Consider the following 115,343-nt stretch of genomic DNA (forward strand, 5'->3'; position numbering starts at 1 on the left):
GATGTCACCGCGGCATAGAAGCGGGCGTTGTTGCCTGGGTCGGCCGCCAGGTCCGAGATTGCCCCGGCGGGCAGGCCCGTGGTCGGGCCGCCCGAGATCAGGGTGAAGCCAACGCCGCTGTCCGTCGACCGGTAGATCCCCAGGTCCGTGGCCGCGAGCAGCGTGGTGCCACGACCGGCGACGCCGACGACCGAGCGCCCGGTCAGGACCCCGCCGCTCAGGACTGCCCAACTGGATCCGCCGTTGGTGGTGCGCAGCATGCCGATCCGCTCGCCACCGATGCCGCCATTGCTCGACGTGCGTGCTACCCCAGCAACCAGCGTTTGTCGGCTGGCGTCGGTCGGGTCGAACTCAAGCGCGCCGATCGACAGCGAACGCAGATCATCGGTCAGGCGCGTCCAGGTCGGCGCCGCAGCGGTGGCATTGGCGGTGCGCCAGATGCCGCCATTCACCGCACCCACATAGAGGATGTTGGCGTCGCTCGGATGGACCGCGATGGCATTCACCGCGCCGGTGACCTCACGGTTGGTTATGCCCTCCACCTGGCCGCCGTGAGAGGGTGCTGGCCCCACCTGTTGCCATGCGCCGCCCACCTGGGCCTGGAGCGGGGCGCCGACGACGACGGCAAGGATCCATGGAGTCAGCGCAAACCGGTCTCTGGCGTGCACGCCGCGAATCCTGTGCGAAGGCGACACACAATCCTAACTCCGGGGAGGCAAGAACGTGTGATGACAGCGCTGCGCCCGCGAAAACCCACCTTGTGCTCGCCGATTGCCCGTTCCTGCCTGCCGGCGGGTGGACTTGGCCGCCAGCATCTGCAGGCCAATCCTGAAGGCGCCCGACATGCGCAGAAAATCCCCTTGGCGCTGGCTGTGGATCTTTCCCGCAGCGTTGGCGCTGGTCTACCTGGCGCAATTGCCGCTGCGCCGCGCTGCGCCGACAACTGCCTTCGAGCTGATCGCGCACCGTGGCGTGCACCAGACCTTCCATTCCGAGGGTCTGACCAACGAGACCTGCACCGCCGAGCGCATCGATCCGCCGCGGCATGCCTTCCTGGAGAACACCCTGCCGTCGATGCACGCGGCCTTCGCCGCGGGAGCGGACATGATCGAGGTCGATGTGCACCGCACCGTTGATGGCGAGGTGGCGGTGTTCCACGACTGGCGTGTCGAATGCCGCACCGAGGGCGCGGGCGAGACGCGCACGCACACGCTGGCCGAGCTCAAGGCGCTCGACATCGGCCATGGCTACACCGCCGACGGCGGCCGGACCTTTCCCTTCCGCGGGCAGGGCGTCGGACTGCTGCCCAGCCTGCGCGAGGTGCTGCGCGCCTTCCCGCAGCAGCGCTTCATGCTCGACCAGAAAGACCGCTCGCAAGCCACAACCGACACATTGATCGCGGTGCTGCGGGAGGAGGGTGCGCTTGGGCGCACCTGCCTGTCCGGCACCATCGATCAGAACGCGGCCTATCGAGAGGCAGTCGGCGCGCAGGCGTGCACCATACCCGGCCGCGACGGGATCAAGCGCTGCTTGTTCGATTACCTAAAGACCGGCTGGACCGGAACGCTGCCCGGAAGTTGCGCCGGCCAGCGACTGACGCTGCCGGATTGGACCTCGATGCACCTGTTGTGGGGCTGGCCCGGCACTTTCATCGAACGCGTGCGCGCCAGCGGCGGCAGCGTGCACATCTATACGAACGATCCCGCGCGCCTGCCGGCGCTGCGCGCGCTGGGCGTTGATGGCATCCTGACGGACCGGATCGAGTTGATGCGTCCTTGAGTTGCTATGAGGGCATGAGGATGCGAGGGCACGAGGGCACGAGGGCACGAGGGCACGCAAGAGCCGATTCGAGGCTGGCCCTGACTGACGCGCGCTCTGGTGCCTACTTTCTAGCGCTTCTCCGTCGCTTCAAGACGGCAAGTGAAGGCTGATCCGGAGCGCGCCTTGGCTCTTTCGTTCCCTCGTGCCCTCATGCCCTCGTGCCCTCGTTTTCGACCGCTTTTCCTCCGCCTGCTGCGCCTCACCGCCCTCGCCGGCGGTGCGCTGCTGCTCGCATTGGCGTTGGTGCGCCTGCTGTCGCACCCGGCGCTGTCCAGCCACGCGCCGCAGTCGGTGGCGGTGCAGGACCGCCACGGGAAGCTGCTGCGGCTGACCCTGGCCAGCGACGATCGCTACCGCCTGTGGCTGCCGCTCGGCGAGATCTCGCCGCGGCTGGTCGAGGCCGTGTTGCTGCACGAGGACGCCTGGTTCCGCTGGCATCCGGGGGTGAATCCGCTGAGCCTGGTGCGCGGCGCGTGGAGCACCTATGTGTCGGGGGAGGCGCGCATCGGCGGCTCCACCCTGACGATGCAGCTGGCGCGGTTGCTGGGCCGGCTGGACACGCGTTCGCCCGCCGGCAAGCTGCGCCAGATCGGGCACGCGCTGTGGCTGGAGGCGCGCTATTCCAAGGACGAGATCCTCGAGGCCTATCTCAACCTCGCGCCCTACGGCGGCAACATCGAGGGCGTGGGTGCGGCCAGCCTGATCTACTTCGACAAGCCGGCCGGCGAGCTGACGCTGCCCGAGGCACTGACCCTGGCGGTGCTGCCGCAGGCGCCGGCGCGCCGCGGCCGGCCGGCCGCGGACGGGGCAGGGCAGGTGATCGGCCCTTCGCTGGCGGCGGCGCGTGACCGCCTGTACCAGCGCTTCCGCGAGCGCGGCGCGGCGGATGCGGCGGACGATGCGCTGATGGCGCTGCCCTTGCGGCTGCGCCCGGCGAGTGCCTTGCCCTTTGCCGCGCCGCATTATGTCGAGCGCGTGCTTGCCGAGCGCTGGCGGCGATCGCTGCCCGGGCCGCGGCTGGTCACCACGCTGGACCTGTCGCTGCAGCGGTTGGTCGAACAGCGCGTCGCCAGCCACCTCGCACGCTGGCGTAGCAAGGGCCTCGACAATGCGGTCGCGATGCTGGTCGACACCCGGGACATGGGGGTGCGCGCGCTGGTCGGGTCGGCCGACTACTTCGACCCGAAGATCGGCGGACAGGTGAACGGCGCGGCCGGCAAGCGCTCGCCCGGGTCGACCCTGAAACCCTTCATCTACGGTCTGGCGCTGGATCAGGGTGTGCTGCACCCGGCGACCGTGCTGCGCGATGTGCCAAGCGCCTTCGGCCCGTTCACGCCGGAGAACTTCGACGGGCGCTTCCTCGGGCCGGTGACCGCGACCGAGGCGCTGGTGCGCTCGCGCAATATCCCGGCCGTGCTGGTCGCGGCCCAGCTCAAGCGCCCCAGCCTGTACGACTTCCTGCGCCAGGCGGGCATCGCGCGGATGGCCAGCGCCGAGCACTACGGGCTGGCGCTGGTGCTGGGCGGCGGCGAGGTGACCATGGAGGAGCTGATCCAGCTGTATGCGCTGCTCGGCAACGATGGCCAGTGGAAGCCGCTGGCCTGGATCGATGGCACGGCGCCGCCTGAGGGCAAGCCGCTGCTCAGCGCCGAGGCCGCGTTCATCGTGCGCGACATGCTCGCGCAGAACCCGCGCCCGGACTTCGGCACCCTGGCGCAGACCGATGCGCTGCGCGTGCCGTGGAAGACCGGCACCAGCTGGGGATTCCGCGATGCCTGGAGTGCCGGGCTGGTCGGGCCCTACGTGCTGGTCGTGTGGATGGGCCATTTCGATGGCCGCGGCAACCCGGCGCTGATCGGCGTGGACGCCGCCGCACCGCTGTTCTTCAGCATCGTCGATGCGCTCGCCGCGGCGCATGAGGACCTGTCCGATCCGCCGCGGCGCTGGCCGTTGAACCTGCGGCGGGTCGAGATCTGCCGCGCGTCCGGCGATCTGCCGAACGCCTGGTGCCCCAAGCGCGGCGACACCTGGTTCATCCCGGGCGTCTCGCCGATCCGCCAGAGCCGCATCCACCGCGCGATCCAGGTCGACCGCGCGACCGGCCAGCCGGTCTGCGGCCGGCGCGACCCCGCCAGCGTGCGCACCGAGGTCTACGAGTTCTGGCCGAGCGACCTGGCCGAGGTCTACGCCCAGGCCGGCATCCCGCGGCGCAAGCCGCCCAAGGGCGCCGACTGCGCAGGCGCGGAGCACTGGCTGGGCAGCGCGCCGACCATCTCGTCGCCGCTGCGCGCCACCGCCTACGCATTGCGCCTGAGCCGCCCGGACCAGAACCAGATCGAGCTGCAGGCCAGCGCTGATGCCGACGCGGACAAGCTGTACTGGTTCGCCGGGTCAAGCTTCATCGGCGAGGCCGCACCCGGCCAGTCGCTGCCCTGGACCCCGCCGCGCCCCGGCCGCCACACCCTGCGCGTGGTCGACGATCATGGCCGCGTCGCCGAGCGCGAGGTGGAAGTGGTGGTGGAGCGCTGAGGTCCAGCGTGGTTGGCGGCCGCTTCAGGTCACGGCAGGTCGCGGCCGGATGTCGGTTGTTGGCAAAGGCTGGTGTGTCGGTAGCCCGTGGGAGCGGCTTCAGCCGCGATCTGCGCTGGCGGCTGCTGGAAAGATCGCCGACAGAGTCGGCGCTCGGCGAACACGTCGCAAGGCATTGATTGTGCAGTGTCAATTCGGAGGGCACGAGGGCAAGAGGGCAAGAGGGCACGCAAAGGCGCTCCTTCGCACAGAACCGGCTCTTGCGTGCCCTCGTGCCCTCGTGCCCTCCTGTTCGATGCGCGAACACGCGCACCGGCAGGGGCGACCGGAACTCTCACAGGTGCATCAGCGTGCAAGCTTCGCTGCCAACAACCAACAACCAACAACCAACCGACAACCGCTAACCGCCCTCAACCCACAACCCGATCTTCACACCGCCGCCGTGACCACAATCTCCACCCGCCACTCGGGTTTGGCCAGCGGTGCCTGGACGGTGGCGCGTGGTGGGCAGTGACCCTGAGCGACCCAGGCGTCCCATACGGCGTTCATCGCCGGGAAGTCGCGGATGTCCGAGAGGTAGATCTGTGCCATCAGGATCTTGGTCTTGTCGCTGCCTGCGCGCGCCAGCAGCGCATCGATGGAGGCAAGTACCTGACGCGTCTGGCCGGACACGTCGGCGCTGGCATCCTCGGCCACCTGTCCAGCCAGATGCGCGATGCCGTCGTAGACGCTCATCTCCGACATGCGCGCGCCGACATCGAAGCGCTGGATGATCTTGCTGCCCATGGAGTCTCCTGGATCGCGTGGTGGGTGCGAGCTTCGTGCGGACCAGCGCACGACTGCCGGCTCGAAGCGGTTAGGATGCATCTTCGCATTCGAGTACGGACGCAAACGATGTCAACCGTCAAGCAAACGCGAACGATCGCGCGCGAACTGCCGACGGGCGGCGCCGCACCGCCGAGGTTCACGCCGAACCACAAGCTGATACTGGCGCAGGTGGTTGCTGCGCTGATCGAGGATGGGCTGCTCGGCACCGCAGATGGAGACCGCATCCTGCTGGACGCGCGATCGGGTCAGGGGCGGCTGGATCTGCATCCACTGGTGGTGATTGCCAACCTCAAGCCGAAGGATGGGCGTGACGCGAGCAAGACGCTGACCTTGGAATCGCTGACCGAATGGCTGGCGGAACAGGCGGGCCTGCCCTACTTCAAGATCGACCCGATGAAGATCAAGATGGCCGAGGTCACCGAGGTGATCGGCCAGGCGTATGCGCAGCGTTACCGCATCCTGCCAGTGGCGGTGACGGCCGAGCAGGTGGTGTTCGCCACCAGCGAGCCGATGATCACCGGCTGGCGTCCGGACCTGACGCACATCCTGCGCAAGGACGTGCAATGCGTGGTGGCAAATCCGCTGGACGTCTCGCGCTACCTGATGGAGTTCTATGGCGTCACGCGCAGCGTGCGCAAGGCCAAGGACCAGAAGGACGGCGCGCGCGAGCTTGGCAGCAAGATCATCAACTTCGAACAACTGCTGGAACTCGGCAAGAGCGCGACACTGGGTGCCGACGACCAGCACATCGTGCAGATCGTCGACTGGCTGCTGCAGTACGCCTTCGAACAACGCGCCAGCGACATCCACCTCGAACCGCGCCGCGAGATCTCCAACGTGCGCTTCCGCATCGACGGCGTGATGCACAAGACCTTCGAACTGCCGACGCCGGTGATGGTCGGTGTGACCGCGCGCATCAAGGTGCTCGGGCGCATGGACCTGGCGGAGAAACGACGGCCACAGGATGGTCGCCTGAAGGCGCGCAGTCCTTCGGGGCGGGAAGTCGAGATGCGCCTGTCGACCATGCCCACTGCCTTCGGCGAGAAGGTCGTGATGCGCATCTTCGACCCCGACATCGTGGTCAAGGAATTCAAGCAGCTGGGCTTCTCCGAGCGCGAGGGCAAGCTGTGGGACGACATGATTTCGGCGCCGAACGGGATCGTGCTGGTCACCGGCCCGACGGGCTCGGGCAAGACCACCACGCTGTACTCGACCCTGAAGCGGCTGGCGACGCCGGAAATCAATGTCTGCACCGTCGAGGACCCGATCGAGATGATCGCGCCCGAGTTCAACCAGATGCAGGTGCAGCACAACATCGACCTGGGCTTTGCCGAAGGCGTGCGCACCTTGCTGCGCCAGGATCCGGACATCATCATGGTCGGCGAGATTCGCGACCTGGAAACCGCGCAGATGGCCATCCAGGCCGCGCTGACCGGGCATCTGGTGCTCTCCACGCTGCACACCAACGACGCGCCGAGTGCGGTCCAGCGCCTGATGGACCTGGGCGCGCCCTACTACCTGCTGCAGGGCACCATCGTCGGCATCATGGCGCAGCGTCTGGTGCGGACCCTGTGTCCGCATTGCAAGCGCATCGATGCCCAGGTGGATGAAATCAAGTGGCAGGCGCTGTGCCATCCCTGGCGCGCCGAGGTGCCCAGCCGCATCGGCGCGCCGGTGGGTTGCCTGGAGTGCCGCAAGACCGGATACCTGGGGCGCACCGGCATCTACGAGATGTTTCGCATCTCGCCGACACTGCGCAGCATGATCCACCCGAGCGTGGAACTCTCGAAGTTCGCCGAGGCCGCACGCAAGGAGGGCATGCGCCCCTTGCGCCTGTCGGCGGCGATGCATGTGGCGCGCGGCATCACGACGATCGAGGAAGTCCTCGGCGTGTTGCCTCCGATCGAGTAGCGGCGGGGATGCGGATACAGTGCACCCGCAATCTCGGACCGGCGTGGGTCAGGGTAGTGCGCAGCGCTTGACCGGCGAGGCCCCGCCCAGCCTTGCGGCAAGCACCCGCTGAGCCGCTGCGCGGCACAGCGGGCTACTGAACGCCGGGGAAGCTCTCGACGTACTTGATGGTGAAGTCGGGAAAACTGTCGACGAACTGGATCTTGAAGTCCGGGAAGCTCTCGACCATCTGCCACTTGCCGGGCTTGTCCGGGAACGACTCGACCACCTCCACATGCAGGTCGGCGAAGGAGCTGACCACCTTGACCTTGTAGTCTGGAAAGGACTCGACCACCTTGATCTTGCCGTAGATGCGCGAAAGATCGGGCTTTTCCGCGCGCGCAGCGGCAGGCATCAGGCTTGCCAGCAGTGCCAGTCCGGCGTGTTCCAGCCATTCGCGTCGATTGCTCATCGCGGCGCTCCGTGCGGGTGGACTGCGTGAAGCATGCGCGCGCCATGCCCGCACTGCGACACCTGCGGCGTGCTACTTTCTGCGCGCATTCAGGCAGACGGAATCCATCCATGTCCTTGCCCCTGGGCCTTGCGCTGCTGGCGATGGCGATGCCGCCGACCGCCCCGGCATTGCAGCCGGTGGCGGTGAGTTTCGACGCCGACAACGGGTCGGTGCCACCGCCGTATCGGCGCTCGACGTCGATCGAGATCGCAGCCGATGGGTCGGGTCGCCTGGTGCGGCTGCTCGGCTATGACCTGCAGGATCCAGCGCAGCGCTTCGAATACGCGTTCATCCTGACTGGCGATCAGCAGCAGGCCCTTGCGCGGCGACTGGAGGAGCTCGGCCTGTGGACCACACGCTGGCGCGAACGTCAGCGGGTTCCGGTAGGTGGTCCTCATGTGCGTCTGCGTTTCAGCCGTGGCGACCAGAAGATCGTGTTGCCCGCCTATCCGGTGGCGCATCAAGAAGCGGCGGTGGAAGCCCTGCGCAGCGAAGTGCGCGCACTCGTGCCGGAGGCGGCCAACGCTGCGCGACAGGCCTGGGAGCAGGACCGGGGTGATCTCGAGTGATTAGCGCAATCTGAAGCACGCCGTGCAGGGCGTGCGATTGCAGCCATTCGATTCAGCAAGACTGCCGAAGACTGCACCCGCTGCGTCCGAACAGGGCGGCCGCAGTGTCCGAAATCCCTGGCAAGGCGACGACGATGCGTATTGGGGCCTGGGTGTGCACCTCCTTGATGGTGGGAATGCTGGGATTGGGCGTAGCGGGCGAGAGCCGGGCCTACGATCACGACTACGATGAGGTCTTCACCTGCGAATCGCATGACCGCAGGCAGGAGTACTGCGATGTGGACGCGCATGGCGGCGTGGTGCTTGTGAACCAGCTCAGCCGGACCTCCTGTGTCGAGGGTCGCACCTGGGGCTGGGACGGTCGCGGGGTCTGGGTCAGTGGTGGTTGCCGCGCCGAGTTTGCGCTGGTCCGCGGCCGCGGGCGCGGGCGAGGACGTGGTTATGACCGGGGCTACGAGCGCGAGTACGACCGCGGCCTGCCCGACAGCTATCCGACCAGCGCTGGCTACGTGATCCGCTGCGAATCCCGTGACCACGGCTACAACCACTGTGCCGCGCGCGTGCGCGGCGGCGTCGAACTCCAGCGACAGCTCAGTGATTCCTATTGCGAAGAAGGCGAAACCTGGGGCTACGACCGTCGCGGCATCTGGGTGAACGGCGGGTGCCGCGCAGAGTTCGTGATCTACGAATGAAGCGGTGTTGGTTGCTGGTGTTGGTGTTGGAAGAAGCCGGCGGCGCGGGGTGCAGCGCGTGGCCAACATGCAAACTCCCATCAACGAGGTGATGGACGTGAAGCGGTGTTGGTTGTTGGTATTGGTGCTGGACGAAGCAGGTGGCGCGAGGGTGCGGCACATGACCAACACCAAAAACCCATACCAACACCGCTCCTAGCGCTTGCCGCGCACCATCACGTCGTCCGCCGACATCTTCATGTGGTACTGGAAGCGGTCAGGGCGGTAGCAGCTGATCAGGTAATCGATCGGGCGGCCGCGCTGGTCGCTGGCGATGCGGATCACCTGCAGCAAAGGATCGCCGACGCGCACTACCAGACGCTGCGCCAGGGTGGTGTCGGCCGCGACCGCGGTGATCACCTGGTCGATTTCCTTCAGGTGGATCCCGAGGCGTCGGAACAGGTCCAGGCGGCTGGCGGTCTTGAGGCCTTCAGGATCCAGTCCGGGGCCGATCGGTAGCGTCCAGCTGAGGTAATGCGCGAATGGCACGCCTTCGCGGAGGCGCAACCGGGTTGCCCGCTCGACCAGGGTGTCGGGAGAGCTGCGCAGCGCTTCGGCGACTTGTGGTGGCGGCGTGACGCGGCTGAATTCGATCAGCCTGACCTGGGTCTCGCGGCCCATCACCGCGAGGCTTTCGAGGAGGTTGTTCAGCGGCGCGCGCAGAACCTTGGGTTCGTACTTGTAGGTGACGTGGGTGCCGCGCCCGCGGTGGCGCGAGACATAGCCTTCGGCCTCCAGGTCATCCAGCGCACGCTTGACCGTGATCCGCGAAATGTTGAAGAAGAGAGCGATCTCCTTCTCCGCGGGCAGCAGCGTTCCCTGGCGCAGGTGGCCGCCTTCGATCTTGCGCTTCACCACCAGGTACAACTGGTGGTAAAGCGGCGCCGGTTGATCCGGGCGCAGGTTGGCGCGATCCTCGGCGTTGAACAGGCGCATGCGGGTTCGCTCGCAAGCCGGGAGTGGCTTTGATCGTAGCTGATTTTCGGTGGCGATCCTGACCGCGGACGGCATTGTGCTGTCCGCCTTCGTAAATTCCCCTGGTCAGTGCCTCGTACGCGGCCCCCGCCGCGCGGCGCGGAGACTGCCACCAATCGAGTGAAAAAATCCATGACTTCCGAACTGCTGGCTCCCTTCGACCGCGTGCGGGCGCTGCGCTTCGATGCGGACGGTTTCTACCTGCTCGACCAGCGGGCGCTGCCGCAGCGCAGCGACTGGCTGCCGATGGCGGACGCTGCTGCGGTCGCGGAATCGATCCGCGCGCTGATCGTGCGCGGTGCGCCGGCGATCGGCATCGCCGCCGGTTATGGCCTGGTGCTCGCCGCGCGCGCACTCGCGTCAGGGCCGCTGTCCGAGCGGGTCGCGGGATTCGCCGCGGCGGCGGGGATGCTCCGTGCGGCGCGCCCGACCGCGGTGAACCTGATGTGGGCGGTGGACCGTATGCTGGCGGCCTGCGGCGCCGATCCGCAGCCGGACGCGGTGCTCGGGCAGGCGCGCGCGATCGAGGCCGAAGACCTTGCGGCGAACTACCGCATGGCCATGACCGGCGCTGGCTACATCCAGCCGGGCAGCGGGGTGCTGACCCACTGCAACACGGGCTCGCTGGCCACTGCGGGCCTCGGTACGGCGCTTGGCGTGATCCGCGCCGCTTTTGCACAGGGCAAGCTGGCGCAGGTGCATGCGGGCGAGACCCGCCCCTGGCTGCAGGGCGCCCGGCTGACCGTGTACGAGCTGCAGCAGGATGGCATCCCCGCGAAGCTGATCGCCGACGGCGCCGGCGCCTGGCTGTTGGCGCAGGGGCACACCCACTGGGTGATCGTCGGCGCGGACCGCATCTGCGCCAACGGCGACACCGCGAACAAGATCGGCACGCTGTCGCTGGCGATCGCCGCGAAGCACTTCGGGGCGAAAGTGATGGTGGTGGCACCGACCTCCACGGTCGATTTCGCCACGCCCAGCGGCGATCGCATCCACATCGAGGAACGCGATCCGCGCGAGCTGACCGAGTACGCGGGCATCCGCGTGGCGGCGCCCGGGATCGATGCCTGGAATCCGGTCTTCGACGTGACGCCGGCGGCGCTGGTCGATGTGATCGTCACCGAGAAGGGGGCGATGGAGCGACCGGATGTGGAGCGGATGCGGGCGTTGGCCTGAGCAGGGCGCATTCGCGCCACGAACTGTTGCGTACCCTTGCCTGATTCTTGTCCGCAAAGGACGCAAAGAAGGAAAAGGACGCAAAGGACGCAAAGGACGCAAAGGACGCAAAGAGAGTAAGAGCGTCTCGGGTTGCGCAGCATTCCCATCTCCGCGCAGATCCGGCAATGGAATTGGCTCTACTTTGCGTCCTTTGCGTCTTTTGCGGACAAATGTCTTTTGCTTCATAGACATCGAACAATGTTCGGCCGCGCGCTCGCCGCCGCTACAACTCGCCGACGTCCTGCAGCGAGCGGATGCGCCGCTGCTCGGCTTCGTTGAAGTTGCGCGCGAGGTATTCGTCGAGTGCGGCCTGGCGTCGGGCGGCATCCAGCGAGGACAGGCGGGCGCGCTCGGCCTGGTAGGCGGCGATGCGCGCATCCCAGGCGGCGCGTTCGCGGTCGAGCAGCTCCATCCGTGCGGCGGCCTCCTCGCCGTAGCGCTGCACGCGCAAGCGGTGGCGCTCGTCGGCGTCGCTGGCGAGGGTCTCGATGGCCTGCGCGTCGGCCAGGTCGGACTCCACGCGCTGTTGCTCCAGCAGCGGCTGGCGCACGGCTTCCGGCAGCGCGGAGGTCAGCTCGCGCTGGCGCGCGGCGCGCTCGTCGGCGCTCAAGGTGGTGTCGTCCGCCAGATCGCGCGTGTCCAGGGTGTATTGCTGGTAGGCCTCCTCGTCGCCGAAGAAGGCGCCCGCCATCTCGCTGCCGAGATGTTGCCGGCGCAGGTCGCGCAGCATCGCCAGGCGCTCGCGCAGGGGCAGCTGTTCCAGGCGCGCGGCCGAGCCGTCGACGGCCTCGAGGTAACGCAGGTAGCGCTCGAAGACCTCCTGGGCCTGGCGCTTGCCTTCGGGCGTCGTGATCTGATCGAGGCGTGCTGCGAGCAAGGCGCGGATCTGGTCGATGGAGCGCTCGCCGATGCTGCTGAGGAAGTGGTCGAACAGCCGCCGCAGCGCAAGATCCGGCACCAGGCGGCCGCTGGCGTCCAGGGTCACCCCGCCATCGCTCTCGGTGCCTTGCAGGGAGTTCGGCAGGTCCGGAACGTCCGCCGGAAGCGCCGCCGGCGGGTCGCGGCCGGCGGTCGCCGCGGGCTCGGGTGGCGAGGGCGGTGCAGTGCCTGGGGCTGCGCCCGGCGTGGGCTGGGCCTCGCCGACCCGCGCGCCTGCATCGACGGCCGCCGGATCCCGGTCGGGAGAACGCAGGGCCAGCAGCGTGGCCAGGGCGATCGCCGCAAGCATCGTCAGGCCGAGGCGCGCATTCCTGCTCATCGTCGCGGATTCCCGGGGCGGATGCGAAAAGCCCGGCATTCGCCGGGCTCTTCGAGGACGGTTACAGTCCGGCGTTCTTCAGCCGGTTGGCCTGGGCGCGGTAGACCGAGGCCGGGCTGGAAGCGAACAGCCCACGCAGGCCGAGGATCTGGTTGACCTCGTCGAGATGGTTCCAGCCGTAGTCGTCGCGCAGGACCACGCCCCAGTGGCTGGAGCACTTGCCGACCAGGCCATCGTTCTGCTCGAAGCCGAAGAACAGGGCGCCGGCACCGAGCATCGCATCGGAGGCATCGAACACATTGGTCAGCACGCTGGTGCCGCCCATCGAGTAATAGCGCACGTTGTTGACCACGCTCGCGCCCTGGCCGCAGCTGGTCGTCGGCTTGCCCTGCGGATGGTGGCTGTTGAAAGTCGCGGCACCGGCGGAATTCAGCGATGCGAGCGCGCCGAGGGCGTTCTGCGGATCGTCATCGCCGGACAGGAACTCGATGAACATGCTGAGCGCGTTGACGAAGCCGGCCAGGATGGTCTCGAGGGCCGAGCCGGGCGCGGCGGCGGTGCGCAGGCCGTCGGCCACCTTGCTGCCGGTGTGCGGGCTGCCGACGCTGGTCATCGATGCCACCAGGTCCGGGCGCACCGAGGCGACATAGCGAGCGGTCGGGCCGCCGTGGCTGTGGCCGATCAGGTTGACCTTGGCGTGGCCGTAGGTGGCGCGCAGGTGGTCGAGGTAGCGGATCAGCTGCTCGCCGCGCACCTCGCTGTAGTTGCTCGACGAGACGTTCGCGATGTAGACCTTGGCGCCGCCGGAACGCAGTTCGGACGGCAGGCCGTAGAAGTAGTCGTAAATGCCGAACAGGCTGTCGAAGCCGAGCAACCCGTGCACCAGCACGATCGGATGGCGCGTCTTGGTGTAAGTCGATTGCGCATGGCTGGGCGCAGCCAAGGCGAGCGCCAGCAGCAGCAAGGTAGCGCGGACAAACGAACGGACCATGTTGAACCCCTCCCCCGAAAAACTGTGGATGCGCCGCCGGCGCGCCTGCTCCCCAGCAGGCAGGTGAAGACTATACGGTAGCGTATGGAGTAAGCAATGGGTCAGCTTTGATTCATCTTTGTCAGTTTGTGACGCGATGGACCCATGCGCGGCGACGCACGACTGTCACCTGACCTGGAAAAAGCGCAGCCCGGCCTCCGCCGAGTGCAGCCAGCCGAGCGGCAGGCAGGTGATCGCCAGCAGGCCGAGGACGTAGTGCGAGGCCAGGATCGGCAGCCAGCTGCGGTGGCGGTGGTAACTGGCGATCCAGCGCCCGCCGATCAGCCAGGTCAGGCACATCAGGGTGAAGTTCGGCGCGTGTGCGAGCGCGAACAGGGCGGTCGCCAGGGTGGCGCCGTGCGCGCCGGCCAGCCGCCGCGACTGCGGAAGCAGGAAACCGAGCAAGAGCGCCTGCTGCAGCAGCACGAAGGGGATGTACAGGGTGACCCGCTCCAGGCCGGGTGCTTGCCAGTGTCCCAGCCCTCCTGCGATCAGCAGCAAGGCGAGCGCAGCGGGCAGCGAGTATCCCGCGACCGCGCGCCAAGCGGCCGCCGTGCCGGCCCACTGAGAACCTCCGACGCGCAGCCCGGACAGCTGGAAGGCGAGAGCAACGCTGAGCCAGGTCAGCGCGGTGGGCGAGGGCTGCTCAGCCAGACCCAGGCCCAAGGTCAGCGCCAGCAGCGGCGCGTGTCCAAGCAGCAGTTCGATGGCAGCGTCGCCGCGACGATGCGTGCGACGGCGCAGGCGCCAGGCCAGCGCCAGCCCCGCGTAAACCGCCACACTGATCCAACCGGGCGACCAGCCGTCGGGCACCTGTGCCGACGCGGTCGACCCGGCATCCGGCACGCCGCGCCACGCCGGCCAGAACAGCACTTCGGCGTCCAGCGCGCGCAAGCGCTCGCGCAGTTCGAGGCTGCGTTCTGGTGTGGCACTGCCGACATCGAGCAGCACGCCGAGGCGGGCTGGCCGGTCGATGCCACCGCCGTCGAGCATCTGCTGGGCGGTCCCGGTGTCGACCCACTCGATCGCTGCCGTGGGCCTGCCCGATGGGGCTTCGAGGAAGCGCAGATGGTCCAGGGCGACCTCGAGACCCGGTGCGCCGGACAAGTACAAGCGGAACTCGCCGACGCGGCCGCTGGTGCCGCCCCAGTGCCCCCGTTGGCCACCGGAATGGGCTACCCAGTCCAGATCCGACAGTTGTGCATGCAACACGTTCCACCCTGGCGCCAGCTCGAGCCGCTGGGTCCATTGCCGTAACTGGCCAGGCTCATCGAAGATCAGCGACAGCGTGGCTCGGGCGCTGACTTCTAGGCGCAGGTGCAGTGCCCGGAAGCGCCGTGCATCCAGCGCGAGGCCGCGCAGATTCAGGCGCACATTGCCGCGTCCGTCGGGCAGCCGCGCGCGCACCACGCCGGGTTCCTCGGGCAGCATCGAGGCGTTGTCGATGGCGCCGCCGATCAGGTCGCGGGCGCGGTCGAATTCGAAGCCCAGTCGGCTTTCACCGCGCGCTGCGCGCGCAATTTCGGCGCTGCCTTGCGCCATCAGGAAGTGATCCAGCGCGCATTGGGCGATCAGCCAGGCGGCCGCCGCAAACAGCAGCGCGCCGAGCAGGTGCCGCATCAGCGCGCGGCCTGGGCAGCGTGCAGGCGGTCGGCCTTTGCGGCGCAGATAAAGTCGTTCAGCGACAACCCGCCGACGTCGTGGGTGTTGAAATGCACCACGCAGCGGCCATAACCCACCTCCAGGTCGGGATGGTGGTCCTCGGCCTCGGCGATGTCGGCAAGTGCGTTGACGAAGGCGACCGCGGCAAGAAAATCGGCGAACTTGTAGTGCCGCGAGATCGAATTGCCGTCGCTGCGCAGGGTCCAATGAGGCAGTTCGGAGAGCAAGCGCTGCACCTCCGGATGCGGCAGGCGGTGCGCCTCTCCGCGACGTGGTACGCAATGCTGGTCGGACAAAGGCGTCATCGGCACACTCCGGAGTGGGTTCATTCCCTCGCTGGCATGATACAGAGCAGGCAACCAGAGACCTTCGCCCCCATGATCGAACTCGGTGACAGCGCACGCGAATACTTCAGCAAGCTGATCGCGCAGCAGGGTGTGCCTGACCTCGGCATCCGCCTGCTGGCGATCAAGCCCGGAACCCCGGCGGGCGACTGCCGGCTGGAATTCTGCGAGGCGGCGATGCGCGCGATGACGACTACGTGATCGACTGCGCCGATTTCTCGATCTACGTCGACGCCGCCAGCGCGCCATGGCTGGACAACGTCAGCATCAGCTACGAGCAGCAGCGCGGCGGCGGCCAGTTGACCATCCGCGCGCCCAAGCTGAAAGGCCAGTTGCCCGGCGCCGAGGCCAGCCTGGTCGAGCGCGTGCGTTATGTGCTCGACACCGAGATCAACCCCGGCGTCGCTGGCCACGGCGGGCGCGTGAGCCTGGTCGAGGTCACCGCCGACGGCGAAGTGGTGCTGCAATTCGGCGGTGGCTGCCACGGCTGCGGCCAGGTCAGCGCCACCCTGCAGCACGGCGTGCTCAAGACCCTGCGCGAACGCATCCCCGAGGTCACCGCCGTGCGCGACGTCACCGACCACGCCAGCGGCAAGAATCCGTATTTCCGCAAGGGGTGACGGGCGGGTGTGGGTTGTTGGTGGGTTGGTGGCCGGTTGTGGTGGTGGTTGCGGGCAGCGGGGGAGGGCTTCAGCCGCGATCATTTGCTGGCGGCCGATGGGAAAGATGGCCGACAGAGTCGGCTCCCAAAGGCGTCGCGGATTGCGAGTTTCGCTGCCCACAACCCACAACCCACAACCCACAACCCACAACCCACAACCCACAACCCACAACCAGCCCACAACCTACCGCTGCCGCCTGGGTCCCGGATACACGATCACCGGCCCCGGCAGCCACGGCCAGATGCCGAGGAACGGATCCTGGTGGATGCGGATGTCCTCGATGGCAGGACGTTCGGGCCACAGGAACAGGGTGTCGACGCGCAGCTGCGGCATGTCGTAGCTGTACTCGCCGATCTGCCGCTGTGCACGTGCTTCGACCCGTCCGGTCACGGTGACCTCGCGCCCCGGGACAAACACGGCCGGATCGAGGAAACCGGACTTGCACGCACGGAAGCGGCCGATGTCGGCGTCGAGGTCGCGCGGGCGGGCGCGGGCGTCGAGGGGCATGCCGAGTACCTCCAGACAAGTTTCGTTGGCTGCGGGCAGCACATCGATCACGCGGCCGCCCCAGCGCAGATTGCCCGCAGGCTGGTCGGCGGCTTCCGGGGCGATCTCGGCGAATTCGCCGCGCAGCGGTTGCGGTGCGGTGGCGCAGCCGGCGAGCAGGGTCAGGCCGAGCGCGGAGGCGAGAGTCTTGCGATTCATGGCGGTTGCCGTCGGGATCCCGTACTTGCTCAATCCTAGCGCGGCTGGCTGCGCGATGCCGTGCGGAAAGCCTGAACCGCTTGGCGAAGCTGTGGCAAAGACTGGTCACCGGCGACGCCATAGCGCGAGGCTTCGTAGGCGGCGACCACTCGGGCGATCTGATTCGCCAGAGCCGGCAGCGCCCGTGACGCGCGCCGCCCCAGGTCGCCCGCGCCTTCGGCATGCCCCGCGCTGATGCCGTGACGGTTCAACTCGCGAACGAAGCGGCGGTAAAGGCCCAGCGCCGGATCGCCGGGCTGGCGCCGACGCTGCAGCCAGAAAATGCCTGCGGTCAGTGCACCGAACAGAGCCAGGCCGCCGCCGATCCAGGCGGCCATGTGGCGCCAGTCGGAAGGATCGAAGCCCAGTGCGGCGAACAGGCTCTGCTGGCGCAGGCTGTCGAAACGCACCATGTTGCGGTTCCACCAGGCCTGTACGGCATCCGCCCGGTCGCGCAGCGCGCGCAGCCACTCGGAGGTCACCGAAGGTATCCACCATCGATGCCGTTCCGGACCGATTGACGCGGTCCGGTGCGATGGCGCTGGTCGGGTCGATCCGGACCCAGGCATTGCCGCCGATCAGGATCTCGGCCCAGGCATGCGCATCGGAATTGCGGACCACCCAGTAATTGCCGATCAGGTTGTAAGGCCCCGCCAGGTAGCCGGTGACCACCCGCGCGGGGACGCCCGCGCTGCGCATCAGCACCACGAATGCCGCTGCGTAATGCTCGCAAAAGCCTTCGCGGGTCTCGAACAGGAATTCGTCCATGCGATGCGCGCCCACCAGTGGCGGCGGGCTCAGGGTGTAGGCGAAACCTTCGCTGCGGATGTGTGCGAGCGCGCGGTTGGCCAGTGCCGTCGGATTGTCGCCAAGCTCGCTGCGCCATCCTGCGCCGAGTTCGCGCGTGCGCGGATTCAGCCGGTCCGGCAACTGCAGGCCGAGCTGGCGCTGCAGCGAGGGGAAGGCGTCGAGCGGCACCGGCTGGTCCAGGCGCGACGCAGCGTCAAACACGTAGAGCGTACTCACCCGCTGGCTGCGGGTCTGACGGTGCCCTCCAGCGAACGGCTGGCATCGGCGGGAAAACCGGTCGCGAAGTCGAGGGTATGCAGCCAGCGGCGGTCGGTCGGTTCGAGCATGACCTGATAACGCACATCGCCGGGCGCGCCCGGCTGTGGCCCGATCTCGCGGCCGGTGGGGTCGTTGGGATTGGCCAGGCGCGGCTCGATTCGCCAGGTCTGGCCATCGAAGCTCCACAGCACCGGGCCGCGCCAGTACATCGAGCGCTTCGCCGGCGAGCCGTCGGGAAAGCTGACACGGAACACCGGGGTGTCGTCGGCGATCAGTTCGCTGATGCTGCCTGGACTCATGGTGTCCGACAGGCCGGTGCGCGACTCCCACTGGTTCTCGCGGGTGCCCCAAAGCGGCTCCGACAGGCGCGGCACCGAGAGGAACAGGAACAAGGTCAAGGGCAGCACCACCGCCAGCAACAGCAGGAACTCGCGGCCGAGCGAGCCCAACTGCTGCGCCAGCCCGCCCCGGGTGCCCGGGGGCGCGGCAATCTCGTTCAGCGCCAGGAACACCAGCAGGGTCGGCAGCACCATGTACAGCGTGACGCCGATTCCCTCGTTGAACAGGAACTGCACGCTGACCAGGAACAACGAGACAGTCATGATCAACAGGCCGTCGCGGCGACGCTCGGATTCGATGAGCTTGAGGGCACTCAGGCCGACGAGTGCCGCGGTTCCTGCCTGTCGTGCAAACGGATTGCCGAACTCGACCACCACCAGGCCGAGCACCATCATCAGCAGCGGCAGCTTGATCCACGCCGGCCAGGCGCGCGCATAGGCGCGCCGCTGCAGCCAGCGCGCCAGCACGATGGCGACCAGCGTTGCCGAGTACCAGCCAGGCAGCCACAACAGGTGTGCCGCCAGCGTCGCAGCGAAGGCCGCCAGCATCCAGTCGAACTGGCGCGGTTCAAGGACCGGGGAGCGCATGCAGGGCAAGTGCCTTGAGTGCGCGCAGTCGGTGCGCGGGTCCGAGGTCCGGGCCCAGCGCAAGACCAGGCAGCATCAACCGATAGCGGATGCCGGCGCGTTCGGCTTCGAGCACCCAGCGGGTCAGGCGCGACAGCCGCTCCTCGAGTCCCAGGCCCTGGATCCGGGTCAGGTCGAATATGGTTTCGCGCGCCTGCGGCGCCTCCAGTTGCCGCACCAGCAGCTCACCGGTGCGCGCGCTGGCCTTCCATGCCACCATCCGCAGCGGATCGCCCGGCTGGTACTCGCGCAGCGAGCGCAAGTCCTCATCGCCAGGATCGGCGCCGCCGACGCGGCCGTGATCCGGGGTTTTCGGCAGCGGCGCAGGCGGATTCTCGGCGCGCGGATACACCAGCACGCGCAGGTCCGAATGCAGCCAGCTCCAGGCGTAGAAGAGGCCGAATGGCCAGGTGGTCGAAATGCGCACCGGCTCCGGCGCATACCAGCCGCGGATGGCGGTGGGCAACGCGAACTCGACCTGGGTGGTGCTGCCGGGCGCGATCTCCACGTGGCGCTGCTCGCCGTCGAGCGACAGGTCACGGCGAAGCGCGTGCGCGCGTCCTCGGCGCGCAGATGGAAACTGAGGTGCAGCGGATCGCCGGCGTGCACCGGATCGGCGCTGATCTGGACCAGGCTCAGGCGGTCCAGGTTGCGGAAGGTCTGCAGCATCGAGATTGCGCCCAGGCTGACCGCCAGCAGCCCGAACAGCAGCGCGCCATTGTTGTTGTAGTTCAGCGCGCCGGCGAGGATCGCCAGCATCATTGCCGCAAAGAACAGTCCGAAGCCGCTCGGCACGATGTAAACCCGGCGCTGGTTCAGCGTGATCGGCAGGCGCTCGTTGCGATGCCGCCGGGTCAGGTTGGGCAGGCGCCGGTCGAGCTCGCGCCAGGCCCGCTCGCGCCAGCCAGGGCGGGGCGCGCTGCTGCTTGCGAAGCGGCCCGGCGCAGCCATCGGTGCGCTCAGGGGATCGCCACCTGGGCGAGCACATCGCGCGCCACCGAGGTGCCGTCGCCGCTGGCGTCGGCGTTCAGCAGCAAGCGGTGGCGCGCCACGGCGACGAACACCGCCTGCAGGTCCTCGGGCAGCACATGGGTGCGACCGGCGAGCAGCGCGTGCGCGCGCGCCGCGCGCAGGAGTGCGATGCCGGCGCGCGGCGAGAGCCCGATGCGCACGCGGCGGTCGCTGCGGGTGGCGGCGATCAGCGCGTAGGCATAGTCGATCGCGGCCGGGCTTGCGTGCAGCGCGAGTGCCGCGTCGCGCAGTTGCGCCAGGCGCTCGCCGCTGAGCAAGGGCTTCAGGTCGCCGATCAGCGCGCGGCGCTCGCGCGCGCCGAGTAGCGCCTTTTCCGCCCGCTCGTCCGGATAGCCCAGGTTGAGCGAGAACATGAAGCGGTCGAGTTGCGACTCGGGCAGCGGGAAGGTGCCGCTCTGCTCCAGCGGGTTCTGCGTGGCGATCACCACGAAGGGCTCCGGCAGCCGGTGGCTGACGCCGTCCACCGTCACCTGCTGCTCGGCCATCGCTTCCAGCAGGGCGCTCTGCAACTTGGGCGTGGCGCGGTTGATCTCGTCCGCCAGCAGCATCTGCGCAAAGATCGGCCCGGGGTGGAAGTCGAAACGGCGCCGCTCGGGATCGAACACCGACACGCCGATCAGGTCGGCCGGCAGCAGGTCGGAGGTGAACTGGACGCGGCCGAACTTCAAGTCGAAGGCGGCTGCCAGCGCCTGCGCCAGGGTGGTCTTGCCCACGCCCGGCAGATCTTCCAGCAGCAAGTGACCGCCGGCCAGCAGGCACACCAGCGCCAGCCGGACCTCGTGCGCCTTGCCCAGCACCACCGCGTTGACCTGGGTCTCGGCGGCGTGCAGCGGGGCGATCAGGTCCTTGGCTTGCGCGGCGGCGTCGGCGGGCATCGGTGGCTCCAGCAGGTTCAGGGTAGGACGATGCCGGCCGCGTCGAGCATCCGACACAACGCGATCAGCGGCAAGCCGATCAGGGCGCTCGGATCCTCGCTGCGGATCGCTTCGAACAAGGCGATTCCGCGGCCCTCGACCTTGAAGCCACCAGCGCAGTCGAAGGCCGGTTCCGCGGCCACGTAGCGCGCAATCGCCCCGGCGGACAGCACGCGCATCGTGCACACGGTCAGGTCGAGGTGCACGCCGGCATTCCCGGTCACGGCATCGAGTATTGCGAGCGCAGTGTGAAAGCGAAGTTCCCGGCCGCTGCAGGACATCAGCTGCGCCTGCTGCGCATCGGCACTGCCGGGCTTGCCGAGCGCGCGGCCGGCGCATTCGGCGACCTGGTCGCTGCCGATCACCAGTGCGTCGGGATAATGCGGCGCGACCGCGCGGGCCTTGGCCAGCGCCAGGCGGGTGGCGGTGTCGCGCGGCAGTTCGCCTGCCAGCGGCGGACTCGTCGATCTCCGGCGTGCGGCACTCCACCGCCAGGCCCAGCCGCACGAGCTGTTCGCGGCGGTAGCGCGATCCGGACGCCAGGACCACCCGGCGCGGCGGCATCAGTGCAGCGTCGGCGGCTTGGGCTCGCTGCCGCCGATGCCGTAGGCGCTCGCGATCAGCGCCGACACCGGATGCGACTCCGACGAGGCCGCCGCGAGTTCCTCGCCGGCCGCCTCCAGCTTGTCCATGTTTTCCGCCAGGGTGCGGCGCGAGCGTTCCATGTCTTCGCGCGTGCGCTTGAGCTGCGACAAGGGTGCGGTGTCGCCGTGGTCGCGCAGCCACAGGCGCTGCTGCAGCAGATCGCGCAGGGCCTTCTGTACCAGGGGGTCGAGGTTCAGCGAGGCGAGCGCCTGGCTGGTGATGGTGCTGGGCAGGGTGGACACCCAGCGGTGCATCGTCTGCATGCGCTCGCGGCAGGCGTGCAACTCGCGTTCGAGCGCGTCGGCGCTGTCCATGATGCGGTGCAGATGGTCCTGGCGCCGGCGCAGTTGCAGCAATCGCCACAGCAGCCAGACGACCACCAGCGTGGCCAAGGTCAGCGCGACGATCAGGCTCTTCAACAACATGCGGGGCTTCCGTCGATCGACTGGCCGATTATGCAGCCTGCCTCGGACGACGTTGAGGAATCGTCGAGGCGGTCGCAATCCGGAAACCTGGCGAGCTCTGAACGAAAACCGGCCAGCAGATTGACACTGGCGGCGGACCCGCCTACGATTCCGCGGCTATGCATGCGCCATTGCCCGAGCGGATAGATGTCGAACGCGCGGTGGCGACCGGGCGTGTGTATGCCGGCAGCGTTCCGCTGTCGGCGATGCCGCGCCTGACCAGCCTGCTGGCGGACGATCGCGGCGAGGTGAGGTACCAGTTGCAGTTCGGTCGCAACGCGATCCACCAGAAGATGGTGGAGATGCACGCGGATACCGCCCTGCCGCTGATCTGCCAGGCCTCGCTCGAGCGCTTCGAGCTGCCGGTGCAGGTGCAGGCGCGGCTCGGTTTCGTCCGCGACGAGGCCGACGAGGCGGGACTGCCGGAAGGGTATGAGGCGGCGCTGACGGATGAGGGATTCGTCGACCCGCTGGCGCTGATCGAGGACGAGTTGATTTTGGCGGTGCCGGTGATTCCACGGAATCCCGATGTCGCAACGATGGAACCGGCGCCCGCGCCGGAGCTTGAGGCAGACGCAGAGCGGCCGAATCCATTCGCGGCGCTGGCGGGTCTGAAGCGCAAGTAGTACCCAGGGACGAATTTCAGGTTTACAGGAGTCAGACATGGCCGTTCAAAAGAGTCGCAAGACGCCCTCCACCCGCGGCATGCGCCGTTCGCACGATGCGCTGACGGCGCCGACGGTGTCCGTCGACCAGACCAGCGGCGAGAGCCACCTGCGCCATCACGTCACCAAGGACGGCTACTATCGTGGCCGCAAGGTGATCGACAGCAAGGTCGCCGAAGTCGAGACCAGCGAGGGCTGATCGCCCGCGTCGGAGCCTTCGCGGCTCCGCCCCAACACGAGCGCCACTGATGCCCACAGTCTCTGCCCGGATCATCGGGACTGGCAGCCATCTGCCGGAAACCATCCTCACCAACGCCGAGTTGGAGAAGCGGGTAGAGACCAGCGACGAGTGGATACGCGAGCGTACGGGGATCGAGCAGCGGCATATCGCCGCTGACGGCGAGTGCACCAGTGACCTGGCCGTGGCCGCCGCCGAGAAGGCGCTCGCGGCCGCGGGCGTTTCCGCGTCCGAACTGGACCTGATCATTGTCGGCACCACCACGCCGGACGTGATCTTCCCGAGCACCGCCTGCCTGGTGCAGCACCGCCTCGGCGCCAAGGACTGTCCGGCATTCGACGTCAACGCGGCCTGTACCGGTTTCCTCTACGCACTGTCCATCGCCGACAAGTTCATCCGCACGGGCGCCGCGCGCACCGCGCTCGTGATCGGTGCCGAGACCCTGTCGCGTATGCTCGACTGGAACGACCGCGGCACCTGCGTGCTGTTCGGCGACGGCGCCGGCGCAGTGGTTCTGCGCGCCGATTCCACGCCCGGCATCATCTCCACGCACATCCACGCCGACGGCCAGTACAAGGATTTGCTGCACAACCCGGTCGGGGTGTCGCGCGGGTTCAAGGACGAGCCGAACCACGGCGTGCGCGTGATGATGAGCGGCAACGAGGTGTTCCGCGTGGCCGTGCGCACCCTGTCGCGGATCGTCGACGAGACCCTGAAAGCGAACGATTTGCAGAAGGATGCGATCGACTGGCTGGTGCCGCACCAGGCCAATCTGCGCATCATCACCGCCACCGCCAAACACCTCGACATGCCGATGGAGCGGGTGATCGTCACCGTCAACAAGCACGGCAACACCTCTTCCGGCTCGGTGCCGCTGGCGCTGGACCACGGCGTGCGCAACGGCATGATCAAGCCCGGCCAGTTGCTGCTGCTGGAGGCTTTCGGCGGCGGGTTCACCTGGGGCTCGGCGCTGTTGCGCCTGTAATCCCGCGGCGGGCGGGTCCCCCCCGGTGGTTGGGGGGGGGGGGTTTGGGGGAGGGGGGGGGGGGGGGGGGGGGGGGCCCCCCCCGGGGGGGGGCCGCCGCCCCCCCCCCCCCCCCCCCCCCCCCCCCCCCCCCCCCCCCCCCCCCCCCCCCCGGGGGGGGTTCCCCGCGGCCCCCCCCCCACGAGCGGCTCAAGATACCGACACTCTCATGCGCAACGATCTCGCATTCCTGTTTCCTGGCCAGGGCTCGCAGGCGCTCGGCATGCTCTCGGCCCTGGCCGACACGCACGCCGTGGTGCGCGCGACCTTCGCCGAAGCCTCCGACGCCATCGGCATGGACCTGTGGGCGCTGGCCCAGCAAGGCCCCGAGGCCGAGCTCAACCGCACCATCAACACCCAGCCGGCGTTGCTCGCGGCGGGGGTGGCGGCGTGGCGCGCCTGGCGCGCGGCCGGCGGCACCGAACCGGCGCAGTTGGCAGGACATAGCCTGGGCGAATACACCGCGCTGGTGTGCGCCGATGCGCTGTCGCTGGCGGACGCCACGCGGCTGGTGCGCGAGCGCGGTCGGCTGATGCAGGAGGCAGTGCCCGAGGGCGCCGGGGCGATGGCCGCCGTGCTGAATGCGGATCTTTCGGTGCTCTCCGAAGTCTGCGCCGCAGTGTCCACCGACGCCGAACCCGTGGTGCCCGCAAACCTCAACGCCCCCGGCCAGATCGTGCTGTCGGGCGCCGCCGCCGCGATGGACCGCGCGCTCGCGGAACTCGCCACGCGCGGGGTCAAGCGCTCGATCCGCCTGCCGGTCAGCGTGCCCTCGCATTCGCCGCTGATGCGCCCGGCCGCGGAAAAGCTGGCCGCGTTCATGGCCGATGTCGCGATCGCAGCACCGCGCATTCCGGTGATCCACAACGCCGATGTGGCAGCGCACGCAGATCCGGCCGCGATCCGCGCGGCGTTGGCACTGCAGTTGCACGCCCCGGTGCGCTGGATCGAGACCATCGAGAAGCTCGCCGCCGGCGGCACCGCGCGGGTGCTCGAATGCGGCCCCGGCAAGGTGCTGTGCGGTACGGTCAAGCGCATCGCGCCGGCGGTGGAATCCGCCGCCATCGGCGAGCCCGCCGGATTCGACGCCGCCCTGGAAGGACTGCGCGCATGAGCGATACCCCCATCAACCTGGCGCTGGTCACCGGCGCCAGCCGCGGCATCGGCGCGGCGATTGCCGACGAACTCGCGGCCAACGGACTCTTCGTCGTCGGCACCGCGACCGGCGAAGCGGGAGCGCAGGCCATCGGCGAGCGCCTCGGTGCGCGCGGCTGCGGCCGGGTTCTGGATGTTGCGGATGCGGCCGCCATCGACGCGCTCGTCGAGTCGGTGGAAAAGGAATTCGGCGCGGTGCGCGTGCTGGTGAACAACGCCGGCATCACCCGCGACCAGTTGCTGCTGCGGATGAAGGACGATGACTTCGCCGCAGTGATCAACACCAACCTCGCCAGCGTGTTCCGCCTGTCCAAGGCGGTGATGAAGCGCATGCTGCGCGAACGCCAGGGCCGCATCATCAGCATCGCCTCGGTGATCGGGCTGACCGGCAACGCCGGCCAGGCCAACTACGCCGCGGCCAAGGCCGGGATCATCGGCTTCACCAAGTCGCTGGCGCGTGAGGTCGGCAGCCGCGGCATCACTGCGAATGTGGTCGCGCCGGGCTTCATCGATACCGACATGACCCGCGCGCTGCCCGAGGCTCAGCGCCAGGCCCTGCTGGCCGACGTACCCCTCGGGCGCCTCGGGTCCGTGGAGGACATCGCCAAGGCGGTGGCCTTCCTCGCATCCCCAGCGGCCGGTTACATCACCGGCGAAACGCTGCACGTCAACGGCGGCATGTACATGCCGTAGCCGGCAGCAGCACCATTCACTATCATTCCCCACCTTTTCGGCAGGAACGTACAAGCCATGAGCAGCATTGAAGACCGCGTCAAGAAGATCGTCGTCGACCGTCTGGGCGTCAAGGAAGACGAAGTCAAGCCGAACTCCTCCTTCGTCGACGATCTCGGTGCGGATTCGCTCGACACGGTGGAACTCGTGATGGCGCTCGAGGAAGAGTTCGAGTGCGAGATCCCGGACGAGGAAGCCGAGAAGATCACCTCGGTGCAGCAGGCTGTCGATTACATCAAGGCCAACGTCAAGGCCTGATGCGGCTCACCGGGCGCGACCCTCGGGTCGCGTCTGGCGAGTGGAAAAAGGGAAATGGAAAACGGAAAAGGGAAGAGCGGCCTTCGCCGCCGACTCGCCTTTCGCTCTCCCATTTTCCTTTTTCCCTTTTCCTTTTTCCCTCCCAGGAGGCTCCATGCGCAGCGCTCGTCGCGTCGTAGTGACCGGGCTCGGGATCGTGTCGCCGGTCGGCAGCGATATCCCGACCGCCTGGGACAATGTGGTCAATGGCCGTAGCGGCATCGGGCCGATCACGCATTTCGACTGCTCCGCCTTCGCCACCCGCTTTGCCGGCCAGGTGCAGGGTTTCGATGTCGCCCAGTGGGTGGCGCCGAAAGACTCGCGGCGGATGGACCCCTTCATCCATTACGGCATCGCCGCCGGCACCCAGGCGGTGCGCGACGCGGGCCTGGATCCGGTGCCGGACGCGCTGAAGACCCGTTTCGGCGTGATGATGGCGGCCGGTATTGGCGGCATCTCGACCATCGAGCAGACCACGCTGACCTGGCACACCCATGGCCCGCGCCGGATCTCGCCCTTCTTCGTGCCTGGCACGATCATCAACATGGTCGCCGGCCACCTCGGCATCAACCTCGGCCTGCGCGGCCCGAACCTGTCCATCGTCACCGCCTGCACCACTGGCACGCACAACATCGGCGTGGCGGCGCGCCTGATCGCGTATGGCGATGCCGACGTGATGCTCGCCGGTGGCGCGGAGCACGCGACCACGCCAACAGCCGTGGGCGGATTCAGTTCTTCGCGCGCGCTCAGCGAGCGCAATGACGACCCGAAGGCCGCCAGTCGTCCGTGGGATCGCGATCGCGATGGTTTCGTGCTGTCGGATGGCGCCGGCGCGCTGGTGCTGGAGGAATACGAGCACGCCAAGGCACGCGGCGCGCGGATCTATGCCGAGATCATCGGTTTCGGCATGAGCGACGACGCCTACCACATGACTGCGCCGCCAGAAGACGGCTCAGGCGCGGCCTTGTCGATGACGAATGCGCTGGCTGACGCCGGCATCGAGGCGAGCGCAGTGCAGTACGTCAATGCGCACGCCACCTCGACGCCGCTCGGCGACCGCGGCGAGATCGTCGCAGTCAGGAGCGCCTTCGGGGAAGCTGCGAAGAGCCTGATGGTGAGTTCGACCAAGTCCGTCACCGGCCACCTGCTCGGTGCCGCCGGCGCGGTCGAGGCGATCTTCTGCGTGCTCGCGCTGCGCGACCAGGTGGTGCCGGCGACGATCAACCTGCACAACCCGGATGAGGGCATCGACCTCGACCTGGTGCCGAACACCTCGCGGCAGGTCAAGCTCGACACGGTGATGAGCAACTCCTTCGGTTTCGGCGGGACCAACGGGACCTTGATCTTCCGGCGGGTGTGAGCGCGTCCGGATGCAGACCGAGCCTGCCCTGAAACCGGGGACCGCAAAGGACGCAAGTTTGCACAGGACGCAATGGAAGCGGGTTGCATCGGCTGCGCGGCGTGTCATGGCTGCGCTCCTGGCGCGTGTCTCGACTGGATTGATGGGCGGAGCTGACAGTGCCGGTGCCGACGCCCGACATCGACCTGCCCTGCAGTGCGCCGGAGGCTCGGGACCAGCCGCGCCCGCGCTGCTGCTCAGCGCCGCGGCCGGGCCGCAGGGCTACGCGATCTGCTGCCCTTGGTCGACGCGCCGCCGCTGGTGGTGCCTTATCCCGGGGGGGCGCGGCACGCGCAGCAGCTGGCTGCGCTGGTCGAGCGCCTGCGTGCCCTGCCAGCGGGCGGCGATGCGGACGGCGAGGCCATGGCCGGCGGCTGGCTGCTGTACCTGGCCTACGATTTCGCCAGCGTCTTCGAGCCCAATGTACCCTGGCGCCGGCCGGAGCTCGACGAGCCGCTGGCGCTGCTGTGGCGGGTGTCGGCGACGCTCGTGCGCAATCGCGATTCGGGCATCGGTACGCTCGCGGGAAGCCAGCTTCCGCAGTGGCGACAGCGGCTGCAAGCCGCCGCGGGCGTGGTGGTTGCGCCGGGTTCGGCCTACATGCCGTCGGGCGTGCGCGATAGCGGAGCAAGCCCTGCACTCCTGGAGGACGATCCGCAGCGCTTCCTCGATGGCGTTGCCCGGATCCATGAGTACCTGCGTGCGGGCGACGTGTTCCAGGTCAACCTCTCGCGCGCCTGGCGAGCGACCGCGCCCGGTCCGATCGACCTGGACGATCTGTTCGCGCGGCTGACCGCCGCCAACCCGGCGCCGTTCGCGGCGCTGCTGCAGCACGGGGACTGGGGCCTGGCTTCATCGTCGCCGGAGCGCCTGGTGAGCGTGCGCGGGATGCGTGTGGACACGCGCCCGATCGCCGGCACGCGCCGGCGCGATGCCGATCCGGCGCGCGATGCCGCACTGCTCGCCGAGCTGCGCCGCGATCCCAAGGAGCGCGCCGAGCACATCATGCTGATCGACCTCGAACGCAATGATCTCGGGCGCATCTGCGAGGCCGGCAGCGTGGTGGTCGACGAACTCGGCAGCATCGAGAGCTATGCCCATGTGCACCACCTGGTGTCGAACGTCAGCGGCCGGCTGCGCGCGGGGACCAGTGCCTGGGAACTGCTGCGCGCGCTGTTTCCGGGCGGCACCATCACCGGCTGCCCGAAGGTGCGTTGCATGCAGATCATCGGCGAGCTGGAGCAGGGCGGTCGCGGCGCCTACACCGGCGCGCTGGGCTACATCAGCGACCACGGCTCGCTCGATCTCAACATCCTGATCCGCACGATCTCCTGCCAACGCGAGCGCCTGGTCTTCCGCGCTGGCGCCGGCATCGTCGCCGACTCGATCGCCGAGCGGGAGCTGAAGGAGACCCGTGCCAAGGCGCTCGGCCTGCTGCGAGCGCTCGGCGTCGGCGCATGAACACCCTTGCCTCTGACCGCGGGCTGCACTACGGCGATGGCCTGTTCGAGACCCTGCGCGTGATCGACGGCGTGGCGCCGTTGTGGGAATGGCATCGCGAGCGCCTGCTGGCGGGTTGCGCGCGACTGCGCATGCCGGCGCCGGAGGATGCGCGCCTGCGCCGGACGCTGCGTTCTGTTTCACGCACCCATCGCGACAGCGTGGTCAAGCTCATCTGGACCGCCGGCAGCGGCCAGCGCGGGTATGCTCGGCCCCCCGAGCCGGTGCCGCGGTTGCTCGCCAGCGCGCGCCCGTGGCAGCCGCTGCCGGTTGCGGCCCTCAGGCTCCGCTGGTGTGCGACCCGCCTGGCGCTGCAGCCGGCGCTGGCCGGCATCAAGCACCTGAACCGGCTGGAACAGGTGCTGGCGCGGGCGGAATGGAACGAGGACTACGACGAGGGCCTGATGCTGGACATGCAGGGCAGGGTGATCGCGGCAACGGCGGCGAATGTGTTCGTCCGCCAGGGCGGCCAATGGCTGACGCCGCCGGTTGCCGAGTGCGGCATCGCCGGCGTCACACGGCGCTGGATGCTGCAGACCGTCGCCGCCCGCGAATGCACGCTGTCGGTCGGCGACATCGAGTCGGCCGACGCCCTGGTGCTGACCAACGCCGTGCGCGGCCCGCGCCAGGCGGGTCGACTGGGCGAGCGCCGCTGGCGCGCGGATGCCGGCGTACGCCGCCTGCGCGCTGCCTGGGACGCGCTGTTCGCGGGGTCGGCATGAAGCGCGCGGCGCCGCAATCGACGCTTGGCCGGGTGCGCTGGGTGCTGTTGCTGGGCGTTCTGGCCACGGCGCTGTCGGCGGCTGCCTGGCTCGGCTGGCGCGAGTTCCATCGCTTCGAGCAGCAGCCGCTGGCTGGCGTCGACCGGGTCGTCGAGTTTTCCCGCGGCATGCGCCTGAAGGATTTGGTGACGACGCTGCAGCGCGAGGACATCAGCCCGGCGCATTACTGGCAGTGGCGCCTGCTGGCCGAACGCACCGGCCTGGCGCAGAAGCTGCAGGCGGGCGAGTACCGCATCGATGCCGGGATGAGCCCGCGAGCATTGCTCCAGGCGATCGCCGATGGGCGCGTGGTGCAGTACCGGCTGACCATCCTGGAAGGCTCGCGCTTCCGCGATCTGCGGGTCGCGCTGGCCGCGGTGCCGCAGCTGGCGCAGACCATCGGCGGGCTCGGGGATGCGGAAGTGCTGGCCTTGATCGGCGCTGCCGAGACTCACCCCGAGGGATTGTTCCTGCCGGATACCTATTTCTTCCCGCGCGGTTTCAGCGATGTCGACTTGCTCAAGCGTGCCTACTGGGCGCAGAAGAAGCTGCTGGAACAGGTCTGGCAGAAACGCGCGCAGGACCTGCCGCTGTCCGATCCCTACCAGGCGCTGATCCTGGCCTCGGTGATCGAGAAGGAGACCGGCCGCGCCGGCGAGCGCCCCGAGATCGCCGGCGTGTTCGTCAACCGCCTGCGCCAGGGCTGGCGCCTGCAGACCGATCCCACCGTCATCTACGGCCTCGGCGATGCCTTCGACGGCAACCTGAGGCGGGTAGACCTGCAGACCGACACGCCGTACAACACCTACACCCGCTTCGGCCTGCCGCCGACGCCCATCGCATTGCCCGGCCGCGCGGCCATCGAGGCCGCGGTACAACCGGCGCAGACCGATTCGATGTATTTCGTCGCCCGCGGCGACGGCAGCCACGTATTCAGCCGCACCCTGGATGAGCACAATGCGGCAGTGCGGAGGTTCCAGCTGGGCGGCGGGTGAGGGGTGCGAAGCGGGTTGTGGGTTCTGGGTTGTGGGTTGTGGGCAGCGGGGCTCGCTCGAAGTATTCATGTCGGGGCCCTCGCTTTGCGGCCCACAACCCACAACCCACAACTCACAACCTGCAACTCACAACCTGCAACCCATGTCCAAATCAGCGTTAACAGATCGAACATGACCCAGACCTCCCCCCAGGCCCTCCCCTGGCACACCGCCGCCTGGCAGCGCCTCGCCCAGGGGCATGCGCGTGGGCAGATCGCGCATGCGCTGCTGATCCATGGCGAGGGCGGGCTGCACAAGTTGCAGCTCGGACGCCAGATTGCGCAGGGGCTGCTGTGCGAGCGCCCGGTGGAGGCGCGTGGGTGCGGGCAGTGCCGCAGTTGCGAGCTTTTCCTCGCGGGCAACCATCCGGACTGGGTCGAGGTGCATCCGGTCGAATCGGCGCAGATCAAGATCGACCAGATCCGCGAGCTGTCGGCCCGCCTGGCGATGCGGCCGCAGATCGCGCGCTGCCAGGTGGCGCTGTTGTGGCCGGCCGAGGCGATGAACGTGGCTTCCGCAAACGCCCTGCTGAAGACCCTGGAGGAACCGGCCGGGGATACGCATCTGTTGTTGCTGGCCGAGCGCATCGGGCGCCTGCCGGCGACCATCCGCAGCCGCTGCCAGCGGCTGCCGCTGGTGGCGCACATGGATGAGGCATCGGTCGCCACGGTAGCGCGGATGGGCGACGCCGACAGCGCACGCGCGCTCGCGGCCCTGCGCTTCGCCGGCGGCGATCCGGAATCGGCGCTGCAAGCGCTGCAGCCTGAGCAGTGGAATGCCATCGCCAGCCTGGTGCAGCGACTGACGGAACTCGCGCGCGGACGCGGCGACGCGAGCAGCTTCGTGGCGGCATATCGCAACGAAGGTGCCACGCTGCTGCAGCGCTGGTCGCGCCTGATTGCGCTGGCGGTGCAGGGCGAAGCCGTCGCTGCGGAGCCCTTCGATGCCTACATCGCCTTGACTTCAAGGATGGAAATGTCGACCCTCTTGCCGCTGGCGACGCAGCTGGAGCGCGCCCGCGGCCTCGCCGGTAGCGGCGTGCGCGAGGATCTGCTGGTATACGACCTGGCTGCGCGCTGGATCGCAGCCTTCAACCCCGGGGAGCGTGGACGCCGAGCATGAGTACTGGACCTGGAATTCCGCGTCAGGGCATCTTGTCGCTGGCGATCAAGGACAAGGGCGCGCTGTACCACGCCTACATGCCTTTCCTGAAGGGCGGCGGGATCTTCGTGCCTACGCAGAAGCGCTACGGGCTCGGCGACGAGGTGTTCATCCTGCTGACGCTGATGGACGAGAAGGATCGCATGCCGGTCGCCGGCAAAGTGGTCTGGGTCACGCCAAATGGCGCGCAGGGCAATCGCACGGCGGGCATTGGCGTGCAGTTTGGCGAGACATCCGACGGTGAGGCGGTCAAGACCAAGATCGAGTCGATCCTGGCCGGCACCCTGGGCTCCGAGCGGCCGACGCACACGATGTAGCGCAAGGCATGATCGCAAGCACGCTTGCGATCCGCCCAAGGGCAACAGTTTGCGCCACAATGGACCCGTGCCCGTGGCGCCTGCGGAAGATCCATGCAGGCGGCCTATACTGCAGTTTCAATGTCGCCTGGCTGAAGGTCAAAGTGTCAGCACCCGCTACCAACGAATCCGAGCTCCTGTTGCGCACCAGCGGCGAGGAGCGCGTTCCGGAGCGGCTTTATGATCACATGCTCGAAAGTCCGGGAAATCTGGTGTTGCTGGATTCCCCGTTTCCGGACGAACTGCTTGGCCACATGCGCCTGATGTCGCAACGCCGCGGGCATTCGATCTACGCCTGGAATCAGGAAAGCGGACTTGCTTCTTTGCGCGAGCACGGCATCACGGTCGCGGGAAGCAAACGCCTGGCGGAAGCCTTGCGCTTCGTGCTCCAATCGGGGCATTTCGGCGTCTACGTGTTTCCCGCGGAGCGCGGCGAGTTCACCCCGCAGGTGCTCGCGTTGATGCGGCAGATCGCCCGCGGCAAGGAGGGTGGCGACAAGCGCGTGGTAGTGCTCGGTACCGCGATCAAGATTCCGACGCTGGCTTCACTGGCGCGCACGATCGTGCATCGCCACGGGCCGTCGGATCGACTGCGCCTGCGCGACGGCCGCTGGGTGCGCGGATGAGCGAGCAACCGGGCAATGCCGGCGTCCTGATCGTAGCCAGCAATCGCGACGATCGCCGCGTGCTGTTCGATTCCTTCGACGGCGCGGACTCCGAGGCGATCTACACCGCGCGCGATGTCAGCCAGGCGCATGCGCTGCTGGCCCAGGATCCGGAACTCGCGCTGATCTTTGTCGAGTTCACCGACCCGTACGCCGAGGCGGAAGGCTTGTGCCGCTTGCTCGCCGGGCATCCGCGCTGGCGGCTGGTGCCGCGCATCGGGGTTCTGCCCGCGAGCGGACTGCCTCCGGGAGCGCCCGGCGGCCCCAACGCGCCCGTGGCGCAATGGATTCGCAGTCCGGTGAGTGCCGCCGACGCCCTGCGCCATGCACGCGACCTGCTGTCGCCAGTGCGCCCCAGCAATGGTGCGAATGGCGGGGACGGCGACTGGATCGAGCACCTGGACGTGCCGGCATTGGTGGTCGATATTGCCGCCGACAGGATCCGGCACGCAAACCAGCGCGCACTCAAACTGTTGCGCTGCGACGCCCAGGCGCTGCAGACCAGTTCTGCGCTGGATCTGGTCGGCGAACTGCCGCCGGTACGCAGCGAGGGGCTGGGACTGGGCGAGGCGCGCATCGACGCCAAGGGCGACCCGCGCCTGGTTGGATTGGCAGCGCTTGGCTTCGGTGGCGACAGCGGGCGACTGGTGCTGCTGACCGCCAGTGCCCAGGCGGAATCGCCACTCGAAATGCTCGCTGGCCTCGCGCGTACAGGTCTCGATGGCCAGGGCGTGCAGCCGGTGCTCAAGCGCTTGATCGCCGACTATGCCCTGGACTTCTTCTACGTCTGCGTCGAGCGTGGTGGCACCGATGCCGAGCCGCAGGTGCTCGCGGCCTTCCCGCGCACGGCACAGGGCGCGGTGCATCCGGTGTGGCAGACTGAGCTCTATCGACGGGTTCTCGCCGGCGCCGAGTTCAGTGCGTCAGAGGAGGCTTCGACGCGCCTCAATGACCCGTTCTTCAAGCAGTTGCGCCTGCAGAGCGTGCTGGCGCTGCCGCTGTTCGGCGAGGGCCAGCGGGCAATCGGCGCGCTGGTGGCCGGCGGGCGCAAAGCGCAGCCGCGCGCGTCGGAACTGCTGTCCGTGCTGCGCATGGTGGGCTCGCACCTGGCGCTGCAGTCGTTGGTGGCGCGATATCGTTCGGACAGCCGCTTCCAGGGCCTGCATGACTCGCTGACGCGGCTGCCCAACCGCCTGCTGTTCAACGACCGTCTTTCATCGGCGATCGCCGAGGCCGGGCGCGGCAGCGAGCAATTCGCGGTACTGTTCGTCGACCTCGACCGCTTCAAGACCATCAACGACAGCCTCGGTCATGCGGTTGGCGATCAGGTACTGAGCGCGGTGGCCAAGCGCCTGCGCGCCTCGGTGCGCGCGTCGGACACCGTGTCGCGCTATGCCGGCGACGAATTCACCCTGATCCTGCGCCATATCGTGCAGCGCGACGATGTCATGCGCATCGCCGACAAAGTCGTCAAGGTGCTGGAAACCCCATTGACCCTGACTGACGGTCGCGAACTGCAGATCACCGCCAGCATCGGCATCAGTTTCTACCCGGACGATGGCAAGGACGGCGAAACTCTGCTGAAGCACGCGGACGTGGCGATGTACAGCGCCAAGGGCCTCGGCCGCAACTGTTATCAGGTTTACGTGGCCGTGCCGGAGGAATCGCATCGTCAGCGTCTGGACCTGGAAGCGAAACTGCGCGTGGCCGAGCGCAACAACGAGTTGCGCGCCTATTACCAGCCGCAGGTGGACGCGCAGAGCGAAGACATCATCGGCATGGAATCGCTGATCCGCTGGGAACACCCGGAACTCGGCCTGATCAGCCCGGGCTTCTTCATCCCGATTGCCGAGGACACCGGGCTGATCGTGCCGATCGGCGAGTGGATCTTGCGCACTGCCTGCTTCGACGCAAAGCGCTGGCTGGACAAGTTCAAGCTGCCGCTCAGGGTCAGCGTCAACCTGTCGGCGCTCCAGTTGCGCCAGCCGAATCTCGTGGAGGTGGTCGAGAACGCATTGCGTGACTCCGGGTTGCCGGGAGACAACCTCGACCTGGAAGTGACCGAGTCGATCAACATCAAGGACATCCCGAACCTGATGGATCTGCTCGGGCAATTGCGTGGGCTCGGCTGCCATATCGCCATCGACGATTTCGGCACCGGCCAGTCTTCACTCGATTACATCAAGCGCTTCCCGGCGGACCGCATCAAGATCGACCAGACCTTCGTGCGCAACATCGGCGTGGATCCCGCCGATGAGGCGATCGTGCGCGCCACCATCAACATGGCGCGCAACATGGATCGCGTGGTGGTCGCCGAGGGCGTGGAAACCGAGGATCACCTGCGCTTCCTGCGCGAGCATGGTTGCCACGAACTGCAGGGTTACCTGTTCTGCCGTCCGCTGCCCGCAGCGAGTTTCGATAACCTGATGAGCGAGCGCTCGCGGCTGTTGAACGAAATCGCGGACGAGTAGCTGGTCGCCGTTGTCCCAAGTCCGCTCAGAGCATGCGCCGGCACATGCGGAACTTTCTTCGCAGAGCCCGGTCACACGTCCTGTTGATCGGTTGCCAAGGAAGCCGGAGACATGGCGTTGAACCTGCAACAGCCCGCACCCTGGGTGCGGAGTGTGCCCGCGACGGCCCGGCCGGCGGGATCAGTCACGGGGGTGGCGGTGGAAGAGGCGGCAATCGACGCGGCCCTGGTGGAGCGCGTGCAGGCAGGCGACCGCCTTGCCTTCGACCTGTTGGTGCGCAAGTACCAGCATCGTATCGTCGCGCTGGTCCAGCGTTTCGTGCCGGACTGGCATGAGGCACAGGACGTGGCCCAGGAAGCCTTCATCAAGGCTTATCGCGCATTGCCCAATTTCCGCGGCGACAGTGCCTTCTACACCTGGTTGTACAAGATCTCGGTCAACACCGCGAAGAACTTCCTGGTGTCGCAGTCGCGCCGGCCGCCGCTCGACGACGTGCTGATGGACGACGCCGTGCACCACGAGGCGGCCGCGCGCATGCACGAGCGGGCGACGCCGGAGAACGAGTTCCTGCGCGAGGAAGTCGAACGCACCGTGATCGCGGCGGTCGAAGACCTGCCCGAGGAGATCCGCACCGCACTGACGCTGCGCGAGATCGACGGCCTGAGTTACGAGGAAATCGCGCAGATCATGAACTGCCCGATCGGAACCGTGCGTTCGCGCATTTTCCGCGGGCGCGATGCGGTGGATCGTCGGATCCGTCCGCTGGTGGAGGGCTGAGGAATGAGCGAAGACATCCGCGAACAACTGTCGGCACTGATGGACGGCGAACTCGGCCGCGACGAACGTGCCTTCCTGCTGCGCCGGCTGGAACACGATGCCGAGTTGCGCAGCCTGTGGACGCGCATGCACCTGATGCGCGACGTGATGACTCACCGGCCGGGCGGGGCACCGCTCAACCTGGCTGACCGCGTGATGGGAGCGATCGCCGCCGAGGATGCGCACCCGTCGCAGCCGGTGCAGGCGCGCACGCGTTCCTGGCGCCCCTTCGCCGGGATCGCGGTGGCGGCTTCGGTGGCGCTGGCGGCGGTCCTTGCGTTTTCGCCGCAGTCGCAGATCGAGCAGGCGCCGGCCATGGCCGAGCGCACGCCGACGCCGCGTTCGGCGCTGCCGGCAGGCGTGCCCGGGCCGATCGCGCCCAGCCTGCAGGGACTGGGTGACGGCGTGCAGCCAGTCGCCGGCGAGCGCAGCTTCGTGCTGCCGAGCATGCCGACGCCGATCAGCGCCGAGCAGATGCTGCTGATGCGCCACGGCCAACTGGTCGATGGTGCCTGGTGGGTGGGCGGTTCGCAGCCGGTGTCCGCGCGCCAGGACCAGCGCATGCTGGTGCCGGTGTCGCTCGACGTCGAGACGCGCTGAGCGTCACCAGGCGCATGCGCCACGGCCGGCTGCTACTGGCGCTGATGCTGCTCTGCCTGCTGGCGCCGGCGCTGGCAGCCCAGGCGCCCATCGACGACTGGCGCACCTGGGCGCTGCGCATGGAGAAGGCGCAGCAGTCGCTGAATTACGACGCGACCATGGTGATCGACAGCGGCAGCGGGGACTGGGACTTGGTCGAGCTGTCGCAAAGGGTGGGGCCGGCGGGTCCGGAGCAGCAGTGGCTGGGCCTGAACGGCGCCGGTCGGCGCCAGGTGCGCACCGCGCAGGGCCTGTCGGTGCTCGGGCCCGAGGGCGACCAGCGCATCGGGCAGGGTCCGCAGTTGCGGGCCGGCCCGCTGCTCGCCGACCTCGACCAGTGGTACCGGATCAGCATCGACCCTCGCGACCGGGTCGCAGGGCGGCGCGCACTGCGAATGACGCTGGATCCGATCGCCAGCGACCGCTACGGCTTGCGCCTGTGGATCGACGGCGACACCGGGCTCCCTTTGCGCAGCGAGCGCTTCGACGCCGAGCAGCGGATGCTCGAGCGACGCATGGTTACCCGCCTCAGCGTCCTGGGTTTCGCCGGCGCGCCGTCGCAGCCGCAGCCCGCGGTCGCGCACGCGAGCGACTGGAAACTGCCTGAGGGCTTTCGCCTGGTGGGTTCGGCGCTGACGGTGCCGGGCCTCGCCGGTGCGCGGCACTGGGTGATCTCCGATGGCGTGGCCTGGATCTCGGTCTACCAGTTGCGCGTGCCGCAGGGGCTGACCCTCGAGCGCAGTGGCTGGCGACACGGCGCCCTCAGCCAGCTGACCTTGCGCAACGGTGAGGAGTGGTTCTACCTGCTCGGCGATCTGCCACCGGAAACCCTGAGGCAGGTGGGCATGGCAGCGATGGCCGGCAGCCCTTGATCCCCGCGAGTCGCGGTGCACGGGCAGCTCATGCTTTAATCACGGGTTTCCCCGAGACCCGCGTGGCGGTGATTCCCCCGCTCGCCGGTCTGGCCGGTGCCGGAATCCTGGCGCGGCCGTCTGAAGGCATCTGCGATCACCCATGAAGCACATCCGAAATTTCTCGATCATCGCCCACGTCGACCACGGCAAGTCGACGCTCGCCGACCGTTTCATCCAGATCTGCGGCGGTCTCGAGGATCGCGAGATGGAAGCGCAGGTGCTCGACAGCAACCCGATCGAGCGCGAGCGCGGGATCACGATCAAGGCGCAGTCGGTCTCGCTGCCGTACACCAGCGAGGACGGCAACACCTACGAGCTGAACTTCATCGACACGCCGGGCCACGTCGACTTCTCCTACGAGGTGTCGCGTTCGCTGGCCGCGTGCGAAGGCGCGCTGCTGGTGGTCGATGCGGCGCAGGGCGTGGAGGCGCAGAGCGTCGCTAACTGCTACACCGCGGTCGAGCAAGGTCTGGAAGTGGTGCCGGTGCTGAACAAGGTCGACCTGCCGTCGGCCGAGCCGGACCGCGTGCGCCAGGAGATCGAGGACGTGATCGGCATCGATGCCACCGACGCGATCGAGATCAGCGCCAAGACCGGCCTCAACGTGCGCAAGGTGCTCGAAGCCATCATCCAGCGCATCCCGCCGCCGCCGGAGCCGCAAGACCCGACGCTCAAGGCGCTGATCATCGATTCCTGGTTCGACAACTACCTCGGCGTGATCTCGCTGGTCCGCGTGATGCAGGGCGAGATCAGCGTCGGCGACAAGATCCTGGTGATGTCGACCGGGCGCACCTGGTATGTCGAGCAGGTCGGCGTATTCACGCCCAAGCGCGTGCAGCGGCAGAAGCTCTCCTGCGGCCAGGTGGGCTTCGTCTGCGCCGCGATCAAGGAAGTGCATGGCGCACCCGTCGGCGACACGCTGACCAGCGCCGGCAAGCCGGCCGCCGAGCCGCTGCCCGGCTTCCAGAAGATCAAGCCGCGCGTGTTCGCCGGCCTGTTCCCGACGGAAGCGGACGACTACACCGCGCTGCGCGAAGCGCTGGAGAAGCTCAAGCTCAACGATTCCGCGCTGCAGTTCGAGCCCGAGTCTTCCGAGGCGATGGGATTTGGCTTCCGCTGCGGCTTCCTTGGCATGCTGCACATGGAGATCGTGCAGGAGCGCCTGGAGCGCGAGTACGACCTGGACCTGGTCACCACCGCGCCGACGGTGATCTACCAGGTGCTGAAGAAGGACGGCAAGATCGTCGAGATCGACAACCCGGCGAAGCTTCCAACGCCGAGCGAGATCGAGGAAGTCCGCGAGCCGATCATCATCGCCAACATCCTGGTCCCGCCCGATTACGTCGGGCCGGTGATCACCCTGTGCGAGGAAAAGCGCGGACGCCAGAAAGGCATCAGCTACCTCGGCACCCAGGTGCAGATCAATTACGAGATGCCGCTGGCCGAGGTGGTGCTGGACTTCTTCGACCGCCTGAAGTCGGCCAGTCGCGGCTATGCCTCCTTTGACTATCACATCGACCGGTTCGAGGCAGGTCCGTTCGTGCGCCTGGACATCCTGATCAATGGCGACCGGGTCGACGCCCTCAGCCTGATCGTGCACCGCAGTCAGGCCGACCGCCGTGGGCGCGACCTCGCCGAGCGCATGCGCGAGCTGATCCCGCGGCAGATGTTCGATGTCGCGATCCAGGCCGCCGTCTGCGCACAGATCATCGCGCGCTCGACGGTCAAGGCGCTGCGCAAGAACGTGCTGGCCAAGTGCTACGGTGGCGACGTCAGCCGCAAGCGCAAGCTGCTGGAGAAGCAAAAGGCCGGCAAGAAGCGCATGAAACAGGTTGGCCGCGTGGAAATCCCGCAGGAAGCCTTCCTCGCGGTGCTGCAGGTGGACGACAAGTAGGCCGCGCGTGGCGCGCTTGCGCGGAACCGATCGGAAACCTCTTTCGTCCGCAAAGGACGCAAAGGACGCAAAGAGGAGGGAAATAGCGAAACGGGGTGGCCTTTCTTGGCGTCCTTTGCGTCCTTTGCGGACAAAGAGTCGTTGGTCTGTGCGCGAGCTTGCCCTTACGCACGAGGGCGTCGCCGGAGCTAGGGAACAATCATGGATTTTGCGCTGATCTTGGTAGTGTTGACGGGCCTCACGGGCTTCGTCTGGCTGGTCGACAGCCTGTTCTTCCGCAAGCGTCGGCTGGCCTTGCAGGGAACCGCCTTCGGCACCGCCGCCGAACAGCAGGCAGCTGCGGCGCCAGCCTCGCGCGATCCGGTCATCGTGGAGTACAGCAAGTCCTTTTTCCCGGTGATCCTTGCGGTGCTGGTGATCCGATCCTTCCTGGTCGAGCCCTTCACCATCCCGTCCAGCTCGATGGTGCCGACCCTGCTGATCGGCGACTTCATCCTGGTCAACAAGTACAGCTACGGCGTGCGCCTGCCGGTGGTGCACACCAAGATCCTGGATGTCGGGTCGCCCAAGCGCGGCGACGTGGTGGTGTTCCGCCCGCCGAGCAAACCGGACACCAACTACGTCAAACGCCTGGTCGGCCTGCCCGGCGACAAGATCAGCTATGTCAACGACACGCTCTACGTGAACGGCGTGCCGATGCAGCAGACGCCGGTGGGGCGATACTTCGGCGAGGGCAGCAACAGTGAGTCGACCGGTGCCGACCTGCGCACCGAGACGCTGATGGAAGTCGAGCACCAGATCCTGTTGCGCGGCGGCCGCGGGTTGCTGTCGGGTGGTACCTGGGAGATTCCCGACGGCTACTACTTTATGATGGGCGACAACCGCGACAACAGCGAGGACAGTCGCGCCTGGGGCCTGGTGCCCGAGGAGAACCTCGTGGGCCGTGCATTCTTTGTCTGGATGCACTGGGACTGGAAAATTCGGGGCTTTGTGTCCTGGAACCGTATCGGCATGAAACTGGGGTGATCGTATGCGCTTGGCAGCGGGACAACGCGGTATTACCTTGATCGGATTCATGATCGTGCTGGCCATCGGCGGATTCTTCTTCTTCGTCGGTGCCAAGCTCTTCCCGCTCTACACCGAGTACTACGCCGTCAAGGGCGCGATGCGCAAGGTGCAGCAGACGCCGGGCTCAGCGCGCCTCAGTCCGGAACAGGTCTGGACCATCCTCGAAAAGACCTTCTTCACCAGCTACGTGGACAGCGTCAAACGGCAGCATGTGCAGCTGGTGCGCCAGAATGGCTATTTCCTGCGGGTTGCGTATGAAGTTCGCAAGCCGCTGGTGTACAACCTCGACATCGTTGCCAAGTTCGATCACTCGATCGAACTCGGGCGCACCGACGTGATCGAATAGTGACGCCCAATCCGCTGCTGAGGTTTGGCGTCGATTTCAGCGACCCGGCCCTGCTGGACCGGGCATTGACGCATCGCAGCGCCGGCCAGGCCAATTACGAGCGCCTGGAATTCCTCGGCGACGCGCTGATCAACGCGGTGGTCAGCATCGAGTTGTACGCGCGCTTTCCGCGCGCACCAGAAGGCGATCTGACGCGTTTGCGGGCATCGCTGATCCGCGAGTCCAGCCTTGCCGACCTGGCGCGCAGCATCGACCTGTCCGATTACCTGCGGATGGGCGGTGGCGAGCTTAAAAGCGGTGGCTACCGCCGCGATTCGATCCTCGCCGACACCCTGGAGGCGCTGGTCGCCGCGGTGTTCCTCGACAGCGGCTGGGAGCGCTGCCTGCAACTGGTGCGCAGCCTGTTCGGCGGCGCCCTGGACGCGGTCGACATCGGCGCGGCGAAGGATCCCAAGACCCGTTTGCAGGAGTGGTTGCAGGGCCGCGGCCTGGCCCTGCCGGACTATCGACTGGTCGACACCAGCGGCAAGGATCACGACAAGGTCTTCCGCGTGGCTTGCCATATCGCCGACCTCGATCTCAGCGCGGAGGCCGAAGGCCGCAGCCGCAAGGCCGCCGAGCAGGCCGCAGCAGGCGCGGTGCTGGAGCGCATCGACGCCGGTGCGCGACCGCCCGCGGGCACCACAAACTGAACTCGCGACGCACGCAAGCAGTCGAACGCAAGTTGCCGCCGGGGGCGCGAAGGACATCGCTGCATCCCTTGCCCTTGCTTGATCTAGTGTCCGCCGCGGACCACCAAGGATTCCGATGACCACAACCCTATTCCGCTCCGGCCACGCCGCCCTCGTCGGCCGCCCGAACGTCGGCAAGTCCAGCCTGCTCAATGTGTTCGTCGGCGCGCACCTCGGCGCGGTGTCGGCCAAGCCGCACACCACGCGCCAGCGCCTGCTCGGCGTGCGCACTTTCGACGACGGCCAGATCGCCTTCCTCGACACGCCCGGGATGCAGCGCCGCCGGCCGACCGCGGTGCACAAGGCGATGGATCGTGCCGTCGACCAGGCGTTTGCAGCGGTCGACGTGGTTGCGCTGGTGATCGAGGCCGGCGTGTGGAAGGCCGGCGACAGCGATGCGCTGGAGCGGGCCAAGGAAACCGGTTTGCCGGTGGCGCTGATCGTCAACAAGATCGACCTGGTCAAGGACAAGACCCAGCTGCTGCCGTTCATCGACAAGGTCAGCCGCAGGCACGACTTCGCCGCAATCTTGCTGGTCGGCGCGCGCAAGGAACTGGGCACCGAAGACGCCTGCAAACGGCTGGTCGCACTGTTGCCCGAACGCGAGGCGCTGTACGACCCCGATACCCTGACCGACCGCAGCGAACGCCATCTGGCAGGCGAACTGGTGCGCGAACAGTTGATGCGCCAGCTCGGCGAGGAAGTGCCCTATGCCTGCGCGGTGGAGGTCGAGGCCTTCACGATCGAGGGCCACATGCGCCGAATCGTCGCGACTATCTGGGTCGAGCGCGACGGCCAGAAGGCGATCGTGATCGGCGAGGGCGGCGAACGCCTCAAGCACATCGGCACCCAGGCACGGATGGAGATGGAGAAGCTGTTCGACGGCCGCGTGCACCTGGAACTGTGGGTCAAGGTGCGCCCGGACTGGAGCGACAACGAGCGCGTGCTCAAGCAACTCGGCTTCGATTGAGCCCAGCAGGGAGCCTGGATCGCTCCGGATCGGTGCGCGGGTGTTGCGGTCGCCTGGCCGGAAGACGTCTAGTCCGCAAAGGCGCAACGAGCGCCGTGAGAAGGCGCAGTCCTCCAGCTGGAGAGTAGTCCAGCGCGGCAACTATTGCTCCGGCCGGTAGCAATCGAAGCGGCGACGAACGTGATTGAGTCGCCGGAGCCTTCGGTGAAGAGGGTCGTGCAAGCGACTCGGCGAGCGAACAGGCCGCAACACGAGTGAACGCTGGGCAGGCCCCCGGAGATAGCAAAGATCGCGGGCGGAGCCCGCTCCCACGACAGCCAGGAGCAACCAACTACAGGCAACCGGACCCAACACCCTACCGCTCGTCGGCTTTCGGGGCGCATTTCGATGTGCATACGTTTGCAATTGGTCATGGGGTTCAGCCAGCAGCCGGTTTTCCCGGTGTAATTCGCAACGCGCGCCGCTGCGCCGTCCTGCCGGGGGGTTGGACGGATACCCGAGTGGTGTGCACGACATTCCTGGGGAGGATCCAATGACCAAGACCTTGCGTCTGCGCGGCGCCGTTGCCGCCTGCCTGCTGTTCCTGCTGCTCTGCGTGGGCGGTGTCGCCTCGGCGGCGATCAACACGCACAACCTCGGGGCGAAGTACGACGCCACCCAGGCCAACATCAATTTCCGCGTCTATTCCTCGCGTGCCACGCGCATCGAGGTGTGGATCTACAAGACCGCCAAGGGCGCACAGCCGGTCGTCCGCTACACCCTCACCAAGGATGCCGCCACCAGCGTGTGGTCGAAGACGGCATCGGTCGCCACCCTCAAGAACAGCTACGGCCTGACCGGCACGGTCTACTACGGCTACCGCGCCTGGGGCCCGAACTGGCCGTACAACAGCGCCTGGGTCAAGGGCAGCAGCACCGGCTTCATCAGCGACGTCGATGCGCAGGGCAACCGCTTCAACCCGAACAAGCTGCTGCTCGATCCCTATGCGGTGGAGATGAGCCACGATCCGAACAGCGCCGGCTGCACCGATGGCACCATTTACGCCAGCGGCGCCACTCATCGCACCAAGGACTCGGGCCCCTGCGCGCCCAAGGGCATCGTGCTCGCGCCGCCGACCAACTCCTTCGGCACCAAGCCGACCCGCGCGCTGAAAGACGACATCGTCTACGAAGTGCATGTCCGCGGGCTCACCAGGAACGACACCAGTGTGCCGGCGGCGCAGCGCGGCACCTACGCTGGCGCGGCGCTGAAGGCCGCGCACCTGGCGAGCCTGGGCGTCACCGCGGTCGAGTTCCTGCCGGTGCAGGAGACCCAGAACGACACCAACGACGACGTGGCCTCCACCGCCGGCGACAATTACTGGGGCTACATGACCCTGAACTACTTCGCGCCGGACCGCCGCTACAGCTACGACAAGACACCGGGCGGCCCGACCCGCGAGTTCCGTTCGATGGTCAAGGCCTTCCACGACGCCGGCATCAAGGTCTACGTCGACGTGGTCTACAACCACACCGGCGAGGGCGGCGCCTGGGGCGGCAGCGACGGCCTGACGGTCTACAACATCCAGAGCTTCCGCGGCCTCGACAACCCGACCTACTACTCGCTGACCGCGGACCTGCAGTACAGCTGGGACAACACCGGCGTCGGCGGCAACTACAACACGAAGAATCCGATCGCGCAGAACCTGATCGTCGACTCGCTGGCCTACTGGCGCGACACCCTCGGCCTCGATGGCTACCGTTTCGACCTCGCCAGCGTGCTCGGCAACACCTGCCAGCACGGCTGCTTCAACTTCGACAAGATGGACAGCGCCAACGCGCTGAACCGCATCGTCAACGAGATCACGCCGCGCCCGGATGCCGGCGGCAGTGGCGTCGACCTGATCGCCGAGCCCTGGGCGATCGGCGGCAACAGCTACCAGGTCGGCGGCTTCCCGTGGCGCTGGGCCGAGTGGAACGGCAAGTACCGCGACGCGCTGCGCAAGAAGCAGAACCAGCTGGGCGTCGAAACCGTGCTGCTCAGCGAACTGGCCAGCCGTTTTGCCGGATCGTCTGACCTTTATGGCGACGACGGCCGCAAGCCCTGGCACTCGATCAACTTCATGGCCGCGCACGACGGCTTCACCCTGCGCGACCTGTACGCCTACAACAGCAAGCAGAACAATCAGGCCTGGCCCTACGGCCCGTCCGATGGCGGCGACGACAACAACCACAGCTGGGACCAGGGCGGGATCATCCTCGACCAGCGCAAGGCCGCGCGCACCGGCATGGCCTTCATGCTGCTCTCCGCCGGCGTGCCGATGTTCAATGGCGGCGATGAGTTCCTGCGCACCCAGTTCGGCAACAACAATGCCTACAACCTGGATTCCGCGGCGAACTGGCTGGACTGGTCCTGGGACACTCACGAGACCAACTTCCGCACCTACACCCAGCGCCTGATCGCCTTCCGCAAGGCGCATCCGGCGCTGCGTCCGCAGAACTTCTACGTCGGCAACGACACCAATGGCAACGTGATGGAGCAGTTGCGCTGGTTCAAGCCCGACGGTGGCGTCGCCGACACCGCCTACTTCACCAATGCCAGCAACCATGCGATCGCCTGGCGCATCGACGGCACCGAGTTCGGCGACAGCACCAGCGCGATCTACATCGCCTACAACGGCTGGAGCGGCAACGTGAACTTCACCCTGCCGTGGCCCGGCGCCGGCAAGCAGTGGTACCGCGTGACCGACACCGCCACCTGGAACGAAGGCACCAACACCGTGGTCAACCCGGGCAGCGAGGCGCTGATCGGCGGCGAATGGACCGTCTACGGCATGCAGGGGCGCTCGCTGCTGGTGTTGATTGCGAAGTAGGGCGGAAGAGCGGGGGCAGGGGGCGAGGGGCAGGGGTGTGGACCGGTGCGCCTGCGTGCTGTGCCGCGGTTTGGGTCTGTTCCCACGTCCTCGGTGGCCGGCATTGCCCGCCAAGCCGGTCCCCTGACCCCTGACCCTTGCCCCGCTCTTGCTTCTCCCGGCCCTGTCATCATCCGCACACCGGCCGTATCGGTGTGGATGACACCCACCGCGGAGACCTCCGTTGTCGCACCAGACCGTTGCAAAAGCTGCTGAACTCGAGTCCTCCTACCTGTATTCGCTGGCGCGGGTGGCGATGGCCTCCAGCGTCGCCGGTCAGTCCTGGGACTGGCCCGTTCTGGATTTTTCCGATCCGGCCCAACGCCAGTTCGGCGATTACGAGCTGCTGGCCGAACTCGGCCGTGGCGGAATGGGCGTGGTCTACCGCGCGCGCCAGCGCAGCCTGGATCGCGAGGTCGCGCTCAAGTTCATCGCCGCCGGCATGGCCGATCCGCTGCAGGTGGCGCGTTTTCTCGGCGAGGCGCGCGCGGCGGCCAAGCTGGTGCATCCGAACATCGTGCCGGTGTTCGAAGTCGGCTCGGTCGGCGAGGTGCATTACTTCTCGATGCCGCTGATCGACGGCGAGACCCTGGATGCCCGCCTGAAGCGGCAGAAGCCGCCCCGCGCGGAGCTGCTGGCGCTGATGATCAAGGTCTGCGAGGCCCTGGACTACGCCCATCGCCTGGGCCTGCTGCACCTCGACCTCAAGCCGGCCAACATCCTGATCGACCCGCGCGGCGAGCCGCTGGTGGCGGACTTCGGCCTGGCGCGACAGATGGACGCGGACGGTGGCGTCAAGGCGCAGGAGGTGTCCGGCACGCCGGCTTACATGGCGCCCGAGCAGATCCTGATCGAGCAGTACCGGCTGACGGTCGCCACCGACATCTATGCCCTGGGTGCGCTGCTCTACCGCAGCCTGTCCGGCGTGTCGCCGCATGGCGAGGGCGCCTCCGCCGACCTGATCCGGCGCGCCCTGGCCGGGCAGATCCGCCCGCTGGAGCAGGCCGGCGTGGACCGCGACCTGGCCGCGGTCTGCGCGGTGCCTCGCGCTCGATCCGCGCGACCGCTACGCCAGCGTGCGCGAGCTGGCGGCGGACCTGCGCCGCGTGGAGGCGGGCATCGAGGTCAGCGTGCGCCGCCCGGGCTGGCTCGAGCGCACCCGCCGCTGGATCCGGCGCGAACCGAAGCTCGCGCTGGCGCAGGCGGTCGCCTTCGCCGCGATCACCCTCGGTGCCGCAAGCGGTGTCGTGCTGGGGCAGCAGTCGGAGGCCGCGCGGCAGGGCGAGGCCGAGCAGCGCGAGCGCGCCCTGCTCGCGGCCGAACTCGGCGGCCGGCTGTACGCCCATTCACTGCAAGGAGATCCGTCGCCAGTCGGCAGCGCCCAGCCAGCCAACGCCGATCCGCGCGTCGCCGCTCTGCGCCGCGAGCAGCGCGCCGCCCAGGCCGTGATCGAGTGGCTGCAGCAACGCCTGCCGGAGGATCCCGCGCGCCAGGCGGCAGTGCTCGGCGACTTCGCGCGGGCGCTGAAGGATGCACAGGCGCAGGGGCCGGTGCAGATGCTGCTGCGCAATGTGATCGAGGTGATGGGCGTGGGCTACCGCCAGCAGGTGATCGCGGCGCTGGAGGCCAAGGGCAGCGCCGATGCGCTGGCGCTGGCGGCCATCGTCGCCTGGCAGGAGGAGTCGAAGCTGGCCCAGCCGCTGCGCGTCAAGCAGTTGCTGGACCGTGCGTTGGCGATCGTTCCGGATCACCCGCTGGCGCTGCGCGTATCGGCGCTGTATTGCGCGGGTCCGATGCAGGACCAGTGCGCCCAGGCCGATGCCGCCGAGCGCCTGGTGCAGGCGGCGCCTGACGACGCCTGGGCCTGGTTGCTGCTGGCGGCCCGCCGCCAAGGGCCGGAGGCCTACGCGGCCTTGCATGAGGCCGCCCAACGCGACCAGTTCGGTCTGTGGCTGGTCGATGCGCGCTCGGCGCAATTGGATGCCATCCGCGCCTCGGGTATCGCGCCGCCGGCGCTGATGGCCGTGCCGGCCGAAATCCTGCACCCGGGTGCGCCGGTGGACCTGACCATTGCCAGCCTGTCGGCGTGGACCCAGCCCTACTTCTGGATTACGTCGGTGGTGCGGATGTGCAATCCGCAGGCCGGATTCCCGGCGATGCCGGACGACCCGCAGGTCAGTGACGACTGCATTCGCGTCGGATCGCGACTGGCGCTCGAAGCAGGCGATCCGGCAACCGCGGGTATCGCGGCAACCATCGTGGCAAAACTGGCGCCGCAGTCGCCGGAGCAGCAGCAGATCCTGGCCCAACAGTTGCGCCGCGAGTGGCTGGCGCATTCGCTGCGGGGCCTGACGCCAGCGCAGCGCGCGCAGTTCCCGGCCGAACCCTACGATGAAGTCCGGCGCGCGCAGGGCGATCTGGCAGCGATGGCGGCAATGGTGGCGGCGAGCGGGCTGCCGACCGAGCCGCCGGCTGGCTGGGAGCCGCCGGCGGGAGACCGCGCGACCGCGGCGCGCTGAGGCGCGGCCCCTGGGCGCGGTGGCTGGCGTGTATCTTGGTTCTGCTCCCGTCCGCCACCGCCACCCATGGATCCACATCGCTGGCAACGTATCCGCACACTGTTCGAAGGCGCGCTGGCTCTGGATGAAGCCGCGCGCCCGGCCTGGCTGGACGCGCAGTGCGCGGCCGATGCGGAACTGCGGCCTGAGGTGGACGCGCTGCTGCATGCGGACGCGAAGGCCGAGACTCAGGCACTGGCGATGGACGCCGTCGCGCCCGATCTGGTCCGCGACATGGCCGCCAGCGAGCGCGCAGGGCAGGGTCAGGAACTGGCAGGCAAACGCCTCGGGCCCTGGCGCCTGGTGCGCGAGATCGGCCGCGGCGGCATGGGCGCGGTCTGGCTGGCCGAACGCGACGATGGCGAGTACGCGCAGCAGGCCGCGGTCAAGCTGGTCAATCCCGGCTGGGACGCGGGTGAGTTGCTGCGACGCTTCCGCGCCGAGCGCCAGATCCTCGCCGGACTGAACCACCCGCACATCGCGCGCCTGCTCGACGGCGGCGTGTCCGCGGACGGCAAGCCCTACCTGGTGCTCGAATACGTGGACGGCGCCAGCATCGGCGACCACTGCGACCGCGCGCAGCTGTCGCTGGCGGCGCGCCTGGAGCTGTTCCTGGACGTCTGCGCCGCGGTGGCGCATGCCCACCGCAGCCTGGTGGTGCACCGCGACCTGAAGCCTTCGAACATCCTGGTCGACCGCGATGGCCGGGTGAAACTGCTCGACTTCGGCATCGCCAAGCTGATCGAACCGGGCGCCGATGCGGGCGTGTCGGTGCTGCGCGCCTTCACCCCCGAGTACGCCGCGCCCGAGCAGGTGCGCGGCGAGCCGGCCACCACCGGGGTGGACGTCTACGCCCTCGGGCTGCTGCTGTACCAGTTGCTGACCGGGCGCCGCGCGCACGCGCCGACCGCATCGACCCCTGCGGCTTACGAGCAGGCGATCCTGACCCAGGAGCCCGAGCGTCCCTCGCGCGCCGTGGCGCAGACCGATCCGGCAGCCGTCGAGCGTGCGCGGGCGCGCGACCTCGACCCGCCCCGTCTGGCGGCGCAGTTGCGCGGCGATCTCGATGCCATCGTCATGAAGGCACTGCGCAAGGATCCGGCCGAGCGGTATGCCTCAGTCGCGGCCCTGGCGGATGACATCGAGCGCTTCCTCGGAAAGCGGCCGGTCGCCGCGCGCCGCGGAAACTGGCGCTACCGTGCGCGGCGCTTCCTGCAGCGGCATGCCTTGTCGACCGGGCTGGCGGCGCTGGCGCTCGCGGGGTTGATCGGTGGCCTGGCAGTGGCGTTGTGGCAGGCCGACATCGCTCGTCGGGAGCGCGACGCCGCCGAGCGAGCGGGGCGCGAGGCGCGCGCCGTGTCCGAGTTCCTGACCAAGGTCTTCGCCGAGGCCGATCCGGGCAACACCGACGGGCGCGATCCACCGGCCAGCGAGCTCTTGCGCGCGGGCGTCGAACAGATCGCGCTGGCGACTGACCTGGCGCCTGCGACACGCTCGGCGATGTACTACGCCCTCGGCGAGGCACAGCTTGGCCGCAGCGATTACGCCCAGGGCCAGGCGCTGATGCAGCGTGCGCTGGATGAGGCTGGCGACGACCCGCACGCGCGGATGCGCGGCCTGCTGGGTGTGGGCGTGGCACTCAACCAGCAGGGGCGTTTCGATGACTCCTGGGCGCGCTATGACGAGGCGCGAGCCTGGCTGGCGCGCCACCCCGGCCTGGATCCGGCACTGGGCGACCAGCTCGATTACCTGTCCGCGGTCAACCTGATGAACCAGAATCGCAAGGACGAGGCGAGCGAGCTGCTGGGTGCGCTGGTGGAGCGTTTCCAGCGCCGCGGACAGGCGCTCGACGATGCGGCGGTGCAGGCCAACGGCATGTACGTCTACCTGCTCGGCGCGATGAAGCGCACGGACCAGGCGCTGGCGGTCTCTGGCGCGCTGTATCGCATCGCCAAGGCCGATCCGGACCAGCCCCTGACGCGCCTCGCCACCATCGTCGGCGCGCACGCCTACGCCCTGATGAGTGCGCAGAAGCTGGTCGAAGCCGAGCCGCTGTTCCGCGAGGCGCTGGCGATCAACGAGCGGATTTACGGGGTAGGGCACCTCGGCACGGCAGTTTCCCTGAACAACATCGCGATCTGCCTCGGGCGCCAGGGCCGGCATGCAGAGTCCGCCGCCCTGCTGGAAAAGGCGATCGCGATCCGTCGCGAGAAGCTGCCCAAGGACCATCCGGACCTCGGGCACACGTTGAACAACGCCGGGTCCGCCTATGAAAAGGCTGGCGACACGACCAATGCCTTGCAGGCCTACACCGAAGCGGTCGAACTATGGCGCCGCGCCGGGGTCAAGCCCGCGCAATGGACCCTGCGCGCCATGCATGGTCGGGCGCGGGTGCTGGAGCAAACCGGGCGTCCTGCCGAGGCGCTGGCGATGGCCGAAGAATTGCAGCCGCTGACCGACGGCAATGTCGAGTACGAGGGCCAGGCAGGCAAGGACCTGGAGGCGTTGATCGGGCGTTTGCGACAGTAGGGTGCCCCCCCCCCCCCCCCCCCCCTGCCCCGTGCCCCGTGCCGTCAATCCACCACCAACCGCAGCCGCGCGTATCGCCCGTGCTCGGCAATCGCCAGCACATCCACCGGGCCGCGCTGCTCGTAGGCGTGCACGAAGGGTTGCTCGGCGGGCAGCAGCGCCTGGTATTCCCCGTTGACCAACCAACGCACGCTGCTGCTGGCGCCGTGCACCGTCAGCGCCGCGCGCGGGCCGTTTCGGGAGCCGGGCAGGCGGCGCAGGTGGGCACCGTCGGGCAGGCCATCGATGCGCAGCGGATCGAGTGTGTCCAGGCCATCCGGCGCGCAGTCGGGCCGCCGCGGCGGCAACTGCTGGCGGCGCGCCAGCGACGGCGCCAGCCAGGCGTCCAGTTCGCGGGGCCAGCGTGCGATTTGCTGCAGCTCGCCGCTGTCTGCCGCGCAGCCCAGCGTCAGGCGCAGGCGTGTGCGCGGGTCGACCCGGATCTCGACCAGCGGCATCCAGCCCTCCATCTCACCGGGCGCAGAGAGGGTCGGCGGCGTGCGTCCGGCGAGGGTCCATGCGCGCCGCTTGCGCAGGCATTGCGTCGCGGGCGTGTCGGCTGCGGCGCGGCCCAGCGGCCAGCAGACTTCGGTCTCGCGCACGTCGGCCGGTGGCTGCTCGCGCGGCGAGCGTCGCGGCAGCGAGAGCAGCAGCTGGCGCAGCAGCGGCAGCGCGGTGTCGGCGCCCATCGCGCCCGGCAGCGGTGTGCCATCCGGGCGCCCGATCCACACGCCGGCGCTGTAGTCCGGCGTGCTGCCGATCGCCCAGGCATCGCGGAAGCCGTAACTGGTGCCGGTTTTCCAGCTGAGGTGTGGGTGCGCGCGCTCGCGCAGCATGTGGCGCACGATGTAGGCGGCACCGGCGCTGAGGATCCGCCGCTGCTGCGGCGGCTCCTCGCGCAGCAGGCGTGGGCGCAGGCTGGCGCCGGCGTGTGCGAGCGCCGAGTGCGCGCCGACCAGCGCCTCCAGCGTGGTCGCGCCGCCGCCGAGCGCGAGGCTCAGGTTCGGCACGCCGCCCGCCGGCATTGCCAGGCGCAGCCCCACGTGCGCCAGCTTCGCGGCGAAGCGCTCGGGCGACACGCGGTCCAGCAGCTGCACCGCCGGCAGGTTCAGCGAGCGCTTCAGGGCCTCGCTGGCGGCCGCCGGCCCGGTGAAGCGCATGTCGAAGTTCTGCGGGCGGTAGTCCTGGAAGTCGAGCGGCACGTCCAGCAGCAGGCTTTCCGAATGGATCAGGCCTTCGTCCAGCGCCAGCCCGTAGATGAAGGGCTTGAGGGTCGAGCCGGGGCTGCGCTGCGCGCGCGCCAGGTCGAGGTGGCCGGCGCGGCGGCTGTCGCCGAACTCGACACCGCCGACATAGGCGAGCACCGCGCCATCGCGGTGGTCCATGACCATCAGCGCGCCCGAGGTCCGCGGATCGAGGCGATCGGCGTACTCGGTCATACGCGCCTCGGCTGCCATCTGCAGTTCCAGGTCGATGGTGCTGCGGATCACCGCGGCGCCCGGCTGCGCGCGGCGCAGTCGCTGCGCCAGGTGCGGCGCCCACATCGGCACCGCCAGGCGCCGCGATTCGACAGGTTCGCGCATCGCGTCGGCGGCTTGCGCCGGCGTGATCACGCCGAGGTCCGCCATGCGCCGGAGCACCTTGTCGCGCGCCGCGCGCGCGGCCTCGGGGTGGCGATCCGGGCGTAGCCGCGACGGCGCCTGCGGCAGTGCCACCAGCAGCGCCGCCTCGGCCAGGCTGAGGCTGGACGGCGGCTTGCCGAGGTAGGCGTGGCTGGCTGCGGCGACGCCCTGGACGGTGCCGCCGAAGGGCGCGTAGTTCAGGTACAGGTCGAGGATCTCACGCTTGGACAAGCGTGCTTCAAGTTGCAGCGCGCGGAACATCTGGCGCAGTTTGCCGGCCAGCGAGCGCGGCTGCGGCTCGATCAGCCGCGCCACCTGCATGGTCAGGGTCGAGGCGCCGCTGACGATCTCGCGGTGCCACAGCGCCTGCGCCGCCGCGCGCGCCACCGCCGCCGGGTTGACCCCGGGGTGGCGGTAGAAATGGCGGTCCTCGAAGGCGAACAGCGCGCGGAAATAGTCCGGCGCCACCGCATCCTGGGTCACCGCGAAGCGCCACGCCCCCGACGGCGCCGGAAACGCCCGCAGCGGCCGGTCTGCACGATCCACCACCACCGTGCTGAGATCGTCCGTCAGCCGCGGCAGCGGCGGCGGAAACAGCCAGTCGAGCGCGAGTGCCAGCAGGATGGACGCGAGGACCAGGATGGCCAGTCGCGTGCGTCGGCGTAGCGTCGCCAAGGTCCGATGTCTCCAGGCGTGCGGAAGCGGGGCAGGGGGCGGGGGGCAAGGGACCAGGTTGGCGGTGGGTCCGAACTGCGAGGCGGCTTGGATTTCGTGGCCTTGGCCGGCACCGACCGACGAAAAGAACAGGTTGCGCCCCAAGACGGTTCTCCTACCCCCTGATCGATGTCTCCAGGCGTGCGAAAGCGGGGCAGGGGGCGGGGGGCAAGGGACCCGGTTGGCGGCGCGTTCGGACTGCGAGGAGGCTTGCATTCCCTGGGCCTTGGCGGGCACCAATCCGCGAGATTGTCAGAGTGCGCCTCAAAACAGGCCCCTTGACCCCTGACCCCTGCCCCACTCTTGGCTCCCACCTCACTCCACCACCAGCCGCCCCATCACCGCCTCGCCCTGGCCGCGCACCTGCGGGCGGTACATGTCCTCGACGAAGGGCGGGGGCACGATGTAGTCGCCCGGGGTGACCGCGCGGACCACGTAGAACAGGTTGATGTTGCCGCCGTGCCAGGCCTGCAGGTCGATGGCGGCGAGGTAGCGGTCGTCCTTGTACTCCTGGCGGCGCAGCACCTGGCCGTAGTCCCAGTCGGTCACCGGGCGCTGTTCGATCTTGACGTTGGCAAGTTCGGCAAAGTCGCCGAGGTGCAGGTTCTCCACTTCCAGGCCGCCGGGCTGCAGGTCGACCAGCACTGCGTCGCGGATGTCGCGCTCGGCCTGCACCCGCAGATGCACCAGCAGGCGGTCGCCCTGCTTCAGGTGGTTGCCGGTGAACGGCGTCCCGTCCAGCGTGTAGTACTCGCGCGAGATGGCGACCTGGCTCTGGTCGGCGGGCGGCGCGGTCTTGCCGTAGCCGACGCTGTTCCACTCGATGTACAGGGTGCCGGCCGACTCCAGTGTGGCCGCGACCTTCGGGAGCACATCGGCGTCGAACTCGGTGCTGAACTGGCGTGCGGCCTGGATCGGCAGGCGCGACTCGCCGCTGTCAAAATGGCCGGCCAGCGGGTCGCCGGGTTCGCCCAGCAAACGCACGCCCAGGCGCACCAGCGCGAGCGATTCGTCGATGTTGAGGTAGCTGCCCTTCCAGCGCCCGTCGCGGCTGCGCCCGGCCAGGTTGCGCGACAGCGGCAGCAGCTTCTGCTGCCATGCGGGCGACATCAGGCCGGCCTCCAGCAGCAGCGCCTGGGTCCACGCGAGGTCGCGCTCGCTGGAGCCGTAGTCGCCGATGCCCCAGGCGCTGTCCCAATTGCCGTTCAGGGCCAGCGCCAGCATCTGCTCAGCCAGTGCGCCGTCGCCCATGGTGCGCAGCGCCAGCGCCAGCTGCACCAGCGGCAGCATGGTCTTGCTGTCCTTCGCGCGCTCGTTGGCGAGCGTACGCAGGGTGCCGATCGGCGCGCCGTTGTTGAGGCTCAGGACCCAGGCCGCGTAGGCGTTGTTGGCGAAGCGGATCGCCTCATGGTGCTCGCGCCCGAGGTAGGCATTGCCGCCGTTCTGCAGGTCCTGGCGCATGCGATCGAGCGTGCGGTTCAGCGCGTCGGCGTCCACCCGGTAGCCGGCCTGGCGCGCGCGGATCCAGAATTCGGCGATGTAGGGCGTCAGCTGGGTGTCGACCCAGCTGTCCTTGCCCCACATGTTGAAGTGGCCGAGCGGCGTCTGCGCCGCCAGCGCCTCGTCGATCGCCGATTGCACCAGCGCGCGGCGCTGCGCGTCGTCGAGCACGCGCAGGCCGAAACGTGCGCGCGCGGGCGTGTCGAGCAGCAGGTGCGCGAAGCCGCGCTGGACGTTGAGCTTCAGGTAGCGGTACCACCATTGTTTCTCGGTGATCTCGATGGCGGCCCCGGCGAGCGGCAGCAGCGGCCGGTTGCTGACCGTGAAGGAGATGCGCGCGCCCGGCAGCATGCCGGCGACCAGCGAGGCGGGCGGCCGAGCCGTGGCCGGGCCGGTCAGCGTCTGCTGCTCGATGCGCCGGGTCGGCGCGTACGCCGGGCGCACCACGGTCGACACCGCGCGAGTGACGCTGCCTTCGGTCGAGCTGACGGTCGCGGCGATCTGCGCCGGGCCGATGCGCTCGGCATTGAGGCCCACCAGCAGCGTCTGCTTCGCGCCATCGGCCAGCGGCAATGCTGCGCCGGGCGGGTCGACCAGCGCGATGCCACCGCTCGCCTCCAGCTCGAGGCCGATGTCCTGCTTCGCGCCGCTCATGTTGCGCACGTCGAGCGCAAGCGTCGCGCGGTCGCCGGGCGCCATCGCGCGTGGTGCGGACAGCTGCGCGACCACCGCCTGGCGCACGATGGCCTCGGACTGCGCGCGGCCGAAGCGGTCGTCGCTGAATACCAGCGCGGTGAGCTTCAGGGTGCCGTCGAAGTCCGGCGCGGGGATCTCGATGGTGGCCTTGCCCTGTGCGTCGAGCAGCAGCGGGCCGCGATAGAGGTCGATCAGCTCCACTTCCAGCTTGTCGCGCGGCATGTCAGGCAGTTGCGGCGACTCGCCGTCGCCACCGTAGCGGAGCTTTGCACGCTCGCCAGCGTAGTTCTCGACGATCCGCCCGTAGACGTCGTACAGGTCCAGGGCGTAGCGGCGGCGGCCGAAGAAGAAGCCCGCCGGGTCCGGCACTTCATAACGCGTGATGTTGGTGATGCCGGCGTCCACCGCCGTCAGCACCAGGTACGCACGCTGACCGGCAAGCGCGCTGGCGTCGACGGTCATGCGCATGCTCTGTCCGGGGCGCGTCAGCTTCGGCGCGTCCAGCGCCACCGCGATGCTGCGCTCGCTGCGGTCCAGCGGCAGGTGCGCCATGCCGACCGCGCGCGAGGCGACCAGCGCATCGCGGCTGCCGTCCGGGCGCAGCACCACGGCGCTGATGTAGATGTCGTGCGAGGCGTAGCGCGCGTCGATCGGGATCTCGACCATGGCTTCCGGGCTCGCCTTGATCGGCGCGTGGAACAGTTGCTCGGCGCTCTCGACGACGACGAAACCGGGGCCGGCGTAGGGCGCGTGCAGGGTCAGCTTCGCGGTGTCGCCGACGCGGTAGGCGGCCTTGTCGAGTTCCATCCGGATCTGGTCCGGGCGCGGCTCGCGCGCGATCTCGGTGTCGCCGCCCCAACTCCAGCCGGCCGAGAAGTGATAGCGCGTCACGACACCGCTCTCGGGGTGGATCAGCTCGACCCAGTAGCCGCCCCATTTGACCGGCACTTCCAGTTCGAACGGGCGCCCGTCGGCAGCGAGGTCCACGGTCTTTTCCTCGACCAGCGTGGTGGCGCTGATGATGCTGACGTCGAAGCTGCGGTCGTCGCGGTAGTACCAGCTGTAGTCGCGCCAGTCGCGCAGCACGCGCACGGTCACGCCGGCCACCGCATGGCGCTTGCCCTCGGCATCGGCGGCGATCACGTCGAGCTTCGCGGTGGAGTCGCCGGGCGCGCTGTCGTCATCGAACTGCGGGCGCACACCGAGCAGGACCGGCGCCGGCCAGATCACCCGCTTCAGCACCTTGTTGACCGCGCGGCCGCCGCTCTCGGAGACCTCGCCGAGGATCTTCACCTCGATCGGGCCCTTGTCGCCGGGCACCTGCGACAGGTCGACATAGGTGCTCGCCTTGCCGGCGTCGTCGAAGGTGGCATCGAGCACTTCGGTGGGCGTGCTGTCGAAGCGCGCGCTGGCGTCGCCGAAGTGAAAGTCCGGATGCGCGGCGATCGGGTGCAGCGCAGGCGTCAGCACCATCGAGGCGACGAAGCGGTTGCCGCTGGCGGGTGCGCCGTAGAGGTAGCTGGACGTCGCCTCGATCAGTAGCGATTCGCCCGGCGTCAGCGCTGCCTGGGGACTGTCGAGGTCGATCTTCAGGCGTTCGGGCAGGAACTCCTCGACGTGGATGTCGAAGTTGAAGGGCGCGTTCTCGCCATTGCCGTCGGTCGACAGCCGCAACTTGTACAAACCGGTCTTGGCGCCATCGGCGAGCTGGTGGCTGAAACTCGCGTAGCCGCCGTCGGCCAGGTCCAGCGCGGTCTTGCTCACGCTCTCGCCGTCGGGATCGACCAGTTCGGCGAACAGCGAGCGCTGGCTCGCCGGAAGGTGGCCGTCGTGATCGCGCAGCAACAGGTGGGTGCGCAGGGTTTCGCCCGGCCGGTAGAGGTCGCGGCTGCCCCAGGCATGGATGTCGAAGGGCTGCTGGCTGCGGCCGGTGACCGGTAGCGCCGACAGATCCAGCGCCGGCTGGTTGAACGGCAGCATCGCGATATCGCCGTCGTGCTCGGCGCTGAGCAGCAGCAGTTCGGTGCTGTCGTTCGCGGTTGGGGTCTCGGAGACATTCGCACTGGCTTGCGGCGACACCGTCAGCCAGGCATTGCCGTCGGCGTCCGCGACCGCAGTGCCGAGGTCGCTGCCGCCGTCGCCGAGTGCCTGGATGCGCGTGCCCGCCAGCGGCTTGCCGGTCTCCAGCGAGGCCGCGTGCACCCAGACCTTGTCGCCGTAGCGGCGCGCGTGGATGCCGAGGTCGGTGACCACGAAGAAGGCCGTGTGCCAGGTGTGCGGGAACTGGTTCGGCAGCTTCATCACCGCCATGTAGACGCCCGGCTTGCGCAGCTCCTCGATGCGGTGCACCGGCAGGTAGCTGAGCGCGCGTTCGTCGCGCGGATGCGCCAGCTGAAAAGCGCTGCTGGTAGACCGAGTCGGAGAAATCGGCGATGCGCTCCAGTTCGCTCTTCCAGTCGTATTCCTCCTGCACATCGCCGCCGGCGCGCTTGCGCTGGCTGCGCACGCCGGGCCAGCGGCTGTACTCGGTCGGATAGCCGAGGAAGAAGCCCGCGTGGTTTTCCGGGCGCACGCGCAGAAACTCCACATCGACCGCCTCGACATTAGTGCTGACCACCGGCAGGCCCTGGTGTGCCTCACGCGGGATCACGCTGCCATTGCTCATGAAGCGCGCCTCGGGCGGCAGCGCGTTGGTCGCCAGGGTGGTCTCGAAAGCCTCGCCGAGAGTGCTGCCATCCGCTGCGCGCAGAGTGCCGTCGACGCGCACCTGGTAGGAGGACAATGCCTGCAGGAAGGGGAACTCCAGCGAGCGCGCATCGTGGCTCAGGGTCCAGGCGCCGTCTACCGCGCCGCCCTCGGGCGTGCGGATCTGCGCCAGCGTGTCGAAGGCCTGCGCGGTGTCGAGCGGGCGGTTGAAGCGCAGCACCGCGGTCGGCCGGCCGTTCGCGTTCTCGCTCCTGAGCGATTCGACCGCGAATTCCTTCGAGGGCTGGACCACCTGTGCCAGTGCCAACAGGGTGCAGAAGCACGCCACGAGGATGAAACCGAGCTTGCCCCAGAACGCCACTGGCCTGTTCATGCGCATCTCCGTAATTGTTAAGAAATCGTATCAGGAACCGGGGGCGATGCCGGGCGCCTGCGGGCGCCGGTAGTCAGGATTGCGGCGAATGTCGGGCAGGGAGACCTCAGACCCGTTCAACGCGGAGACGCGGAGGACGCGGAGAAAGGGAACAAGCCAGTTCGATCCGTCATGGCTCCTGCTTCGCTCTGCGTCTCCGCGTTGAACGGGGCAATTCCATGTCCGGAAACGGCGGGACGCGGATTCCGGCACGGCCTAGGCTCGATCCACCCAACGATGGAGCCACACCCATGAGCAACTTCCGACTGATCGGTCTCGATCCGCAGCCCTTCGCGGCCCTGTTCGACCTGGACGACGCCGCGCTGCGCGCCCGTGGCGTGCGCCGCCGGATCGCGGATGCCGACCACGGCTATCCCTGCCGCATCAGCCTCGCCGATGCCGCTGCCGGTGAGGAACTGCTGCTCCTGTCCCACGAACACCTCGCCGAGGACTCGCCCTACCGCGCATCCGGGCCGATCTACATCCGCCGCCATGCGCGGCCGCGCACACTCGCCGTCGGTGAGGTGCCGCCGTACGTCAGCGCGCGCCAGATCTCGCTGCGTGGCTACAGCGCACGCCATTTGATGGTGGACGCGGAAGTCTGCGAGGGCAGCGAGGTGGCGACGCGCATCCAGCGGATGTTCGCCGACGCCAGGATCGCGTACATCCACCTGCACAACGCGCGCCCGGGCTGCTACTCCTGCCGCGCCGAGCGCGCCTGAGGCACCGCTGCCGCGGCCGCGTGGCTACTTCTTCCGCGTGTAGCGGATCTCCATGGTCTTCGCTTCTTTGCCGTCGCGGGTTTCGTACCACTCGAAGTTGTAGTGGTCGTCGTCGATCCAGCGGTCCACCTGGCGCACCGGGATGGTCTTGCCGGGCTGCAGCGGATCGTCCATCTCGCCCATGTAGGTGGTGGCGTTGGTGGCGGCGTCATGCGTGCCGTAGGTGATGAAGATGCCGGTCGACATGCTGTCGATCCAGGTGCTGACGTACTTGCCCTTGAGGTTGTCGTAGCCGGCGATCGCCTTGCCCTCGAAGGGCTGGCCCTGGTAATCGCCTTTGAACAGGGTCTCGATGTAGCGGCCTTCCCACATTGCCCGGGAGGTCGACGTGCCGGTCGACACCGACGCCGGCTTGCCGGGCTCCATCCACATGTGGTTCTCGTAGGTCCAGTCGCCGACCATCTTTGCCAACTGCTTGTGCGGCTCGCCGACGCGGCCCATCTTCTCGTAGGCCTCCATCATGGCCTGCTCCTCGGGCGAGGGTGCCTTGGGCGCGTCTTCGGCCAGCAGCGGCAGCGACAGCGCCGATCCGAGCAGCAGGGTGCAGGCGAAACGGAGTTTCATGGCGGGCTCCTGGATGGGGGTTGGAGACAGAATGTTACTCCGGTGCAGGGTGCGTGAACGGCGCACAAGTCCGCGTAGGCCGGTGTATCGCGCAGCAATTCACCGGCGATGGCACGCGGCAAGTACCCGGTGAAAGCGCAGCGCGCGCACACCGGGCTACACGCCTTGTGCCCTCGCTCAGGATCGCCACGCTAGACTCCGCGCCCCCGAATCGCCGATGCCGCCATGATCGCCTTCCGCAACTTCGCGCTCCGGCGCGGCGAACGCCTGCTGCTGTCGGAGGTCGACGTGGCGCTGCACGACGGCCAGCGGGTCGGCGTGATCGGGCGCAATGGCTGCGGCAAGTCCAGCCTGTTCGCGGCGATCACCGGCGAGCTGGAGCCCGATCGCGGCGATGTCGACGTGCCGGCGCGGCTGCGAGTGGCGAGCGTGGCGCAGGAAACGCCCTCATTGCCGGATCCGGCGCTCGACTTCGTGCTCTCCGGCGACACCGAGGTGCACGCGATCATCCGCGCGGAAGCCGCGGCGATGGCCGCCGAAGACTGGGATGCGGTGGCGCTGGCGCACCAGCAGTTGGCCGAGATCAACGGCTACGACGCCACCGCGCGTGCCGGCAAGTTGCTGCACGGCCTGGGTTTCACGCCGGACACCCACGAGATGCCGGTGTCGGCGTTTTCCGGAGGCTGGCGCGTACGCCTGAACCTGGCGCGGGCGCTGATGATGCCGAGCGATCTGCTGCTGCTCGACGAGCCGACCAACCACCTCGACCTCGACGCGGTGCTGTGGCTGGAACAGTGGCTGCTGAAGTACCCCGGCATGCTGATGATGATCTCGCATGACCGCGAGTTCCTCGACGGCCTGTGCACCCACACCCTGCATCTGAACGATGGCAAGGCCAAGCTCTACACCGGCGACTACACTAGCTTCGAGCGCCAGCGCTCCGAGCATTTGCGCCAGCAGCAGATCGCCTTCGAGAAGGAGCAGGCCGAGCGCGCCCACCTGCAGGCCTTCATCGACCGCTTCAAGGCCTCGGCCGCGCGCGCCAAGCAGGCGCAGTCGCGGGTCAAGCGCCTGGCCAAGCTGACCGGCACCGAGGCGGTGCGCGCCGAGCGCGAGGTACGCATTGCCTTCTCCGATCCGCTCAAGACGCCGTTCTCGCTGATCCGCCTGAACCATGTCGACGCCGGCTACGGCGAGCACACCGTGCTGCACCAGGTGGATTTCCGCCTGGAGGCCGGCGATCGCATCGGCCTGCTCGGCCCCAACGGCGCCGGCAAGTCGACCCTGGTGAAGACCCTGGTCGGCGAACTGGCGCTGCTCGGCGGCGAGCGCGTGGCGCACCCGGACCTGGAACTGGGCTACTTCGCGCAGCACACGGTGGAATCGCTGCACGAAGGGCAGACGCCGATCGACCACATGAAGATGATCGCGCCGGGCGTGTCCACCCAGGATTTCCGCGACTACCTCGGCAAGTGGCAGTTCCCCGGCAACCGCGCCTTCGACCTGGTCGACGGTTTCTCCGGCGGCGAGCGCGCGCGCCTGGCGCTGGCGCTGATCGCCTGGCGCAAGCCGAACGTGCTGCTGCTCGACGAGCCGACCAACCACCTGGACCTGGAAACCCGCGAGGCGCTGGCCGAGGCGCTGAGCGACTTCGGCGGCGCGATCGTGCTGGTCTCGCACGACCGCCACCTGACCGGCCTGGTCTGCAACACCTACTGGCGCGTGGCCGACGGCCACGTCGACGCTTTCGACGGCGACCTCGACGACTACGCCGCCTGGCTGCGCACGCGCGGCGGCAAGACCGGCGAGAAGCGCGCGCTGGCAGCCTGAGTCCGGCTATTCCCCGGGCGCGTCCGCGCGTTGTAGCGAGACATCGACGACTGGCCGGGAGAGCGCGACCTCGGTCTGCTGGTAGCCCGGTACCTCGATGCGCAAGCCGTCGGTGGTCACGCCGATGAGCTGTACGCGGCCGGCCAGGTCGGCGACCAATTCGAAGGGCGGCATGCCGCGCAGCGGCCCGATAGCCAGCACCTGCGTGCGCGGCAACGGCTGGCCATCAGCGCTCAGGCGTAGCTCCACGCTGCGGCCGGGCTGCGCTTCGAGGCGCACCTCGTGCGGGCCGTCCGGCGCCGGGCGGCGCGCGTCGGCGGACGTGCTGTGGAGCACGGTCCACGGGGTCATGACCGCGGCCACGCGGTATTCGCCGGGCGCCGCCAGCGACACCGCCAGGCCCGCGTCGACCCGGCGGAAGTACTCGGCCGCGCTGTCGATCCAAAGCCCATCGATGCGCTGCTGCAGCACGAACACCGGATAGGGACTGCCGGCCGTCCGCTCGGGATCGAGCGGCAGGCTGTTGCTGCTGGCGAGCAGCCAGTCGAGGCGGTCGAGCTCGACCCGGTGGTCGATGCGGCGCTCGCCGAGCTGGTCCGGATGCGCTTCGTCGACGATGAATGCCAGCGACTGGCCCTGCGGCCAGGAAGGCAGCTCGGCATCGCCGGTCGGGAACTGCAGTGCGAACTGCTGTTCGCGCTGGCGATCCACCCCGGCGAAGCGTACGCGGCCGGTGTCGTCGCTGGCCTGGGTGCGCTGGCCGAGTGCGTGCTGCCAGGCCACCTGCACGCCCGCCACCGGCGCATCGCTGCCGCGCGTGACGAAGCGCAGCGTCAGTTCCACCGACAACTGGCGTGCCACGGCGTGCGCGACCGGGTCGATGGCCAGCTCGCTCCATGCGCCGGCGACCAGCGTCAGCGGCGCTTGCTGGGCCTCGATGCCGTCGACCAGCAGCAGGGCTTCGAGCGCCTGCGGCGGCAACGGCGCGAGTTCGTTGGCGCCGGCTGCCAGCGCCCATGGCTGCTCGCCGAAGGCCTGCAGCAGGGCAGGCGAGCGCTGCAGCAGCGATTGCCAGCGGCCGGCGTCCGGCAACTCGCCGCTGCGTCGCAGCAGCAGCGAAATCTCGCCCTCCAGCGCGGCGTCGCGCTGCACGCGCAGGCCGGCAGCGAGCAGCGGTCGCAGCGACACCGGCGCGGTGTCGGCGGTGAAGTCCGCGTGGTACTGGCGCAGGCGGTCGCTGCCGGCGGCCTGCAGCACGTAGCGATCTGCGGCCTCCAGCGTCAGCGGGCCTACCCGCACCGCGCCGTCTGCCTGCAGGGTGGCCGGCAACGTCAGCCAGCGGCGTACCTGGGCGAATTCGGCCGCATCGACGGGCGCGGCACCGGCGGTATCGCGCATGGCCAGGTGGGTGGCCATGTCCTCGGCGGAGATCGTTGCCAGGCCGATGCGCACGCTGGCCGGGTCTGCTGCAATGCCGGCGTCGAGCAGCAGCAGGATCTGCCAGCCGGGGACGGGCTGGGCGTCGGACGCCGGAGCGATGGCTTGGGTGGGGGGCGATGCGGCCTCGACCGGCGAAACCTCCGCGCCCGCCGGTTTGCCAACGCCGGGCGCGTCGACTGCGTCCTCAGGGATCGACACCCAGACCAGCAAAGCGAGGGCGGCCATCGCCGCCGCCGCCAGCCACCACCCGCGCCCGACCGCGACCGCAGGCGCACGCATCACGCGTGCGCCCAGCGGGCGCCCGGGCCGCGGTTCATTCGGCTCAATCGGTATCCGACGATGTGTAGAACGAGATGTACACCGGCGCGTGGTCGGACAGGCCGTTGCGGAAGGTGCACATGTCGGCGATGTAGTCGCGACCGGAGGTCGAGTACTCGCTCACATGGCTGGCCTGGTACCAGAAGTGGTCGTAGGCGCTGGCGTAGGCGCAGCTCGTGTTGATCGAGGTGAGGTCATTGACCTTCCAGCCCACCGCGGGCGACAGTCCGGTCAGGTTGGACCACCAGGTCGATGTGGCTTCCTTGTTGTGGTCGCCGAGCAGGATGACGTCCTGGTCGCTGCTGCTTGCGGACTGCACCGAGCTGAACAGGCTGGCCATCTGCTGGATCTCGGCCTGGCGCTCGGCGGTGGTGCCGAAGATCGCGTGCCAGTTGATGAAGGTGAAGTCGGCGCCGGTGTCCTTCTGGCGCAGCTTGACGATCTGCGGCTCGCGCTCGAACTTGTCGCCGGTGTCGCTCCAGACCGTCGCCGACAGCAGGGTCACGCGGTCGGTGCGGTAGATCACCGCATAGCGTTCCTTGTAGCTGCTGCGGCCGATCGGAGCGGTCACGCTGTAGCTCCAGGTCACCCCACTGACACTGGTCAGCGCGGAGGCCAGGCTGGCGGCGGCGGTGTCGTACATCACTTCCTGCGCGAACAGCACGTCGAAGCCGTTCGCGGCGGTCGAAGTGCTGCCGTACTTCTGCCACACCTGGGTGGCGTAGCCGGTCCAGTTCGTGGACCCGCTCCAGCCGGCGTGCAAGGTGTTCCAGGAGACCACCCGCAGGTAGGCGGCGGACATCGATTGCTGCGAAAACGCGGCCAGCAACAGGCCGCATGCCAACGATGCAACTCGCTTCATGACTCACTCTCCCCAGAGCAAGGACGTCGATCTGCCCCGCTGATCGACCGCCGGCATCTTAGTCCCGCAAGAAGTCGTTTGTATTGCAGCGAATTGCGACGCGCGGCACGGCTTGCACTGCCCGCGCCGCGCGCGCCGCTCAGAAGTCCCAGCGGAAGCCGAAGTAGTAGAAGAGGATGTTGTCGATCTCGTTGAACAGCGCGGAATCGCTGCGCGAGCGCTCGTAGGCCACCTCGCCTTCCAGCGAGAAGTGCTCGCGCCACTGGAACAGCGTGCGCAGCGTCGGCGCGACGCGCGTCAGCTGCGAGCCGGTGACGTTGTCCTGGCGATACCAGCGCACCGCCGGTTCGATGATCCAGCGGCTGCCGACACGGAAGCGCGAGTTCGCCGCCACCAGCCAGGCGTCGTAGACATCGGCACTCAGCCGACTGGTGGTGAAGGTGACTACGCCGGTCTCGGTGAACACACCGCTGCCGATCGCCTGCAGGGTGCCGGTGTAGACATTGCCGGTGCCGGCCTGCGCCGGCAGCGCGCCAAAGCCCTCGGTGCCGGTCAGCGAGGACACCCGGAACTCGCCGCCGATCTGCCAGTGGCTGCTGACCGGCCAGGTCAGGCCGGCAAGCGCCACCTTTGAAATCGGCGTCAGGCCCAGTGCCAGCCGTTCCAGCGCGTCCGCGTCCTCGGTGGCGAGCAGGTCGGCGAGCGTCTGCGTGGGATCGGCCAGCAGCACGTTGGACACCTGGAGTGTCGGCGTGCGGCGGTAGTCGTAGAGGAAATTCAGCACACCGCCCGCCTCGAACTGGTACGAGCCTTGCACCGAGCCCACATTCAACTGGCCGAACCGAAGATCGTAATCGAGCAGGCCGAAGATGCTGGTCAGGTCCTTGAAGTAGCGCAACTCGGTGCCGACCGCCTGGCGGTCGGTGATCCCGTCGACCGCCTGGCGCACGGCGAAGAAGCCCAATCCCAGTCCCTCGATCGGGGTGTCGCCATCGACCGTGAGCGCGAAGAAGCTCGGCCGGTTGCCCAGCACATCCTGGGCCGGCACACCAGCGATGGCGCCCACCCGCCACTTCTCGGTGACGCCCCAGGAGACACTGCCGCCGTCGAAGCGCCCGAGCACGCTGCCGCTGGTCGAGCTCTGGCGCCCCAGGCGCGCGCCCAGGCGCTGCGGCTGGTAACGGAAGTCGCCGTACAGCGCGGTCAGGCGGTTCTCGTTTGGCTGGTCGGCAAGGAAGCTCAGGGTCGCGATGTCGCGCAGCACGAAGCGGTTGTCCCAGTCGCCGCTGCGGATGCGGGTGTTGGCGTCCAGGTTGGTGACCAGCGCGGACTGGTCGGTCTGCGACAGCGTCTGGGTGTCGATCACGGTGGCGTTGGTGGCCGGCGTGACGATGATGTTGTCGGTGCGGATGCGCGAATTGCCGCCGTAATAGGAACTGCTGATGCTGCCCCAGGTGGTCACCTGGCGCGGTCGCGGAGCGCGTCCGCCGGCCACCGCCTGGGCCTCCGGCAGGTCCAGCGCCGCCAGGCGGTCGCGCACCCGCGCGGCGCCTTCGCCATCCGGGTAGAGCTTGAGATACAGCTGGTACTCGGCGCGCGCACGGTCGTTGCTGCCGAGTGCCTCGCGCACCTGGCCGATCAGTTCCTGCGCCTCCTGCGAGGCCGCGTTCGGCGGCAAGTTGAGGATCCGGTTGAGCAGGGCGATCGCGCTGTCGTAATCCTGCCGCGCGAGGGCTTCCTTGCCCTGCGCCAGCATCACCGCAGGGTCATCCGACGCTGCGGCCACGGGTGGCGCCGTTGGCGGCGCCACCGCCGGCGCCTGCGCCCGAAGTTGCAGCACCAGAGAGCGGTTGTCGCTGCCCTGGCCGATGCGCACGAATTCCACCGGCGCCTCGAAGTTGAGGTCCAGCCGGCGCGCGGGGACGCCTCCCTGCGGCGCCAGGTAGCGCACCACGAATGCGGGCAGATCGCGCGTGGGTGGCGATGAGCGGGTGTCCTCGAACACGCCATCGTCGCTGCTCTCACCGGTCACCTGCAGGAAGACCTGCGCCGACGTGCTAGTGGGATCGATCACATGGCGCTGGTAGCGCACCTGCGCCGCGAAGCGCACGGTGATCTGCGCCTGGCCGCCGGCGCCGCTGATCTCGACATCGTCGAGTGCCTGCGCCGAACCTGCGCTGGCATACAACAGCAGCATCCACAGGCCGATTGCGTGGAGAGACATTCGTATCTGCATGGTCTGGTTCCCCCTGGGTAGTGGCCTGGTTCAATCCCAGTCGCCATCGGTGGAGCGGTGGTTCGCCGCGCGCACTTCCTGGATCTGGGTCATGCTGGAATCGGTGTAGACATGGCAGCTGCCGGTGCAGTCCTGCAGTTCGCCGACGGTGTAATAGATGCGCGGCGAATTGACCTTCTTGTGCTCGTCGGCCTCGAAGTCGCTGGCATGGCAGGCCGCGCAGTTCGGGCGGTAGGCCGGGAACTGGTAGGCGATCACTTCGTTGTTGTTGCGATGGCACTCGTTGCAATCCATCGATCCGGCGTGCGCGCGGTAGCCGATCCCGGTGTGCACGTAGTTGAGCAGCGGCATCCAGGCGCTGGTGCGGTGACAGGCGTCGCAGGCGCGCGTGGTGACGAAGTGGTTACCCGGCTTGCCGGTGGCGTTGACGCCGTTGTGGCAGGTGCCGCAACTGCCCGGGATCACGGTGGTGTGGCTGAAGGTGGCCGGCAGCCAGGCTGTGGTGCGGTGGCACACATCGCAGGACTGGGTGGTCGGCAGGTGGTTGGCCGGCTTGCCGGTGGCGGTCGACCCGTTGTGGCAGGTGGCGCAGGCTCCCGGGGTGACGCCCGAGTGGTTGAAGGTGGCCGGGATCCACGCGCTGGTCAGGTGGCAGGTGTCGCAGGCCTGGGTGGTCGGGATGTGGTTGGCCGGTTTGCCGGTGGCGGTCGAACCGTTGTGACAGGTGGCGCAGGCTCCCGGCGTGACTCCCGAATGATTGAAGGTCGCCGGGATCCAGGCACTGGTCAGGTGGCAGGAGTCGCAGGCTTGGGCGGTCGGTATGTGATTGGCCGGCTTGCCGGTGGCGGTCGATCCGTTGTGGCAGGTGGCGCAGCCGCCGGGGGTGACGCCGCTGTGGTTGAAGGTCGCCGGCACCCAGGCGGTGGTGCGATGACAGACGTCGCAGGCCTGGGTGGTCGGCAAGTGGTTGGTCGGCTTGCCGGTGGCGGTCGATCCGTTGTGGCAGGTGGCGCATCCGCCGGGCGTGACGCCGCTGTGGTTGAAGGTGGCGGGCGTCCACGCGGTAGTGCGGTGGCAGGCGTCGCAGGATTCGGTCGTAGGCAGGTGGTTGGAGGGCTTGCCGGTGGCGGTTGAACCGTTGTGGCACGTGGCGCAGCCGCCGGGCGTGACGCCGCTGTGGTTGAAGGTGGCGGGCGTCCATGCGGTGGTGCGGTGGCACGCGTCGCAGGATTCGGTTGTCGGCAGGTGGTTGGAGGGCTTGCCGGTGGCGGTCGAACCGTTGTGGCAACTGGCGCAACCGCCGGGCGTCACGCCGGTGTGGTTGAAGGTGGCCGGCGTCCACGCGGTCGTGCGATGGCACACATCGCAGGCTTGGGTGGTCGGCAAGTGATTGTTGGGCTTGCCAGTGGCAATCGAGCCGTTGTGGCAGCTGGCGCATCCGCCAGGGGTCACGCCGCTGTGGTTGAAGGTCGCGGGCGTCCATGCGGTGGTGCGGTGGCAGGCATCGCACGACTCGGTGGTTGGCAGGTGGTTGGATGGCTTGCCCGCCGCGGTCGATCCGTTGTGGCAACTGGCGCAGGCGCCCGGCGTCACGCCGTTGTGGTTGAACGTCGCCGGCGTCCACGCGGTGGTGCGGTGACAAGCATCGCAGGCCTGGGTGGTCGGCAAGTGATTGTTGGGCTTGCCGCTGGCGATCGTGCCGTTGTGGCAACTGGCGCAACCGCCGGGCGTGACACCAGAGTGGTTGAAGGTCGCCGGTGTCCACGCAGTGGTGCGATGGCAGGCGTCGCAGGATTCGGAGGTCGGCAAGTGATTCGATGGTTTGCCGCTGGCGCTGGAGCCGTTGTGGCAGCTGTTGCAGGTGCCCGGGGTCACGCCGGTGTGGCTGAAGGTGGCCGGTGTCCAGCCGTTGGTGCGGTGACAGACATCGCACTGTTGGCTGGTGGCGATGTGGTTGTTCGGCTTGCCGGTCGCCGTGGTGCCGTTGTGGCAGGAGTTGCAGGTGCCCGGCGTCACGCCGGTGTGGCTGAAGGTGGCTGGCGTCCAGCCGTTGGTGCGGTGGCAGACATCGCACTGCTGGCTGGTGGCGATGTGGTTGTTCGGCTTGCCGCTCGCCTGGGTGCCGTTGTGGCAGGAATTGCAGGTTCCCGGCGTCACGCCGGTGTGGCTGAAGGTGGCCGGCGTCCAGTCGTTGGTGCGGTGGCAGACATCGCACTGTTGGCTGGTGGCGATGTGGTTGTTCGGCTTGCCGGTCGCCGTGGTGCCGTTGTGGCAGCTGTTGCAGGTGCCTGGCGTCACGCCGGTGTGACTGAAGGTGGCCGGCGTCCACGCATTGGTGCGGTGGCAGGCGTCGCACTGCTGGCTGGTCGGGACGTGGTTGTTCGGTTTGCCGCTGGCCTGGGTTCCGTTGTGGCAGGAGTTGCAGCTGCCGGCGGAGACGCCGCTATGGCTGAAGGTGGCCGGGGTCCAGGCGTTGTTGCGGTGGCAGACATCGCACTGCTGGCTGGTCGGGACGTGGTTGTTCGGTTTGCCGCTGGCCTGGGTTCCGTTGTGGCAGGTGTTGCAGCTGCCGGCGGAGACACCGTTGTGGCTGAAGGTGGCCGGAGTCCACGCGTTGGTGCGGTGGCAGACATCGCACTGCTGGCTGGTCGGGACGTGGTTGTTCGGCTTGCCGCTGGCCTGGGTGCCGTTGTGGCAGGAATTGCAGGTGCCGGCGGAGACGCCGTTGTGGCTGAAAGTGGCCGGAGTCCACGCATTGGTGCGGTGGCAGACATCGCACTGCTGGCTGGTGGCGATGTGGTTGTTCGGTTTGCCGCTGGCCTGGGTGCCGTTGTGGCAGCTGTTGCAGGTGCCGGCGGATACGCCGTTGTGGCTGAAGGTGGCCGGTGTCCAGCCGTTGGTGCGGTGGCAGACATCGCACTGCTGGCTGGTGGCGATGTGGTTGTTCGGCTTGCCGCTGGCCTGGGTGCCGTTGTGGCAGCTGTTGCAGGTGCCGGCGGTCACGCCCGTGTGGCTGAAGGTGGCCGGTGTCCAGCCGTTGGTGCGGTGGCAGACATCGCACTGCTGGCTGGTGGCGATGTGGTTGTTGGGCTTGCCGCTCGCCTGGGTGCCATTGTGGCAGCTGTTGCAGGTAGCGGCGGCGACGCCGCTGTGGCTGAAGGTCGCCGGTGTCCAGCCGTTGGTGCGGTGGCACACATCGCATTGCTGGCTGGTGGCGATGTGGTTGTTCGGCTTGCCGCTGGCATGGGTGCCGTTGTGGCAGGAGTTGCAGGTGCCGGCGGAGACGCTGCGATGATCGAACAGCGCCGGTGACCAGGCGCCCGTGCGGTGGCAGGTGTCGCAGCTCTGCGAAGTGGCGACATGCCCGGAGTCCTTGCCGATCGCAGTCACGCCGTTATGGCAACTCGCGCAACTGCCGCTGGCGGCCTCGGCGTGGGAGAACTTGGCTGGAGACCAGGCGTTGCTGCGGTGGCAAGCCTCGCAACTGGCGCCATTGACGCTGACATGCTGCTGCGGCAACTGGGTGGTCTGGAAGCGCGAACCGCGCCCGTGGCAGCTGCTGCACTCCTTGGGTGTGCCCTTGAGCACGCCGTTCAGATGGCAGCTTTCGCATTTCGCATCGCGATGCGCACCGGTCAGCGCGAATCCGGTGCCGACGTGATCGAAATCCGGTCCGCCTTGCGTGGCGGCCATGGCCGCCGGGCCCGCAATGACCGACGCGATCAGGATCAGCCCCAGCCGCAGCACGGTTCGGATCAGGGACGGAGCGCAACGGGCGGGACTGCGGGCGTTCATGGCGATTTCCCCGGAACTCGCGGATTGACCTCGGTGAACGAGGTTGTGCTGTGGCAACGCGCGCACTGGCGACCGAAGCCACCGTCGTGCGCGTCGTCTTCGCTGTGGCAACCGGCGCAGTCGCCGCTCAGGCGCGCTCCGCGCTGCGGCGTGTGGCAGCTGGCGCAGCGGGTCTTGCGGTGCGCGCCGTCGAGCGCGAATCGGGTCAGCGTGTGGTCGTAGTCCCACAGCGCCCAGGCGCGTGCGTTGTGGCAGCTCGCGCAGTCATTGCCGTAGCGGCCTTCGTGAGCATCGTCGTCAGCGTGGCAGCTGGCGCAGTCGGCCTGCGTGTCAGCGAACAGCTGGGTGCGGTGGCACTCATCGCATTCGAGCGCGCGGTGGCTGCCGATCAGCGGGAAGCGGCCGCGGTCGTGCTCGTAATGACCGGGTTTCCATGCCTGCTCGTCGTGGCAATCTACGCAAGCCTCGCCCAGGCGGGTCTCGTGCACATCGTCCTTGCGGTGGCACTCGACGCAGGTGGAGGGCGGTGTGAACTCGGCCACCGGCTTGCTGTGACAGCCCTCGCACTTGGCCTTCGCGTGCGCGCCGCGCAAGGCGAAATCGGTCGCGCGGTTGTGGTCGAACAGGCTCCGCTGCCAGTCGCTGGCATCGTGGCAATCAGCGCAGGCGTCGCCGTTGCGCCCATGGTGGCTGTCGTCCTCGCGGTGGCAGGCCACGCAGGCCTTGCCGGTGCCGCGATAGTGCGTCGCATCCGCATGGCAGCCGCTACAGGCCGCGCCGACATGCTTGCCGAGCAGCGGAAACTCGCTGCGGGCATGATCGAAGCGCACGGCGCGGCGCCAGTCGCCGCTGTCGTGGCAGTCCTCACAGCGGCCGCCGAGATTGCCGCGGTGGCGGTCGTCCTCGCGATGGCAACTGGCGCATTCCTGCGCTGCGCCGCGGTACTCGCCGGCGCGCGGGTGGCACTGCGCGCATGCGGCATCGCGGTGGGCGCCGAGCAGCGGCCAGCCGGTCTGCGCATGGTCGTAGCGCGCTGTCTTCCAGTCACTGTCGACATGGCATTGGGCGCACTCTGTGCCCATCGCGCCGCGATGGGCGTCGTCCTCGCGGTGGCAGTCCACGCAGGCCTGCGACAGCCGCGGCTCGACCCGCGATTCGAGGTGGCACCCCTTGCATTCGAGCGTTGCGTGCGCGCCGGCCAGGCGGAACTCGGTCCGGCCGTGGTCGAAATCCTCTACCTCGATCCAGTCGTTGGCGTTGTGGCAGTCCCCGCAATCCGCGCCCAGGCGCCCGTCGTGACGGTCGTCGTCGCGATGGCAGGCCTTGCAGTCCGCGGGTGCTTCGCGGCGCTTGCGACCTGCCGTGTGGCAATCGACGCACTCCGCCGCGGTGTGCTTGCCGGCGAGCGAAAAATCGGTCAGCGCGTGATCGAAACGGGCTTCGTCCAGCTGCGAGATGCTGGCGTCCAGGCCGAGATGCTCGCCATGGCAGGCGGCGCAGGCTCGCGCCGGTTGGCGCCCGTGCAGGCCACGATGGGCCTGGATGTCGCTGGCGGTGTCCTCGTGACAGTCCAGGCAGAGTCTTGGCTGAGCATCGCGTTCGAAGGAGGCGTGGCAGCGCCCGCAGTCGGCTTCGTATTTGTGGTGCGCACGCGCCACCGGCCCCGGCATCAGCGCGCGTTCCAGCGCGCCCGCGTGGACCGAGCTGCACAGCCACAGGCACAACCATGCCAGAATGCCGAGCAATGATCGGTTTTTTCCCGGCCAGCCATGGAGCAGATGTGCCGGCATCAGTACATGTGCACCGCGAGGACATGGAACAGCGCGGTCAGCACCAGGATCACCACCAGCGGCAGATGCGCCACGTGCCACAGCGAGAACAGGCGTTCGACCGCGCCGAAGCGCGCCGCGCCGACCGCCGCGTCGAGATAGCGCTGCAGCAACGATGCGAGCCGGTCGAGGCGGGCGGGGTCCAGATGCGGCTGGTGGTTGAGCACCTGGCCCAGGCAGCGGCGCCATGTGCGCCGCGCATGCAGTGGCAGGCTGAGCTGCAACCAAGGGGCGCCGAGACCGCGGCGGCTGGTCTCCGCGACGCGCGCAGCGAAGGCCTCCAGCGCAAAGTGTGCCGCGCTCTCGCGGGCGAGCATCGGTGCGGCAAGTTCCAACGCAGCCGCGGCTTCGGCGCGCAACTCAGCGGCGCTGCGCAGCCTGCCGTAGAGACCGCGATGCAATTGCGCATAGAGGAAGCGGCCGGCGACGCCGCTCGCCGCCACCACCACCATCGACCAGAACGCTACCTTCGCATTCAACGAACCCAGGGAGAGCTTGCAGTGCATCAGGATCAGCAGGGGGCCGGCGATGCCGAGCACCATGTGCCCGGCGAACCAGTGACGCAGCTTGCCGAGAGGCAGGCGCTCGGCGACGCGCTTGCGCAACGGGTACAGCAACAGCAGCAGCATTGCGCTGCCGCCGGCCACGCCCAGCCAGTAGGCCAGGTCCGAATCGACGCTGTAGGCATCGGTGCGCGCACCCCACAGCACGAGCAGCAGGGCCGCGACCCACGGCAGCGAACGGACGATGCGGCGCATGGACGCCGTGAGTGCACGCAAGCGGGGCGGCAGGCCGATGCTGTCCGCGGGTGCACTCATGTCTGGTTCCTTGCTGGGGTGGGGCAGGGCCGCCCGGAATTCGCCGTGCGATCGGAGATCCGCGCATGAACCAGGACGACCTCTGGTTGTGGTCGATTTACGCAGTCGTCGCGCTGGTCCTGGTGCTCGGCTACCTCTGGCACCGGCGCCGCAGCGAGGCCGGCTACCGCATGGCGCTGGAAGACGCCGAGCAGAGCGGGCTGACCGAGGCAGCCTCGCTGCACCCAGTGGTGGACCCGGCGCGTTGCGTCGGTTCCGGTGGCTGCGCGCGCGCCTGCCCGGAACAGGCCATCGGCGTGGTTGGCGGCAAGGCGGTACTGGTCAGCCCGGCGGCCTGCATCGGCCACGGCGCCTGCGCCGCGGCGTGCCCGGTCGAGGCGATCTCGCTGGTGTTCGGCAGCGAAAGGCGAGGCGTCGACATTCCTGCGGTCACGCCGCAGTTCGAGACCGATGTCCCGGGCCTGTTCATCGCCGGCGAACTCGGCGGCATGGGCCTGATCCGCAAGGCGGCGGAACAGGGCCGCCAGGCGATGGCAACGATCGCGCGGCGGCGCGACGGGAACTTCGAATACGATGTGGTCATCGTGGGCGCCGGTCCGGCCGGCATCGCCGCGGGCCTGGGCGCGCTCGAGGCCGGGCTGCGTTACGCGCTGATCGAACAGGAATCCAGCCTCGGCGGCAGCGTGTTGCAGTATCCGCGGCACAAGATCGCGATGACGGCGCCGGTCGAGCTGCCACTGGTCGGCAAGATGCGCTTCACCGAGGTCAGCAAGGAGAAGCTGCTCGCGTTCTGGCTCGACATCGTCGGCCGCACCCGCTTGCAGATCCGCACCGGCGTGCGCATGCAGCAGGTCGAACCCGTGGCGTCCGGTTTCCGTGTGCACACCAGTGCAGGCGTGCTGGGTGCGCGCTGCGTGCTGCTCGCCATCGGACGCCGCGGATCGCCGCGCAAGCTCGGCGTGCCCGGCGAGGAGCAGGCCAAGGTGGTCTACCGCATGGTCGATCCGCAGCAGTATCGCGGGCAGCGGGTGCTGGTGGTCGGGGGCGGCGACAGCGCGGTCGAAGCGGCCCTCGCTTGCGCTGCGCACGCCGAGGTCAGCCTGGCCTATCGCGGCGAGGCGATGAACCGGATCAAGCGCGCCAACCGCGAGCGCCTCGAGCGGGCCGTCCGGGCAGGGCAGTTGAACCTGCTGTTGCGCACCGAGGTGCGCGAGATCTGCGCCCACGAGGTGCTGCTCGCGCGCGCCGGCACGCCGCTGCGGCTGGCAAACGATTGCGTGGTGGTGTGCGCCGGCGGCGAGCTGCCGACGGCGATGCTGCGCGAGATCGGGGTCCGCGTGGAGACCCGGCATGGCGCGGCGTAAGCAGACGGGCTGCACGCCAAAAGCCGATGAGCAATCGGTTATTTGCTCGAAAGCAAAGGCCAGACAGCGACTCATCAGCGCACCAGGGGCAGCAGCACGAATTCGCCGAGTTCGTGCAGGATCAGTGCGAGCGGCACGGCGAGCAGCCACCATTGACCAGACCACAGGCCGCTTTCGGCCCGCAGGCGCGGAGGCTCGAGCAGGAAGCGCACGCGGGCCGCGATCTCGCCATCGCCGAAGCCGGCAACGCCCACCGGGATGTTGCGGGTGGTCTGCGTTGCATGCAGCCGGGCGCACTTGAGCAGGGCGCTGGACGTGGCCAGGGTGCCCGCGCGGTAGGCGGCAATGCGGTCGCAGCTTTGCTCCACCGCGAGCTGCCATGCGGCGCGCAGGGCGTCGCGGGCGCGCGGCGGCAGCAGCGAGGTGGCGATGTTCAGCACCAGCGCCGAGTATCCGTCGCGGCGCGCCAGGTGCGCGCGCTCGTGTTCGATCAGTGCTCGCAATTCGTGCGCATCCAGGGACTGGCGCAACTCGGCCGAAATCACTACCCGGGGCGACGGCAGGCAGAGCGCCAGCGCGAGGCTGCCGGCGCCATCGACGAAGTACACCGGCAAGCCGTCCACCTGCATCCTGCTGCGGAGCACCAGCTGCAGGCGATCAGCGGTGCGCAGTGCAGACTGAACCATCCACGCCAGCCGCATCAGCATCACCGCCGCCAGCAGCATGAAGAGCAGTGCAATCAGGGCGCCGCTGGCACTGTCGGCATCGCGCACGCCGTGCATCGGGCAGGCCTGCGCGGCGCCCGAGTTGCGCGACAGGCACCAGTCGCCGATCCATCCATGTTCGACCAACAGGGTGGGCAGGAAGGCCAGGATCACCGCGATCCAGGCGAGTGCCCAAGGCGCCAGCGCCAGGCCCATCAGACGCCGCGCGCGCTGTTCCGGATGCAGGTCCGCCATCGCGGCCAGCCAACGCGGTTGCATCCATGCCGCCCACGCGAGTGCGCCGAGCAGCACCAGCACCCACAAATCAGCGGCGAGGAAGATCGGGGACATGGCTATTCGCTGCTGCGCGCCCGGGCACGCTGGAGCATGGCCTCGAGTTCATCGAGCGTCTCCGGCGCCACCTTCTCCGCGTGGTCGACGAAGGCGGCGAGCAAGGGGCGCGTGCCGACATTGCCGAGTGCCTTGGCCACGCCATCGATGACGCCGGTGGCGAACTCGGCCCGGCTCATCGCCGGTGCATAGACGTAGGCATGACTGACCTTGGTCCGTCGCAGCACTCCCTTGCGGTAGAGCCGTTCCATCGCCGACTGGATGGTGTTCGACGAGATTCCACGCGGCAGGCCGATCCGCTCATGCAAGGTGCGAACGTCGGCCTCGCCGACGTCCCACAGCGCATTGCACACGGCAACCTCCAGTTCTCCGAGGGACCAGTCCCGGAATCGCAGCATCGTCGAGCCCCGTTCACATAGCTGCGACAACGGTAGCAGAAAACCGATCGCGCTCGGTTAATTACAAGTTCGGGGCGGGGGAGTTCCGATCGCTCCTGCGGGCAAGAGGCCACGAGGGCACGAGGGCACGTCAGAGCCGGTTCGGAGCCAAGGAGCGCCTTTGCGTGCCCTCTTGCCCTCCGAATTTGTCACCGCCAGATCAATGCCTTGCGCCATGTTCGGTGAGAGTTCCGGTCGCCCCTGGCGGTGCGCTTGTTCGCGCATCAAACTTCTTCGCGACCCGCGCCACTCTTTTTTCCGCAAAGGACGCAAAGGACGCAAAGGAAGCGAAAGCGGATTCCGCTCTTCTTTGCGTCCTTCGCGTCATTTGCGGACAAACCGCTCTTCAGATCAATGATTCATCGGATGTTCGGTGAGAGTCCCGGTCGCCCCTGGCGGTGCGCTTGTTCGCGCATCGAACCGTGACTCTCGCAAGATCGCGGACTGTGTTTTGGACGCAAAGGACGCAAAGGGAAAACAAACGCGATACAGCGCTGGGGTATCCCCGGCACTTGCTGTCTTTGCGTCCTTTGCGTCCCTTGCGTCCTTTGCGTACTCAATCACAGGGTCGTCGTTTCGCACGGGCTGAAAATGTATGAAATGCAACACCTTGGCGCATGTTCGGTGAGAGTCCGGTCGCCCCTGGCGGTGCGCTCATTCGCGCATCAAACTGGCGGCGACCATGCGGATTGCATTTTTTGTCCGCAAAGGACGCAAAGGACGCAAAGAGAGCCAAGAACCCATCGGTTAATGCTCTGCTGGCTTTGTTTTCCTTTGCGTTCTTTGCGTCCTTTGCGGAAAAATCTTTTCTCTCAACCACTTGCGTGATGTTTGGTGAGAGTTCCGGTCGCCCCTGGCGGTGCGCTTATTCGCGCATCGAACTTCTTCGCGACCCGCGCCACTTTTCTTGTCCGCAAAGGACGCAAAGAACGCAAAGGAAGCGAAAGCGGTTTCCGCCTCTTTGCGTCCTTCGCGTCCTTTGCGGACAAACTGCTCTTCAGATCAATGAGTTATCGGATGTTTGGTGAGAGCGAATACCGGGTCAGCCGGCGGGGACCGCCTCCGCGGCGGGCGCCAGGGCCGGCGTGGTCGCGGCAAAACCGGCGGCCACTTCGAGTGCGCTCACGGGGAACTCGTCCGGCTGGGCGATCGCCTGGCCGCTCTCGTCCAGCCAGTGCTGGCTGCGCGCGCCGTCGCGCAGTCCGTCGAACTGCCAGACCATCCCGCCGCCGGTGTAGGCAATCGCAAGGCGCTCCACCGTGAGTCCGCCGGTACGCGCCTGTGTCAGGCGCTCGCGCAGGCGCGCGGCGCTCAGGCGGCTGCGGTCGAGCAGCAAGTTGGCGCGTGGCGGCGGCTCCAGCGCCAGGCTGGCGGATTCTTCGTAACGCTCCCGATCCTGCGCGGACAGCAGGTAGAAGTCGTCCCGCTGGTGCGCGTTCTCCAGCAGCAGCCAGCAGTGCCCCGAATCGAGCGCCATGCGCAGCACACGCGCGCCGCGGTTGACCTCGTTCAGCCAGTGCATGCAGGTTTCGGCCTGCCGCGCGAGGGCGTCGGTCGGGTCGGCCGCGGCATCGCCTTCCAGCGACACCGGTGCCTCGGCCAGTGCGGTGGCTTCGTACAGCACGCCCTTGAAGTTGTGGTCCACGCGCAGCTCGAAGCGGGTCATCGGATAGGCCGCATCGGCCTGCACCGCCTCGTCGCCTTGCAGCAGGCGTTCGCCGTCGTAGATCGCGGTGAACGCATCGTAGTCGCCGGCCTCGGGGCGGGCGTCGTCGAAAGTGATCGAGAGCAGCGGCCGCGACCAGGGCTCGGGCATCCAGATCAGTTCGTACAGCCAGTCGCTGCGGTCCGACTCCGGCCACAGCGCGCGTGCCTTCTCCACCATCGCGGCGATCCGCTCGGGCGCCAGGTCGGCGGCGTCGATGCCGGCGGCAGGGACCTCCTGCGGCCATGCCTCGGGCCAGCGCAGCTCGCCCTGGTGGCGCCAGCCGTTGGCGCCATCGCGCCAGTCGAACAACCAGCGGCCGCTGCCCTCATCGGTCTCGACGATGATCGAGCAGCGATACGCCAAGCGGTTGGCGTTGAGCCGCAGGACCCGGCCGCGCGGGTTGCGGGCGCGCACGCTGCGAAAGCACTCGGCCGCGAATTCCTGCAGCGGTGGCTGCTCTGGCCGTCTTCCGGCGCGGGAAAATCCTGCTGCTGCGTCGGCGCGAGCATCGGCAGCCCGACGCCCGCCAGCAGGCAGGCGATCGCCAGGATGGATGCGATCAGCACCAGGTTGGCGTGCGATTTGCGCATGGCAGGCTCCATCGGGGATCCCAGTATCGCTCTTGTCGTCGCGCCGATCCGCGTGCAGTGTGGTGCCCATGCACACCATCGACATCCGCCTGCGCGAGCTGGCGCAGCTTTACGACTCGCTGGATCCGTCGCCCTTCCGCGAGAAGGCGCTGGACCGCGAGGTCGAGGCCTGGCTGGTCGATTCGGCCGGCGAGTTTCCAGTCAACGCGCCGCTGCGCGTGCTGGTGCACGGCCCGGCGGCACTCGCGCCCCATGTGGGCGACCTCGCCTCGGCGATCCACGCGCACTTCGAACTGTCGGCCACGCTCGCCGAGCGCCGGCACCGGCGGCGCAAGCGGGTGGGGCGGCTGGGTATGCTGCTCGGGTTCAGCGTGCTGGCGCTTGCGCTGGCGCTGCGTACGCTGGTGGAGAGCTGGCGCGCGCCCGCCGGCGAGATCATCGCCGAGGGCCTGCTGATCCTCGCCTGGGTGGCGCTCTGGCGGCCGGCCGAAGTGGCTTTGTTCGACCAATGGGAGAGTCGCGAACAGTTGCTGCTGCTGCGCAAGCTGGCGCAGGTGCCGGTCGAGTTCGTCGCGGCCGATGCCGGCACCGGGCTCGGCAGTTCCATGCGCCGGACACCGCTGACTTCATGAATAGAGAATCGCTATCGCCGCGTGCCTACCTGTTGCTGTCCGGGCTCTGGCATACGCGAAGGGGCCTGTGGCGGCTGGTACTTGCGCTCGCGACGGCGCTGCTGCTGTTCCTGGGGTGGCGCGCCTGGGCCACCCTGCACGGGCCACCGCTGATGCCCTGGCACCGGTACGTGCCCGCGGAGCAGTCCGCGCGCCAGATCGAGCGCCTCGACTGGGCCGGGTACCTCGCCGCGGAGCAGGCGCTGTTCGAGCGCACCGAGACCTGGCTGGCCGCGCACCTGCCGCCGGGCGCGGATGTGCCGTCCAACCGCTACGCGCCGTCGAGTCCGATGCAGCCGTCCAGGCGCGCGGTCGACTGGAACCACTCCTACCGGCTGGCGCCGGACGGGCCGCCGCACGGTGTGGTGGTGCTGCTGCACGGGCTGACCGATTCGCCCTACAGCCTGCGGCACATCGCGCGGCACTACCAGCAGCGCGGTTACCTGGCGCTCGGCATCCGTTTGCCGGGGCATGGCACGGTGCCCGGCGCGGGGCCGCGGGCGCAGTGGCAGGGCTGGCGCGCGGCCGCGCGGCTGGCGCTGCGCCAGGCGCGGCTGGAGGTGCCGGCGCCCGCGCCGCTGCACCTGGTCGGCTATTCCACTGGCGGCGCGCTCGCGCTGCAGTACGCGCTTGATGCGCTGGAGGATCCGGCGCTGGCGCCGCCGCAGCAACTGGTGCTGCTGTCGCCGATGATCGGGGTCACCAGCCTGGCGCGGTTCGCCGGCGTGCTGGGCTGGCCTGCGCTGTTCCCGGCTTTCGACCGCGCCGCGTGGGTGGAGATCTACCCGGAGTACAACCCCTACAAGTACAACTCCTTCCCGGTCAACGGCGCGCGCCAGTCCTCGCTGCTGACGGATGCATTGCAGCAGCAGTTGCAGGCGCTCTCGGCATCTGGCCGGATCGCCGCGCTGCCACCGCTCACGGTGTTCCAGTCGCTGGCGGACGCCACGGTGAGCACCCCGGCGGTCATCGATGGGCTGTTCACCTGGCTGCCTGCCAACGGCAGCGAGTTGGTGCTGCTGGACATCGACCGCAGTGCGGAGGTCGACACGCTGTTGCGCAGCGACTCGCTCAGTTCGCCGGCGCAACTGCTGCCCCCAGCACCGCGCGCATGGGCTGCGAGTGTCCTCAGCAACCTCGGCGAGGCCAGTGGCGAGCTGGTCGAACTGCACACGCCCGCCGGCGACCTCGAGCCCACCCACCGTACCCTGGGGCTGCGCTATCCCTTGGGCGTCTACTCGCTGTCGCACATCGCACTGCCGTTCCCGCTGTCCGATGGCCTGTACGGTCTTGAGCCGGACCCGGCTGACGTGCCGGGCCTGGCCCTGGGTGCGCTGTCGGTGCGTGGCGAGCGCGGCCTGCTGTGGGTCAGCCAGGACGATTTGGCGCGGATCAAGTGCAATCCCTTCTTCGACCACTTGCTGCAGCGGATCGACCGCCTGCTGCAAGCGTCCGACGCCGCGCCGTGAGTCCGCTGCTCGAAGGCCCTCGGCTGCGTCTGCGGCCGCTCGCGGATGCCGACGAGGCCTTCTGGTGCGCGGCGTACACCGATCCGCTGCTGATGCGCCAGGTCGGCCCGCCACTGGCGCCCGACGCGGCGGTGCGCAGCTTCCGCGCCGCGGTGGCGGCCAATGCGCGCCCGGCGCCGGTGCCGGCCTACTGGGTGGCGCAGGTGCGGGCTGAGGCGGCCGACATCGGCCTGCTCGGCCTCACCGGGCGCAGCGCCGCGGGCGAGGCCGAGGTCGGTGCGCTGATCCTGCCGCCCTGGCAGGCGCGCGGACATGCCGCAGAGGCGATCGCGCTGCTCGCCGAACACGCCTTCACCGGGGCAGACCTGCAGCGCCTGTGCACCCGCCATGCCGGCGACAACCCAGGCGCCGCCGGGCTGATGCGCAAACTGGGATTCACGCGCTTCGCGGCGGACGACGCCGCGCCGCTGGGCCATCGTTGGGAGTGGTTGCGCGAGGACTGGCGGCGCCAGCACGAGGCCGATCGCGGCTGATTGCATTCGCGCCCTGATCCGATATCGTGGCGCGGCCCGTCGCCATGCCGGGCGCACCCATGGGACCGCATCGATGGCCGACGAAGACAGCGCAGCGCGTGGCAGCCTGGCCTGTGTGGGGCTGGGCATGATGCTCGGCGCGCACCTGTCGCCGCGCGCGCGCAGCCATATCGAGCAGGCCGACGTGGTCTACGCCGCAGTGTCCGACCCGCTGGTCGAGTTGTGGCTGCAGCAGATGCACGCCGACGTGCGCAGCCTGCAGCCGCTGTATGCCGACGGCAAGTCGCGCCACCAGACCTACCGCGAGATGGTCGCAACCCTGCTCGCCGACGTGCGCGCCGGCCGCCGGGTCTGCGGCGCTTTCTACGGCCATCCCGGCGTATTCGCGCAGGCGCCGCATGCAGCCGTTGCCCAGGCTCGGGCCGAGGGCTTCGAGGCAGTGATGGAGCCGGGGATTTCGGCCGAGGACTGCCTCTACGCGGACCTGGGCATCGATCCCGGGCGCTTCGGCTGCCAGCATTACGAGGCCAGCCAGCTGATGCTGTACCAGCGCCGGATCGACCCCTCGGCCTACCTGGTGCTGTGGCAGGTGGGGCTTGCTGGCGACCGCTCCGCCGACCGTTTCGTGACAAGCCCGCAACGCCTGCGATTGCTTGTGGAGGTCCTGCTGGCGGACTACCCGCCGGCGCACGAGGTCATCGTCTACGAGGCCGCCACCCTGGCGATTGCCGCGCCGCGCGTCGAACGCGTGGCGCTCGCGCAACTGCCCGCGCTGTCCCTGCGCATGCAGACCACCCTGATCCTGCCACCGTGCCGGGCGCTGACGCGCAACCAGCAGGTGTGCGACCGACTCGAGGCGCTCGACCGTGAGGCCAGCGTCGCCTGAGAACCCGAACCATCCACCGGAGACCACCCATGAGCAACGCCATCCGTCTACTCGAGTCCCTGGGCCAGCACGGCCTCAGTTCCGCCGCGGATCTGGAAGCCGCCGTCGCCGCGCTGGACCTGGCGCCCGAAGTCCGTTCAGCGCTGCTGCAGCGCGATTGCGAGCGCCTGCCGCAGCTGCTCGGCGCGCGCGCTTCCATGCGCCTGATCCTGGCGACGCCCGACGAAGCGCCGGCCGAGGGCGAGGAACCGGCGCGTGAGGAGCCGGATCCGAAGCCGGCGGAGTCGCGCCGGGTGGCGCGCGCCGCCTGAGCACGCCGATGTCCGGCTGGCGCCTGGTGCGAGTGCTGTGCATGTGCACGGCACTCGCGTGGGCGCCGCTGGCGCCCGCCGCGGATGCAAGTTTTGGCGCGCTGCTGCAGCAGGCCGACGGCCTGCGCAGCGCCGACGCGCAGAAATTCGCGGACGTGCTCGCGCAACTGGATGCGCGGGTGGCGGAGGCGACGCCCGTCCAGCGCCAGCAGCTGCGCTACCTGCACAGCTACCAGCTGGCCCTGGGCGGGGATTTCAAGGGCGCCATCCGCGATCTGCGCGAGCTGTTCGAGGAGGTCGCCGATCCCTCCCTGAAGTTCCGTGTCGGCGCCTTTCTGGCGAACAATTTTGCCGCCACGCGGGAGTTCGCCGAGGGCCTGGGCTACCTCGACCGCACCCTCGCGTTGCTGCCCCAAGTGCCCGACCAGGAGCTGCGCCTGCAAGGCCTTGTCGGCGCCAGCGTGATGTACAACCAGGTGGGCCAGCACGACCTGGCGCTGCACTACGCCGAGGAGATCCTCGCCGGGAGTCCGGGCGGACGCACCCGCTGCATGGCCGATTTCATGCGCCTGGAGGCCCTGTTCAACCTCGACGACCGGGCGCAGCAGGACAACGAGTTCAGTGAGCGCATCGAGCACTGCGAGGCGCAGGGCGAGGCCCTGGTCGCCGGCTTCATCCGCGGCTACCAGGCGCGCAACCTCGCTCGCCAGGGGCGTCATGCGGAGGCAGCCGACCTGCTGCTGGCGCACCTTGCCGAGGTCGAATCCACCCGCTATCCACGGCTGATCGGCGAGATCCAGTCGCTGCTGGCGGAATACCGGCTTGCACAGGGCGATGCCGCTCAGGCGCAGGTGCATGCCCGCCGCGCCATCGAGAACAGCAGCGGGATCGCCTATTCGCTGCCGCTGGTGATGGCGCACAAGGTGCTCTACGAGTGCGCACTGACGCGCGGCGACACCCGCGATGCGCTGACCCACTATCGCAGCTACGCCGAGGCCGATCGCGCCTACCTCGATGCGATCAAGGCGCGTGAGCTGGCGGTGCAGCTGGTCAGGCACGAGACCCTGCAGAAGACCCAGACCATCGAGCTGCTGAACAAGCAGAACCGCGTGCTGCAGCTGGAGCAGCAGGTGGCACGCCAGGCAGCCACCAACAGCCAGCTGCTGCTCGAGGCGGCTGGCGGAGATCGACGGGTTGACCGGCATCAGCAACCGGCGGCACTTCACCCAGCGCGCGGAGACGCTGCTGGCCGCGGCGGCGCGCACGCGCAGTAGCGCCTGCCTGATCCTGTGGGACCTCGATTGGTTCAAGTCGATCAACGATCACTACGGCCACGCCACCGGCGACTGGGTGCTGCGCCAGGTAGTGGCGGTCTGCTCGCCGTTGCTGCGCGCGCAGGACTGCTTCGGGCGCATTGGCGGCGAGGAGTTCGCGGTCCTGATGGCGGACGCCGATCTCGCGGCGGGATGCGCGCTGGCCGAGCGCCTGCGGGCGGCGATCGCCGGGATCGACGCGCGCCACGGCGGCGCGCGCTTCCAGGTCAGCGCCAGCTTCGGGATCGCATCATGCGGCGAGTCCGGTCATGAGCTGGATCGACTGATGGGGCTTGCCGATGAGGCGGCTTATCGATCCAAGCTGGGTGGTCGCAATCGATGCACTGCAACGATCGGTGCAGCAACAGCCGCACCGATCGTTGGCTGAGCGTTGACCTTGGCAGGTACCCCCGCGCAGCTCAACCCGCGCAGGTTCCGGTGAGGAAGTCTTCGATCAACGTCAGCGTTTTCCGGTGATGCCGCGGATACCAGGGCAGGCTGTGCGGCATGTCCGGGATCAGCTCGAAGCGAGCTTCGACCTTGCCCTTGACTGCCTTGTAGTAATCGCGGGCATGGAAGGCCGGCGTGCGCACATCGCGATCGCCGACATACAGGAGGATCGGGATGTTGGCCTGGCTGGTGTGCTTCATGGGATCCATGCCGGTCACGGTTCGGCCCTGCAGGATCCGCTGAACGCGGTTTTCGCTCCAGCTCACGCCGAGCCGTGCCAGATCGGTCACTGGCGCGCCGGCGATCGCGCATCGGTATGGGCTGTTCGGGCGGACTGCCGCGGCGGCGGCAGCGAATCCACCATAGGAATAGCCGAAGATGTGCAGTCGCTTGGGGTCGGCGATGCCCTGCTCGACCAACCAGGCGGCGCCGTCGTCCTTGTCGTCTTGCATCTTCTGGCCCCACTCCGCATCACCCGCCAGCCAGAGCGCGCGTCCGAGGCCTGACGACCCACGGTACTGGGGGCGCAGAACCGCGTAGCCACGCGAGGTGAGAAACGGCACCCAACCAGAGGCATCCCAACCGCCGAAATCGCGCGCCCACGGGCCGCCATGCGGGTGGATCACGGCTGGCAGGGCAGCGTCACCCTTTTGCCAGCCCGGCGGAAGGTCGAGTAGGGCCGGAATCTTGAGGCCGTCCCGCGCCTTGTAGGTTACCCAGCGCTGTTCGCCGATGCTGTCGGGATCGATGCCGGTGCGTTCCGCGCCGAGCGGCATTGCCTTCTTGCCATCGAGCAGCAAGTGGTAGGCCGGCGGGTGTCGGTTGCTCTCGGTACTGAACAGCACCCGGTCGCGCGCATCGGTGAAACCGAGAATGGCGATGTCCATCCCCGGATAGCTCTTCTCGAGGCCCTCATGGATGGCGCGCAGGCGCGGTTCCAACCAGGTGGTTTCCGGGGTCGCGGCGTTCACGGTGAAGCCGATGACCTTGTTGAAATCGCTCTTGCGTGTGCCCAACACCACACGACCGATCGAGAACTGCGGGTGCGAGAGCAGCGGCTCCTGATCGAAAGCCTTGGCCTTCGCGTCGTAGAGCATCGCCTGCACGCGATCGGACTTGAGGTCCGTCATGACGTAGAACTTGCCGCTTTCCTCATCTCGCCCAACGATCTCCACGGTGTAGCGATCGGACAGCTTGGTCGTCAGCGCCGGGTGGATTTCGAACTCGCCGGAGTCTGCATTCAGGATCAGGATCTGCTGCTCGTAGCCGCCGCCCTCGATCGGTTCCAGCTGCGTCCGCGTAAGCACATCGCCGGTGCGCGGATCGAAGAGGCCGGGCGAGGATCGTCCGGTAGCACGGAACAGCAGTTCGCTTTCGCGTGTCCGCAGGTTGTAGCGGAAGTAGGTGTCGCGAAAACGCGCCGTGTCGAGTTGGGCGATGATCACGCGATCAGGATCGAGAGGCAGCGGTTCCACCAGCCGTGCGCTGCCGGCCAGTTCCAGGCAGCGCCGGGTGTTCTCGCTGATGCCGATCTCGCGCCCCTTGTCGGCGAAGGCTTCCTCGAACTTGGTCTGCTCGATATCGCTGAGATAGATCTTGGTGACGAAGGTCTTGGTCGAGCCGGTGCTGCGACCTTCGCCGCAGCCGGCGAGTTCGCCGGTCCACTCCTGGCGGGCCACCACCAGCAGGTGGCCTGCCTTCAACGCAATCGCGTTGACGAACTTCATGCGATCGCCGGAGGCGGTCGTCTTCGGCGCCTGGTCCAGTTTCTCGAGGTCCCAGGTAGCCAGGACGGTATCGAACTCCTCTGCGTCCTGCTTGCCGGCAAGGGCGATCAGGTGCTTCCCGTCCGAACTCATGGAGATCGACTGCAGACTGGGCATGCGCGCCAGCGACTCGATCGGGATGGGATCGGCCGAGGCCGTCGTCAAACTGGCCAGCAAGGCCATTGCAGGGAAAATCCTGTAGTTCATCGAAGCCTCCGGCGGGGCGTGCAAGGACGTCCAGCTTTATAGCTCGAACTACTGCGGGTTTGGTCGACGGCCCTGCAGCACCCGCGGTGTCGATTGCTGGCCCAAAAACGCAGACGGCCGGGAAATCCCGGCCGTCCTTGCCACTTCAGGCGAGTTGCTCAGAAGCGGTAGTTGAACCGACCGAAGAAGGAACGGCCGTACCAATCGTACTGCGTGGCGAATGCCGGAACCGTACCGTAGCGGGTGGAGCCCACGCCGGTGGAGATGTTCGGCGGCGCCTTGTCGAACAGGTTCTCGACACCCAGCAGCACATCCCAGTCGTCGGTGCGGTACTGCACCGAGAAGCTGTGGTAGGTGCGCGCTCCGGCCTGGAAGTCGTAGACCGGGTTCGCCGTGCCGAAGTAGCTGGCAGGCTGCGTGAACGTGAAGTTCTCGGTGTCGCCGACGTAGCGCATGCCCCAGGTGTAGGTGAAATCACCACGGGTCAGGCCGGTGCGGATGTTGCCCACCAGTTCCGGACGGCTGATGATGCCGTTCAGGTCGTTGGTGTCGAAGCCGCTTTCCTGGCTGCTGTCGAACAGCTGTTCGACGTCTTCCATCGTGTACGTGAACTGCGATTCGAGGTCGATCTTGCCGAAGGTGAATTCACGATCCCAACGCAGGTTGAGGTCGTAGCCACGCACCAGCTGACGATTGATGTTGATGTACGAATCGCGGATCTGGGTGATGTTGTACGGATTGTCCGCAGTGGCGGAAGCGCGGTCGAACAGGCCGCAGAAGGCGTTCGGGAAGTTCGGCAGCGAGTAGCAGCTGCCGACGATCGCCGCACCGCCAAGCTGGTCGATCTGGTCGTTGACCTCGATCTTGAAGTAGTCGATCGAGACGCTGAAACCGGCGGTTTCCGGGGTCAGCACGATGCCGGCAGTGAAGGCCTTGGAGGTTTCCGGACGGACCACGCCGAGACCGCCACCGGTGACGATGGTGGCGGAAGAGCCGGCACCCGAATAGTCCACAGGGATGCCCGCCGCGGCGCAATTGCGCTGAATGTTCGGGTTCGAGCTGTTGCCCCAGTCGATGCACGGGTCGACGGCGAGCTGGCCGACGAACGCGGTCTGGTCACCGAGGAACAGTTCGTACAGGCCCGGCGCGCGGTAGGAGGTACCGTTGGTGGCGCGCAGGCGCACCGACGGGATCACCTGCCAGCCCAGACCCACCTTCCACACGTTGTCGGAATCTTCCACGGTGTCGTACTTGAATGCGCGCGCCGAGGTGTTGAAGGTGAGCTGCTCCACGCCCGGAAGACCGGCGAGCAGCGGGATTTCCACTTCGCCGAAAATTTCGGAGATGTCGTCGTCGCCCTCGGTGCCGGTGGCCGAACTCTGGCCCCACAGCCCGCCCGTGCGCTCGAGATCGCTTGGGTTGTCGTCGATCTCGATGCTGCGGAACTCGACGCCGAACGCGCCCGCGGCCGTGCCCGCGTCCATTTCGAACAGTTCGCCCGTCACCGAGCCGGTGGCCACCATCTGGGTGTAGACGGTGTTGCCGGTGTGGACGGCGCCGACGGCAGCCTCCAGTTCGTCGATCGCACTGCCGCTCAGGAAGCGCGGGTCGAAGTAGTTGACCGGGGTGGCACCGCCGTCGCGGTCGACGTTCAGGTCGCCGGTCAGGTCGCGCGCGATGCTGAGGACGGTGTAGTCACCGTCGGAGCGCGAATAGGTGGTGTCCAGGCGCCAGGCCCAGCTGGTATCGCCGAAGCCGCCGCTGAAACCAGACGCGACGTAGTAGTAATCGACGTCGATTTCCTGGTTGGATCGGAACGGCATGATCGGCTGCACGCGCGCCGGCAGGCCAGCGGCCGTGCCGCTGACCACCGGGAAGAACTGGCGGAAGCGCTCGGAGGAGGTTTCGCGATTGTTGTAGAGGAACTGACCTTCCCAGGCCACATTGCCGAAGGTGAAGTCGCCGCCGGCATAGAAGCTGGTGCGCTGCTGCTCGGAGAAGATGTGCGCGTCGCCGGCGAAGTCGAAGTTCAGCACGTCCTCGTAGAAGGCCGCACTGGTGGCAGTGGCGTTTGCATTGCGGCGCGGACGATAGCCGGGCAGCGGACCGACGGTGGAGCCGTCAACCGACGGAACGTAGCGCGTCGAGCCAGCAATCACGGTGTTGGCGTACAGATTGTTGCAGCCGCCGAGCGGCGTGCCCGCAGTGATCGAGCGATCTTCGCGGTCGATCAGGTTGCCGTTCGGGCCGCGGACCAAGTCGCGCGGACATTCGAAGAAGTCGCGATCGCCGACTTTCAGCGCTTCCTGGCGGTAGGCCTGGAACGCGGCAACGACGCTACCGTTGTCGAAATTCCAGCCGGTGGCGCCTGAGATATTGACGCGCTCGCCGCCGCCGTCGAAGGGCAGGTTGGTGTCGACGCTGAGTTCGGTGCGATCGATGGACTTGCGGGTGATCAGGTTGACCACGCCTGCGACCGCGTCCGAGCCGTAGATCGAGCCGCCGCCGTCCTTGAGGATTTCGGCGCGCTGCAGGATCACCGTGGGCATTACATTGAGGTCGAACGCGCCGACCTGGCCGCGGGTGCCGGCGGGGCCGGGACGCCGTCCGTCGAGCAGGACCAGCGTGCGGTTGGCGCCGAGACCGCGCAACGACAGCGTCTGCACGCCGTTGCCGCCTTCGACCACGAAGCCGGAGAACTGGTTGCTGATCTGGGTGGAGCCGGCGGCGACGTTGGTCGACTGCAGGATCGATGTCGTGTCGAGCTGACCGGTGGTCGCGCTGACGTCCGACGTGATCACCTGCACCGGCGAAATGGTGTCGAAGCCGAGTCGCTGGATCAGCGAGCCGGTGACAACGACGGGCTCCATTTCATCGGCCGCCTCCTGCTCGCTTTCAGCTTTGTTTTCCTTGTCCTCATCGTCCTGCGCGTAGACGGGTTGCAGGAACGACGCCGCCAGCAGGGCGCTCAGGGCCAGCGTCAACGGGTGTCGCGCGGGAAACGGTTTGACTTTCATGAGTACCTCGATAACCGGTATGGGTGACCGCCACGCGCCCCCTCCGGGCGCAGGCTTAACCAAACCATAACACGACGCTGTCGGGGCTGTCATTCCGGCGATGTGATCTCGTCGGGCTCAGGTCCCGCCCGGCACCAGACGAAGGAAATCGGGGCTCACCGCCAGGCGGATCGCATCCAGGCGCACGCGCGCTTGCGGCAGCGCCGCGCGCAGCGACTCGAGCTGCCAGGCGAGTGCTTCCACCTCGCTATCGCGCACGCCGGGATTGACCCGCTGCAGCGCGCGCAAACGCTCGAACTCGGCGCCGAGTTCGCGGTTCAAGCGCTCCATCGCGGCAGCGATCAGACCCTGCGCATCCGCCTTGGCGCGTTCCTCGGCGGCCTTCTTCATCGGCGGCACCAGCGCGCTCAGGATCGGGCGGAACTTGATCAGGTCCACCGGCTTGTCGTCCGAGCGCGTGATCACCTGCGGCAGCGGGTTGTAGTCGCGCGGCGCGAGCTTGGAATCCACCGTGATCGTGATCGGCTGCGGCGGCAGGTAGCGCTCCACGTCGAGCTTGCGGTCGGCGATGCATTCGAGCAGGAACACGCCGGTGATCCACGCCGAGCGCGGAGGCAGGGTGGGATCCACCAGGAAGGCCGCGTTGCCGGTCTCGCCGCTGATCATCAGCTCCACCGCGCTGGCCACCATCGGGTGGTCCATGCGCAGCAGCGGCAGGTCCTCGCGCGACAGCGCGACGGTGCGGTCGAAGGTGGCGGTCATCGCGCCCTCGGCCGGCCACGGAAAGTCCTCGCTCGACAGGTATTCGGGATCCAGCCGGTGGTTGCGCCCGCCGAGTTCCTCGGTCTCGATGCCGTACTGCTCGAACAGCCGGAGCACGAAGTCGTCATCCTCGCGGCGCTCGTCGCCGGCGGCCAGCGCCGCGCGCAGCGTCGCGCCGCGGTCGCCGTGGCGGGTCGCCAGTTCCAGCAAACGGTCGCGTCCCTGGGCGATGGTCTGGCTCAGCGCCTGGTGCGCCGCGCGGGTTTCCTCGATCAGCGCAGCCAGCGGCGCGCCGGCGGTGTCCTCGCCGTCGGCGTGCTTGAGCGCAAGGCCGATCACGCGCGGGCCGAAGCGTTTGTACAGCTCGCGCCCGTCCGCCGGGCTGGTGCGCAGTGCGTCGAGCGCTTCGATGTACCAATGCGCCAGGGCTTCCTGGGCGCTGCCGGGGAGCACCGCGTGGTGCAGGTTCACGTCCGAGGTCTGGCCGATACGGTCGAGGCGGCCGATGCGCTGCTCGAGCAGATCCGGATGCGCCGGCAGGTCGAACAGCACCAGATGGTGGGCAAACTGGAAGTTGCGGCCCTCCGAGCCGATCTCCGAGCACAGCAGCACGCGCGCACCGTCTTCCTGGGCGAAGTAGGCGGCATTGCGGTCGCGCTGGGCCAGCGTCAGGCCCTCTTGGAAGCGCGCGACGCGCGCGCCGCTCTTCAGCCGCAGGGCGGCTTCGAGCAGTTCCACCTTGGCGCGCGTGCGGCAGATCAGCAGCAGCTTGGCCGGCGCCAGGCGGTCGATCAGCGCCACCAGCCAGGCCAGGCGAGGGTCGCGGATCAATGCGGTAACGGCGGGTGGGATCGCCTCGGCGGCATCGGCCTCATTGGCCGGCAAGGTGGTCAGCGGCCGCGGCGGTGTGCGCAGGCCGACATCGCATTCGAACTCCTCGCGCAGCGCGGCGAGGTAGCTTTCCTGGTCCTCGTGCGGCAGGTGCAGGGTGTCGAGGTGCACCACGCGCTGCGGGAAGCCGCCGACGCTGGCGCGCCGGTTGCGGTACATCACGCGACCGGTGCCGTGGCGGTCGATCAGTGCCGCCAGCAGGCGCTGGCGCGCGGCGGGTTCCGGTTGCGCTTCCACCAGCGGCAACAGTTCCGGCTCGTCGTGCAGCACGCTGCGCAGCTTCTTGACCGTGGCCGCGTCGAGCTTGCTCGCATCCAGCAGCTTCTCGGCGAGTTGCGAGATCGCCTGGAAGCCCTGCGCCTCCTGCTCGAAGTGCGCCAGGTCGTTGTAGCGCGCTGGATCGAGCAGGCGCAGGCGCGCGAAATGGCCGCTGCGGCCCAGTTGCTCCGGGGTGGCGGTCAGCAGCACCACGCTCGGCGTCTGGATCGCCAGTTGCTCGGCCAGCGCGTACTCCGGGCTCGCTTCCTCGGGCGTCCACGCCAGGTGGTGCGCTTCGTCGACCACCATCAAATCCCAGCCGGCTGCGGCGATCTGACGCGCGCGCTTGCTGCTGCCGGTGAGGAAGCCGAGGTCGGTGAGGATGAACTGGTCGTCCTGGAAGGGATTGCGCGAATCGTCCGACTGCTCGATCGAATCCGCACGCTCGGCGTCGAAGATCGAGAAGCGCAGGTTGAAACGCCGCAGCAGTTCGACGAACCACTGGTACATCAGCGCTTCGGGCACCAGCACCAGCACCCGCTGGGCGCGCCCGGTAGCGATCATGCGCGCGAGGATCAGGCCCGCCTCGATGGTCTTGCCCAGGCCAACCTCGTCCGCCAGCAGCACGCGCGGCTGCGGCTGCGACAGCGCCGCCTCGACCACCGCCAGCTGGTGCGGCAGCAGCGACACGCGCGCACTGCCGATGCCCCAGCTCGGCGCCGAGCGCGCCAGTGCACGCCTGGCCAGCGCCTCGCAGCGGATCGCAAAGCGCGCGCCGGTGTCGATGCGGCCCGCGGTCAGGCGCTCGTCGGCGGCGCTCGCCGCCTGCACATCGTCCAGTTGCGGCTCGGAAATCCACGTGCCGTTGCTGCGGTAATGCATCAGCCCGTCGCGGTCTTCGACCTCCTCGACCGTATGCATCACGCCATCAGCCGCGATCTGGTCGCCCACGCGGAACTCCGCGCGCGACAGCGGCGCGCTGGTCAGCGCATAGCGGCGCAGCATGCCGGCCTTGGTGAACAAGAGTTCGAGCGCGCGCTGATCGACTTTCTTGATCGTACCGAGCCCGAGTTCAGGCTCTGCCGTGGAGTACCAGCGCTGGCCGGGGACTAGGCGGAAGGTCATTTGGGTGAGTGGTGAGTGGTGAGTAGTGAGTAGCAGCTCGCGCGGGGACGGCTGCCGGCAGTGTGTGCCGATAGCCGCGATTATGGGTTCTGCGAGGGGAATGGGACATGACCGCTGTTGCCGCGGCGGTGAAGAGTTGCGACAGGCCCGGGAATTGCGGACCGCGTAGGCCGGGTGGCGCGTAGCGGCTCCCCGGCGCCGTTGCCGGTGAAGCGCTGCGCGCTACACCGGCCTAGGCTCTCGATTGCCGGGGTCCACGCCAGAGGACGTCTATCAAGCCGCCGACTCTCTGCCGGCGAAGCGCCACATCAACCCACCCGCCGGATCCAACTCACCACTCACCACTCACTACTCACCAACCCCCACCTGATCCACGCGCAGGATCACGCCCAGCGCCGGGTGGTCGAGGTAATGCAGCTCGCCGTAGTTGAGGATGCGCTTGCTGTTGAGGCGGAAGCGTTGCTGGCTGGTCGGGCGGCCGGCGGAATCGCGTGCCTGGACCCGCAGCAGGGTATCGACATGGGCCTCGACACCGCGGCCGAAGCGCAGGCTGATGTCGCCGTCGAGTTCCGGGTTTTCGGCGCTGGTCGCCGCGGCGGCGTCGCTGACCTTGACCGTCTCGCGTCCGCGCAACCGGATTTCGCGCGTGGCACCGACATCCTGCTGCCAGCCGAGGTGAACCAGCGAGCGCGTGCGCGCATGCCGCGCCAGCGCGTCGTTCGCACCGTTCAGGCGCAGCGCCGAGTCGGGCAGCAACTGGTAGGCATCCCCCTCCGCCCCCAGCAGCATCCCTTCGAACATCGGATCCGGATCATCTGCCGACAACGCCGAGCCGGCGTCCGGATTGGCGTAGGCGAACACGATCACCTCGACCTGGATGCGCTGGGCGAGGGCGGGGAAGGTTGCGAGGGCGAATGTGAGGCCGAGGAGGGCACGAGGGCACGAGGGCACGAGGGCACGGTAAAGCAGGGCGGAGGTTTCACGGGCGGATTCCGCAAGGGTGCTGGCGAGCAGGCATAAGCCGCCCCAAGCCCGCTTCCACGTGCCCTCGTGCCCTCGTGCCCTCGTGCCCTCGCAAGAGTGCCGCCACACAATCGTGTTCCCGTGCTTCATCCCCTGCCTCCCAACGCGCCCAGCAACTCGTTCGCCATGCGTACCCGTTCCTCGGGCAGCGCCATTTCGCGCTTCAACTTTAGCTTGTCCTGGCCTTCGAAGGCATAGCGCTTGGGGTCGCGCTGGACCAGGCGGATCAGGTTCATCGGGTCCACCGTGGTCTTCGCCTTGAAGATCACGCGGCCGCCGGCGGGGCCGAGTTCCAGCTTGCGGATGCCGAGCGCCTGCGCACGCAGTTTCATCTTCGCGATGATGAACAGGTGTTTGGCCGGGTCCGGCAGCAGGCCGAAGCGGTCGATCATCTCCACCTGCAACTCGTTCAGCGCCTCGTCGTCGCGCGCGCTGCTGATGCGCTTGTACAGCACCAGGCGGGCGTGCACATCCGGCAGGTAGTCCTCGGGGATCAGCGCCGGGATGCCGAGCTGGATCTCGACCGCCTGTTCCAGCGCGGCCAGCGGATCGTCCGGCAATCGGCCTTCCTTGAGCGCGCGCACCGCGCGTTCGAGCATCTCGGTGTAGAGCGTGAATCCGACCGACTCGATCTCGCCCGACTGCCCCTCGCCGAGCAGCTCGCCGGCGCCGCGGATTTCCAGATCGTGGGTCGACAGGGTGAAGCCGGCGCCCAGCTCTTCCAGCGAGGCCAGCGCATCCAGCCGCTTCTGCGCGTCCTGGGTGATCGACTTCTTGTGCGGCACGATCAGGTAGGCGAAGGCGCGGTGGTGCGAGCGGCCGACGCGCCCGCGCAGCTGGTGCAGCTGCGACAGGCCGAAACGGTCGGCGCGGTTGATGATGATGGTGTTGGCGGTTGGCACGTCGATGCCGGATTCGATGATCGTGGTGCACACCAGCACGTTGAAGCGCTGGCGGTAGAAATCGAGCATCGCCACTTCCAGCTCGCGCTCGGCCATCTGGCCGTGGGCGACGCGGATGCGCGCCTGCGGGATCAGTTCCTCGACCTCGCGCGCGGTCTTCTCGATGGTCTCGACCTCGTTGTGCAGGAAGTAGACCTGGCCGCCGCGGCCGAGCTCGCGCTCGAAGGCCTCGCGCAGCAGCTGCGGATCCCACTGGGCGATGAAGGTCTTGACCGCCAGGCGGTGCTGCGGCGGGGTGGCGATGATCGACAGATCGCGCAGCCCGGTCAGCGCCATGTTCAGCGTGCGCGGGATCGGCGTGGCGGTCAGCGTCAGCAAATCGACCTCGGCGCGCAGCTTCTTCAGCTGCTCCTTCTGGCGCACGCCGAAGCGCTGCTCCTCGTCGACGATCACCAGGCCCAGCTGCTTGAAGCGCACGTCCTCCTGGATCAGCCGGTGGGTGCCGACCATCACATCGACCGTGCCCTTGGCCAGCTCGTCCAGCGCCGCCTTGATCTCCTTGGGCGTCTTGAAGCGCGACAGCACCTCGACGCGGATCGGCCAGTCGGCGAAGCGGTCGGCGAAGTTGCGGTAGTGCTGCTCGGCGAGCAGGGTGGTCGGCACCAGCACCGCCACCTGGCGCCCGGCCTGCGCCGCGACGAAGGCGGCGCGCAGCGCCACCTCGGTCTTGCCGAAGCCCACATCGCCGCAGACCACGCGGTCCATCGGTTCCTTCTTGACCAGGTCCGCGAGTACCGCTTCGATGGCCGCGAGCTGGTCCGGGGTTTCCTCGAAGGGGAAGCCGGCGGCGAACTGCTCGTACAGGCCGCGGTCGATCGTGATCGGCTCGGCGATCCGCGCGCGGCGCTTGGCATACAGCTCCAGCAGCTCGGCGGCGACATCGCGCACCTTCTCCGCGGCGCGCTTCTTCGCCTTGTCCCAGGCGTCCGATCCCAGCGAGTGCAGCGGCGCATGCTCCGGCGCACCACCGGTGTAGCGGCTGATCAGCTCCAGGCCGGACACCGGCACGTAGAGCTTGTCGTTGCCGGCGTATTCGATGGTCAGGAACTCGCCCGGCGCGCCGCCGATGTCGAGCGTGACCAGGCCGCGGTAGCGCCCGACGCCGTGGTCGATGTGCACCACCGGCGCGCCTTCGACCAGTTCGCCGAGGTCGCGGATGATCGATTCCGGATCGCGCTCGCTCTTGCGCCGGCGGCGCTCCTGGCGCGCGCGCTCGCCGTACAGCTGGCGCTCGGTGAGCACGGTCAGCGCCGGATCGGACAGGGCAAAGCCGTCCGACAGCGTGGCCACCGCCACCGCCCAGCGCGCATCCCCGGCGCGGAAGGCCTCCCAGCTATCCAGCACCTGCGGGCGCAGGTTCGACGCGGTCAGCAGTTCCAGCAGCGCCTCGCGCCGGCCTGGCGAATCGGCCGCCAGTAGCACGCGCCCGGGATAGGCGTTGAGGAAGGCCTTCAGCTCGGTGGCCGGTTCCTCGCCCTTGCGCAGCACCGGCAGGCTCGGCGCCGGCAGCGAGCCGGTGTCGTTGGCGTCCTCGAAGCCACCGATCAGCACGCGCTCGCGGCGGTTCAGTTCGCCGCGCAAATCCGACGGCGGCAGGTACAGCTCCGCCGGCGGCAGGATCGGGCGCTCGACGTCATGGCTGCGCTGGTTCCAGCGCTCGCCGGTCGCGGCGAAGAAGTGCTCGGCCGCCTCCAGCGCGCTGTCCTCCAGCACCAGCAGGCTGTCCTTCGGCAGGTAGTCGAACAGCGTGGCGGTGGCATCGAAGAACAGCGGCAGGTAGTACTCGATGCCGGACGGCGCATTGCCGTTCTTGAGGTCCTGGTACAGCGCCGAGCGGCGCACGTCGAGGTCGAAGCGCTCGCGGATCGCCTCGCGCACGCGCTTCTGGTCCGGCTCGTCGAAGGGGAACTCGCGCGCGGGCAGCAACTCGATCTTGTCGACCGCACCGGCCGAGCGCTGGGTCTCCGGATCGAAGGCGCGCAGGGTGTCGATCTCATCGTCCAGCAGCTCGATGCGATACGGCACCTGCGAGCCCGCCGGGTAGAGATCGAGCAGGCTGCCGCGCACCGCGAAATCGCCCGGCTCGATCACCTGACCGACACGCCGGTAGCCGGCGCGCTCCAGGCGGGTCGCCTCGCGCTCCAGGTCCAGCCGGTCGCCGCGCTTGAGCATCAGCACGCGGTCGGCGATGTAGCGCGTCGGCGGCAACCGCTGCATCAGCGTCGACACCGGCACCACCAGCACGCCGCGCGTGACCGAGGGCAGCCGGTACAGCGTGGCGATGCGCTGCGAGACGATGTCCGGGTGTGGCGCGAACAAATCGTAAGGCAGCGTCTCCCAGTCCGGGAAATGCAGCACCGGGACGCCGGGTTCGATGAGCGCCTGCAGGTCCGCTTCCAGCGCGTGCGCCGAAGCCGAGTCCCTGGTCGCGGCCACGATCACCCGCCCGGAGATGCGCGCGGTCTCGGTCAGCGCCAGCGCATGCGCCGCCCCGTGCAGCGGCCGCCAGCGCTTCCACAGCATCGGCGCCTTGGGCAGGGGGAGCGAGAGCAGCTTGGACATCGGCGGGTTGCGGCGGAAAGGGGGCGCGAGGATAACAGCGCGCCCGCCGCCGGGCGGCTCGGCCGGTTCAGCGGCCGTGGATTTCAGCCGGCACTCGCGGTCGGGGCCCTGGCGGCGCCTTCACGCGCATTCGCCGCAGCCGGCTTCGCCAGCTGCGGATTGACCCGCAGGAGGTGGGCGCCGAGGCCCTCGCCGTAGCCGATCTTCCACTCGTCGGCGACGATGATCACGGGGACGCCGCGCGGCGTCGGCGGGGCCTCGTACAGGCGCCGCCCGAGCTGGTCGGTCTCCACGTCGAACTCCGCGTAGGCGAGGCCGGCGGCGAGGAAGTCCGCGCGCTGCTTGCGGCAGTAGCCGCACCAGGTGGCGGTCAGCAGGATCACCGGCTGCCTCGGCCCAGTGGTGTAGTCCACCGATCGCGGCGATCAGCAGCAGCATGCGTGTCCAACTCGCCGTGGCGGGCCTCCATCGGAACCGGTGCGAAGCATGCGTGCGATCCGCCATGGGCCCGTTATTGCAGTTGTAAGCAGACGTGAGCGACCGGCTTCGCGCACATCTTTGCTTACGCGGGTGGCGCGGCGGGCGGAGACCTTGCTGCTAGCGTGGCCGGTGTCTCGGGATTCGAGGAGTGACTTGACGGTGAGTCGTGGGGTGGGATGCGTGGGGCTTCTGGCGGCGCTGCTGGCATGCGTTCCCGCGGGGGCCGTGCGCGGCGAGACGCCCCTGGTCTACGTGCGCTACCCGCGTGTCGGTCCGGCGCCCACACCCGAGGGTGGCGGCTGGTTCGGTAACCTCTATGACGAGCCGTTTCTTGCCTATCCACAGCGATGCTTCGGCAATCCCGGGGGCACCGGCGCACCCGCCTGTCCCGCGGGGTACGCGGTACCGCAGCCGCCGCTGCTGCCCGATGTCCGCGACCTGTACCGGGTCGTTCCCGGCGGCGACATCGTCTTGCGGCGTGCGGATGGCAGCGAGCGCGTGGTGGTCGCGCACGACGAGTCGGCCCCGGACGGCACTCAGGTTGGCAGCGTGCTAGACCTCAACATCTCGCCCGACGCGCGCTGGATCGTCTGGGCCGAGGTCGCCGATGCGCGCGCGGCGGCCAACGAGGCGGGCGTCGGATCGCGTATCGACCTCAAGCGAGCCTATGTGGGCGACGAAACGAGTCCTGCCTTCGGCGTGCCGCACTGCCTGACGTGTGCGCTCGACTACCAGTTCACCCGCTTCAAGGGCTGGGAGCCGTCGTTGGACGCGGCGGCGGTGCGGTCGGTGGTGGGCGGGCCGGTCTTCGTCGCCCCGGTCTGGTTGCCGGACGGCCGCATCCTGTTCGGATCGACCATCGCTGCGGAATCGATCAGCGGTCTTCCCGATTTCTACAACGAGCGGGTGGACTTCTTCGCCACCTCCCAGTTCCAGCCGGCACTGCAACTGTGGACGATGGATGCCGATGGCGCGAACCTCACCCAGATCACGCCGGCATTGCCGACCAGGCTGCAGCACCCGACCCTGATGGCGGACGGCAGGGTGGTGGCCACCAGTTGGGAGATGGCATTCCGCCGGCGCATCCACAACGGCTTTTCGCTGGTCGAACTCAACCTCGACGGCAGTGGCTACCGGCAGTTCTCGCATCGCCACCAGGTGCTCGCCGCAGTCCCGCATTTCGCGGCGGCGATGCCGGGCGGCGAGCTGTGCGCTGTCGAGTACTACAACGGCCAGACCTTCGGTTTCGGATCCCTGTGGTGTGCGCCGGGAGCGCCCGCTGGCCCGGACTTCAGCGATGACCCTTTGCAAGCCTGGGGCAGTTTCCTGGCGCAGACGCCCGGCGCGAGCTGGACCCAGGACTTGCTGGCGGTGAACTGGACCCGCTCGTTCGGGCAATTCGAGCACTATCCGGACCGCCGCCAGCGCCAGGAGCGGATGGGCGCGCGGCTCGTGACACCGCGGATGTCCAATTTCGACGTCTCCACCGCAGACTGGAGTGGACGGGTGACCCATCCGGCACCGGGCCCGGGAGACTCGTTGTATCTGGTCTGGAGCCGTGGTGGCGTGAACCGTGCCGAGGGTGGTGGGCTCCCGGCCGATGCGATGCCGCGCCCGGACGCAGGGATCTACCGGCTTGCGAGTGGCACGGCGACAGCAGTGCTGGAACCCGACAGCCAGTTCGTGCGCGTAGTCGATACCCTGGCCTATCACGAGATGTGGCCGCGCCCGCTGGTGCCGCGGGCCAGCCTGTTCGCCGATGCGCCCACGCCTGCGCCGCCTCCGGGCGAGCCCTATGGCTGGCTGGAAGGCGCGTCGGTGCGCGCGCGCTTGACCCGGCCCGACGGGGTCGACCGCGCCCGCGGCAGTGTCTTCCCGGAGACCGCCTGGCTGGTGCAGGGCACCGAGGCCGGGATCACCGGGGATTCGGACCTGGTAGGCATCCGCGTGCTGGCGGTGATTCCCGAAGGACTTTCGCGGCCATGGTCGCCCGATTTCCCGAACCCCACTCAATATCAGGCGCGCAATCGCGGCTGGTGGTCGCCGGCATTGGACCGCGTGGCGATCCTCGGGGAAGTTCCCGTGTTGAAACGGGATGCCCAGGGCAACCTGATGAGCAATCCGCAGGACACCGGATTGTCCGGTGCAGTGCAGCCCGATACCTCATTCCGCATCCGTGTGCCCGCCGGGGTGGCGATCTTCCAGCAAGGCCTGGACCGGCGCGGCCTCGCCACCTCGACCGAGACCACCTGGCACGCGCTGGCCTCCGGGGAACGCAAGCGCTGCCAGGGATGTCACTGGCGTACCGCCGAGCTGCCGCGTTTCGAAGACAGCATCGCCGGGCAGGATCCGCAGCGCTGGACCGATGTCGCCGAAGCGACGCCGCTGTTCGCCGGCAATGACTCGCATGGCGATCCGGTGGTCGAAGTGGCCGGCGAACGCCTGCTGCGCGTCGAGTGGCAGCGCGACGTGGCGCCGATCCTGTCGGCGCGTTGCAATACCTGCCACCAGGGTGCATCGCCGGCCGGTGGCCTGGTGCTGGACGGCACGATCGCCACCTACCGGCGGCTGGCCGTGCCGCAATCGGACAACCTCACCCTGCCTCAGGTCTCGCCGTGGACGCGCATGTTGCAGGCACGCCAGTCGCGCCTGGCCTGGTACCTGTGGGGCGAGCGGCTGGACGGCCGCGCGGATGCGGGCGATCCCGCTGCGCGCGGCGGATTCGACTGGAGCTTCGACCGCAACCAGGTGCGCCAGAACCACCCGCCCGCGGCGCTCACCGAAGGCGAGCGCCGGCGCGTGGCGCGCTGGATCGACATCGGCATGCCGATCGACCTGACCGACTGGCACGCCAGCCAGGACCCGGCCAACGCCGCGTGGAAGTCGCGTCGCGGCTATCTGCTCGACGACTTGCCGCCGACGCTGGTGCCGGGTGGGCTGCCATGGACCGGCGCGGTGTGCGCCCCGCCGCAACTGCGCATTGGCGTCTGGGACGACGGTGGCTTGGGGCCCGAGTCGCTGAGTGTTCGCCTGGACGGCGGCATGAACCTTGTGGGACCGCAGGGCGGCAACGGCGTGGTCGACCTCACGTTGCCGGCGCTGGGGCCAGGTGCGCACGACATCGAGATCGCGCTGACGGACCTGGCTGGCAATCGCAGCCTGGCGAATCGCCGATTCGCCATCGATCCGGCGCTGTGCACCGATCCGATCCACCGCGATGGCTTCGAAGGCACGGCGCAAACAACTGCTCACGAATCGCCGGAATCCGGACAAGACCCCGGACCGGGTGCGGGCCAGGCGGGGTGAGCTGCCCGATCCGGTGGCCCAGGAGAATGCTGATGCGACCTGTTTTCCGCCTTGCCGTTGTCACCGCGCTCGCCCTGGCGACGCGCGCCGCCCCGGTGGCGGCCTTCAGCGAGGATTTGTGTTGGCCTGGCGATGCCAGTGGACTGGTCTCGTGCACGCCGTTGCCGGCCGCCTGCGAGCCAGCCGGAACGGTCAGCGGGACCTGCCTGACCGCGGCGGTGGCGGTGTACGCCACGGTGCCCGGCTATGCCCATGCCCGCAGTGCGCTGCATGCGGATGTCAGCTACCTGCTGGCGCAGGCAGTGGGCTTCGCGGCAGAAGATGCCTACTGGATCGCAGCCTATGACCAGGCGGTGGACCTCGGCCGCTACGAGCCGGTGGATCGTGCCGGCACGACCGTCGGTGGCGGCCAGCTGGCCACCGCCGTGATCGACGGCTTCGAGCGCAACAACCTGGCCGATGGCGGGGTGTACTACCACTTCATCGCTCCGCGCGCGCCGCGCACCGGCCCGCCGCAACCGGTCGACGGGCTGCATCCGGACGTGTCGGACGCGCAGATCGAGGGCTTCCTGGCGCATTTGCGCGCATGGGCGATGCAAGGCGCGGGGACCGGCCGGCCGATCTGCACCGATGGACTGAGCAGCGACACCGGGCTGGACTATGCCCTGGGCCCGAGCTGTTTCCAGCGGGTCGGCGGCCAGCCGGCGCAGATCGACGGCACGATCTCGGTGTTCGCCACCCAGTCAGTCCCATTCCAGTCCTTCACCGGCACCCAGGTGGTGGTCAGCGACCAGCAACCCGGCGGGCCGGTCTACGGCAGCGACTTCGACAACGTGGTCGGCGCAGATCCCACGCGCTCGGCGAATGCGCGCCTGGGCATCTACCTGCATGCGCTGGCCGACCGGATCTCGCACCATGTATGCACCGACAGTTCGGTGCTCGCCGGCCCGCGCGGCCTGGCGCAGGGCTTCGACGTGGACATGAGCCATGCCGAGTGCACCCAGGGCACGCATGCGCTGCGTCATATCTGGGAGATCGGCGTCGATCCGGCCTTGCTGGCGCCGGAACACCGCACGCTGGCGGCAGCGCTGGAAGCGATCTACGACGAGTTGCTGGCGTTCGCCGCAGCGCGCGGTGTGCTGCGGCCGGGGGCAAGCGACCCGGCATTCCGTAGTCGCTGGCTGACCGCTCTGGCGGCCGACTTGCGCAACCCCGACGCGGCGGGTCGCCTAGACGCCCTGGCGCTCCGTGCCTGTGCCGAGGGCTGGCCGGAGTTCCCGGGCAGCCAGGCGTGCTATTTCAGCAGCGGCTTCGAGTAAATCATTCACCGGAGGATTCAACTCACTGGGTACCAGACCGGGTCGCGAGTCAATGGTTGAAGCTCGTTGGACGCAAAGCAAGCAAAGGTAAAGCGAAAGAACGCCAAGGAGGGCGAATCCCGCAGGACAACCGTTTCCTGAGTGTTCCTTGCGTCCTCTGTGCCGAGACAAGGGCGGCCCGGGGTGCCGGTCCAGTCGGGGGACAGGTGGTGACGATTGCTATTCTCATGTCCCGGGCGATGGCGTACAGCGGATGCGAATGACACGCGCAGCAAGCATGGGTGCCCTCCGGCGTCGGTCGGCGAGTCAGCAACAGGCATGAACCCCTCGGACTGCGATTTCCTGATCGGGCCGGTGCGCGTGGATGTCGCCGGGCGGCGGCTGTTGCTCGAGCCCGCCGGCGAGCGGCTGGCGGCCGACACCCAGCAGGTCGAGGTGCTGATCTGCCTGATCCGCGCCTTTCCAGCCATCGTCTCGAAGGATGAGTTGATCGAGCGCGTGTGGGGCGGGCGCTATGTCACGGATGCCGCCCTGCACAAGACCCTGAGCAATCTGCGCAAGCTGCTGCGCGAGGCGCACGGCGGCGAGATGATCGAAACCCGCTACCGGCGCGGCTACCAGCTGACCCAGGCGGCCGTTGCGGTCCCGGCTCTGGTGCGAGGCGAGAACCTTCCGGTGGCGGCATCCGCGCCCGCCGACGCGCCCGCCGGGGAGGCGTCAGCGGCAGCGCCAGCCACGCGCCGGCGGATCCGTGTTGAGATGGTCGCGCTCGCGAGCCTGGTGGCGCTGGTGATGCTGGCGGGCCTGATCCGCTGGTCGCAGCCTGGCCAGCCCGACGCGCCCGCGCTGCCACCCGCGACGGTTGCCCTCGCGCCCGATGTGCAATCGAGCTTGGCAAAGCTGGACGAGGCAGCCCTGGTCAAGGCGATCAAGGACGCGTTGGCAAGCGACCCGGGATTCGCGCGCCAGGGCACCGCAGAGTTGCGCCGCCGCGGCGCTGCGGATGCACGCCTGCGCGGCCTGGCCGACAAGTTCGACGGCATCCTGGCCTACCGTGCGGGCAATTTCCCGCAGGCGGAGGCCGATTACCTGCGCGCGCTCCCGGCCTTCCGCGAGGCCGGCGACCAGCGCGAGGAAGCGAATGTGCTGAACAACCTGGGCGTGCTGCTGGCCGAGACCGGCGACAATCCGGAGCGCGCGCTGGAGATGTACCGCCAGTCGCTGGCCCTGCGCCAGGCCGTCGGCGACCAGGCCGGCGTGCTCGGCAGCCATCGCAACCTGTCCAACCTGCTGCTGGAAAGCGGTCGTCTCGACGCGGCGCGCGATGCGGTGGAGGCTTATGCGCGTGCCGCCGAGGCCGATGGCGCACAGGCTGATCGGGTGGAGGCGTTGATCCTCAGGGGCGACGTGCAACTGGCCTCCGGCGAGGGCGATCCGCGCCCGGCCTTCGAGTCCGCGATGACGCTGGCGCAGGAGCACGGGCTGGCGCAGTCGGCGGCCAGCGCCAGCCAGCGGCTGGGTCGGGTCGCGCTGCGCATGGGCGATCCCGTTGGCGCGCGCGCGGCATTCCAGCGCGCGCTCGACTGGTACCGCGAGAGCGGCGGAACCCATTTGCTGGACGTGGTGCTGTACAACCTGGCAAGCGCGGTGGCCGCCAGCGGCGACTCGCGCGAGGCCATCGTGCACTACCAGGCGGTGCTGGCGGCCGATCCCGACGGCAAGCCGAGTACCCTGAGGGTGGACACCCGGATCGCCCTTGCCCGGCTGCACTGGTTGCTGGAGGATCCGGCGTTGGCCGCGCGCGAACTCGGCCACGCGGCAACCGAAGCCCTGGCCCTGCAGAGCGATTCGGCGCAGGCCGCGGTTGCCATTGCGCGAGCGGACTTCGCCTTGCGCCGGGGCGAGTGGATCGCCGCGCGCGGCTTGCTGACAGACGCGCGCCAGCGCCTCGGCGACACCACCCAATGGGAGCTCGATGCGCAGTGGCGGCAACTGGACATCTGGGTGCGCATCGCCCAGGGGCAGTTGCAGTCGGCCGGCGAGGAACTGGAGCGCCTGGCCATTGTTGCCGCGCGCCATCAGGACGCACGGATCGGCGCCTTGTTGGTGCCCGCGCGCATGGCGCTGGCCGGCGCGCGCGCCGACTGGGCCGCGGCCTACCAGTGGCAGTTGCGCATCGGGCAGGCGCCAGCATCGACGGGTGACCTTGTGGGAACTCCGTCCGCCGCCGCGGGCAGGCTGCCATGGTGGAGCCCGGTCGTTGGCGTGCTGTTTGGCCTGCTGGGCGGCCTTCTGGTCGGTCAGCGCTGGCGCGTCTCGAAGCCGTCGGCATAGATTGCCTCGCCCGCCGGCGCGCCGGGCAGCGGCTGCCAGTAGCCGCCGCGCAGGGTGTAGTCCCCACCGCTCAACGTGCCGGCAAGCGCCTGCCCCACACTGACGCCGACTCGGTAGTCCGTGTTGCCGGCCTCGCCGCCGCCGCCGGCGATGAGGCCGCGGGTGATCCGGTAGTCGCCGCCCGATTGCGCATCGGCGGCAGGTGTCGCAATCGTCAACCACAGCACAAGGGCCAGGAGCAGCCACCAAATACCGGCTTTCTTCATGACGTTCACTCGCAGCCAAAGTCGCCACAACGGCGCAGACGCAAGAGGCCGGCACTACGATCGTAGATGGCGATGTGGCTGAGCGCAGTGACTGCCACCGCGAGCCCGAGCACCGACACGTCCGTGGCAATGTTGAAAGCCACCTGATTGTGGTTGCCCACGTCCCCGGCACAGGCAGCGTCCACGCAGTTCACCAGGCGCACCCGCTGCGCATTGGGATCGAGGTAGACGAAGGTCGGTGCGAAGTAGTTGTTGCGTGCGCGCAAGTGGGTGCCTGCATGCACGCCTGCAGGGGTGGAGATGGTCCGCACGACGCCTGCGCTGCAATCGAAATTGCTGCATCCATAGGCTTTGACCCGTCCCTGGCTGGCATCCTGGTAGAGCACGGTGGGGAAGGCGTCGGTGATTCGCAACAGGTTGGTGTAGCGGCCGATGGTCCCGGCGCTGTTGTCCAGCACCCGGCTGGCGCCGGTGCTGCAGGCCGTATTGGCACACGTGTAAAGCTTGAGGTCGCCGTTCGTGGTGTCGTGGTAACTGATCAGGACCTGCGCGCCCTGGATCAGCAGGCTGGGGTAGTTGCCCACGTCGCCGGCGCTGTCGAGCACGCGCGCGGTGCCGGAGGTGCAGTCGGCGTCGTTGCAGTCGTACACCCGCAGGTCACCGCCGGTGGCGGCGTAGTGCGCGATCAACGGCCGGCCGTCGGTGCGGAATTTGATCGAGGGCCAGCGGCCGGCGGAGGGTGTCGGGTCCAGCGCCCTTGCGACGCCGCTGGTGCAGCGGGTGTCGCCGCAGACGTATAGCTTCAGGCCGGCGTTGGCGTCGCTGTAGGCAATCACCACGCTGAAGTCCGCGCGGATCGCCATCTCGCTGTAGCGGCCCACATCGCCGGCATCGTCCAGCACACGGCTTTCGCCACTGGTGCACGGGATGTCGTGGCAGTCGTGCAGCTTCAGGGCGGTGTTACTGGCGTCGAAGTAGCTGACCAGCGCCCGCCCGTCCGGCGCGATCTCGATCGACGGGTAACTGCCGACATCGCCGCTGAAATCCGCCACGTGGTCGATGGCATTGCAGATCGGCGCGCCGTCGCTGCCCACCCCGCGCACCGAATGGCCGACCGGGCAGGATCGGGTGAAGCGCGCTTGAACTGCGCTGATGTCGATCTGGGCCAGGCCCACGGCACCCGGTGCGAGTTTCTCCCGGCTGACTGCGGCGTCGGCGATGCGGTCGGTGGCGACCGCCGAGGCCGCAAGCTTGGCGCTGGAGACGGCGCCATCGGCCAGTTTGCTGCCGGCCACCGCCGAGTCCGCCAGCTTGCTGCCGCTCACCTGGCCGTCCTGGATGGCCGGCGCGGTCACCGCGCCCGGCGCCAGGTCGGCTGCAGCCACGCCGCCATTGGAAATCTGCAACGAACCCACGCTGCCGGAGGCGAGTTGTTCGAAACCAACCGCGCCATCGGCGATCTTGCCCATGGTCACAGCGTTGTCCGCGAGTGCCGCGGTGGTCACGCTCGCCGGCGCAAGTTCGATGTCAGTGACCGACCCGGCACGGACCTTCAGTGCGTAGGGCGTGGCCTGCACCGCCACCCGCGGCAGCAAGGTCTGGAAGGTGCCGGTGCTGGCGCCTGGCCGGACGCCAATCTGCAGGAAGACCTGGTCCCCGAGGAACAGCGCCGCGCCGAAGTCGATGCTGGCCTGGAACTGCCCGGCGGTGACCGCGACATCCTGCACCGTGAGCGCCGGCAACAAGGCGTTGGTGCCGTTGGCCGTGGCATAGGGCGTGAACTGCAGGTCGTAGCTGCCGTTCGCCGGTTGGCCCTGAAACTCCAGCACACCCTGGTAGCTGAAAGCCGTGCTCAGGACCTGGGATGCCAGGGGCTGTGCAACGCAAGCCAACATCCAGAACCAGCACCACCACCCACGTCGGGCGTGTCTGCGCATCGGGGACTGCTCCAGTGCGCCGCGTGATTGCGGCCCAGGGAGCCTGGGTCAACGGGCTCTGCAGATCCTGAAAGCACCCGGAAGAAAGCTGGAGAGATCCTGACGAAGCCCACGGAGCGCCCCGGCAACGGCCCCGGGAGCGAGTCGCACGCATCGTCCGGATCACGGCCGCCAAGGCTGGGGTTTTCAGCGCGCCGACCAAGGAGCATTTGTCCGCAAAGGACGCAAAGGACGCAAAGGACGCAAAGGAAAGCGACAACAGCCGATGACAGGGATCGCCGTTGGCTTCGATGGGTCCTTATCGGACCAGGGCAGTTGCTTCCTCGCCACACGATGTCAACCCGGCGCGAGGCGGGGCTGGCAACGGACGCGGCCCGCCTCAGCCACCCACGCGCACGAAGCCCTTGGTCAGGTTCTCCTGCAGCAACTGCTCGGCCAGCGCCTGGGCCCGCGCTTCGCTGGCGGCCACGTCGAGGGTGACCTTGAGCGGTTCGGCGCGCTTGGCCGAGTAGTCGGTCCAGTACACCAGCCAGGGGAAGGGCAGGTCGCCGGCCTTGTGCACCAGCACCAGCTTGCGCAGCATCTCGCCCTTGGCATAGACCTCGCGGCGCACGATGCGGGTTTCCTGGGTGCTGCTGGCCGGCGCCGGGCGGTCGCCGTTGGCGCCCACCTGCTCGATGCGCGCGCCGCCGCTCTTCCACTCCTTGTCCTCGCGCAGGCACTCGAAGCGCGCGAAGGTCAGCCGCGGGCAGGGCGTGAGGCCGAGGAAGCGCCAGGCGCCGGCGCCCTCGTCCCATTCGATCATCTGGGTGCGCTGCTCGCGCCCGCCTTCGGAGACCACCAGGTCCTCGCCGTGCACCTCGGCGATCAGCTTCGGGCGCACGAACTGCACCGCGCGACCGGAGGAATCGGTCATCGGCAGCGGTGCGTCCACCTTCAGCGGGCGCAGGCGGTCGAGCAGGGCGATGCGCTCGGCATCGGTCAGCCCCGAGCCCACGCGCACGAAGGTCTGCACGAAGGCCTCGGGCCCGGCGCCGGGATAGACCAAGCCGGTCAGCAGCGAGGTGACGCCGTACTGGCCCTCGAACTCGCCCTCGACGAAGCCCATGATCAGCGCATCGACCGTGCGATGCGGCTTGACCTTGAAGGTCTCCGCACGGTTCAGGCGCCGCACCACCACGCCCTCGCCACCGGATTCCACAGCGGTGGCGAACAGTTGCGGCACCTCGCGCTCCAGCGCGGTTTCCGCCGCCTGGGCGTGCACCGGCTGGGATTCGTCGGTGCCGCCGACCTGGCGCAGCCAGGCCAGGGTCTGGGCGAAGTCCGCCTGCTGGCTGCGCAAATCGCGGCCGTCGACCATCACCGCATCGAGCAGCGCAAGCTTCAGTCGCGCCAGATCGGCGTCCTTGCCGTTGAAGGACAGGCGGATCACCTCGGCCACGCCCGAGCGCCGTCCGCCCTCTGCGCCGCCGGTGTCGAGGTAGAGCTCGCAGCGTAGCAAGGTGCGGCGCACGCCGGCTGCGGCCAGGCGCGCCGCCAGCGCGTCGAGCGCCGGCAGGCCGATGCGCACGCGCCCGCCGGGGGCAGAGAAGGCGAAGGCGTCCTGGCCCTGCTCCCAGTAGACGAACACGCCCTCGCCGTCGTACTTGTGCGCCACCAGCACCGGATCGTTGCCGGCGAAGCGCTGCGCCAGTTCGGCCGGCGACAGCGCAGCGATCTTGCGCATCACCGTGTTCTCGAACTCGGTGGCGATCGCCATCAGCACATGGTCGGTCACCGCGCCACCGGTGGCGATGCCGTAGCGGCCGCGCATGGCCAGTTTGCTGCGGTCGATCATGGCCCGTTCTCCACCACCGGCACATCCGGCAGTTTCAGTTCCTGGTCGGACAACAACAGCAGGAGCTTGTAGCGCTCGCCGTCCACCTCTCCGTGCAGGAAGGCGCGGTAGGCGGTGCCGGCTTCGCGGATCACCAGCGGCAGATTGCCCTTGGGGCCGGCGCCGAGCACGGCCACCTCGCCCTTCTGCGCGAGGTCGCGCGCGAGATCGCGCAGGAACTCGAAGGTCAGACCGTCCACGTGCGCCACTTGCAGCATCTGCTTGAAGGCAAAGGCGCCCAGCGCGTCCGCCATCGGCAGGCGCTTGCCCAGGCGCACCGGATGCAGCTCGTTCAAATTGCTGTGGCGCACCAGGTGTGGGCGGCGCGCCTTCTCCTGGCCCTGCGCGTCGTAGACCACGTCGACATCGGCGAAATCGCCGATCGGGCGCGGCTCGGCGGCGTCCGGGTCGAACCACGCCGGGCTGGTGCTGTCGGCCTCGATCGGGCTGCCGGCCAACTCCAGGTCCAGCTCCGGATCGCCAGCGACCAGCGCGTCGAAGGACAGCGCCGGCGGTTTGCGCCGGATGCCGCTGATCAAGCGCTGGCTGGTGACTTCGCCCACGCAGGTCACGTTGTGCAGCGCCGGCCGCGGGCGATCCTGCGGCAGGCCATGCAGGGCCACCCGCGCACTGCGGCCGGCAAATTCGAGGTGCAAGGTCAGGGCCATCGGTGCGCGCCTCAGATCATCGAGAAGTCGAGTTCATCGGCATCGTCCGCCTCGGCTTCGGCATCGAAGAAGTCGTAGGCCACCGAGAGGTCGAGGAAGGTCGAGCGCTTGGCCACGCCGACCAGCAGGAAGGCGTGATCGGCGCGCACCAGCACCAGCGCGTCCTTGGACTGCGGGCTCTTGCGATAGTTGAACTCGGTGCGGTAGAGCCCGGGCGCCAGGCCGCTGCCGCTCAGCGGATAGGTGTCGCTGACCTGGAATTCGGCCAGGCGCGACATCGGCACCGGTTCCAGCGGCGATTCGACGTCGAAGGAACTGGGCTTGAGTTCCACCGGCTGGCCGTCGACGGTGATCTCGACCGGATCGACCGGCGAGCCCTCCGGATCCGCGCGCACCGAGCTGACCGCGCCGGAAGGCAGCAGTCGCCCGTCCGCCAGCAGCATGCCGCGGCTCAGCGCCTTGCCGTCCTTCTCCGCGATACGTCGGGCGTAGCCGTACAGCGCCTTCTTGTCGACCTTGGACTCGAGCTCGTAGGCGAGCACGCTCTCGCCGATCCGGAATTGCAGGCTGCGCGCCATGTTGCGCTCCGTTGCAGTTTGCCCCGCAGACTAGCCAATGCGCGCCGCGTCCGGCAATCGCGTCGTCCGATGGTCCAGCAACATCCCTTGCCACTGCCGACTATCATCCGCGGCCTCTGCGCGCCTGACGGATCCACGCCATGAACACCGCCCACCGCAAGCCGCTTGCCGGCACCGCCCTCGACTACTTCGACGCCCGTGCGGCGGTCGACGCGCTGGCGCCCGGCGCCTGGGACGGCCTGCCGTACACCTCGCGCGTGCTCGCCGAGAACCTGGTGCGGCGTTGCGATCCGGCCACGCTGGACGACTCGCTGCGCCAGCTGGTCGAGCGCCGGCGCGACCTCGATTTCCCCTGGTTCCCGGCGCGCGTCGTGTGCCACGACATCCTCGGCCAGACCGCGCTGGTTGACCTGGCTGGCCTGCGCGATGCGATCGCCGACCAGGGCGGCGATCCGGCGCAGGTAAACCCGGTGGTGCCGGTGCAGCTGATCGTCGACCACTCGCTGGCGGTCGAATGCGGCGGCTTTGACCCGGACGCCTTCGCCAAGAACCGCGCGATCGAGGACCGCCGCAACGAGGACCGTTTCCACTTCATCGACTGGACCAAGCAGGCCTTCCGCAACGTCGATGTGATCCCGCCGGGCAACGGGATCATGCACCAGATCAACCTGGAGCGGATGAGCCCGGTGATCGGCGTGCAGGACGGCGTGGCCTACCCGGACACCTGCGTCGGCACCGACAGCCACACGCCGCATGTCGACGCGCTCGGCGTGATCGCCATCGGCGTCGGCGGCCTGGAAGCGGAGAACGTGATGCTCGGGCGCGCCTCGTGGATGCGCCTGCCGGACATCATCGGCGTGGAACTCAGCGGCAAGCCGCAGCCCGGCATCACCGCGACCGACATCGTGCTCTCGCTGACCGAGTTCCTGCGCAAGCAGAAGGTGGTCGGCGCCTACCTGGAATTCCGCGGGCCTGGTGCTGCGGCGCTGACCCTCGGTGACCGCGCGACGATCTCCAACATGGCGCCCGAGTACGGCGCCACCGCGGCGATGTTCTTCATCGACCAGAACACCCTGGACTACCTGCGCCTGACCGGCCGCAGCGACGCGCAGGTGGCGCTGGTGGAGACCTACGCGAAGACCGCCGGCCTGTGGGCCGATGCGCTGGCAGGCGCGCAATACGAGCGCACGCTGCACTTCGATTTGTCGACGGTGGTGCGCACCATGGCCGGCCCGTCCAACCCGCATGCCCGCGTCGCCACCACCGATCTCGCTGCAAAAGGCATCGCCAAGGCCTGGACCGAGACACCGGGGCAGATGCCCGATGGCGCGGTGATCATCGCCGCGATCACCTCCTGCACCAACACCTCCAACCCGCGCAACGTGATCGCCGCCGGCCTGCTGGCGCGCAACGCGCGCAACGCGGGCCTGGTGCGCAAGCCCTGGGTCAAGTCCTCGCTGGCGCCGGGCTCCAAGGCGGTCGCGCTGTACCTGGAGGAAGCCGGCCTCAAGGACGACCTCGAAGCGCTCGGCTTCGGCATCGTCGCCTTCGCCTGCACCACCTGCAACGGCATGTCGGGCGCGCTCGACCCGAAGATCCAGCAGGAGATCATCGACCGCGACCTGTACGCCACCGCGGTGCTGTCGGGCAACCGCAACTTCGACGGCCGCATCCACCCCTACGCCAAGCAGGCCTTCCTCGCCTCGCCGCCGCTGGTGGTCGCCTACGCCATCGCCGGCACCATCCGCTTCGACATCGAGAAGGACGCGCTCGGCCAGTGCGCCGACGGCACGCCGGTGCTGCTGAAGGATCTGTGGCCTTCGGATGAGGAGATCGACGCCATCGTGCGCTCGGCGGTCAAGCCCGAGCAGTTCCGCGCGGTCTACGAGCCGATGTTCAAGCTCGCGGTGGACGCCGGCGAGAAGGTCAGCCCGCTGTACGACTGGCGCCCGATGAGCACCTACATCCGCCGCCCGCCGTACTGGGAAGGCGCGCTGGCCAAGCCGCGCACGCTGAGCGGCATGCGCCCGCTGGCGATCCTGCCGGACAACATCACCACCGATCACCTGTCGCCGTCGAACGCGATCCTGCTCGACAGCGCCGCTGGCGAGTACCTCGCGAAGATGGGCCTGCCGGAAGAGGACTTCAATTCCTATGCCACCCACCGCGGCGACCACCTGACCGCGCAGCGCGCGACGTTCGCCAACCCGACGCTGAAGAACGAGATGGTGCGCAAGGACGATGGCAGCGTGCGCGCCGGTTCGCTGGCGCGGGTGGAGCCGGAAGGGCAGGTGATGCGCATGTGGGAGGCGATCGAGACCTACATGGCGCGCGGCCAGCCGCTGATCATCATCGCCGGCGCCGACTACGGCCAGGGCAGCTCGCGCGACTGGGCCGCCAAGGGCGTGCGCCTGGCCGGCGTCGAGGCCATCGTTGCCGAGAGCTTCGAGCGCATCCACCGCACCAACCTGATCGGCATGGGCGTGCTGCCGCTGGAATTCCAGCCCGGCACCACGCGCCTGACGCTGGGGCTGGACGGTACCGAGACCTTCGATGTCCGCGGCGAACGCACCCCGCGCGCGACGCTGACGCTGGTCATCCACCGCCGCAGCGGCGAGGTCGTCGAAGTGCCGGTGCTGTGCCGCCTCGACACCGCCGAGGAAGTCTTGATCTACGAAGCCGGCGGCGTGCTGCAGCGCTTTGCGCAGGATTTCCTGGCGGCGGCCTAAGCATCTTTCGCGTAGCCCGGTGTGCGGCGAAGCCGCTCACCGGGTACTTGCCGCAAGCACCCGGTGAACGCGCTGCGCGCGCACACCGGGCTACCATTGCGTGGCCTAGCCGCGACGTCACGGAGCCTGACCCATGCCCACCCGAATCCCGGTTTCGCTCTGGACCCTGCTGATCGTCATCGGCAGCGCGGCGGCGATTGGCGCGCATTACTTCGGCAGTCCCTGGGTGCACTGGATCGCCAAGCCGGCGACGACCCTGTTGTGCGCCGCGATGGCGCTGTCGCTGCCGGCGACGGAAGCGGGTTACCGCCGCTGGGTGGTGGTCGGGCTGCTGCTGTCGACGGTGGGCGATGTGTTCCTGATGCTGCCGGGCGACTGGTTCCTGCACGGACTGGTCGGTTTCCTGCTGGCGCACCTGGCGTACCTCGTTGCCTTCGGCCAGCGCGAGCGTTTCCTGGCGCGCGCGACGCCTTTCGTCGCCTACGCCATCGTTGCCGTCGGCATCCTCGCCTGGCTGTGGCCGGGCATCCCGGCGCCAATGCGCATCCCGGTGGTGGTCTACGTGGTCGCGCTCGGCAGCATGGCGGCACAGGCGGCGGCGATCTGGTGGGCGCGGCGCGATCGCATGACCGCGCTGGCCGCGGTCGGCGGTGCGCTGTTCATGGCCTCGGACAGCATGATTGCGATCGGCCGTTTCGGCGAGCCCTTCGATGGCCAGCGCTTCCTGGTCCTGTCCACCTACTGGGCGGCGCAATGGCTGATCGCGCGATCGGTCGCGCGCGCCTGATTCGCGTTGCGCTGCATCCTCAGGCGACGCACACCCGGTTGCGCCCGCTGCGCTTGGCTTCGAACAGTGCCGCGTCGGCGCGCGCCAGCAAGTCCGCGGGAGTGTCGCTCGCGGTGGCGCACCCGCTCCACACGCCGGCGCTGATCGTGACCGTCTGCTGCGCATTGCCCAGTACACGCGCCGGCAGAGCCTCGACCACGGTGCGCATGCGCTCGGCCATTGCCTGCGTGGTCGCGCTGTCGGCATCCACCAGCAGGCAGGCGAACTCCTCGCCGCCGTAGCGCGCCACCAGATCCTGCTGACGACAGGCGCTCTCCAGCGCCTGGGCCACCGCGCGCAGCGCGGCATCCCCAGCGAGGTGGCCATGGCGGTCGTTGTAGGCCTTGAAGTAATCGACGTCGATCACGATCACACCCAGCGGCAGGCGCTTCTCCAGCGAGCGCGCGAGCGCGCCGTCCAAGGCTTCGGTCAGGCGCCGGCGGTTGCACACGCCGGTCAGCGGATCCTGGTAGGACAACTCGGTCAGGCGCCGGTTGGCCTCCGCCAGCTCTCCGGTGCGCGCCTCCACCTGCTGCTTGAGCAGCGCCTGGCGCTGGCGCAGGTTGCGGTTGTACAGCATCACACCCAGCACCAGCAACAGTGGCGCCAGCAGCAGTCCGAACCCCTGGACCGGCAGGCGTTGCCACCAGTGCGGGTGCACCTCGAATGCGAGCAGCACGCCGCTGGTCGCCTTGCCCGCGAAGTCGCGCGCCTCGACGTGGAATTCGTAGGCGCCCGGTGGCAGGCCGGTGAAACTGCGCACGCGCTCGCCACTCCAGTCGCCCGGCGTCGTGTCGTAGCCCACCAGTTGCGTGCGGTAGCGCGTTTCGGTCTCGCGCTGCTGCGCCAGCAGGCTGTAGCGCAGCTGCAGTTCACGTGCGCCGGCTGGCACGTCCAGGCGACCGTCCGCAACCCGCGCCGGCTGGCCGTCGATGCGCACCTGGGTCAGGTAAAGCGGCTTTGCGCCGGCCGCAGAAGGCGATACCTCGATGCGCGGATCGTAGACGCTGAGCCCGCCAAGCGTGCCTACCCAGTAGCGGTCCACCGAGTCGACCAACTGGGAGTTGGTGTTGCACTCGTCATGCACGATACCGTCGCGCCGGCGGAACACGCGCTCGGACCAGCCGCTGCCCTCGGGTACCAGTTGCTGCACGCCATTGTTGGTGCAGATGTAGATGCGCCCCTGGCTGTCCGGCAAGATGGTGTAGATCGTCGGGTCCGGCGCGCTCGGCAGCGGCGGCGACTCGACCAGGCGCGGCGCGCTCGGGTCGCCGACGTCCAGGCGCACCACGCCATGCCGGTTGCTGCCGGCCCACAGCACGGTGCGTCCGTCCGATTGCAGCAGGGTGGCGGCGCGATACCCATCATCCGGCAGTCCGGTGCTGGCAGGCAGCAGGCTCCAGTGCTGGTTGCCGAAACGCAGCAGCCCGGCGCCGCTGGCGGCCCACAACCACGAGCGGCCCTGCGCGTCGATCTGCTCGCTGAGCTGGATCACCGGGGCGACGGGTCGATCGCCGAAGGGCTGGAAGCTGGTGTAGCGGCCGTCGCGCAGCCGGTGCAGCCCCGAGCGCGCGGTCGCAAACCAGTACTCGATCTCGCCCTCGTGCTCGCGCGCGATCACGCTGTAGACCAGGTTGCCGGGTACCGCCTCCCACGGGCCCGGCAGCCGCTGGAAGCTCAAGTCCTCGCGGATCTCGTGGACGCCGCCATCGTCCGTGGTCAGCAGACGCCAGGGGCGGCCATCCCTGCCCGGCAGGCGCAGGATGTGGCGGATGCCGTCGCTCGGACTGCTGCCGTCGGCGACCGTGAAGCTGCGCCATCGTCCCTGTTCGAGCAGCCGCAGCCCTTCCTTCATCGAGCCCACCCACAGGCGCTCGCCGCCGCGCCCGTCGGGTTCCAGCATCAGCCCGATAATGCCGTTCTCGCGTTGCCCGAGCAGCGAGACGGTGCGCCACTGGCTGCGTCCCAGCACCGCGCGTGCCAGCCCACCCTCGGTGGCCAGCCACAGGATGTCCGGTCCGTCTGCTCCGCGCTGCACTTCGATGTTGCGGACCGCGTCGGAAGGCAGGCCGTGGCGGCGGTCGAAGACCTGTACCTCGTCGCCGCGCAGGCGCAGCAACCCGGCGCGTGAGGCCACCCACAGCCAGCGCTCGCCGGATGGCCCGCGGGTGACGCGCATGCTGTAGACCGACTCGGTGGGCAGCTCGCCGGTGCGCGCGCGCCAGGCGCGGGTGCCGTCGTCGCGGATGCGCAAGAGGCCGGCGCCGAAGCCCAGCGCCCAGAGTTCCTCGCGCCCGCCCTCGGTGGTCGCCAGCAGCCGGACGAAGCCGAAATCGGCCAGCAGCGGATCCTCGAAGGCTTGCCATTCTCCCTGCGGCTTGCCGTCGACCATCGGGCGCCAGGCGAGGCCGCGGTCGGTGCCCAGCCACTGGCGCGGGCCGCCGAACAAGGATCGGGTGTATTCGATTTGTTGCGGCGGCGCTCCCGGGACGCCTTTCGCGGCCAGGTCCAGCGTCCAGCCGTGCGCACGGCGCACCCAGATGCCTGCTCCGTGCGCCAGTTGTGTCTGCGAGTTTCCCCGCGGATCCAGCGCGTGGTTGAAGAAGAACAGGAAGCCACCCGGATCCGCCACCGGCACCCAGTCGTCGCCGTCCAGGCGCGCCAAGCCCTCGCGCTCGAAGATCGTCCACAGGGTGCCATTGGCGTCGCGCTCCATGTCGCGCACCAGGCTGTGCGCCCAGGGGGTCGGCCACAGGGTCCAGCCGTATCCGTCGAAACGCACGAGCTGCGAGGCGGAGCCGGCCCAGACGAAGCCGCGTGCATCC

84 protein-coding genes and 3 pseudogenes (2 of these 87 cut by a window edge) are annotated in these 115,343 nt (G+C 68.5%); 47 read left to right on the forward strand and 40 right to left on the reverse strand.

The window, feature by feature from the left end:
* Nucleotides 1–668, reverse strand: partial view of an RTX toxin gene (locus IPK27_10315; protein MBK8067996.1) — the 5' portion only. The gene continues 1,627 nt to the left of window position 1, outside the view; 668 of the gene's 2,295 nt are visible here — the first part of the coding sequence; its start codon is at nt 666–668; its stop codon lies beyond the left edge, outside the window.
* A gap of 175 nt (nt 669–843) precedes the next feature.
* On the opposite strand from IPK27_10315, the gene IPK27_10320 reads away from it, so the two are divergent.
* Together IPK27_10320 and pbpC (IPK27_10325) are read left to right on the forward strand one after the other, a co-directional pair.
* A complete protein-coding gene (locus IPK27_10320) occupies nt 844–1,779 on the forward strand; it encodes a glycerophosphodiester phosphodiesterase (GenBank protein ID MBK8067997.1) in 936 nt (311 codons plus the stop codon).
* A 192-nt stretch (nt 1,780–1,971) separates the two neighbouring features.
* On the forward strand, nt 1,972–4,350 hold the full coding sequence (gene pbpC, locus IPK27_10325; GenBank protein ID MBK8067998.1) for a penicillin-binding protein 1C: 2,379 nt from the start codon (nt 1,972–1,974) through the stop codon (nt 4,348–4,350).
* Between the two features lie 429 nt (nt 4,351–4,779).
* Here the strand turns inward: pbpC (IPK27_10325) and IPK27_10330 are convergent, their stop codons facing one another.
* A complete protein-coding gene (locus IPK27_10330) occupies nt 4,780–5,124 on the reverse strand; it encodes a RidA family protein (GenBank protein MBK8067999.1) in 345 nt (114 codons plus the stop codon).
* A gap of 120 nt (nt 5,125–5,244) precedes the next feature.
* Here IPK27_10330 and IPK27_10335 point away from each other — a divergent pair, with 120 nt between their 5' ends.
* Entirely contained in the window at nt 5,245–7,089 is a 1,845-nt protein-coding gene (locus tag IPK27_10335; GenBank protein MBK8068000.1) for a type II/IV secretion system protein, read from the forward strand.
* 133 nt (nt 7,090–7,222) lie between these two features.
* Here the strand turns inward: IPK27_10335 and IPK27_10340 are convergent, their stop codons facing one another.
* Complete coding sequence (locus tag IPK27_10340) at nt 7,223–7,483, reverse strand: hypothetical protein (GenBank protein MBK8068001.1); 261 nt, start codon at nt 7,481–7,483, stop codon at nt 7,223–7,225.
* Nucleotides 7,484–7,650: 167 nt separating this feature from the next.
* On the opposite strand from IPK27_10340, the gene IPK27_10345 reads away from it, so the two are divergent.
* Both IPK27_10345 and IPK27_10350 read left to right on the forward strand, forming a co-directional pair.
* Nucleotides 7,651–8,151: a hypothetical protein gene (locus IPK27_10345; GenBank protein MBK8068002.1), complete on the forward strand. Its 501-nt coding sequence runs from the start codon at nt 7,651–7,653 to the stop codon at nt 8,149–8,151.
* A 104-nt stretch (nt 8,152–8,255) separates the two neighbouring features.
* The gene (locus IPK27_10350; GenBank protein ID MBK8068003.1) at nt 8,256–8,843 is read left to right on the forward strand and encodes a DUF3011 domain-containing protein; all 588 of its coding nucleotides are present in this window, start codon (nt 8,256–8,258) and stop codon (nt 8,841–8,843) included.
* A 195-nt stretch (nt 8,844–9,038) separates the two neighbouring features.
* Here the strand turns inward: IPK27_10350 and IPK27_10355 are convergent, their stop codons facing one another.
* Entirely contained in the window at nt 9,039–9,818 is a 780-nt protein-coding gene (locus tag IPK27_10355; protein ID MBK8068004.1) for a GntR family transcriptional regulator, read from the reverse strand.
* Between the two features lie 171 nt (nt 9,819–9,989).
* Between IPK27_10355 and mtnA the strand changes: the two genes are divergently transcribed.
* Entirely contained in the window at nt 9,990–11,033 is a 1,044-nt protein-coding gene (mtnA, locus tag IPK27_10360; protein MBK8068005.1) for an S-methyl-5-thioribose-1-phosphate isomerase, read from the forward strand.
* 265 nt (nt 11,034–11,298) lie between these two features.
* On the opposite strand, the gene IPK27_10365 is transcribed toward mtnA, so the two are convergent.
* The 4 genes from IPK27_10365 to IPK27_10380 all read right to left on the reverse strand — a co-directional run bounded on the left by IPK27_10365 (nt 11,299) and on the right by IPK27_10380 (nt 15,330).
* Nucleotides 11,299–12,333, reverse strand: a complete 1,035-nt coding sequence (locus tag IPK27_10365; protein MBK8068006.1) for a hypothetical protein — start codon at nt 12,331–12,333, stop codon at nt 11,299–11,301.
* Between the two features lie 61 nt (nt 12,334–12,394).
* Nucleotides 12,395–13,324 (reverse strand): triacylglycerol lipase, encoded by a 930-nt coding sequence (locus IPK27_10370; protein MBK8068007.1) that lies wholly within the window; start codon nt 13,322–13,324, stop codon nt 12,395–12,397.
* Nucleotides 13,325–13,489: 165 nt separating this feature from the next.
* Nucleotides 13,490–14,983 (reverse strand): hypothetical protein, encoded by a 1,494-nt coding sequence (locus IPK27_10375; GenBank protein MBK8068008.1) that lies wholly within the window; start codon nt 14,981–14,983, stop codon nt 13,490–13,492.
* Nucleotides 14,983–15,330: a 4a-hydroxytetrahydrobiopterin dehydratase gene (locus IPK27_10380; protein MBK8068009.1), complete on the reverse strand. Its 348-nt coding sequence runs from the start codon at nt 15,328–15,330 to the stop codon at nt 14,983–14,985. Before IPK27_10380 ends, IPK27_10375 begins: the two co-directional genes overlap by 1 nt.
* 72 nt (nt 15,331–15,402) lie before the next feature.
* On the opposite strand from IPK27_10380, the pseudogene IPK27_10385 reads away from it, so the two are divergent.
* Nucleotides 15,403–15,989 (forward strand): annotated as a pseudogene (locus IPK27_10385) (NfuA family Fe-S biogenesis protein).
* Nucleotides 15,990–16,214: 225 nt separating this feature from the next.
* Here IPK27_10385 and IPK27_10390 read toward each other — a convergent pair.
* From IPK27_10390 to IPK27_10420, 7 genes and pseudogenes are all read right to left on the reverse strand, one after another.
* The gene (locus tag IPK27_10390) at nt 16,215–16,736 is read right to left on the reverse strand and encodes a Slp/YeaY family lipoprotein (GenBank protein ID MBK8068010.1); all 522 of its coding nucleotides are present in this window, start codon (nt 16,734–16,736) and stop codon (nt 16,215–16,217) included.
* A gap of 105 nt (nt 16,737–16,841) precedes the next feature.
* Entirely contained in the window at nt 16,842–17,801 is a 960-nt protein-coding gene (locus tag IPK27_10395) for a transglutaminase domain-containing protein (protein ID MBK8068011.1), read from the reverse strand.
* Nucleotides 17,798–18,769 carry a DUF3488 domain-containing protein gene (locus tag IPK27_10400; GenBank protein ID MBK8068012.1) on the reverse strand — a complete coding sequence of 324 codons (972 nt, stop codon included), beginning with the start codon at nt 18,767–18,769 and terminating at the stop codon, nt 17,798–17,800. The genes IPK27_10395 and IPK27_10400 overlap by 4 nt, the downstream gene beginning before the upstream one ends.
* Nucleotides 18,750–19,316 carry a DUF58 domain-containing protein gene (locus IPK27_10405; protein ID MBK8068013.1) on the reverse strand — a complete coding sequence of 189 codons (567 nt, stop codon included), beginning with the start codon at nt 19,314–19,316 and terminating at the stop codon, nt 18,750–18,752. Before IPK27_10405 ends, IPK27_10400 begins: the two co-directional genes overlap by 20 nt.
* A 451-nt stretch (nt 19,317–19,767) precedes the next feature.
* Nucleotides 19,768–20,715, reverse strand: coding sequence for an AAA family ATPase (locus IPK27_10410; protein MBK8068014.1), 948 nt, complete (start codon nt 20,713–20,715; stop codon nt 19,768–19,770).
* A gap of 17 nt (nt 20,716–20,732) precedes the next feature.
* A pseudogene (gene maf / locus IPK27_10415) lies at nt 20,733–21,318 on the reverse strand (septum formation protein Maf).
* Nucleotides 21,318–21,824, reverse strand: a complete 507-nt coding sequence (locus IPK27_10420) for a hypothetical protein (GenBank protein ID MBK8068015.1) — start codon at nt 21,822–21,824, stop codon at nt 21,318–21,320. The pseudogene maf and the gene IPK27_10420 overlap by 1 nt, the downstream one beginning before the upstream one ends.
* A 158-nt stretch (nt 21,825–21,982) precedes the next feature.
* On the opposite strand from IPK27_10420, the gene IPK27_10425 reads away from it, so the two are divergent.
* The 25 genes from IPK27_10425 (at nt 21,983) to IPK27_10545 (ending at nt 50,676) form a co-directional block, all read left to right on the forward strand.
* On the forward strand, nt 21,983–22,489 hold the full coding sequence (locus IPK27_10425) for a DUF177 domain-containing protein (protein ID MBK8068016.1): 507 nt from the start codon (nt 21,983–21,985) through the stop codon (nt 22,487–22,489).
* A 37-nt stretch (nt 22,490–22,526) separates the two neighbouring features.
* A complete protein-coding gene (rpmF, locus tag IPK27_10430) occupies nt 22,527–22,727 on the forward strand; it encodes a 50S ribosomal protein L32 (protein MBK8068017.1) in 201 nt (66 codons plus the stop codon).
* Between the two features lie 49 nt (nt 22,728–22,776).
* Nucleotides 22,777–23,751, forward strand: a complete 975-nt coding sequence (locus tag IPK27_10435; protein MBK8068018.1) for a ketoacyl-ACP synthase III — start codon at nt 22,777–22,779, stop codon at nt 23,749–23,751.
* A gap of 208 nt (nt 23,752–23,959) precedes the next feature.
* A complete protein-coding gene (fabD, locus tag IPK27_10440; protein MBK8068019.1) occupies nt 23,960–24,904 on the forward strand; it encodes an ACP S-malonyltransferase in 945 nt (314 codons plus the stop codon).
* Entirely contained in the window at nt 24,901–25,638 is a 738-nt protein-coding gene (fabG, locus tag IPK27_10445; GenBank protein MBK8068020.1) for a 3-oxoacyl-ACP reductase FabG, read from the forward strand. The genes fabD and fabG overlap by 4 nt, the downstream gene beginning before the upstream one ends.
* 57 nt (nt 25,639–25,695) lie before the next feature.
* Nucleotides 25,696–25,935 (forward strand): acyl carrier protein, encoded by a 240-nt coding sequence (gene acpP / locus IPK27_10450; protein ID MBK8068021.1) that lies wholly within the window; start codon nt 25,696–25,698, stop codon nt 25,933–25,935.
* Between the two features lie 154 nt (nt 25,936–26,089).
* The gene (gene fabF / locus IPK27_10455; GenBank protein ID MBK8068022.1) at nt 26,090–27,334 is read left to right on the forward strand and encodes a beta-ketoacyl-ACP synthase II; all 1,245 of its coding nucleotides are present in this window, start codon (nt 26,090–26,092) and stop codon (nt 27,332–27,334) included.
* Nucleotides 27,335–27,736: 402 nt separating this feature from the next.
* Complete coding sequence (locus IPK27_10460) at nt 27,737–28,834, forward strand: chorismate-binding protein (protein MBK8068023.1); 1,098 nt, start codon at nt 27,737–27,739, stop codon at nt 28,832–28,834.
* Nucleotides 28,831–29,595, forward strand: a complete 765-nt coding sequence (pabC, locus tag IPK27_10465) for an aminodeoxychorismate lyase (protein MBK8068024.1) — start codon at nt 28,831–28,833, stop codon at nt 29,593–29,595. The genes IPK27_10460 and pabC overlap by 4 nt, the downstream gene beginning before the upstream one ends.
* Nucleotides 29,592–30,629, forward strand: a complete 1,038-nt coding sequence (mltG, locus tag IPK27_10470; GenBank protein ID MBK8068025.1) for an endolytic transglycosylase MltG — start codon at nt 29,592–29,594, stop codon at nt 30,627–30,629. Before pabC ends, mltG begins: the two co-directional genes overlap by 4 nt.
* Before the next feature lie 171 nt (nt 30,630–30,800).
* Nucleotides 30,801–31,790: a DNA polymerase III subunit delta' gene (gene holB, locus IPK27_10475; GenBank protein MBK8068026.1), complete on the forward strand. Its 990-nt coding sequence runs from the start codon at nt 30,801–30,803 to the stop codon at nt 31,788–31,790.
* Entirely contained in the window at nt 31,787–32,146 is a 360-nt protein-coding gene (locus IPK27_10480; protein ID MBK8068027.1) for a PilZ domain-containing protein, read from the forward strand. The genes holB and IPK27_10480 overlap by 4 nt, the downstream gene beginning before the upstream one ends.
* 8 nt (nt 32,147–32,154) lie before the next feature.
* A complete protein-coding gene (locus IPK27_10485) occupies nt 32,155–32,811 on the forward strand; it encodes a hypothetical protein (GenBank protein ID MBK8068028.1) in 657 nt (218 codons plus the stop codon).
* A complete protein-coding gene (locus tag IPK27_10490) occupies nt 32,808–35,321 on the forward strand; it encodes a bifunctional diguanylate cyclase/phosphodiesterase (protein MBK8068029.1) in 2,514 nt (837 codons plus the stop codon). The genes IPK27_10485 and IPK27_10490 overlap by 4 nt, the downstream gene beginning before the upstream one ends.
* 111 nt (nt 35,322–35,432) lie before the next feature.
* Nucleotides 35,433–36,098 carry an RNA polymerase sigma factor RpoE gene (gene rpoE / locus IPK27_10495; protein ID MBK8068030.1) on the forward strand — a complete coding sequence of 222 codons (666 nt, stop codon included), beginning with the start codon at nt 35,433–35,435 and terminating at the stop codon, nt 36,096–36,098.
* A 3-nt stretch (nt 36,099–36,101) separates the two neighbouring features.
* Nucleotides 36,102–36,737 carry a sigma-E factor negative regulatory protein gene (locus IPK27_10500; GenBank protein ID MBK8068031.1) on the forward strand — a complete coding sequence of 212 codons (636 nt, stop codon included), beginning with the start codon at nt 36,102–36,104 and terminating at the stop codon, nt 36,735–36,737.
* A gap of 14 nt (nt 36,738–36,751) precedes the next feature.
* Nucleotides 36,752–37,648, forward strand: coding sequence for a MucB/RseB C-terminal domain-containing protein (locus IPK27_10505; protein MBK8068032.1), 897 nt, complete (start codon nt 36,752–36,754; stop codon nt 37,646–37,648).
* Nucleotides 37,649–37,790: 142 nt separating this feature from the next.
* On the forward strand, nt 37,791–39,584 hold the full coding sequence (lepA, locus tag IPK27_10510; protein ID MBK8068033.1) for an elongation factor 4: 1,794 nt from the start codon (nt 37,791–37,793) through the stop codon (nt 39,582–39,584).
* A 201-nt stretch (nt 39,585–39,785) separates the two neighbouring features.
* Entirely contained in the window at nt 39,786–40,610 is an 825-nt protein-coding gene (gene lepB, locus IPK27_10515) for a signal peptidase I (protein MBK8068034.1), read from the forward strand.
* A 49-nt stretch (nt 40,611–40,659) separates the two neighbouring features.
* Nucleotides 40,660–40,998, forward strand: a complete 339-nt coding sequence (locus tag IPK27_10520) for a DUF4845 domain-containing protein (GenBank protein ID MBK8068035.1) — start codon at nt 40,660–40,662, stop codon at nt 40,996–40,998.
* The gene (rnc, locus tag IPK27_10525) at nt 40,995–41,690 is read left to right on the forward strand and encodes a ribonuclease III (protein MBK8068036.1); all 696 of its coding nucleotides are present in this window, start codon (nt 40,995–40,997) and stop codon (nt 41,688–41,690) included. The genes IPK27_10520 and rnc overlap by 4 nt, the downstream gene beginning before the upstream one ends.
* Before the next feature lie 115 nt (nt 41,691–41,805).
* Complete coding sequence (gene era / locus IPK27_10530; protein ID MBK8068037.1) at nt 41,806–42,699, forward strand: GTPase Era; 894 nt, start codon at nt 41,806–41,808, stop codon at nt 42,697–42,699.
* Between the two features lie 532 nt (nt 42,700–43,231).
* Nucleotides 43,232–45,550 carry a glycogen-debranching protein gene (locus IPK27_10535; protein ID MBK8068038.1) on the forward strand — a complete coding sequence of 773 codons (2,319 nt, stop codon included), beginning with the start codon at nt 43,232–43,234 and terminating at the stop codon, nt 45,548–45,550.
* Between the two features lie 295 nt (nt 45,551–45,845).
* On the forward strand, nt 45,846–47,441 hold the full coding sequence (locus IPK27_10540; GenBank protein ID MBK8068039.1) for a serine/threonine protein kinase: 1,596 nt from the start codon (nt 45,846–45,848) through the stop codon (nt 47,439–47,441).
* A 733-nt stretch (nt 47,442–48,174) separates the two neighbouring features.
* Nucleotides 48,175–50,676, forward strand: coding sequence for a serine/threonine protein kinase (locus IPK27_10545; protein ID MBK8068040.1), 2,502 nt, complete (start codon nt 48,175–48,177; stop codon nt 50,674–50,676).
* A gap of 44 nt (nt 50,677–50,720) precedes the next feature.
* Here IPK27_10545 and pbpC (IPK27_10550) read toward each other — a convergent pair whose 3' ends face one another.
* From pbpC (IPK27_10550) to IPK27_10560, 3 genes and pseudogenes are all read right to left on the reverse strand, one after another.
* Nucleotides 50,721–53,267 carry a penicillin-binding protein 1C gene (gene pbpC, locus IPK27_10550; GenBank protein MBK8068041.1) on the reverse strand — a complete coding sequence of 849 codons (2,547 nt, stop codon included), beginning with the start codon at nt 53,265–53,267 and terminating at the stop codon, nt 50,721–50,723.
* A 99-nt stretch (nt 53,268–53,366) separates the two neighbouring features.
* Entirely contained in the window at nt 53,367–57,596 is a 4,230-nt protein-coding gene (locus IPK27_10555; protein ID MBK8068042.1) for an alpha-2-macroglobulin family protein, read from the reverse strand.
* 340 nt (nt 57,597–57,936) lie between these two features.
* Nucleotides 57,937–58,332, reverse strand: a pseudogene (locus IPK27_10560) (hypothetical protein).
* A 284-nt stretch (nt 58,333–58,616) separates the two neighbouring features.
* On the opposite strand from IPK27_10560, the gene IPK27_10565 reads away from it, so the two are divergent.
* Nucleotides 58,617–59,087: a DUF1203 domain-containing protein gene (locus IPK27_10565; GenBank protein ID MBK8068043.1), complete on the forward strand. Its 471-nt coding sequence runs from the start codon at nt 58,617–58,619 to the stop codon at nt 59,085–59,087.
* Nucleotides 59,088–59,111: 24 nt separating this feature from the next.
* On the opposite strand, the gene IPK27_10570 is transcribed toward IPK27_10565, so the two are convergent.
* Nucleotides 59,112–59,711 carry a DUF1579 domain-containing protein gene (locus IPK27_10570; protein ID MBK8068044.1) on the reverse strand — a complete coding sequence of 200 codons (600 nt, stop codon included), beginning with the start codon at nt 59,709–59,711 and terminating at the stop codon, nt 59,112–59,114.
* Between the two features lie 225 nt (nt 59,712–59,936).
* On the opposite strand from IPK27_10570, the gene IPK27_10575 reads away from it, so the two are divergent.
* Entirely contained in the window at nt 59,937–61,541 is a 1,605-nt protein-coding gene (locus IPK27_10575; protein MBK8068045.1) for an ABC-F family ATP-binding cassette domain-containing protein, read from the forward strand.
* Between the two features lie 6 nt (nt 61,542–61,547).
* On the opposite strand, the gene IPK27_10580 is transcribed toward IPK27_10575, so the two are convergent.
* The 6 genes from IPK27_10580 to IPK27_10605 form a co-directional block, all read right to left on the reverse strand.
* Nucleotides 61,548–63,260 (reverse strand): hypothetical protein, encoded by a 1,713-nt coding sequence (locus tag IPK27_10580; protein ID MBK8068046.1) that lies wholly within the window; start codon nt 63,258–63,260, stop codon nt 61,548–61,550.
* Nucleotides 63,261–63,303: 43 nt separating this feature from the next.
* Entirely contained in the window at nt 63,304–64,161 is an 858-nt protein-coding gene (locus IPK27_10585) for a deoxyribonuclease I (GenBank protein ID MBK8068047.1), read from the reverse strand.
* A 139-nt stretch (nt 64,162–64,300) separates the two neighbouring features.
* Nucleotides 64,301–66,385: a hypothetical protein gene (locus IPK27_10590; GenBank protein MBK8068048.1), complete on the reverse strand. Its 2,085-nt coding sequence runs from the start codon at nt 66,383–66,385 to the stop codon at nt 64,301–64,303.
* Nucleotides 66,386–66,427: 42 nt separating this feature from the next.
* The gene (locus IPK27_10595) at nt 66,428–70,192 is read right to left on the reverse strand and encodes a hypothetical protein (protein MBK8068049.1); all 3,765 of its coding nucleotides are present in this window, start codon (nt 70,190–70,192) and stop codon (nt 66,428–66,430) included.
* Complete coding sequence (locus tag IPK27_10600; GenBank protein MBK8068050.1) at nt 70,189–71,937, reverse strand: cytochrome C; 1,749 nt, start codon at nt 71,935–71,937, stop codon at nt 70,189–70,191. Before IPK27_10600 ends, IPK27_10595 begins: the two co-directional genes overlap by 4 nt.
* Nucleotides 71,938–71,981: 44 nt before the next feature.
* Complete coding sequence (locus tag IPK27_10605) at nt 71,982–72,839, reverse strand: hypothetical protein (GenBank protein MBK8068051.1); 858 nt, start codon at nt 72,837–72,839, stop codon at nt 71,982–71,984.
* 65 nt (nt 72,840–72,904) lie between these two features.
* On the opposite strand from IPK27_10605, the gene IPK27_10610 reads away from it, so the two are divergent.
* The gene (locus IPK27_10610) at nt 72,905–74,203 is read left to right on the forward strand and encodes an NAD(P)-binding domain-containing protein (protein ID MBK8068052.1); all 1,299 of its coding nucleotides are present in this window, start codon (nt 72,905–72,907) and stop codon (nt 74,201–74,203) included.
* Between the two features lie 74 nt (nt 74,204–74,277).
* Here the strand turns inward: IPK27_10610 and IPK27_10615 are convergent, their stop codons facing one another.
* The 3 genes from IPK27_10615 to IPK27_10625 form a co-directional block, all read right to left on the reverse strand.
* Nucleotides 74,278–75,258 (reverse strand): M56 family metallopeptidase, encoded by a 981-nt coding sequence (locus IPK27_10615; GenBank protein MBK8068053.1) that lies wholly within the window; start codon nt 75,256–75,258, stop codon nt 74,278–74,280.
* Nucleotides 75,259–75,260: 2 nt separating this feature from the next.
* A complete protein-coding gene (locus tag IPK27_10620) occupies nt 75,261–75,656 on the reverse strand; it encodes a BlaI/MecI/CopY family transcriptional regulator (GenBank protein ID MBK8068054.1) in 396 nt (131 codons plus the stop codon).
* A gap of 1,081 nt (nt 75,657–76,737) precedes the next feature.
* Nucleotides 76,738–77,817, reverse strand: coding sequence for a hypothetical protein (locus tag IPK27_10625; GenBank protein ID MBK8068055.1), 1,080 nt, complete (start codon nt 77,815–77,817; stop codon nt 76,738–76,740).
* A 244-nt stretch (nt 77,818–78,061) separates the two neighbouring features.
* On the opposite strand from IPK27_10625, the gene IPK27_10630 reads away from it, so the two are divergent.
* From IPK27_10630 to IPK27_10660, 7 genes are all read left to right on the forward strand, one after another.
* Nucleotides 78,062–78,625, forward strand: coding sequence for a hypothetical protein (locus IPK27_10630; protein ID MBK8068056.1), 564 nt, complete (start codon nt 78,062–78,064; stop codon nt 78,623–78,625).
* Nucleotides 78,622–80,133, forward strand: a complete 1,512-nt coding sequence (locus tag IPK27_10635) for an alpha/beta hydrolase (GenBank protein MBK8068057.1) — start codon at nt 78,622–78,624, stop codon at nt 80,131–80,133. Before IPK27_10630 ends, IPK27_10635 begins: the two co-directional genes overlap by 4 nt.
* Nucleotides 80,130–80,666, forward strand: coding sequence for a GNAT family N-acetyltransferase (locus IPK27_10640; GenBank protein MBK8068058.1), 537 nt, complete (start codon nt 80,130–80,132; stop codon nt 80,664–80,666). The genes IPK27_10635 and IPK27_10640 overlap by 4 nt, the downstream gene beginning before the upstream one ends.
* 73 nt (nt 80,667–80,739) lie before the next feature.
* Nucleotides 80,740–81,552, forward strand: a complete 813-nt coding sequence (locus IPK27_10645) for a hypothetical protein (GenBank protein MBK8068059.1) — start codon at nt 80,740–80,742, stop codon at nt 81,550–81,552.
* A gap of 29 nt (nt 81,553–81,581) precedes the next feature.
* Entirely contained in the window at nt 81,582–81,863 is a 282-nt protein-coding gene (locus tag IPK27_10650; protein MBK8068060.1) for a hypothetical protein, read from the forward strand.
* 8 nt (nt 81,864–81,871) lie between these two features.
* Nucleotides 81,872–83,137 carry a hypothetical protein gene (locus IPK27_10655; protein MBK8068061.1) on the forward strand — a complete coding sequence of 422 codons (1,266 nt, stop codon included), beginning with the start codon at nt 81,872–81,874 and terminating at the stop codon, nt 83,135–83,137.
* Nucleotides 83,058–83,564 carry a GGDEF domain-containing protein gene (locus tag IPK27_10660; GenBank protein MBK8068062.1) on the forward strand — a complete coding sequence of 169 codons (507 nt, stop codon included), beginning with the start codon at nt 83,058–83,060 and terminating at the stop codon, nt 83,562–83,564. Before IPK27_10655 ends, IPK27_10660 begins: the two co-directional genes overlap by 80 nt.
* Nucleotides 83,565–83,595: 31 nt before the next feature.
* Here the strand turns inward: IPK27_10660 and IPK27_10665 are convergent, their stop codons facing one another.
* The 6 genes from IPK27_10665 to IPK27_10690 form a co-directional block, all read right to left on the reverse strand.
* Entirely contained in the window at nt 83,596–85,599 is a 2,004-nt protein-coding gene (locus tag IPK27_10665) for a S9 family peptidase (GenBank protein ID MBK8068063.1), read from the reverse strand.
* 158 nt (nt 85,600–85,757) lie between these two features.
* Entirely contained in the window at nt 85,758–88,616 is a 2,859-nt protein-coding gene (locus IPK27_10670; GenBank protein MBK8068064.1) for a TonB-dependent receptor, read from the reverse strand.
* A 117-nt stretch (nt 88,617–88,733) separates the two neighbouring features.
* Nucleotides 88,734–91,652: an RNA polymerase-associated protein RapA gene (gene rapA, locus IPK27_10675; GenBank protein ID MBK8068065.1), complete on the reverse strand. Its 2,919-nt coding sequence runs from the start codon at nt 91,650–91,652 to the stop codon at nt 88,734–88,736.
* A gap of 348 nt (nt 91,653–92,000) precedes the next feature.
* A complete protein-coding gene (locus IPK27_10680; protein MBK8068066.1) occupies nt 92,001–92,603 on the reverse strand; it encodes a hypothetical protein in 603 nt (200 codons plus the stop codon).
* Between the two features lie 158 nt (nt 92,604–92,761).
* A complete protein-coding gene (gene mfd, locus IPK27_10685) occupies nt 92,762–96,199 on the reverse strand; it encodes a transcription-repair coupling factor (protein ID MBK8068067.1) in 3,438 nt (1,145 codons plus the stop codon).
* Between the two features lie 83 nt (nt 96,200–96,282).
* A complete protein-coding gene (locus IPK27_10690) occupies nt 96,283–96,582 on the reverse strand; it encodes a glutaredoxin family protein (GenBank protein MBK8068068.1) in 300 nt (99 codons plus the stop codon).
* A gap of 277 nt (nt 96,583–96,859) precedes the next feature.
* Here IPK27_10690 and IPK27_10695 point away from each other — a divergent pair, with 277 nt between their 5' ends.
* The 3 genes from IPK27_10695 (at nt 96,860) to IPK27_10705 (ending at nt 103,638) form a co-directional block, all read left to right on the forward strand.
* Nucleotides 96,860–99,985, forward strand: coding sequence for a hypothetical protein (locus IPK27_10695; GenBank protein ID MBK8068069.1), 3,126 nt, complete (start codon nt 96,860–96,862; stop codon nt 99,983–99,985).
* Nucleotides 99,986–100,017: 32 nt separating this feature from the next.
* Nucleotides 100,018–101,304, forward strand: a complete 1,287-nt coding sequence (locus IPK27_10700; protein MBK8068070.1) for a hypothetical protein — start codon at nt 100,018–100,020, stop codon at nt 101,302–101,304.
* 318 nt (nt 101,305–101,622) lie between these two features.
* Complete coding sequence (locus IPK27_10705) at nt 101,623–103,638, forward strand: tetratricopeptide repeat protein (protein ID MBK8068071.1); 2,016 nt, start codon at nt 101,623–101,625, stop codon at nt 103,636–103,638.
* On the opposite strand, the gene IPK27_10710 is transcribed toward IPK27_10705, so the two are convergent.
* The 5 genes from IPK27_10710 to IPK27_10730 form a co-directional block, all read right to left on the reverse strand.
* The gene (locus IPK27_10710) at nt 103,605–103,904 is read right to left on the reverse strand and encodes a hypothetical protein (protein ID MBK8068072.1); all 300 of its coding nucleotides are present in this window, start codon (nt 103,902–103,904) and stop codon (nt 103,605–103,607) included. The two genes, IPK27_10705 and IPK27_10710, sit on opposite strands and share 34 nt — an antisense overlap.
* Before the next feature lie 5 nt (nt 103,905–103,909).
* The gene (locus IPK27_10715) at nt 103,910–105,841 is read right to left on the reverse strand and encodes a hypothetical protein (protein MBK8068073.1); all 1,932 of its coding nucleotides are present in this window, start codon (nt 105,839–105,841) and stop codon (nt 103,910–103,912) included.
* Between the two features lie 379 nt (nt 105,842–106,220).
* Nucleotides 106,221–107,678: a hypothetical protein gene (locus IPK27_10720; GenBank protein MBK8068074.1), complete on the reverse strand. Its 1,458-nt coding sequence runs from the start codon at nt 107,676–107,678 to the stop codon at nt 106,221–106,223.
* On the reverse strand, nt 107,675–108,385 hold the full coding sequence (locus tag IPK27_10725; GenBank protein ID MBK8068075.1) for a hypothetical protein: 711 nt from the start codon (nt 108,383–108,385) through the stop codon (nt 107,675–107,677). Before IPK27_10725 ends, IPK27_10720 begins: the two co-directional genes overlap by 4 nt.
* Nucleotides 108,386–108,396: 11 nt before the next feature.
* Nucleotides 108,397–108,963, reverse strand: a complete 567-nt coding sequence (locus IPK27_10730; protein ID MBK8068076.1) for a hypothetical protein — start codon at nt 108,961–108,963, stop codon at nt 108,397–108,399.
* Nucleotides 108,964–109,103: 140 nt separating this feature from the next.
* Between IPK27_10730 and acnD the strand changes: the two genes are divergently transcribed.
* Nucleotides 109,104–111,692: a Fe/S-dependent 2-methylisocitrate dehydratase AcnD gene (acnD, locus tag IPK27_10735; protein ID MBK8068077.1), complete on the forward strand. Its 2,589-nt coding sequence runs from the start codon at nt 109,104–109,106 to the stop codon at nt 111,690–111,692.
* A 133-nt stretch (nt 111,693–111,825) separates the two neighbouring features.
* A complete protein-coding gene (locus IPK27_10740) occupies nt 111,826–112,479 on the forward strand; it encodes a lysoplasmalogenase (protein MBK8068078.1) in 654 nt (217 codons plus the stop codon).
* 19 nt (nt 112,480–112,498) lie between these two features.
* On the opposite strand, the gene IPK27_10745 is transcribed toward IPK27_10740, so the two are convergent.
* Nucleotides 112,499–115,343 carry the 3' portion of a diguanylate cyclase gene (locus IPK27_10745; GenBank protein MBK8068079.1) on the reverse strand. The gene runs 152 nt beyond the window's last position, so 2,845 of the gene's 2,997 nt are visible here — the last part of the coding sequence; its start codon lies beyond the right edge, outside the window; its stop codon occupies nt 112,499–112,501.

It is taken from the genome of Rhodanobacteraceae bacterium, assembly GCA_016713135.1.
Taxonomy (GTDB): domain Bacteria; phylum Pseudomonadota; class Gammaproteobacteria; order Xanthomonadales; family SZUA-5; genus JADKFD01.

Coding starts and splice junctions, on each gene's coding strand:
- IPK27_10320 (MBK8067997.1), top strand. CDS start 844: ATGCGCAGAAAATCCCCTTGGCGCTGGCTGTGGATCTTTCCCGCAGCG.
- pbpC (MBK8067998.1), top strand. CDS start 1,972: ATGCCCTCGTGCCCTCGTTTTCGACCGCTTTTCCTCCGCCTGCTGCGC.
- IPK27_10335 (MBK8068000.1), top strand. CDS start 5,245: ATGTCAACCGTCAAGCAAACGCGAACGATCGCGCGCGAACTGCCGACG.
- IPK27_10340 (MBK8068001.1), bottom strand. CDS start 7,483: ATGCCTGCCGCTGCGCGCGCGGAAAAGCCCGATCTTTCGCGCATCTAC.
- IPK27_10345 (MBK8068002.1), top strand. CDS start 7,651: ATGTCCTTGCCCCTGGGCCTTGCGCTGCTGGCGATGGCGATGCCGCCG.
- IPK27_10355 (MBK8068004.1), bottom strand. CDS start 9,818: ATGCGCCTGTTCAACGCCGAGGATCGCGCCAACCTGCGCCCGGATCAA.
- mtnA (MBK8068005.1), top strand. CDS start 9,990: ATGACTTCCGAACTGCTGGCTCCCTTCGACCGCGTGCGGGCGCTGCGC.
- IPK27_10365 (MBK8068006.1), bottom strand. CDS start 12,333: ATGAGCAGGAATGCGCGCCTCGGCCTGACGATGCTTGCGGCGATCGCC.
- IPK27_10370 (MBK8068007.1), bottom strand. CDS start 13,324: ATGGTCCGTTCGTTTGTCCGCGCTACCTTGCTGCTGCTGGCGCTCGCC.
- IPK27_10375 (MBK8068008.1), bottom strand. CDS start 14,983: ATGCGGCACCTGCTCGGCGCGCTGCTGTTTGCGGCGGCCGCCTGGCTG.
- IPK27_10380 (MBK8068009.1), bottom strand. CDS start 15,330: ATGACGCCTTTGTCCGACCAGCATTGCGTACCACGTCGCGGAGAGGCG.
- IPK27_10390 (MBK8068010.1), bottom strand. CDS start 16,736: ATGAATCGCAAGACTCTCGCCTCCGCGCTCGGCCTGACCCTGCTCGCC.
- IPK27_10400 (MBK8068012.1), bottom strand. CDS start 18,769: ATGCGCTCCCCGGTCCTTGAACCGCGCCAGTTCGACTGGATGCTGGCG.
- IPK27_10410 (MBK8068014.1), bottom strand. CDS start 20,715: ATGCCCGCCGACGCCGCCGCGCAAGCCAAGGACCTGATCGCCCCGCTG.
- IPK27_10420 (MBK8068015.1), bottom strand. CDS start 21,824: ATGTTGTTGAAGAGCCTGATCGTCGCGCTGACCTTGGCCACGCTGGTG.
- IPK27_10425 (MBK8068016.1), top strand. CDS start 21,983: ATGCATGCGCCATTGCCCGAGCGGATAGATGTCGAACGCGCGGTGGCG.
- rpmF (MBK8068017.1), top strand. CDS start 22,527: ATGGCCGTTCAAAAGAGTCGCAAGACGCCCTCCACCCGCGGCATGCGC.
- IPK27_10435 (MBK8068018.1), top strand. CDS start 22,777: ATGCCCACAGTCTCTGCCCGGATCATCGGGACTGGCAGCCATCTGCCG.
- fabD (MBK8068019.1), top strand. CDS start 23,960: ATGCGCAACGATCTCGCATTCCTGTTTCCTGGCCAGGGCTCGCAGGCG.
- fabG (MBK8068020.1), top strand. CDS start 24,901: ATGAGCGATACCCCCATCAACCTGGCGCTGGTCACCGGCGCCAGCCGC.
- acpP (MBK8068021.1), top strand. CDS start 25,696: ATGAGCAGCATTGAAGACCGCGTCAAGAAGATCGTCGTCGACCGTCTG.
- fabF (MBK8068022.1), top strand. CDS start 26,090: ATGCGCAGCGCTCGTCGCGTCGTAGTGACCGGGCTCGGGATCGTGTCG.
- IPK27_10460 (MBK8068023.1), top strand. CDS start 27,737: ATGGCCGGCGGCTGGCTGCTGTACCTGGCCTACGATTTCGCCAGCGTC.
- pabC (MBK8068024.1), top strand. CDS start 28,831: ATGAACACCCTTGCCTCTGACCGCGGGCTGCACTACGGCGATGGCCTG.
- mltG (MBK8068025.1), top strand. CDS start 29,592: ATGAAGCGCGCGGCGCCGCAATCGACGCTTGGCCGGGTGCGCTGGGTG.
- holB (MBK8068026.1), top strand. CDS start 30,801: ATGACCCAGACCTCCCCCCAGGCCCTCCCCTGGCACACCGCCGCCTGG.
- IPK27_10480 (MBK8068027.1), top strand. CDS start 31,787: ATGAGTACTGGACCTGGAATTCCGCGTCAGGGCATCTTGTCGCTGGCG.
- IPK27_10485 (MBK8068028.1), top strand. CDS start 32,155: ATGATCGCAAGCACGCTTGCGATCCGCCCAAGGGCAACAGTTTGCGCC.
- IPK27_10490 (MBK8068029.1), top strand. CDS start 32,808: ATGAGCGAGCAACCGGGCAATGCCGGCGTCCTGATCGTAGCCAGCAAT.
- rpoE (MBK8068030.1), top strand. CDS start 35,433: ATGGCGTTGAACCTGCAACAGCCCGCACCCTGGGTGCGGAGTGTGCCC.
- IPK27_10500 (MBK8068031.1), top strand. CDS start 36,102: ATGAGCGAAGACATCCGCGAACAACTGTCGGCACTGATGGACGGCGAA.
- IPK27_10505 (MBK8068032.1), top strand. CDS start 36,752: ATGCGCCACGGCCGGCTGCTACTGGCGCTGATGCTGCTCTGCCTGCTG.
- lepA (MBK8068033.1), top strand. CDS start 37,791: ATGAAGCACATCCGAAATTTCTCGATCATCGCCCACGTCGACCACGGC.
- lepB (MBK8068034.1), top strand. CDS start 39,786: ATGGATTTTGCGCTGATCTTGGTAGTGTTGACGGGCCTCACGGGCTTC.
- IPK27_10520 (MBK8068035.1), top strand. CDS start 40,660: ATGATCGTGCTGGCCATCGGCGGATTCTTCTTCTTCGTCGGTGCCAAG.
- era (MBK8068037.1), top strand. CDS start 41,806: ATGACCACAACCCTATTCCGCTCCGGCCACGCCGCCCTCGTCGGCCGC.
- IPK27_10535 (MBK8068038.1), top strand. CDS start 43,232: ATGACCAAGACCTTGCGTCTGCGCGGCGCCGTTGCCGCCTGCCTGCTG.
- IPK27_10540 (MBK8068039.1), top strand. CDS start 45,846: ATGGCCTCCAGCGTCGCCGGTCAGTCCTGGGACTGGCCCGTTCTGGAT.
- IPK27_10545 (MBK8068040.1), top strand. CDS start 48,175: ATGGATCCACATCGCTGGCAACGTATCCGCACACTGTTCGAAGGCGCG.
- pbpC (MBK8068041.1), bottom strand. CDS start 53,267: ATGCAAGCCTCCTCGCAGTCCGAACGCGCCGCCAACCGGGTCCCTTGC.
- IPK27_10565 (MBK8068043.1), top strand. CDS start 58,617: ATGAGCAACTTCCGACTGATCGGTCTCGATCCGCAGCCCTTCGCGGCC.
- IPK27_10570 (MBK8068044.1), bottom strand. CDS start 59,711: ATGAAACTCCGTTTCGCCTGCACCCTGCTGCTCGGATCGGCGCTGTCG.
- IPK27_10575 (MBK8068045.1), top strand. CDS start 59,937: ATGATCGCCTTCCGCAACTTCGCGCTCCGGCGCGGCGAACGCCTGCTG.
- IPK27_10580 (MBK8068046.1), bottom strand. CDS start 63,260: ATGCGTGCGCCTGCGGTCGCGGTCGGGCGCGGGTGGTGGCTGGCGGCG.
- IPK27_10585 (MBK8068047.1), bottom strand. CDS start 64,161: ATGAAGCGAGTTGCATCGTTGGCATGCGGCCTGTTGCTGGCCGCGTTT.
- IPK27_10590 (MBK8068048.1), bottom strand. CDS start 66,385: ATGTCTCTCCACGCAATCGGCCTGTGGATGCTGCTGTTGTATGCCAGC.
- IPK27_10595 (MBK8068049.1), bottom strand. CDS start 70,192: ATGAACGCCCGCAGTCCCGCCCGTTGCGCTCCGTCCCTGATCCGAACC.
- IPK27_10605 (MBK8068051.1), bottom strand. CDS start 72,839: ATGAGTGCACCCGCGGACAGCATCGGCCTGCCGCCCCGCTTGCGTGCA.
- IPK27_10610 (MBK8068052.1), top strand. CDS start 72,905: ATGAACCAGGACGACCTCTGGTTGTGGTCGATTTACGCAGTCGTCGCG.
- IPK27_10615 (MBK8068053.1), bottom strand. CDS start 75,258: ATGTCCCCGATCTTCCTCGCCGCTGATTTGTGGGTGCTGGTGCTGCTC.
- IPK27_10620 (MBK8068054.1), bottom strand. CDS start 75,656: ATGCTGCGATTCCGGGACTGGTCCCTCGGAGAACTGGAGGTTGCCGTG.
- IPK27_10630 (MBK8068056.1), top strand. CDS start 78,062: ATGCACACCATCGACATCCGCCTGCGCGAGCTGGCGCAGCTTTACGAC.
- IPK27_10635 (MBK8068057.1), top strand. CDS start 78,622: ATGAATAGAGAATCGCTATCGCCGCGTGCCTACCTGTTGCTGTCCGGG.
- IPK27_10645 (MBK8068059.1), top strand. CDS start 80,740: ATGGCCGACGAAGACAGCGCAGCGCGTGGCAGCCTGGCCTGTGTGGGG.
- IPK27_10650 (MBK8068060.1), top strand. CDS start 81,582: ATGAGCAACGCCATCCGTCTACTCGAGTCCCTGGGCCAGCACGGCCTC.
- IPK27_10655 (MBK8068061.1), top strand. CDS start 81,872: ATGTCCGGCTGGCGCCTGGTGCGAGTGCTGTGCATGTGCACGGCACTC.
- IPK27_10665 (MBK8068063.1), bottom strand. CDS start 85,599: ATGAACTACAGGATTTTCCCTGCAATGGCCTTGCTGGCCAGTTTGACG.
- IPK27_10670 (MBK8068064.1), bottom strand. CDS start 88,616: ATGAAAGTCAAACCGTTTCCCGCGCGACACCCGTTGACGCTGGCCCTG.
- rapA (MBK8068065.1), bottom strand. CDS start 91,652: ATGACCTTCCGCCTAGTCCCCGGCCAGCGCTGGTACTCCACGGCAGAG.
- mfd (MBK8068067.1), bottom strand. CDS start 96,199: ATGTCCAAGCTGCTCTCGCTCCCCCTGCCCAAGGCGCCGATGCTGTGG.
- IPK27_10700 (MBK8068070.1), top strand. CDS start 100,018: ATGCGACCTGTTTTCCGCCTTGCCGTTGTCACCGCGCTCGCCCTGGCG.
- IPK27_10705 (MBK8068071.1), top strand. CDS start 101,623: ATGAACCCCTCGGACTGCGATTTCCTGATCGGGCCGGTGCGCGTGGAT.
- IPK27_10710 (MBK8068072.1), bottom strand. CDS start 103,904: ATGAAGAAAGCCGGTATTTGGTGGCTGCTCCTGGCCCTTGTGCTGTGG.
- IPK27_10715 (MBK8068073.1), bottom strand. CDS start 105,841: ATGCGCAGACACGCCCGACGTGGGTGGTGGTGCTGGTTCTGGATGTTG.
- IPK27_10720 (MBK8068074.1), bottom strand. CDS start 107,678: ATGATCGACCGCAGCAAACTGGCCATGCGCGGCCGCTACGGCATCGCC.
- IPK27_10725 (MBK8068075.1), bottom strand. CDS start 108,385: ATGGCCCTGACCTTGCACCTCGAATTTGCCGGCCGCAGTGCGCGGGTG.
- IPK27_10730 (MBK8068076.1), bottom strand. CDS start 108,963: ATGGCGCGCAGCCTGCAATTCCGGATCGGCGAGAGCGTGCTCGCCTAC.
- acnD (MBK8068077.1), top strand. CDS start 109,104: ATGAACACCGCCCACCGCAAGCCGCTTGCCGGCACCGCCCTCGACTAC.
- IPK27_10740 (MBK8068078.1), top strand. CDS start 111,826: ATGCCCACCCGAATCCCGGTTTCGCTCTGGACCCTGCTGATCGTCATC.